At 74.3% G+C, this 113938-nt stretch carries 99 protein-coding genes and 2 tRNA genes (1 of these 101 cut by a window edge); 68 read left to right on the top strand and 33 right to left on the bottom strand.

What is annotated here, in order from left to right:
• From ACZ60W_RS13880 to ACZ60W_RS13870, 3 genes are all read left to right on the top strand, one after another.
• On the top strand, positions 1-626 hold the 3' portion of the coding sequence (locus ACZ60W_RS13880; protein ID WP_469755543.1) for an aspartate-semialdehyde dehydrogenase. It extends 442 nt beyond the left edge of the window; only the last 626 of its 1068 coding nucleotides appear in the window; its start codon lies off the left edge, out of view; it ends in the stop codon at positions 624-626.
• A gap of 255 nt (positions 627-881) precedes the next feature.
• Positions 882-1628, top strand: coding sequence for a SigE family RNA polymerase sigma factor (locus ACZ60W_RS13875; protein ID WP_469755542.1), 747 nt, complete (start codon positions 882-884; stop codon positions 1626-1628).
• Positions 1625-2827 (top strand): hypothetical protein, encoded by a 1203-nt coding sequence (locus tag ACZ60W_RS13870; protein WP_469755541.1) that lies wholly within the window; start codon positions 1625-1627, stop codon positions 2825-2827. Before ACZ60W_RS13875 ends, ACZ60W_RS13870 begins: the two co-directional genes overlap by 4 nt.
• Before the next feature lie 71 nt (positions 2828-2898).
• Here ACZ60W_RS13870 and ACZ60W_RS13865 read toward each other — a convergent pair whose 3' ends face one another.
• Positions 2899-3639 (bottom strand): SURF1 family protein, encoded by a 741-nt coding sequence (locus ACZ60W_RS13865; RefSeq protein WP_469755540.1) that lies wholly within the window; start codon positions 3637-3639, stop codon positions 2899-2901.
• Positions 3640-3713: 74 nt separating this feature from the next.
• Entirely contained in the window at positions 3714-5543 is a 1830-nt protein-coding gene (locus ACZ60W_RS13860; protein WP_469755539.1) for a S9 family peptidase, read from the bottom strand.
• 63 nt (positions 5544-5606) lie between these two features.
• On the opposite strand from ACZ60W_RS13860, the gene ACZ60W_RS13855 reads away from it, so the two are divergent.
• The 3 genes from ACZ60W_RS13855 (at position 5607) to ACZ60W_RS13845 (ending at position 9157) form a co-directional block, all read left to right on the top strand.
• Positions 5607-6437 carry a class I SAM-dependent methyltransferase gene (locus ACZ60W_RS13855; RefSeq protein ID WP_469755538.1) on the top strand — a complete coding sequence of 277 codons (831 nt, stop codon included), beginning with the start codon at positions 5607-5609 and terminating at the stop codon, positions 6435-6437.
• 252 nt (positions 6438-6689) lie between these two features.
• Positions 6690-8081, top strand: a complete 1392-nt coding sequence (locus ACZ60W_RS13850; RefSeq protein WP_469755537.1) for a tetratricopeptide repeat protein — start codon at positions 6690-6692, stop codon at positions 8079-8081.
• Between the two features lie 68 nt (positions 8082-8149).
• Positions 8150-9157 carry a YdcF family protein gene (locus ACZ60W_RS13845; RefSeq protein ID WP_469755536.1) on the top strand — a complete coding sequence of 336 codons (1008 nt, stop codon included), beginning with the start codon at positions 8150-8152 and terminating at the stop codon, positions 9155-9157.
• Positions 9158-9187: 30 nt separating this feature from the next.
• Here ACZ60W_RS13845 and ACZ60W_RS13840 read toward each other — a convergent pair whose 3' ends face one another.
• Positions 9188-11026 carry an alkyl/aryl-sulfatase gene (locus ACZ60W_RS13840; protein ID WP_469755535.1) on the bottom strand — a complete coding sequence of 613 codons (1839 nt, stop codon included), beginning with the start codon at positions 11024-11026 and terminating at the stop codon, positions 9188-9190.
• Between the two features lie 172 nt (positions 11027-11198).
• On the opposite strand from ACZ60W_RS13840, the gene ACZ60W_RS13835 reads away from it, so the two are divergent.
• Positions 11199-11480, top strand: coding sequence for a hypothetical protein (locus ACZ60W_RS13835; RefSeq protein WP_469755534.1), 282 nt, complete (start codon positions 11199-11201; stop codon positions 11478-11480).
• A 40-nt stretch (positions 11481-11520) separates the two neighbouring features.
• Here ACZ60W_RS13835 and ACZ60W_RS13830 read toward each other — a convergent pair whose 3' ends face one another.
• Positions 11521-12669, bottom strand: a complete 1149-nt coding sequence (locus ACZ60W_RS13830) for a serine/threonine-protein kinase (RefSeq protein WP_469755533.1) — start codon at positions 12667-12669, stop codon at positions 11521-11523.
• Positions 12670-12910: 241 nt separating this feature from the next.
• On the opposite strand from ACZ60W_RS13830, the gene ACZ60W_RS13825 reads away from it, so the two are divergent.
• Positions 12911-13789 carry a glycosyltransferase family 2 protein gene (locus ACZ60W_RS13825; RefSeq protein ID WP_469755532.1) on the top strand — a complete coding sequence of 293 codons (879 nt, stop codon included), beginning with the start codon at positions 12911-12913 and terminating at the stop codon, positions 13787-13789.
• A gap of 139 nt (positions 13790-13928) precedes the next feature.
• Here ACZ60W_RS13825 and ACZ60W_RS13820 read toward each other — a convergent pair.
• The 3 genes from ACZ60W_RS13820 to ACZ60W_RS13810 all read right to left on the bottom strand — a co-directional run bounded on the left by ACZ60W_RS13820 (position 13929) and on the right by ACZ60W_RS13810 (position 15734).
• A tRNA-Pro gene (locus ACZ60W_RS13820) sits at positions 13929-14002 on the bottom strand.
• A 38-nt stretch (positions 14003-14040) separates the two neighbouring features.
• The gene (locus tag ACZ60W_RS13815; RefSeq protein WP_469755531.1) at positions 14041-14778 is read right to left on the bottom strand and encodes a Pr6Pr family membrane protein; all 738 of its coding nucleotides are present in this window, start codon (positions 14776-14778) and stop codon (positions 14041-14043) included.
• A 17-nt stretch (positions 14779-14795) separates the two neighbouring features.
• A complete protein-coding gene (locus tag ACZ60W_RS13810) occupies positions 14796-15734 on the bottom strand; it encodes a metallophosphoesterase (RefSeq protein WP_469755530.1) in 939 nt (312 codons plus the stop codon).
• Positions 15735-15808: 74 nt separating this feature from the next.
• Between ACZ60W_RS13810 and ACZ60W_RS13805 the strand changes: the two genes are divergently transcribed.
• Positions 15809-16273 carry a GatB/YqeY domain-containing protein gene (locus tag ACZ60W_RS13805; RefSeq protein WP_469755529.1) on the top strand — a complete coding sequence of 155 codons (465 nt, stop codon included), beginning with the start codon at positions 15809-15811 and terminating at the stop codon, positions 16271-16273.
• An 89-nt stretch (positions 16274-16362) separates the two neighbouring features.
• Here ACZ60W_RS13805 and ACZ60W_RS13800 read toward each other — a convergent pair whose 3' ends face one another.
• Positions 16363-18600, bottom strand: coding sequence for a transglycosylase domain-containing protein (locus ACZ60W_RS13800; protein WP_469755528.1), 2238 nt, complete (start codon positions 18598-18600; stop codon positions 16363-16365).
• A gap of 537 nt (positions 18601-19137) precedes the next feature.
• Between ACZ60W_RS13800 and ACZ60W_RS13795 the strand changes: the two genes are divergently transcribed.
• On the top strand, positions 19138-19482 hold the full coding sequence (locus ACZ60W_RS13795; protein WP_026058363.1) for a WhiB family transcriptional regulator: 345 nt from the start codon (positions 19138-19140) through the stop codon (positions 19480-19482).
• A gap of 43 nt (positions 19483-19525) precedes the next feature.
• On the opposite strand, the gene bagB is transcribed toward ACZ60W_RS13795, so the two are convergent.
• Positions 19526-20905, bottom strand: a complete 1380-nt coding sequence (gene bagB / locus ACZ60W_RS13790) for an ATPase BagB (protein ID WP_469755554.1) — start codon at positions 20903-20905, stop codon at positions 19526-19528.
• 92 nt (positions 20906-20997) lie between these two features.
• Positions 20998-21960: an ATPase BagA gene (gene bagA, locus ACZ60W_RS13785; RefSeq protein ID WP_469755527.1), complete on the bottom strand. Its 963-nt coding sequence runs from the start codon at positions 21958-21960 to the stop codon at positions 20998-21000.
• A 227-nt stretch (positions 21961-22187) separates the two neighbouring features.
• Here bagA and ACZ60W_RS13780 point away from each other — a divergent pair, with 227 nt between their 5' ends.
• The 5 genes from ACZ60W_RS13780 (at position 22188) to ACZ60W_RS13760 (ending at position 25660) form a co-directional block, all read left to right on the top strand.
• Positions 22188-22346, top strand: coding sequence for a DUF4177 domain-containing protein (locus ACZ60W_RS13780; protein WP_015034547.1), 159 nt, complete (start codon positions 22188-22190; stop codon positions 22344-22346).
• Positions 22343-22813, top strand: a complete 471-nt coding sequence (locus ACZ60W_RS13775; RefSeq protein WP_366308819.1) for a RidA family protein — start codon at positions 22343-22345, stop codon at positions 22811-22813. The genes ACZ60W_RS13780 and ACZ60W_RS13775 overlap by 4 nt, the downstream gene beginning before the upstream one ends.
• 89 nt (positions 22814-22902) lie before the next feature.
• Positions 22903-23790: an NUDIX hydrolase gene (locus ACZ60W_RS13770; RefSeq protein ID WP_469755526.1), complete on the top strand. Its 888-nt coding sequence runs from the start codon at positions 22903-22905 to the stop codon at positions 23788-23790.
• The gene (locus tag ACZ60W_RS13765) at positions 23787-24617 is read left to right on the top strand and encodes an MBL fold metallo-hydrolase (RefSeq protein WP_469755525.1); all 831 of its coding nucleotides are present in this window, start codon (positions 23787-23789) and stop codon (positions 24615-24617) included. Before ACZ60W_RS13770 ends, ACZ60W_RS13765 begins: the two co-directional genes overlap by 4 nt.
• Before the next feature lie 158 nt (positions 24618-24775).
• The gene (locus ACZ60W_RS13760; protein ID WP_469755524.1) at positions 24776-25660 is read left to right on the top strand and encodes an SPFH domain-containing protein; all 885 of its coding nucleotides are present in this window, start codon (positions 24776-24778) and stop codon (positions 25658-25660) included.
• A gap of 68 nt (positions 25661-25728) precedes the next feature.
• Here the strand turns inward: ACZ60W_RS13760 and ACZ60W_RS13755 are convergent, their stop codons facing one another.
• Positions 25729-26403: a Crp/Fnr family transcriptional regulator gene (locus tag ACZ60W_RS13755; RefSeq protein ID WP_015034542.1), complete on the bottom strand. Its 675-nt coding sequence runs from the start codon at positions 26401-26403 to the stop codon at positions 25729-25731.
• Between the two features lie 230 nt (positions 26404-26633).
• Here ACZ60W_RS13755 and nth point away from each other — a divergent pair, with 230 nt between their 5' ends.
• From nth to ACZ60W_RS13740, 3 genes are all read left to right on the top strand, one after another.
• Entirely contained in the window at positions 26634-27482 is an 849-nt protein-coding gene (gene nth, locus ACZ60W_RS13750) for an endonuclease III (protein WP_469755523.1), read from the top strand.
• Positions 27483-27590: 108 nt separating this feature from the next.
• Entirely contained in the window at positions 27591-28295 is a 705-nt protein-coding gene (locus ACZ60W_RS13745) for an NUDIX hydrolase (RefSeq protein ID WP_469755522.1), read from the top strand.
• 80 nt (positions 28296-28375) lie between these two features.
• Positions 28376-29575 carry a MarP family serine protease gene (locus ACZ60W_RS13740; protein WP_469755521.1) on the top strand — a complete coding sequence of 400 codons (1200 nt, stop codon included), beginning with the start codon at positions 28376-28378 and terminating at the stop codon, positions 29573-29575.
• 51 nt (positions 29576-29626) lie between these two features.
• On the opposite strand, the gene ACZ60W_RS13735 is transcribed toward ACZ60W_RS13740, so the two are convergent.
• The 6 genes from ACZ60W_RS13735 to ACZ60W_RS13710 form a co-directional block, all read right to left on the bottom strand.
• Positions 29627-29815, bottom strand: coding sequence for a hypothetical protein (locus ACZ60W_RS13735; RefSeq protein WP_366308825.1), 189 nt, complete (start codon positions 29813-29815; stop codon positions 29627-29629).
• Positions 29816-29935: 120 nt separating this feature from the next.
• The gene (locus ACZ60W_RS13730; RefSeq protein WP_469755520.1) at positions 29936-30871 is read right to left on the bottom strand and encodes an alpha/beta fold hydrolase; all 936 of its coding nucleotides are present in this window, start codon (positions 30869-30871) and stop codon (positions 29936-29938) included.
• A complete protein-coding gene (locus ACZ60W_RS13725; protein WP_469755519.1) occupies positions 30868-31365 on the bottom strand; it encodes a phage holin family protein in 498 nt (165 codons plus the stop codon). Before ACZ60W_RS13725 ends, ACZ60W_RS13730 begins: the two co-directional genes overlap by 4 nt.
• A gap of 55 nt (positions 31366-31420) precedes the next feature.
• On the bottom strand, positions 31421-32812 hold the full coding sequence (gene nhaA, locus ACZ60W_RS13720; protein WP_469755518.1) for a Na+/H+ antiporter NhaA: 1392 nt from the start codon (positions 32810-32812) through the stop codon (positions 31421-31423).
• A 240-nt stretch (positions 32813-33052) separates the two neighbouring features.
• Positions 33053-35008, bottom strand: coding sequence for an acetate--CoA ligase (gene acs, locus ACZ60W_RS13715; protein WP_469755517.1), 1956 nt, complete (start codon positions 35006-35008; stop codon positions 33053-33055).
• Positions 35009-35340: 332 nt separating this feature from the next.
• Entirely contained in the window at positions 35341-37695 is a 2355-nt protein-coding gene (locus ACZ60W_RS13710; protein WP_469755516.1) for a SulP family inorganic anion transporter, read from the bottom strand.
• Positions 37696-37999: 304 nt separating this feature from the next.
• Between ACZ60W_RS13710 and ACZ60W_RS13705 the strand changes: the two genes are divergently transcribed.
• Positions 38000-39334, top strand: coding sequence for a polysaccharide deacetylase family protein (locus ACZ60W_RS13705; protein ID WP_469755515.1), 1335 nt, complete (start codon positions 38000-38002; stop codon positions 39332-39334).
• 61 nt (positions 39335-39395) lie between these two features.
• On the opposite strand, the gene ACZ60W_RS13700 is transcribed toward ACZ60W_RS13705, so the two are convergent.
• A complete protein-coding gene (locus ACZ60W_RS13700) occupies positions 39396-40382 on the bottom strand; it encodes an ATP-binding protein (protein ID WP_469755514.1) in 987 nt (328 codons plus the stop codon).
• A gap of 102 nt (positions 40383-40484) precedes the next feature.
• Between ACZ60W_RS13700 and ACZ60W_RS13695 the strand changes: the two genes are divergently transcribed.
• On the top strand, positions 40485-41303 hold the full coding sequence (locus ACZ60W_RS13695; RefSeq protein ID WP_469755513.1) for a Fic family protein: 819 nt from the start codon (positions 40485-40487) through the stop codon (positions 41301-41303).
• A gap of 423 nt (positions 41304-41726) precedes the next feature.
• Here ACZ60W_RS13695 and ACZ60W_RS13690 read toward each other — a convergent pair whose 3' ends face one another.
• Entirely contained in the window at positions 41727-42593 is an 867-nt protein-coding gene (locus ACZ60W_RS13690; RefSeq protein ID WP_469755512.1) for an HAD family hydrolase, read from the bottom strand.
• A 448-nt stretch (positions 42594-43041) separates the two neighbouring features.
• Here ACZ60W_RS13690 and ssd point away from each other — a divergent pair, with 448 nt between their 5' ends.
• The 7 genes from ssd to ACZ60W_RS13655 all read left to right on the top strand — a co-directional run bounded on the left by ssd (position 43042) and on the right by ACZ60W_RS13655 (position 48463).
• On the top strand, positions 43042-44163 hold the full coding sequence (gene ssd / locus ACZ60W_RS13685) for a septum site-determining protein Ssd (RefSeq protein WP_469755511.1): 1122 nt from the start codon (positions 43042-43044) through the stop codon (positions 44161-44163).
• Positions 44160-45341 carry a TadA family conjugal transfer-associated ATPase gene (locus ACZ60W_RS13680; protein WP_469755510.1) on the top strand — a complete coding sequence of 394 codons (1182 nt, stop codon included), beginning with the start codon at positions 44160-44162 and terminating at the stop codon, positions 45339-45341. Before ssd ends, ACZ60W_RS13680 begins: the two co-directional genes overlap by 4 nt.
• Complete coding sequence (locus tag ACZ60W_RS13675) at positions 45338-46324, top strand: type II secretion system F family protein (protein WP_469755509.1); 987 nt, start codon at positions 45338-45340, stop codon at positions 46322-46324. Before ACZ60W_RS13680 ends, ACZ60W_RS13675 begins: the two co-directional genes overlap by 4 nt.
• The gene (locus tag ACZ60W_RS13670; protein WP_469755553.1) at positions 46324-47112 is read left to right on the top strand and encodes a type II secretion system F family protein; all 789 of its coding nucleotides are present in this window, start codon (positions 46324-46326) and stop codon (positions 47110-47112) included. The genes ACZ60W_RS13675 and ACZ60W_RS13670 overlap by 1 nt, the downstream gene beginning before the upstream one ends.
• A 163-nt stretch (positions 47113-47275) precedes the next feature.
• Entirely contained in the window at positions 47276-47482 is a 207-nt protein-coding gene (locus tag ACZ60W_RS13665; protein WP_469755508.1) for a DUF4244 domain-containing protein, read from the top strand.
• Positions 47469-47870, top strand: coding sequence for a TadE family type IV pilus minor pilin (locus ACZ60W_RS13660; RefSeq protein ID WP_469755507.1), 402 nt, complete (start codon positions 47469-47471; stop codon positions 47868-47870). Before ACZ60W_RS13665 ends, ACZ60W_RS13660 begins: the two co-directional genes overlap by 14 nt.
• Positions 47867-48463: an Rv3654c family TadE-like protein gene (locus ACZ60W_RS13655; RefSeq protein WP_469755506.1), complete on the top strand. Its 597-nt coding sequence runs from the start codon at positions 47867-47869 to the stop codon at positions 48461-48463. The genes ACZ60W_RS13660 and ACZ60W_RS13655 overlap by 4 nt, the downstream gene beginning before the upstream one ends.
• Here ACZ60W_RS13655 and ACZ60W_RS13650 read toward each other — a convergent pair.
• Positions 48372-50882: a DEAD/DEAH box helicase gene (locus tag ACZ60W_RS13650; protein WP_469755505.1), complete on the bottom strand. Its 2511-nt coding sequence runs from the start codon at positions 50880-50882 to the stop codon at positions 48372-48374. The genes ACZ60W_RS13655 and ACZ60W_RS13650 overlap by 92 nt on opposite strands.
• Positions 50883-50962: 80 nt before the next feature.
• On the opposite strand from ACZ60W_RS13650, the gene ACZ60W_RS13645 reads away from it, so the two are divergent.
• The 14 genes from ACZ60W_RS13645 (at position 50963) to ACZ60W_RS13580 (ending at position 70873) form a co-directional block, all read left to right on the top strand.
• The gene (locus ACZ60W_RS13645; protein ID WP_015034520.1) at positions 50963-51316 is read left to right on the top strand and encodes an STAS domain-containing protein; all 354 of its coding nucleotides are present in this window, start codon (positions 50963-50965) and stop codon (positions 51314-51316) included.
• 16 nt (positions 51317-51332) lie between these two features.
• Positions 51333-51791 carry an ATP-binding protein gene (locus tag ACZ60W_RS13640; protein WP_469755504.1) on the top strand — a complete coding sequence of 153 codons (459 nt, stop codon included), beginning with the start codon at positions 51333-51335 and terminating at the stop codon, positions 51789-51791.
• A 375-nt stretch (positions 51792-52166) separates the two neighbouring features.
• Positions 52167-54485: a sodium-translocating pyrophosphatase gene (locus ACZ60W_RS13635; protein ID WP_469755503.1), complete on the top strand. Its 2319-nt coding sequence runs from the start codon at positions 52167-52169 to the stop codon at positions 54483-54485.
• A gap of 161 nt (positions 54486-54646) precedes the next feature.
• A complete protein-coding gene (locus ACZ60W_RS13630) occupies positions 54647-55330 on the top strand; it encodes a small secreted protein (RefSeq protein WP_469755502.1) in 684 nt (227 codons plus the stop codon).
• Positions 55331-55424: 94 nt separating this feature from the next.
• Positions 55425-56975 carry a DUF7059 domain-containing protein gene (locus ACZ60W_RS13625; RefSeq protein WP_469755501.1) on the top strand — a complete coding sequence of 517 codons (1551 nt, stop codon included), beginning with the start codon at positions 55425-55427 and terminating at the stop codon, positions 56973-56975.
• Positions 56972-57976, top strand: coding sequence for an ArsR/SmtB family transcription factor (locus tag ACZ60W_RS13620; RefSeq protein ID WP_469755500.1), 1005 nt, complete (start codon positions 56972-56974; stop codon positions 57974-57976). The genes ACZ60W_RS13625 and ACZ60W_RS13620 overlap by 4 nt, the downstream gene beginning before the upstream one ends.
• A gap of 72 nt (positions 57977-58048) precedes the next feature.
• A complete protein-coding gene (locus tag ACZ60W_RS13615; RefSeq protein WP_469755499.1) occupies positions 58049-59050 on the top strand; it encodes an ABC transporter ATP-binding protein in 1002 nt (333 codons plus the stop codon).
• Positions 59047-59820 carry an ABC transporter permease gene (locus ACZ60W_RS13610; protein ID WP_469755498.1) on the top strand — a complete coding sequence of 258 codons (774 nt, stop codon included), beginning with the start codon at positions 59047-59049 and terminating at the stop codon, positions 59818-59820. The genes ACZ60W_RS13615 and ACZ60W_RS13610 overlap by 4 nt, the downstream gene beginning before the upstream one ends.
• Before the next feature lie 14 nt (positions 59821-59834).
• Positions 59835-60626, top strand: coding sequence for an ABC transporter permease (locus ACZ60W_RS13605; RefSeq protein ID WP_469755497.1), 792 nt, complete (start codon positions 59835-59837; stop codon positions 60624-60626).
• Between the two features lie 165 nt (positions 60627-60791).
• On the top strand, positions 60792-60989 hold the full coding sequence (locus ACZ60W_RS13600; protein ID WP_469755496.1) for a hypothetical protein: 198 nt from the start codon (positions 60792-60794) through the stop codon (positions 60987-60989).
• Between the two features lie 261 nt (positions 60990-61250).
• Positions 61251-64076, top strand: a complete 2826-nt coding sequence (gene topA, locus ACZ60W_RS13595) for a type I DNA topoisomerase (protein ID WP_469755495.1) — start codon at positions 61251-61253, stop codon at positions 64074-64076.
• A 128-nt stretch (positions 64077-64204) separates the two neighbouring features.
• Positions 64205-67552: a dTMP kinase gene (tmk, locus tag ACZ60W_RS13590; protein WP_469755494.1), complete on the top strand. Its 3348-nt coding sequence runs from the start codon at positions 64205-64207 to the stop codon at positions 67550-67552.
• Positions 67553-67643: 91 nt separating this feature from the next.
• On the top strand, positions 67644-68420 hold the full coding sequence (locus tag ACZ60W_RS13585; RefSeq protein ID WP_469755493.1) for an ABC transporter ATP-binding protein: 777 nt from the start codon (positions 67644-67646) through the stop codon (positions 68418-68420).
• Positions 68417-70873, top strand: a complete 2457-nt coding sequence (locus ACZ60W_RS13580; RefSeq protein WP_469755492.1) for an FtsX-like permease family protein — start codon at positions 68417-68419, stop codon at positions 70871-70873. The genes ACZ60W_RS13585 and ACZ60W_RS13580 overlap by 4 nt, the downstream gene beginning before the upstream one ends.
• Before the next feature lie 61 nt (positions 70874-70934).
• Here the strand turns inward: ACZ60W_RS13580 and ACZ60W_RS13575 are convergent, their stop codons facing one another.
• Positions 70935-71579 carry a LuxR C-terminal-related transcriptional regulator gene (locus tag ACZ60W_RS13575; protein WP_469755491.1) on the bottom strand — a complete coding sequence of 215 codons (645 nt, stop codon included), beginning with the start codon at positions 71577-71579 and terminating at the stop codon, positions 70935-70937.
• Positions 71567-72757 carry a sensor histidine kinase gene (locus tag ACZ60W_RS13570; protein WP_469755490.1) on the bottom strand — a complete coding sequence of 397 codons (1191 nt, stop codon included), beginning with the start codon at positions 72755-72757 and terminating at the stop codon, positions 71567-71569. The genes ACZ60W_RS13575 and ACZ60W_RS13570 overlap by 13 nt, the downstream gene beginning before the upstream one ends.
• A gap of 150 nt (positions 72758-72907) precedes the next feature.
• Between ACZ60W_RS13570 and ACZ60W_RS13565 the strand changes: the two genes are divergently transcribed.
• The 4 genes from ACZ60W_RS13565 (at position 72908) to ACZ60W_RS13550 (ending at position 76232) form a co-directional block, all read left to right on the top strand.
• Positions 72908-73081: a hypothetical protein gene (locus ACZ60W_RS13565; protein WP_469755489.1), complete on the top strand. Its 174-nt coding sequence runs from the start codon at positions 72908-72910 to the stop codon at positions 73079-73081.
• A gap of 135 nt (positions 73082-73216) precedes the next feature.
• Positions 73217-74419: a DNA polymerase III subunit delta' gene (locus tag ACZ60W_RS13560; RefSeq protein WP_469755488.1), complete on the top strand. Its 1203-nt coding sequence runs from the start codon at positions 73217-73219 to the stop codon at positions 74417-74419.
• A gap of 80 nt (positions 74420-74499) precedes the next feature.
• Positions 74500-76062 carry an alpha/beta hydrolase gene (locus tag ACZ60W_RS13555; protein WP_469755487.1) on the top strand — a complete coding sequence of 521 codons (1563 nt, stop codon included), beginning with the start codon at positions 74500-74502 and terminating at the stop codon, positions 76060-76062.
• A gap of 96 nt (positions 76063-76158) precedes the next feature.
• Positions 76159-76232, top strand: a tRNA-Thr gene (locus tag ACZ60W_RS13550).
• Between the two features lie 58 nt (positions 76233-76290).
• On the opposite strand, the gene ACZ60W_RS13545 is transcribed toward ACZ60W_RS13550, so the two are convergent.
• A complete protein-coding gene (locus ACZ60W_RS13545) occupies positions 76291-76800 on the bottom strand; it encodes a hypothetical protein (RefSeq protein WP_469755486.1) in 510 nt (169 codons plus the stop codon).
• A 141-nt stretch (positions 76801-76941) separates the two neighbouring features.
• On the bottom strand, positions 76942-78084 hold the full coding sequence (locus ACZ60W_RS13540) for a LuxR C-terminal-related transcriptional regulator (RefSeq protein WP_469755485.1): 1143 nt from the start codon (positions 78082-78084) through the stop codon (positions 76942-76944).
• Positions 78085-78319: 235 nt separating this feature from the next.
• On the opposite strand from ACZ60W_RS13540, the gene ACZ60W_RS13535 reads away from it, so the two are divergent.
• From ACZ60W_RS13535 to ACZ60W_RS13500, 8 genes are all read left to right on the top strand, one after another.
• Positions 78320-78535 (top strand): hypothetical protein, encoded by a 216-nt coding sequence (locus tag ACZ60W_RS13535; RefSeq protein WP_469755484.1) that lies wholly within the window; start codon positions 78320-78322, stop codon positions 78533-78535.
• A 2-nt stretch (positions 78536-78537) separates the two neighbouring features.
• Positions 78538-79461, top strand: coding sequence for a beta/alpha barrel domain-containing protein (locus ACZ60W_RS13530; RefSeq protein ID WP_469755483.1), 924 nt, complete (start codon positions 78538-78540; stop codon positions 79459-79461).
• 269 nt (positions 79462-79730) lie between these two features.
• The gene (locus ACZ60W_RS13525) at positions 79731-80237 is read left to right on the top strand and encodes a cupin domain-containing protein (RefSeq protein WP_469755482.1); all 507 of its coding nucleotides are present in this window, start codon (positions 79731-79733) and stop codon (positions 80235-80237) included.
• Positions 80234-81841: a class I tRNA ligase family protein gene (locus tag ACZ60W_RS13520; protein WP_469755481.1), complete on the top strand. Its 1608-nt coding sequence runs from the start codon at positions 80234-80236 to the stop codon at positions 81839-81841. Before ACZ60W_RS13525 ends, ACZ60W_RS13520 begins: the two co-directional genes overlap by 4 nt.
• Entirely contained in the window at positions 81834-84155 is a 2322-nt protein-coding gene (locus tag ACZ60W_RS13515; protein ID WP_469755480.1) for an FAD-dependent oxidoreductase, read from the top strand. Before ACZ60W_RS13520 ends, ACZ60W_RS13515 begins: the two co-directional genes overlap by 8 nt.
• Positions 84156-84272: 117 nt before the next feature.
• Complete coding sequence (locus ACZ60W_RS13510; protein ID WP_469755479.1) at positions 84273-85523, top strand: APC family permease; 1251 nt, start codon at positions 84273-84275, stop codon at positions 85521-85523.
• Positions 85524-85566: 43 nt separating this feature from the next.
• Complete coding sequence (locus ACZ60W_RS13505; RefSeq protein WP_469755478.1) at positions 85567-86913, top strand: lysine N(6)-hydroxylase/L-ornithine N(5)-oxygenase family protein; 1347 nt, start codon at positions 85567-85569, stop codon at positions 86911-86913.
• Between the two features lie 49 nt (positions 86914-86962).
• On the top strand, positions 86963-87655 hold the full coding sequence (locus ACZ60W_RS13500; RefSeq protein ID WP_469755477.1) for a pyridoxamine 5'-phosphate oxidase family protein: 693 nt from the start codon (positions 86963-86965) through the stop codon (positions 87653-87655).
• Positions 87656-87727: 72 nt separating this feature from the next.
• Here ACZ60W_RS13500 and ACZ60W_RS13495 read toward each other — a convergent pair whose 3' ends face one another.
• Together ACZ60W_RS13495 and ACZ60W_RS13490 are read right to left on the bottom strand one after the other, a co-directional pair.
• Entirely contained in the window at positions 87728-88675 is a 948-nt protein-coding gene (locus ACZ60W_RS13495) for a sigma factor-like helix-turn-helix DNA-binding protein (protein WP_469755476.1), read from the bottom strand.
• Between the two features lie 72 nt (positions 88676-88747).
• A complete protein-coding gene (locus ACZ60W_RS13490; RefSeq protein ID WP_469755475.1) occupies positions 88748-89134 on the bottom strand; it encodes a DUF6479 family protein in 387 nt (128 codons plus the stop codon).
• Between the two features lie 151 nt (positions 89135-89285).
• Here ACZ60W_RS13490 and ACZ60W_RS13485 point away from each other — a divergent pair, with 151 nt between their 5' ends.
• Positions 89286-89795, top strand: a complete 510-nt coding sequence (locus tag ACZ60W_RS13485) for a SigE family RNA polymerase sigma factor (protein WP_469755474.1) — start codon at positions 89286-89288, stop codon at positions 89793-89795.
• Between the two features lie 50 nt (positions 89796-89845).
• On the top strand, positions 89846-91159 hold the full coding sequence (locus ACZ60W_RS13480) for a hypothetical protein (RefSeq protein WP_469755473.1): 1314 nt from the start codon (positions 89846-89848) through the stop codon (positions 91157-91159).
• Positions 91160-91253: 94 nt separating this feature from the next.
• On the opposite strand, the gene ACZ60W_RS13475 is transcribed toward ACZ60W_RS13480, so the two are convergent.
• Complete coding sequence (locus tag ACZ60W_RS13475; RefSeq protein WP_469755472.1) at positions 91254-92945, bottom strand: bifunctional 3'-5' exonuclease/DNA polymerase; 1692 nt, start codon at positions 92943-92945, stop codon at positions 91254-91256.
• A 100-nt stretch (positions 92946-93045) separates the two neighbouring features.
• The gene (locus ACZ60W_RS13470; RefSeq protein ID WP_469755471.1) at positions 93046-94290 is read right to left on the bottom strand and encodes a LuxR C-terminal-related transcriptional regulator; all 1245 of its coding nucleotides are present in this window, start codon (positions 94288-94290) and stop codon (positions 93046-93048) included.
• A 161-nt stretch (positions 94291-94451) separates the two neighbouring features.
• Here ACZ60W_RS13470 and ACZ60W_RS13465 point away from each other — a divergent pair, with 161 nt between their 5' ends.
• Together ACZ60W_RS13465 and ACZ60W_RS13460 are read left to right on the top strand one after the other, a co-directional pair.
• Positions 94452-95381, top strand: coding sequence for an NADP-dependent oxidoreductase (locus ACZ60W_RS13465; protein ID WP_469755552.1), 930 nt, complete (start codon positions 94452-94454; stop codon positions 95379-95381).
• A 75-nt stretch (positions 95382-95456) separates the two neighbouring features.
• A complete protein-coding gene (locus ACZ60W_RS13460; RefSeq protein ID WP_469755470.1) occupies positions 95457-96014 on the top strand; it encodes a GNAT family N-acetyltransferase in 558 nt (185 codons plus the stop codon).
• A 199-nt stretch (positions 96015-96213) separates the two neighbouring features.
• On the opposite strand, the gene ACZ60W_RS13455 is transcribed toward ACZ60W_RS13460, so the two are convergent.
• Positions 96214-98331 carry an FtsX-like permease family protein gene (locus tag ACZ60W_RS13455; RefSeq protein ID WP_469755469.1) on the bottom strand — a complete coding sequence of 706 codons (2118 nt, stop codon included), beginning with the start codon at positions 98329-98331 and terminating at the stop codon, positions 96214-96216.
• Positions 98325-99137, bottom strand: coding sequence for an ABC transporter ATP-binding protein (locus ACZ60W_RS13450; RefSeq protein ID WP_469755468.1), 813 nt, complete (start codon positions 99135-99137; stop codon positions 98325-98327). The genes ACZ60W_RS13455 and ACZ60W_RS13450 overlap by 7 nt, the downstream gene beginning before the upstream one ends.
• Positions 99138-99282: 145 nt before the next feature.
• Here ACZ60W_RS13450 and ACZ60W_RS13445 point away from each other — a divergent pair, with 145 nt between their 5' ends.
• From ACZ60W_RS13445 to ACZ60W_RS13430, 4 genes are all read left to right on the top strand, one after another.
• Positions 99283-100413, top strand: a complete 1131-nt coding sequence (locus ACZ60W_RS13445; protein WP_469755467.1) for a DUF2786 domain-containing protein — start codon at positions 99283-99285, stop codon at positions 100411-100413.
• A 75-nt stretch (positions 100414-100488) separates the two neighbouring features.
• Positions 100489-102600: an FUSC family protein gene (locus ACZ60W_RS13440; protein ID WP_469755466.1), complete on the top strand. Its 2112-nt coding sequence runs from the start codon at positions 100489-100491 to the stop codon at positions 102598-102600.
• A gap of 72 nt (positions 102601-102672) precedes the next feature.
• Positions 102673-102837, top strand: a complete 165-nt coding sequence (gene rpmG / locus ACZ60W_RS13435) for a 50S ribosomal protein L33 (RefSeq protein ID WP_366308880.1) — start codon at positions 102673-102675, stop codon at positions 102835-102837.
• A 352-nt stretch (positions 102838-103189) separates the two neighbouring features.
• Entirely contained in the window at positions 103190-103402 is a 213-nt protein-coding gene (locus ACZ60W_RS13430) for a DUF397 domain-containing protein (RefSeq protein WP_030219358.1), read from the top strand.
• A gap of 76 nt (positions 103403-103478) precedes the next feature.
• Here ACZ60W_RS13430 and ACZ60W_RS13425 read toward each other — a convergent pair whose 3' ends face one another.
• Entirely contained in the window at positions 103479-103976 is a 498-nt protein-coding gene (locus ACZ60W_RS13425; RefSeq protein WP_469755465.1) for an ATP-binding protein, read from the bottom strand.
• Positions 103977-104305: 329 nt separating this feature from the next.
• Between ACZ60W_RS13425 and ACZ60W_RS13420 the strand changes: the two genes are divergently transcribed.
• From ACZ60W_RS13420 to ACZ60W_RS13395, 6 genes are all read left to right on the top strand, one after another.
• Complete coding sequence (locus tag ACZ60W_RS13420) at positions 104306-105178, top strand: helix-turn-helix domain-containing protein (RefSeq protein WP_469755464.1); 873 nt, start codon at positions 104306-104308, stop codon at positions 105176-105178.
• A 62-nt stretch (positions 105179-105240) separates the two neighbouring features.
• A complete protein-coding gene (locus ACZ60W_RS13415) occupies positions 105241-106698 on the top strand; it encodes an aldehyde dehydrogenase family protein (RefSeq protein WP_469755463.1) in 1458 nt (485 codons plus the stop codon).
• Between the two features lie 140 nt (positions 106699-106838).
• Positions 106839-107387 carry a DinB family protein gene (locus ACZ60W_RS13410; RefSeq protein ID WP_469755462.1) on the top strand — a complete coding sequence of 183 codons (549 nt, stop codon included), beginning with the start codon at positions 106839-106841 and terminating at the stop codon, positions 107385-107387.
• A gap of 137 nt (positions 107388-107524) precedes the next feature.
• Complete coding sequence (locus tag ACZ60W_RS13405; protein WP_469755461.1) at positions 107525-108139, top strand: PadR family transcriptional regulator; 615 nt, start codon at positions 107525-107527, stop codon at positions 108137-108139.
• Between the two features lie 137 nt (positions 108140-108276).
• On the top strand, positions 108277-109251 hold the full coding sequence (locus ACZ60W_RS13400) for an ATP-binding cassette domain-containing protein (protein WP_469755460.1): 975 nt from the start codon (positions 108277-108279) through the stop codon (positions 109249-109251).
• A complete protein-coding gene (locus ACZ60W_RS13395; RefSeq protein WP_469755459.1) occupies positions 109248-110012 on the top strand; it encodes an ABC transporter permease in 765 nt (254 codons plus the stop codon). The genes ACZ60W_RS13400 and ACZ60W_RS13395 overlap by 4 nt, the downstream gene beginning before the upstream one ends.
• A gap of 179 nt (positions 110013-110191) precedes the next feature.
• On the opposite strand, the gene ACZ60W_RS13390 is transcribed toward ACZ60W_RS13395, so the two are convergent.
• On the bottom strand, positions 110192-111604 hold the full coding sequence (locus ACZ60W_RS13390; protein WP_469755458.1) for a glutamate decarboxylase: 1413 nt from the start codon (positions 111602-111604) through the stop codon (positions 110192-110194).
• An 85-nt stretch (positions 111605-111689) separates the two neighbouring features.
• Positions 111690-112976: an ion channel protein gene (locus ACZ60W_RS13385; RefSeq protein ID WP_469755457.1), complete on the bottom strand. Its 1287-nt coding sequence runs from the start codon at positions 112974-112976 to the stop codon at positions 111690-111692.
• Between the two features lie 126 nt (positions 112977-113102).
• Between ACZ60W_RS13385 and ACZ60W_RS13380 the strand changes: the two genes are divergently transcribed.
• Positions 113103-113938: MerR family transcriptional regulator (locus ACZ60W_RS13380; RefSeq protein ID WP_469755456.1), on the top strand; the 836-nt coding region annotated here is incomplete at its 3' end.

Raw genomic sequence — 113938 nt, 5'->3', positions numbered from 1 at the left:
GCCTCACCGAACTGGTCGTCACCGCCCAGCAGGCCGCGTCCGGCGCGGGCGCGGGACGGGCCGGCGCCGAGGCGCTCCGCGCCCAGCTCGGCCTCGTCGCCGACGCCGGAGACCTGGGCACCCACCCCGGCGACGTACGACGGGCCGTCGGCGAGGCCAACGGCCCCTTCCCGGGCCCCCTCGCGCTCAACGTCCTGCCCTGGTCGGGCACGGCCGGCGCCGACGGGGCCTCCTCGGAGGAGGAGCACGTCCGGGACGAGACCCGCAGGATCCTCGGGCTGCCCGGACTCCGGGTCGCTGCCACCTGCGTCCGCGTGCCCGTCGTGACCGGGCACTCGGTCTCCGTCCACGCCCGCTTCGAGCACCCCGTGCCCGTCGGGCGGGCGCACGAGGTCCTCGCGACCTCGCCCGGCGTCGTGCTCTACGACGACCCCGAGGCCGGCGACTTCCCCACCCCCGCCGACGTCGTCGGCACCGACCCCGCCTGGGTCGGACGGGTCCGGCGGTCCATGGACGACGAGCGGGCGCTCGACTTCTTCGTCTGCGCCGACAACCTGCGCAAGGGCGCGGCCCTGAACGCCCTTCAGATCGCGGAATCGGTCGTCGCCGCTTTGTGGGATCTGTGAACGTCCTGTGAGCAATTAGGCGTCAGATCCCTCTTGAACTGCGGTGATGCGGTGGACGAGGATGCTTTTCCCCCCTGCCGCAACCAACGGCCGGGGTGAAGGCGTCTTCGCGTGCACCCACAGCTGTGTGGCGCGGAGCACGCTGTGAAAGCGGGGCACAGGGGGAGAACGGTTACGCATGAGGACATACGAGTCACCGTCAAAAAGGGTGGCGTACGCGTACAACCCTGTCGGGGGGACGCGTGTCCAACATGCGTGGCAGAGGTACTCGACATCGCGACCATCGCTCCGCTCCGCGGCGCGGGCACAGCCGTGCTCCCCGTGCGGAGCAGCGCCGTGCTCCCCGTCCGGGGCAGCGCCATCGGCCCCGTACGCGGCCCCGCGGCCCGCCCGTTCCGGCGGTCCCGTGCGCTCGGCGGGATGCCGGTGATCGCCCCCGTGCCCACCGCACCCCGCGCCACGGGGATCGACGCCATCCCGTCGCCCCGCACGAGCGCCGAGGCGGCCGCCGGGACGACCGTCGACCACCTCACCGAGACCTACCGCGCCCACTACCGGTCGCTGCTCGGACTCGCCGCGCTCCTCCTCGACGACACCGCCTCATGCGAGGACGTCGTCCAGGAGGCGTTCATCCGCGTCCACTCGGCCCGCAAGCGCGTCCGCGAGCCCGAGAAGACCCTCGCGTACCTCCGCCAGACCGTCGTGAACCTCTCCCGGTCCGCGCTGCGCCGCCGCATCCTCGGCCTCAAGCTGCTGTCCAAGCCCATGCCGGACATGGCCAGCGCGGAGGAGGGGGCGTACGAGCAGCTGGAGCGCGAGGACCTCATCAAGGCGATGCGCGGACTCCAGCGCCGCCAGCGCGAGGTGCTCGCCCTGCGCTACTTCTCCGACATGACCGAGGCTCAGGTCGCCGAGACGCTCGGGATCTCCCTGGGTTCGGTGAAGGCGTACGGATCGCGGGGCATCGCGGCGCTGCGCGTCGCGATGGGAGCGACGGCATGACCGAGACCCCCGGCAGGACGCCCGGTGAGGAAGGCGGCGACGCTCCCGAGGAGCACCCCGCCCCGGACGAACGCGACGACGTGAGTGGACAGCGCATGGTGAACATCGAGCCCGGACCCGGCGAGGGCGACGGCGACGACGAACTCGCGCTGCGGCGGCTCTTCCAGGGCGCGGTGTCCGGCCTGGAGCCCTCCGCGGGCTCCCTGGACCACCTGCGCCGCGCCGTGCCCGCGCGCCGCGCCCGCAAGCGCCAGGCGTTCGTCGGCGCCTGCGCAGCGGCCGTCCTCATCGGCACCGCCGTCCCCGCCTTCGTGCACGTCGCCTCCTCGGGCGGACTCTCCGCCGCCGACCCCGTGAACGCCGGCCACGGCGAGGACGCCCAGGGCGGCACCGCCGCCGAGAGCGGCGGCGCGGGCGGCCAGGGCGCCAAGCCCCCGGCGGGCACCGTCTCGCCGAGCCAGGGAGCGGACGAGGGCACCGCGGGCAAGGCGGCCGCGGCGGGCGCCAACGGCGGCCCCCGGCAGTCCCAGGACGTGCTGAACGGCTCCGCCCCGCGCTGCACCGCCGACCAGCTCGGCGTCACCGGCGAGGGCGCCGACGGCCCCACCGCCGAGGGCCGGGTCTACGGCACCTTCCGCATCGCCAACGTCTCGGCCGCGAACTGCGTCGTCGACGGCAGCGGCGTCGTCGGCTTCGAGGCCAGGGGCGCGGCCGACCCGGCGCGGATCTCGGTGGTCCGGCACACCTCGGGCGACGGCGGCAGCGGCCTGCCCGACCCCTCGCAGGAGTCGTCCTCGCTCCTGCTGAAGCCGAACGGTTCCTACGAGGTGCGGTTCGTCTGGGTGCCGAGCGAGACCTGCCCGACCACCGGGACCACCCCGACGCCCACGCCGACCACCCCGACCGACCCGCCGACCACTCCGCCGCCGACGGAGCCGCCGCCCACCACCGCCAACCCCACCCCGACCTCGGGCGGGGGCGTCGGCGGCACCGGTACGGGGCCGGGCGGCTCGGAGGCGGGCGCGGGCTCCGAAGCGGGCGCCGGTGTCTCGGCCCAGCTGCTGCGCGAGGACGGGCCGGCGGACGGCAGCGTCGTCGTCAGCCACACGGCGGAGCCGGGCGGCCCGACGGCCTCCGCGGTCGTCCCCGGCGCCTGCGCCGGCACTGTCTACCGGACCGGGATCCTGAGCGGCTCCTGAGCCCCGTGGCCGGCCCGCGGGACCCGCGGGCCGGGGCCCCGGCCCCGTCGGCCCGCGCGCGCCCGGTGGCCCTACAGGCCGAGGGCCTCGTCGCGGGAGGCCTCCGCCTCGCGGCGCACGAGGCGGAACCACATGAAGACGACGAAGCCCGCGAAGACGAACCACTCCGCCGTGTAGCCGAGGTTCTGGAAGGCCTTCGCGTCCAGACCGGTGCCCGCGGCCGCGGCGGCCGGGACCGGCGTCAGACCGGCGGGGGAGTCGACGAGGGTGATCCAGGCGTCGTAGACGTCGTCCTGCACCACGTTCACCAGGGACGCCGCGCTGATCATGCCGAGCTGTCCCTCGGGCAGGCCGCCCGCCGTGTGGACGCCCTTCGTGCCCGCGGTCTCCGACGCCTGGAGCGAGCCCACCACGGTGACCTCGCCGGACGGCGGGGCGGGGGCCTCGGCGCCCGTGGGGAGCCAGCCCCGGACCACCGGCAGGGACCGGCCGCCGTCCGTCCTCAGCAGCGTCAGGACGTACGCGCCGGGGCGGCCGTCCAGCTCGCGGCCGGGGACGAGGAACTGCTCGCCGAACCGGCCGCGCGCCTCCGCGGTGCGGCCCGAGGTCTCGGTGTCCACCGGGAGCAGGGCGGCCAGCGGCTCCGCCTTGCGCGTGCTCGGGGCGGGCCGCTGTCCGGCCTCCTGGTGGGAGTCGACGCGGTCCTCGAACTTCCCGAGCTGCCAGGTGCCCATGAAGACGCAGAACGGGATCGCGAGCAGGACGAAGGCGTTGATCCCCCACCAGCGGGGCGTTCTCAGGAACCGGTACACGCCCCCACGGTACGCAAGCGGGCTCGGTCCCCCGTCGGCCGGGTCCCCGCGGACCCGGCCGACGGTCCGTCCGGTCAGGCCGGCCCGGCCGTCCCCAGGTGCTTCGCGGCGAAGGCCAGGTCCAGGGCGACCTGCTTGATGCGCTCCTCGACCACCAGCGAGCCGTGCCCCGCGTCGTACCGGTAGACCTCGTGGACCGCGCCGCGGGCCGCCAGCCGGTCCACGTAGTTGTCGATCTGCCGGATCGGGCAGCGCGGGTCGTTGACGCCGGCCGACACGTGCACCGGGGCCTTGACCGCGTCGACGTAGGTGAGCGGCGACGAGGCCGCGTACCGCTCGGGCACCTCCTCGGGCGAGCCGCCCAGCAGGGTCCGGTCGAGCGCCTTGAGGGCCTCCATCTCGTCCTCGTACGCCGTGACGTAGTCCGCGACGGGGACCGCCGCCAGACCGACGGCCCAGTCGTCCGGCTGGGTGCCCAGGCCGAGGAGCGTGAGGTAGCCGCCCCACGAGCCGCCCGAGAGGACCAGGCGCGACGGGTCGGCGAGACCGCTCTCCACCGCCCACGCGCGGACCGCGGCGATGTCCTCCAGCTCGATCAGCCCGACCCGGTGCTTGAGCGCGTCGGTCCACTCCCGGCCGTACCCGGTCGAGCCGCGGTAGTTCACCCGCACCACCGCGTACCCGTGGTCCACCCAGGCCGCCGGGCCCGACGCGAAGGCGTCGCTGTCGTGCCAGGTCGGGCCGCCGTGCACCTCGAAGACCGTCGGGAAGGGGCCCTCGCCGGACGGCCGCTGCACGAGCGCGTGCACCCGGCCGCCGGGGCCCTCCACCCACACGTCCTCCACGGGCACCGACGGGGGCGCCTTGGGGCCGGGCGGGTCGAGGACGACACCGCCGGCCGTGGAGCGCACCACCGGCGGCTCGGCGGCCGAGGACCACAGGTACTCGACGCTGCCGTCGGGCCGGGCCGTCGCGCTCGACACCGAGCCGGCCGGGGTCTCCACCCGGACCAGGGCGCCGGTGGCGATCTCGTACCGCCAGAGCTCGCTGCGGGCCTCGAAGCTGTGCACGATCAGCAGGCCGGAGCCGTCCGGGTACCACTCGGCCGACACGTCGCCCGGCAGGTCCAGGCGGAGGTCGGTCTCGGTGCCCGCCGCCACGTCCCAGAGCATCGGCTCCCAGCGGCCGCGGCGCTGGTGGCCCACGAGCAGCCGGGTGTCCCCGGCCACCGGGGCGAAGCCGAGGACGGTGAGCCCCAGCTCCTCCGTGCCGCCCTTGGTGTCGTCGAGCTCGGCCAGCACGCCCGCGTCCGCGGCGCGCAGCACCCGCAGCGCCGAGTGCATCGCGTCGCCGTGCTCGGTGTGCTCGACGACGACCAGCGAGCCGTCGTACGACAGGTCGCCGACCCCGGCGGACTCCCGGTGCCGGTAGATCTCGACCGGGACGTCGGCCCCGGGGCGGACCAGGTGGAGCGTCGAGCCGTCCTCGTCGGTGGAGCGGCCCACCACGAGGGTGCCCTCCCGGCCGATGGCCAGTCCGGCCGGGTAGGACGCGGCGAGGGCGGGCACGGCGGGCTCGTCCGGGCCGCCGGCGAACGGCTGGCGCATCCACACGCCGAACTCGTCCCCGTCGGTGTCCGCGAACCACCAGATCCACGCGCCGTCCGGGGACAGCGTGCCGTCCGTCGTGCCGTTCGGCCGGTCGGTGACCTGGCGCTGCGTGCCGGTCGCCCGGTCCCAGGCGTACAGCTCGTACGTCCCCGTCGCGTTGGACACGAACAGCGAGCGGTCCGGCGCCTCCTCGGCCCACTCGGGCAGCGAGACGCGCGGTGCGCGGAAGCGCTGCTCCCACGCGGGGGTCCGGTCGGTGGCCCCGTCGTTCTTGCTCTCAGTCATGGCACCCATGATGCTCCGGCCCGGCGTTTTTTCGGGTCGCGTCCTCCGCGGCCTGTGGATAACCTCGCCGTCATGTACTCCCCGACCCCCGACGACTGGCTCGAGGCCAACCGCGCGCGCTGGGACGAGCGCGTCCCGATCCACGCGGCCAGCGCGTTCTACGACCTCGACGCCTTCCGCGCGGGCAAGGACGCCCTGCGCGACTTCGAGCTCGCGGAGGTCGGCGACGTCACCGGCCGCTCCCTGCTGCACCTCCAGTGCCACATCGGCCTCGACACGCTCTCCTGGGCCCGCCACGGCGCCGCCCGCGTCGTGGGGCTGGACTTCTCGGAGCCCGCCGTGGAGACGGCCCGCTCGCTCGCCGCCGACCTGGGCCTCGCGCAGGACCGGGCCGCGTTCGTCGCCGCCGACGTGTACGACGCCGCGGAGGCCGTCCCGGACCGCGCGTACGACGTCGTCTACACCGGCAGCGGCGCGCTGTGCTGGCTCCCCGACATCGACCGCTGGGCGGAGACCGCGGCGGCGCTCGTCGCCCCGGGCGGCTTCCTCTACGTGGCCGAGTTCCACCCGCTGACCGACTCCCTCGACGACGAGACGGGCAGCCGGGTCGTCCACGACTACTTCGTCCGCGAGCCGTGGGTGGACACCGCGCCGGGGACGTACGCCGAACTCGACGCCCCGACCGTCCACAACCGCAGCGTGGAGTGGGTGCACCCGGTGGGCGAGGTCGTCACGGCGCTGGCGGGGGCGGGGCTGCGGATCGAGTTCCTGCACGAGCACGACGCGTCGCTGTTCCCGCGCTACGGCGCGCTCCAGCGGCACGACGACGGCTACTACCGCTTCCCCGCGGAGCGTCCCCGCATCCCGCTGATGTACTCGGTCAAGGCGTCCCGCCCCGTCTGAGCGGCGCGGGCCACGGGCGCCGCGGAGCCGTCCTCCCCGTCGTCCCGCATCACCGGCGCACACCCGGCCGCCGGGCCCCGGCCGCGGGCGGTTCGTCCCCGGTGCCCCGTTCGGTGACGGACCGGCTTCTCCCCGGGCGGATTCCCCGGTATGCATGTACCTCCCCGGTCGGTGACGGCCGGGGCATCCGTCCTCGGTCACAGGAGATCGGTCACAGGAGGGGGACGGTGGAGGGCACGGGGGGCTGGGCGCATGTGGGCTGGAGAATCACCGGAGACCGAGGTGCTGTGGGGCGAGCCCGTCGGCCTCGACCAGCTCGCCGCCGCCGAGCGCGGCTACGCGAGCTGCGACCCGGCCGAACAGCTCCTGTGGGAGCGGCTGTCCGTCTTCGAGGGCGCCTTCGGCCGCGACGCCGTCCGTGAGGTCTGCGCCTCCGGCACGCTGCCCGCCGGGGAGATCCAGGCCGTCCTCGACCGGCTCGCCCCGCTCGCGCTGCTGCCCGTCGACGACCTCTTCGACGGCGAGGACGGTGCCCCGCGCTACTGGATGCCCCATCCGATGCGGGCCGTCGGCGCCCGCCGGCTCACCGCCCGCGGCGACCGCTGGGCGGTCGTCCTGCACCACCGCCGGTGGTGCGTGAAGCTGGCCCGCCGGGCCGCGGAGTGGTGGCAGCGGGGCCGGCAGCTCGACGCGCGGGACCTCGCCCTGCGGGAACTCCCCGATCTGGCCGCCGCGATGGACCCGACGACCGCGCCGCTGTCGCCGAGCGCCGAGGCCGACACCTCCGTCGAGATCGCGGTCTCCCTGTGGTTCCTGTGGGTGGCCTGCGGGCGGATCGCCGAGGGCCGCACCCGGCTCCGGCACGCCCTCAGCCTGCACGAGGGCCCGGCATCCGCCCGCGGCCTGTGGCTCGCCGCCTTCCTGGAGCTGGAGTCGGGCCGTCCCGAGGACGCAGATCCGCTCCTGGCGCAGGCGTGGGCGGCGGCCGTGCGCGACGGCGACCAGCGCTGTCTGGCGCTCCTCGCCCATCTGCGCGGGGCGACCGCCCTGCACCAGGGGCGCACGCGCGCGGCGGCGGCCGAGTTCCGCGACGCGCTGGCGCTGATGGAGGAGCACCCGGAGTTCGGGCCGACCCGCCGGGCCTGCTGGGTGGGTCTGGCGCTGGCCCTGTGCCGCACCGACCCGGAGGCCGCGCAGGAGGCGCTCGACCAGGGCGATCTGGACCGGGAGAGCCGCCGGGCCTGGGTGGGCCGCGATCTGTTCGCCGACGCCTGGGCGTACCAGGTGCAGGCCGAACTGGCCGCCTGGGACGGGGAGCAGGAGCGCGGCGCGGAGTACGCCCGGCGGGCCCTGCGGGAGCACCTGAGGCTCGGCTCCGCGGTGGGCGCGGCCTGCGCGGCGGAACTCCTCGCCCAGATGCGGGCGATGAGCGGGCGCCGCGCCGCCGCCGCCCATCTGCTCGGCGCGGTCGACCTGTTGCGCGCCTCGGTCTTCGACGCCTCCTACCGGCCGGCGGAGCACTGCGTGGCGACCCGCCACCGGGGCGAGCCGGCCCTGCGGTCCCTGCTGGAGGATCCGGAGCTGCGGGGCGCGTACGAAGAGGGCGCGCGCCGCGGTCTGTTCGCGCTGGCGGTCGAGGCGTGACGCCGCCCCTGCCGGTCCCGGACGGCGGCGCACCGGCCGTCGTCGCCGACCATGTCTACGATGTCGGAATGTTCGCCTTCGTCCCAGCCGCCGTCTTCCTGCTGCTCTTCGGGGCCGGCGTGCTGCGCGACCGCCGCCGCTTCGGCAACGCGGTCTACCTCGGCCTCGCCGTCACCTTCCTCGGCATCGGACTCCTGGCCGGGATCGACGACGCCCCGCCGGGCGTCGCCGAGACCGTGATGATCGTCCTGCTCCTCGCGCTGGGCCTCGGCCCGGTGGTCCTGGCCGGGCTGCTGTGCGCGAACGGCGTGAAGATGGTCCGCCGGGAGGGCAGGAGCCCCGCCAACCTGCTGGCGCTCCTCGCCGGGCTCGGCATGTTCGGCGTGATGGGCCTCGCGATCGCGGCGGCCCTCACCCGCTCGCCGGTCCTCGGCGCCCTCGTCGGCACCACCCTGCTCGTGCTGGCCTACGTCTCGTTCCTCTTCCTCTGCTTCGTCGGCTACGCCCACCTGTACGGCCGGATGCGGCTCCGCCGCGACGCCGACTTCGTCGTGGTCCTCGGCTCCGGGCTGATCGGCGGCCGACGCGTGCCACCGCTCCTCGCGAGCCGTCTGGACCGGGGCAGGCAGGTGTACGAGACGCTGGCCGCACGCCGCGCGGACCCGCCCGTCCTCATCGTCTCCGGCGGGCGGGGACCCGACGAGGAGGTGCCCGAGTCCCACGCGATGGCCGACTACCTGGTCGAGCGCGGCTTCCCGGCCGAGGCGGTCGTCCGCGAGGACCGCTCGCGCACGACGGAGGAGAACATGCTCTTCAGCAGGGAGCTGATGGAGCGGGACCGGCCGGGCTCCTCGTGCGTGATCGTCACCAACAACTTCCACGCCTTCCGGGCCGCGCTGACGGCCCGCCGGGCCGGTGTCGACGGCCAGGTCGTCGGCTCGCCGACCGCCGCCTACTTCTGGCCGTCGGCCACCCTCCGCGAGTTCGTCGCGGTCTTCCTCCAGTACAAGGTGGTCAACATCGGGATCTGCCTGACGCTGGTCCTGCTCGGGATCCTGGCGTGGGCGGTGCGCTGAGAGCGGCCCGTCCGGTTCATCGCGGTCTCCTCACGGGGTCACGATCGGGAAGCGGGGCGCGGACCTCGTCACGTACGAGAAGAGGCGGGCGAGCAGCGCCGGATCGCCCTCGACCCCGATCCCGAGCTCCTGGAGGTCCCGGCCGTCCAGGAGGCCGAGCAGCTGGACCTTGCCCAGGGTCAGGGTGAGCCCGGCGGGCGTCCGGGGCGCGGCGGAGGGCCGGTGGGTGAGGGCGCCGTTGCGCAGGGTCAGGCGGCGCCGCTCGCCCGCGCCGGTGGGGCCGTCCGTCAGGACCAGGTCGATCGTCAGCTCGTCGTCCCAGGCCCGCGGGCCGTCGATGGAGACAGCCACCGAGTCGATCAGCATGGGCACGGTGAGGGCCATCGCCATCTCGGGATTGGTCGTGTCGACCATGTCGCCGGTGACGCCCTCGCGGAGCTCCTGGGCGCCCCGCAGGTAGAAGTTCCGCCAGGTGGCGTTCTCGGCGCCGTACCCCAGGCGTTCGTACACCCCGGCCAGCGCCTCCTTCGCCTCCTCGTCCTCCGGGTCGGCGAAGACCACGTGATCGAGGAGGGTCGCGGCGAAGCGCAGGTCGCCGTCCTCGGCGTACCGCCGTGCCTTGGCCAGGGCTTCCGCGGCGCCGCCTGCCACCTCCACGTACCGCCGGGCGAGCTCCGCCGGCGGCCGCTCCCAGAGGTGGGCGGGGTTCCCGTCGTACCAGCCCAGGTAGCGCTGGTAGACGGCCTTGGCGTTGTGGCTGAGCGAGCCGTAGTAACCGCGGCCGTGCCAGGCCCTCGCCAGCGCCGGCGGCAACTCGATCAGCTCGGCGATCTCGGGGCCGGTGTGCCCCGCGTTCAGCAGCCGCAGCGTCTGGTCGTGCAGGTACGCGTAGAGGTCGCGCTGCCCGGACAGGAACTCCACCACCGCGTCGTGTCCCCAGGTGGGCCAGTGGTGGGAGGCGAAGGCGACGTCGTAGCGGCCGTGGAAGTACTCGATCGCCTCGTCCAGGTAGTGGGCCCAGATCCGGGCGTCGCGGACGACCGCGCCGCGCAGCGTGAGCACGTTGTGCAGGGTGTGCGTGGCGTTCTCCGCCAGGCAGAGCGCGCGGTGGTCGGGGAAGAGGAAGTTCATCTCGGCCGGCGCCTCGGTGCCGGGCGTCAGCTGGAAGACGATCCGCACGCCGTCCACCGTCTCCTCCTGCCCGGTCTCCGTGATGTCCACGGTCGGCGGGATGAGGCTGATGGTGCCGGTGGAGGTGGCCTGCCCGAGGCCGACGCCGATCTGGCCGTCCGGCGCCGTCGGCAGCCCGACGCCGTACATGTAGCTCGCCCGCCGCGTCATGGCGGTGCCCGCGTACACGTTCTCGCTGACCGCGTGCTCCAGGAACCCGGCGGGCGCCAGGATCGGCACGCCCTCCTCGGACCCGTGCGGCAGGACGCCCCGCACCCCGCCGAAGTGGTCGCCGTGCGAGTGCGTGTAGATCACCCCGGTGACCGGCCGGTCACCGCGGTGCCCGCGGTAGAGCGTGAGGGCGGCCGCCGCCGTCTCCACGGAGATCAGCGGGTCGATCACGACCACCCCGCGCTCGCCCTCGACGAGCGTCATGTTCGACAGGTCCAGGCCGCGGACCTGGTAGATGCCCCCGGTGACCTCGTACAGGCCCTGGCGGGCGTTCAGCCTGCCCTGCCGCCACAGGCTCGGGTGCGCGGTGTCCGGGCACTCCGCCTCCAGGAAGGCGTAGGCGTCGTTGTCCCACACCACCCGGCCGTCGTCGGCGGTCACCACACCGGGGACGAGGGCGCCGAGAAAACCGCGGTCCGCGTTCTCGAAGTCGGTCGTGTCCTCGAAAGAGGGCAGGGAGTCGCTCATCTGCGGGAGCTCCGTTCCGCGCGGGCGCCGGTCGGCGTACCGGTCCATCTGACCACCGGCGGCCCCCGGCCGCACGTGGAGCCCGGGGGAGCGCGGCGGGAGGCGGGCGGACCGCGCGGGGTCTGTCTACTCTGGAGGTACGCGTCCCATCCCGGCGGCACGGAGGTGGCCCATGAGGGCACGCCACCACTTCCACATCGACCACCTCGGGCACTCGGTCTCCGTGACCGTCCAGACCGGTCACAGCCCCGTCGTCGAGGTCCTCGTCGACGGCAAGGAGGTCGGCCACGCCCGGGCCGACCACGACCGGCCGGTCACCGTGCCGATCGAGCTGCCCACCGACCCGCCGACGTCCGTGGCGGTCCGGGCGACCCCGGGCCCCGGCATCCCCCGCTGCCTGCTGCTCGCCGGGACGGACGGCGAGGGACAGGTGATGGCGCCCCGGCTGTACTGAGGGCGGCGGCCGCCCGGCCCCGCCCCGCGTCCGGCCCGGCTCAGGAGAGCCAGGCCATCCCGATGACCAGGAAGACGACGAAGGCGATGGCCCCCGCGACCGCCGCCGTCTTGCGCGGTCTGCGTCTGGAGAGCTCCGCGAGCCCGCCGCCCGCGCCGCCGGACCGCTCGCGCCGCCGTGAGGAGGGCGCGGGCACGCGCGCGGCGACGGGACCCGTCGAGGGCCGGGACGAGCCCGCGCGACGCGACCCGGTGCCCGCCATCGGGCCGGTGCCGGGCACGGGCGTCGGCGCGGCGCTCGGCAGGGGCGCCGAGCCGTGCGCCGGCGCGGGCCGCGAGGCGACCGCGGGGCCTCCCGTGCGGTGCGGGGTGTGCGGGGGCCGCGCCCGGCCCTGCGCGGGCTGCGGGTAGGACCGCCAGGCGCCGGAGGAGAACCAGTCCGCGATCGCCTGCGCCGACGGCCGCTGCTCCGGCTGCTTGGCCAGCAGGGTCAGCAGGTACGCCTCGAACTCGGGCGGCAGCGAGGCCCCCAGACGGGTCGGCGGCACCGGCGGGGTGTCGATGTGCTGGTACAGCAGGGCCGTTGCCGTGTCCGCGCGGAACGGTGGCCGGCCGGTGAGCAGTTGGTAGAGCACACACCCCAGCGAGTAGACGTCGGACGCGGACGACGCGGGCTGCCCCAGCGCCCGCTCGGGTGCCAGGTAGAGCCCGGTGCCGACGATCTGACCGGTCGTCGTGAGCGCCGCCGAGGGGTCGTCGACGAACCGCGCGATGCCGAAGTCCGCCAGCTTCACCGTGCCCTCGGCGTCGACCAGCAGGTTCCCCGGCTTGATGTCCCGGTGCACGACGCCCTGCCGGTGCGCGGCCGCGAGCCCGGCGGCGGCGTGCGCGGCGACCACCGCGACCCGCTCGGCCGGCAGCGCGGACGTGTCGGACGGGCTCCCCGCCAGGCTGTCCCCCTCGACCAACTCCATGACCAGGAACAGCTTTCCGTCCCAGGTGCCGAAGTCGAAGACGCCCACCACGTGCGGGTGGCTCAGCCGCGCGGCGGTCTGCGCCTCCAGACGGAACCGGTCGGCGGCGGAGGGGTCGGTCCCCTGCGCCAGCATCAGCTTCACGGCCACGGCCCGGCCCAGCACCTCGTCGGTCGCCTGCCACACCTCGCCCATGCCGCCCCGGCCGATACACACGTGAAGCCGATATCGGTCCGCGACCAGCACCTGGAGACCACCCTTTCGACAATCGATCAATTCGACGGAAGGGAACCAGCGTAGAGCCGCCCGCCGCCCGCTCTCGCCGCACTCCCCTCCCCGGGGCCCGCACTCCGTGACGAACCGCCCGCTCCGAGGTGCACACCGGGTGAACGGCGGGTGGTTCCCGGCGGCTAGCATCGCGCCCCTGAGGGTTCGGCCGGGTGGGACGGAGTGGGTCGTGGTGCGACCGCGTACGGGTGTGGCGGTACTGACGATGGGCACGCGCCCCGCGGAGCTGCGGGCGCTGCTCGACGCCGTGGCGGGGCAGGACGAGCCCGCCGCCCGGATCGTCGTGGTCGGCAACGGAACCGGCTCCCTGCCGGAGCTCCCCGAGGGCGTGACCGGGGTGGAACTCCCCGAGAACCGGGGCGTGTCGGGCGGCCGGAACGTGGCCATCGAGACCCTGCGGGCCTTCGGCGACGTGGACGTCGTGGTCGACCTCGACGACGACGGCCTCCTCGTCGACCGCGACGTCCTGCGCCGCCTCGCCGACCTGTACGAGGCCGACCCCGGCCTCGGCGTCGTCTCCTTCCGCATCGCCGACGAGACCGGCGAGACACAGCGCCGGCACGTCCCCCGCCTCGGCGCGAAGGACCCGATGCGCGGCGGCGAGGTGACGACCTTCCTCGGCGGCGGCCACGGCCTCTCGATGCGGATGCTCGACGGCATCGGCGGCTGGCCCGAGGACTTCTTCTTCACCCACGAGGAGACCGACCTCGCCTGGCGCGCCCTCGACGCCGACTGGAAGGTCCTCTACGCCCCCGAGCTGCTGCTCCAGCACCCCAGGACCAGCCCGGCCCGGCACGCCGTCTACCACCGGATGACCGCCCGCAACCGCGTCTGGCTCGCCAAGCGGAACCTCCCGGCGCTCCTCGTCCCGGTCTACCTCGCCGTCTGGACCCTGCTCACCCTGGCGCGCACCCGCTCCCTGTCCGGCCTCGCCGCCTGGTTCGGCGGCTTCGCCGAGGGCGTCCGCCGCCCCTGCGGCCCCCGCCGGCCCATGCGCTGGACCACCGTCCGCCGCATGACGCGACTCGGCCGGCCCCCGATCATCTAGCCCGCCCCGGGGGGGCTTCCCGCGAACCCCCCCCGGGCCCTGCGCGACCGCCCCCCCGGCCCGCCGATCCGCCCGCGGCCGGAGAAGCAGGAGAGGCCGGTACTGGAATCAGTACCGGCCTCACCTGGTGTTACGGCTGTCGGGGTGGCGGGATTTGAACCCACGACCTCTTCGTCCCGAACGAAGCGCGCTGCCAAGCTGCGCTACACCCCGATGTCGCTGCTCTGTTCTTCACGTCGCGGCGACATCGATTACTTTAGCCCACGCGCGCGCTCAGGCGAAATCCGGTATTCGGGCGCCGGCGGCGCAGGTCGGATGCGGTCCAGGCCGACGATGGCGAGGCCGAGCAGGAAGAAGGCCGTGCCGAGGACGAGGGCGTTGACCAGGACCCCGCCGTAGCCGTGGACGGCGACGTCCACGAAGGGATACGGGTAGCGGGCCGGGGCCCCGGGGGAGAGCAGCGCACCGCGGACCAGGGCGAAGGCGAAGTAGAGGCCGGGGACCACGAGCCACTGGGCGGCGTGCCGCCACCGGAGGGCGCCGGGCGCGGTGAGCAGGAGGAAGTCCAGGGCCGTGCCCAGCGGGGTCACGGTGTGGAGCAGCTGGTTGGCGACGGCCCGCGCGCCGCTGAGGCGGGCGATCTCGGCGGCCTGGCCGAAGGAGCTTGCCGGGTTGTCGAGGACGAGGTGGAAGACCAGGCCGACCACCGTGATGCAGAGCAGGACCCCGCCGGTCCACAGCGCGGGCGGCGGGCGGCGGCGGGTCCAGGCCCGGACGGCGCCCCCGCCGAGGACGAGGGCGACCAGGATGTTGGTCCAGATGGTGAAGAAGCTCAGGACGACGAGCACGTCGCCGACGACGCACTCGATGACCACGCCCGTCGCGGCGGCGAGGGCGATCAGCCCCCGGAAGGCCGCGGCGTACGGCCGGCGCGGGGCGGGGGGCAGGACGGCGGAGGCCGGCACGGCCGCGGGGCGGGGCGTGAGCATGACCCCACCGTAGGCCGTCAGGCGCGCGCGGTCAGGGTGAGCAGGGTGACCTCGGGCGGGCAGGCGAACCGCACCGGGGTGTAGCGGTTGGTGCCGCAGCCCGCGGAGACGTGCAGATAGGAGGTGCGGTCGGCGACGGTGTGGGTGGAGAGCCCCTTCACGCGGTCGGTGTCGATGTCGCAGTTGGTGACGAGCGCCCCGTAGAAGGGGATGCAGAGCTGTCCGCCGTGGGTGTGCCCGGCGAGGACCAGCTCGTACCCGTCGGCGGTGAAGGCGTCGAGCGCGCGCAGGTAGGGGGCGTGGACCACGCCCAGGGAGAAGTCGGCCGAGGTGTCGGGGCCGCCCGCCACCCGCTCGTAGCGGTCGCGCTTGATGTGCGGGTCGTCGAGGCCGGTGAAGGCGAGCTCGACACCGGGGAGCTTCAGCCGGCCCCGGGTGTTGGTCAGGTTGACCCAGCCGGCGTCGTCGAAGGCGTCCCGCATGGGCTCCCACGGGTTGTGGACGGCGCCGACGACGGGCGGGTTGCCGTTGAGCCCGTGGCGGCCCTGGACCTTCTCCATGAGGTACAGGGCGGGGTTGCGCAGCCGGGGACCGTAGTAGTCGTTGGAGCCGAAGACGTAGACGCCGGGGAACTCCATCAGCGGGCCGAGCGCGTCGAGGACCTCCGGCACGGCCTCGGTGTCGGAGAGGTTGTCACCGGTGTTGACGACGAAGTCCGGGCGGAGCCCCGCGAGCGACTGGAGCCAGGCCCGCTTCTTGTTCTGCCCGCGGACCATGTGGATGTCGGAGACCTGGAGGACCCGGAGGTCGCGCATGCCGGGTGGGAGGACCGGGACGGTCACGCGGCGGAGCCGGAACGAGCGGGCCTCGATCCCCGCCGCGTAGACGATTCCGGCCGCGGCCGTCGCCGCGAGACCAGCCGTGACCTTCAGGGGCATCCCGTACCGTGCGCGCATCCCCCCATCGTCGCAGACCGGCGCGGGGGAAATGCGCGGGCGGGTGGGGCGCGGCACCTGCCACACTTGTCCCCATGACCACGCTCAAGGAGAAGCTCAAGGCCGACCTCAACGCCGCCATCAGGGAGCGCGACGAACTGCGTTCCTCGACCCTGCGGCTGACCATCACCGCCATCACCAAGGAGGAGGTCGCGGGCAAGACGAAGCGCGAACTCTCCGACGACGAGGTGCAGAAGGTGATCGCCAAGGAGGCGAAGAAGCGTCGCGAGGCCGCGGACGCCTTCGCGCAGGGCGGCCGTCCCGAGTCCGCCGAGCGCGAGCGGGCGGAGGGCGTCCTCCTGGACGCCTACCTGCCGCAGCAGCTCAGCGACGAGGAGCTCGACGGCATCGTCGCCGAGGCCGTCGAGGAGGCGCGCACGGCGGGTGCCGAGGGGCCGCGGGCCATGGGCGCCGTCATGAAGATCGTGAACCCGAAGGTGGCCGGCCAGGCCGACGGCGGCCGGGTCGCCGCCTCCGTGAAGAAGCTGCTCGCGGGCTGATCCGCGACGCGCCGGCGTCCGCCGGCCGCCACGACGAGAACGCGTGAGGGCGCCCCACCAGGTGGGGCGCCCTCACACGTGTCGGTGGGTCAGTGGTTTCCGCGGCCCGCGCCGCGTCCCTGGCCCAGCATCTCCGGCGGGATCGTGATGCCGGGGAACGGGTTGGCCGGGTCGGCGTCGCCCGGCTTGCCGTCGCGGGGCTTGCGCGGCTTGTTCGGGCCCTCGTCGCCCTCCTTCTCCGGGTCCTTCGGCGCCTGGGCGCGCGGGACGGAGATCGGGGTGAAGCCCGGGGTCTCGCCGGCGTTCAGGGCGCCGGTCATCGCGATCTTCCAGATCGGGCCGGGGAGGCAGCCGCCGCAGACCTTGTCGTAGTACTCGCCGCCGATGGTGATGCGGTACATCGACTGCTTCTCGCCGACGTCGTCGCCGACCCAGACGGCGGTGGACAGGTTGGGCGTGTAGCCGACGAACCAGGCGTCCTTGCGGTCGTTGGTCGTACCGGTCTTGCCCGCGTTGTCGCGGTCGCTGAGGCCGGCCTTCGTACCCGTGCCGTCCTCGACGACGCCCTTCAGCATCTGGTTGATCGTGTCGGCGGTCCGGTCGCTCATGGCGCGCGAGCACTTGGTCTGCGGCACGTTCAGCTTGTCGCCGTTGGCGGCCTTGATCGACTCGATGGCGACCGGGGTGCAGTACATGCCCCGGTTGGCGAAGGTCGCGTAGACGGACGCCATGTCGAGCGGGGTGCTCTCGATGCTGCCGAGGGTGATGGAGGGGCTCTGCTTCACCGGCTTGCCGAGCTCGCGCTCGTAGCCGACGTTCTTCGCCATCGTCAGCGTCTCGCAGAGGCCGGCCATCTGCTCCAGCTTGGCGAAGTAGGTGTTGATGGACTTGCCGAGCGCGCTGGTCATGTCGTACATGCCCTTCTCCGACTCGACCTCGTTGTTCACCTCCCAGTTCGCGTACCCCGCGGGCTTGCCGTCGCAGCGGGTGAAGTCGTTCTCCGCGAGGTTGATCTGCGCGGGCGTGTCGAAGCTCTGCGCCGGGCTCAGGCCCTTCTCCAGTGCCGCCGCGGCGGTGATCGGCTTGAAGGTGGAGCCGACCTGGAAGCCGTACGTCGTGCCGCCCATCCTGCTGCCGACGGCCAGGTTCAGCGTGGTCTGGTGCTGCTTCTGGTCCAGGCCGTACGGGCGGGACTGGCCCATCGACAGGATGCGGCCGGTCTTGGGCTGCACCTGCACCACCGAGGCGGCGACCGGGTCGTCCTTGTTGATCTTCGCGATGGCGGCCTCGTTGGCGGCGGCCTGGGCGCGCGGGTCGAGCGTGGTCCTGATGGTGAGACCACCGAGGTTCCACAGCTTCTGCCGCTCCTCGGTCGTCTTGCCGAAGACCGGGTCGGTGAGGATCGTCTTGCGGACGTAGTCGCAGAAGAAGCCGGCGCCGCTGACGGCGGTGATGCAGCCGTTCTTCGGCGTCTTGACCTTCAGCTTCAGCGGGGCTGCCTTCGCCTCGTCCGCCTCGGCCTGGCTGATGTCCTTCACGTCGGCCATCCGCTGGAGGACCACGTTGCGGCGCTTGGTGGCTTCCTGGATGTCGTTGATCGGGTCGTAGCGGCTGGGCGACTGGACGAGTCCGGCCATCATCGCCGCCTCGCCCAGGCTCAGCTTGGCGGCCGGCTTGGAGAAGTACCGCTGGGAGGCGGCCTCGATGCCGTACGCCTGCTGGCCGAAGAACGTGATGTTGAGGTAGTTCTCCAGGATCTTCTTCTTGCCCAGCTCCTCCTCGACCTGGATCGCGAACTTCAGCTCGCGGACCTTGCGGCCGATGGTCTGCTGGGTGGCCTGCGCGACCTTCTCGGGGTCGTCACCGGCCTCCTCGACGAAGACGTTCTTCACGTACTGCTGGGTGAGGGTGGACGCGCCCTGCGCGACCCCGCCCGACTGCGCGTTGCGGTTGATCGCGCGCAGCACGCCCTTGAGGTCGATGGCCCCGTGTTCGTAGAAGCGGCCGTCCTCGATGGCGACGATCGCCTTCTGCATGTACGGGGAGATCTTGTCCAGCGGGACGACCTTCCGGTCCCGGGAGTACACCGTGGCGATGAGGCCGCCGTCGGCGTCCAGGATCGTGGTGCGCTGACTCAGCGGTGGGGTCTTCAGGTTGGACGGGATCTCGTCGAACCCCTCGACCGTGCCCTTCGCGGCGAGTCCGAGTGCTCCGGCCGCGGGCAGGGCGATGCCCGCCAGCACGGCTCCGGAGAGCACACTGACACCGAGGAACTTGGCGGCCTGCTGGGTCCCGGTCAGACCACCGCCCGAGCGCTTCTTTGCCATGGGGGCAGCCTAATCCGTAGTGATGAGCGTTCCGCAGGAGCGGGGGCCCCTCGGAGCGTTCCCGTACCAGACCGTGACATCCGAGCACGGTGGGGCTCGTGGGGCTCGTGCGCCGCGGCGGCGTCGGGGCGGACGTTGTCGTTTGCCGGACACGCGTATATGCCTTGGCCTAAGCTGCTCACAACTGTCACAGCAGTGAGTTCTCGCATCAAGACCCCTGCGTGACATCGGTATGAATTCCCGTGACCCCGAAACACGGGAAGCTCGTGTCCGATTCAGGCTCATGCGTCACACGGTGCCCGGAGTGGGGCCGTCGAGGAAGGGCGTATCCGTACGGTATGTCCTTTATGTCACGCATGTCCTTCGATCACTCCCCTGGGTGATCTGACGCGCACGCATAGTCCGTTCGGGCCATCCAAGATTGGGCCCGAAGGGGGTGTTGCGCTGTCTCCGCCTTCCGTAACGTCCCAACTGGCAGCGGTGAATATGCCGCTGTCGCCGTGGGGGAGCCTCGATTCGGGAGAGGACGGCGCCGGTATGGGCTGGGTAGCTGACTGGAGTGCGCAGGCGGCCTGCCGCACTACCGATCCGGATGAACTATTCGTGCAGGGAGCGGCGCAGAACAGGGCCAAGGCGGTGTGCACCGGATGCCCGGTGCGGACCGAGTGCCTCGCCGACGCCCTCGACAACCGCGTGGAGTTCGGTGTGTGGGGCGGCATGACGGAGCGCGAGCGCCGTGCCCTGCTGCGCCGGAGGCCGACCGTCACCTCGTGGCGCCGGCTCCTGGAGACCGCGCGGACGGAGTACGAGCGTGGCGCGGGCCTGCTGCCCGTCGCGATGGAGGACGACGCGACGTACGAGGCGTACGCGGCGGTCGGCTAGACCCCGACCCGTCCGCCCCGGCGGAACGGAGGCGGGGCACCGCTCAGGCCGAGGGCATCCGCCCGGCCGTGAGCCGGTCACCGATGGCCCGCAGCCCGGCGAGGTCGTGCACATCGCCGGGCAGGGCGGCCACTTCGGCCACCGCCACCTCCGGGTGGAGCGCGGTGAAGCGGTCGCGCGTGCGCTGCTCGCGCGCGAGCACCCGCATGCGCTCGGCATGCAGGCGCAGCAGTCCCGCGGTGAGACGGCGTACGTCGGTCTCCCCGTCCGCGCGCGTCTCCACGACCGGCCGTGCGGACACGGCCGACCGTGCGTCGGCTTCGGACGGTGCGTCCAGGGGTGCGTCTTCGTCGTCGTGTGCGTCGTCGTGCGGTGCGACCGGTTCGGCTGTGGGGGCAGCCTCGGATACGGGCGTTGCGGCGGCGGTGGCGAGATCGGACGGCTCGGGCTCGGTGGCCGGGGAGCCACGCAGTCCAGCCTTCCCGTCCCTCTGATCCACAATGCGGCCCTCGTCAAGATTTTCCGCGGCGGCCCGCGCCCGCTCGGCCGACAGCCGGGCGGCCCCGCTGCCGTGGACGCGGTTGAGGACGAGACCCGCCAGCGGCATGTCCTCGGCCGCCAGCCGCTCCACGAAGTACGCCGCCTCGCGCAGCGCGTCCCGCTCCGGCGTGGCGACCACGAGGAAGGCCGTGCCGGGCGCCTGGAGCAGCTTGTACGTGGCGTCGGCGCGGGTCCGGAACCCGCCGAACATCGTGTCCATCGCCGCCACGAACGTCTGCACGTCCTTGAGGAACTGACCCCCCAGCAGCTTCCCGAGGGTGCCCGTCATCATCGACATGCCGACGTTGAGGAACTTCATCCCGGCCCGGCCGCCCACCTTCGCCGGGGCCATGAGCAGCTTGATGAACTTCCCGTCCAGGAAGGAACCGAGCCGCTTCGGCGCGTCCAGGAAGTCCAGGGCGGAGCGGGACGGCGGGGTGTCGACGACGATCAGGTCCCACTCGTCGCGCGAGCGCAGCTGGCCGAGCTTCTCCATCGCCATGTACTCCTGCGTACCGGCGAACCCGGCCGACAGGGACTGGTAGAAGGGGTTCTCCAGGATCGCCCGCGCCCGCTCGGGGTCGGCGTGCGCCTCGACGATCTCGTCGAAGGTCCGCTTCATGTCGAGCATCATCGCGTGCAGGCGGCCGCCGTCGGAGCCCTTGATCCCGTCGACCTCGCGGGGGGTGTTGTCCAGGGAGTCGATGCCCATCGACTGCGCCAGCCGCCGGGCCGGGTCGATGGTGAGGACGACGACCCGCCGGCCCCGCTCCGCCGCCCGGACCCCCAGGGCCGCTGCCGTGGTCGTCTTGCCCACGCCGCCCGCGCCGCAGCAGACGATGATGCGGGTGCCCGGGTCGTCGATCAGCGGGTCGAGCTCCAGGACGGGGACGGAGTCGAGCCCCTGGGCGGCGGTGGCCGGGTCGGGCCCCGCCGTGGCGGACGCGGTGTCGAGACCGCCGGCAGCCTGCTCCGTCACGCGCCCACCCCTTGCTTCCGCAGTTCCTTCGCCAGCCGGTACAGCCCCGCGATGTCCGCCCCGTCCCCGAGGAAGGGCAGCTCGTACGCCGGGACGCCGATGGCGTCCAGGACGGCGCGCTGCTCCCGCTCCAGCTCCACCCGGCGGGCGTGCTCGACCGCCTCGTCGAGCAGCGGGTCGACGAGCCGCGTGCCGCCGGCCACGCCGACGGAGGCCAGGGTGCGCGCGATCGCCTCCCGGTGGTCGCCGGAGGCGGCCCGTACCGCCGCGCCGTCCAGGACGTGCGGACGGACCATGTTCACCACGACCCGGCCCACCGGGAGTTCGGCGGCGCGCAGCTCCGCCACGCCGTCCGCGGTCTCCTGGACCGGCATCTCCTCCAGGAGCGTCACCAGGTGGACCGCGGTCTCGGGCGACTTGAGGACCCGCATGACGGCCTGCGCCTGGTTGTGTATCGGGCCGATCCGCGCCAGCCCGGCGACCTCGTCGTTGACGTTGAGGAAGCGGGTGATGCGGCCGGTGGGCGGGGCGTCCATGACCACGTGGTCGTAGGTGTGGCCACCGTGCTTCTCGCGCCGCCGGACCGCCTCGCAGGCCTTGCCGGTCAGCAGGACGTCCCGGACGCCCGGGGCGATCGTCGTCGCGAAGTCGATCGCGCCGAGCTTCTTCAGCGCCCGTCCCGCGCCGCCCAGTTTGTAGAACATCTGGAGGTAGTCGAGGAGCGCGCGCTCGGCGTCGATCGCCAGCGCGTACACCTCGCCGCCGCCCGGCGCGACGGCGATCTTCCGCTCCTCGTACGGAAGGGCCTCCGTCTCGAAGAGCTGTGCGATGCCCTGCCTGCCTTCGACCTCGACGAGGAGGGTCCGCTTCCCCTCCGTCGCGAGGGCGAGCGCGAGGGCGGCGGCGACCGTCGTCTTACCGGTACCGCCCTTGCCGCTGACGACCTGGAGCCTGCTCACGCAGTCGAGCCTAACCACTGGCGGCCGCGCCCAATCAGCTGCCCGCCCCGGAGAAGTCCCCTAGGGGGCCTTCCCGCCGCCCGCCCGCCGCCCGCCCGCCGATCCCTGCCGGGCTCCCGGCGGGCTCACGGCGGGCTCACGGCGGGCCCTCCGCCCGGGGCCGGGCGCGCCCGGCTCGGGGGGCCGCCTCGGAGAGCGGTCCCGCGACAGCGGATACAGTCGGCCCCATGACCAAGTGGGAGTACGTCACGGTGCCGCTTCTGGTGCACGCGACCAAGCAGATTCTGGACACCTGGGGCGAGGACGGCTGGGAGCTCGTCCAGGTCGTGCCCGGGCCGAACAACCCCGAGCAGCTCGTGGCCTACCTGAAGCGGGCCAAGTCGTGAGCGGGGCCGTCGAGGCGAGGCTCGCCGAGCTCGGCCTGACCCTGCCGGAGGTCGTGCCGCCGCTGGCCGCCTACCAGCCGGCCGTGCAGTCCGGCGTGTACGTCTACACCTCGGGCCAGCTCCCGATGGTGGCGGGCAAGCTCTCGGTGACCGGCAAGGTCGGCGAAGAGGTCACGGCCGAGGAGGCCAAGGAGCTCGCCGCCACCTGCGCGCTCAACGCCCTCGCGGCCGTGAAGTCGGTCGCCGGTGACCTCGACCGCATCAAGCGCGTCGTGAAGGTCGTCGGCTTCGTCGCCTCCGCCGCCGACTTCACCGGGCAGCCGGGCGTCGTCAACGGCGCCAGCGAGCTGCTCGGCGCCGTCCTCGGCGAGAAGGGCGTGCACGCGCGCAGCGCCGTCGGCGTGGCCGTGCTGCCGCTCGACGCCCCCGTCGAGGTCGAGGTCCAGGTCGAGCTCGTCGACGCCTGACACCCCGCACCCGCCTGACACAGGGCCGGTCCCCCGCCACGGGAGGACCGGCCCTCGTGCATTCCGATGCTTGCGCATAGCATCCGGCCATGCCGAATGGTCAGCCGAATCAGTCGAACGGTCAGTGGTACCCGCCGGAGTGGCCCGACCGCATCCGCGCCCTCGCCGCCGGTGAGCTCACCCCGGTGACCCCGCGGCGTGCCGCCACCGTGCTCCTCCTGCGCGACGGAGCCGCCGGACCGGACGTCCACATGCTGCGCCGCCGCGCCTCCATGGCCTTCGCGGGGGGCGCGTACGCCTATCCCGGCGGCGGTGTCGACCCGCGCGACGAGCAGCCGGTCCGCTGGGCCGGCCCCGCCCGGGAGACCTGGGCCGGGCGGCTCGGGCTCGACGACCCCGCGCAGGCCCAGGCGGTGGTCTGCGCCGCCGTCCGCGAGACGTACGAGGAGGCGGGCGTCCTGCTCGCCGGCGAGACCGCGGACGCGGTGGTCGGCGACACCACCGGCGAGGACTGGGAGCGCGACCGGGAGGCGCTGGTCGCCCGCGAGCTGTCCTTCGCCGACTTCCTCGACCGGCGGGGTCTCGTCCTGCGCTCGGACCTGCTGGGCGCGTGGGCGCGCTGGATCACGCCCGAGTTCGAGCAGCGCCGGTACGACACCTGGTTCTTCGTGGCGGCGCTGCCGGAGGGGCAGCGCACCCGCAACGCCTCCACGGAGGCCGACCGCACGGTGTGGATCCGCCCGGCGGAGGCCGCGGCCGGGTACGACCGGGGCGAGCTGACGATGATGCCGCCGACGATCTCGACCCTGCGCACGCTGGAGGCGTTCTCCACGGCCGCCGAGGCGCTGGCGGCGGCGGACGGCCAGGACATGACCCCGGTCCTCGCCCAGGCCCGGCTCCGGGGCGACGAGCTGGTCCTGAGCTGGCCGGGGCACGAGGAGTTCACCAAGATCATTCCGACCGGGGGTGCGGCATGAGCGACGCCGCCGCCCTGCCCGGACAGCCGCGCGGCCAGGTGGTCTCCGGGCCGGCGACCGCCCGCGCGGTGAACGTCCTGGCGCCGAACCCGTCCGCGATGACGCTGGACGGCACCAACACCTGGCTGCTCTCCGAGCCCGGCTCCGACATGGCCGTCGTCGTCGACCCCGGCCCGCTCGACGAGGGGCACCTGGCCCGGGTGGTGGAGACCGCGGCGTCGCTGGGCAAGCGGGTGGCGCTCACCCTGCTGACCCACGGGCACCCCGACCACGCGGAGGGCGCCGGGCGGTTCGCCGAGCTCACCGGGACGGCCGTGCGCGCCCTCGACCCGGCGCTGCGGCTCGGCGACGAGGGGCTCGGCGCGGGGGACGTGGTGACGGTCGGCGGCCTGGAGCTGCGGGTCGTCCCGACGCCCGGCCACACCTCCGACTCGCTCTCCTTCCATCTGCCCGCCGACCGGGCGGTGCTGACGGGGGACACGATCCTGGGGCGCGGGACGACGATGGTCGCCCATCCGGACGGACGGCTCGGCGAGTACCTGGACTCGCTGCGGCGGCTGCGCTCGCTGACCGTCGACGACGGCGTCCACACGGTCCTGCCGGGGCACGGGCCGGTCCTGGAGGACGCGCAGGGGGCCGTGGAGTTCTACCTGGCGCACCGGGCGGGCCGGCTCGCCCAGGTGGAGGCGGCGGTCGCGGCCGGTCACCGGTCGGCCGCCGACGTCGTCGCCCACGTCTACGCGGACGTGGACCGCTCGCTCTGGCCGGCGGCCGAACTCTCCGTCCGGGCGCAGCTGGAGTACCTGGGGGAGAAGGACACCCCCTAGGGGGTGTCCTGTCGATCAGGCCGGGCTCGCGGGGGCCGGGGGTCTTCCGGGGCGGGTCGTCACGATCCTGTCCCGAGGGAGCCCCCGGCCTTTTGGCGTTCCTGACCCGTGTTTTACGCTCCGCTTACTTCTGGCCGTAGCTTTCGGGGGGAACGCCCGTGTTCGTCATCGCCATCCTGCTGGTCATAGCCGCAGTGGTGCTCTACTTCGTCGGTCGTGCCAACGACTCCACGGGGCTGAAGTTCGGCGCCCTCGGCGCGGTCCTGGCCGGCCTCTTCTCGCTGATCGTGAGCATGACGTACGTGATCAGCGCGTACGAGGTCGGCGTGCCGGTCGCCTTCGGCAAGGTGGGCACCCCGATGACCTCGGGCCTGCACGTGAAGTCGCCGTTCACGAACGTCACGACCTTCTCGACCCGCCCGGTCGACCTCAACCTCTCCGACAAGGACGTGGTCGAGGTCCGCTCCTCGCAGGGCGGCGTGATGTACGCCGAGGTGACGGTGAAGTGGGCCGTCGTCCCCTCCAAGTCCGTGGAGCTGTACAAGCTCGCCGGCACCGAGGACGCCATCCAGCAGCGGCTCGTCTACCCCGACAGCCGTGAGATCGTCCGCAACGTCTTCGCCCGCTACTCCAGCGAGCAGGGGTACGCCTCCGACCGCGAGAAGATCAACGCCGAGATCGGCGCCCTGATCAAGGAGCGCCTGGCCCCGCGCGGCATCGACGTGACCACCGTCAACCTGCGCAACGTGAAGCCCTCGGACGCCCTCCAGGGCCAGATCGACCGCAAGATCCAGCAGCAGCAGGCCACCGAGCGGGCCACCGAGGCCTCCCGCACCGCCAAGGCCGAGGCCGACCGGCGCCGGATCGAGGCGGAGGGCATCGCCCGCGCCAACAAGATCCTCAACGACTCGCTGACGGACAAGGTCCTGATGAACCAGTGCATCGACGCGTTCAAGGAGGCCGCGGCCAAGAACGCCATCTACACCGTGCCGTGCGGCAACGGCTCCTCCGCCCCGGTGATCGTGGACGGCTCCAAGCGCTGACCGCCCCCGGACGCACGGAAGGCCGCCCCGGTCCTCGGACCGGGCGGCCTCCTCGTGTCGGCGGTGCGTCAGCGCGAGCGCTTCGCGAGGCGCTCCACGTCGAGCAGGATCACGGCGCGGGCCTCCAGGCGGAGCCAGCCGCGCTGGGCGAAGTCGGCGAGCGCCTTGTTGACCGTCTCGCGGGAGGCGCCGACCAGCTGGGCCAGCTCCTCCTGGGTGAGGTCGTGGACGACGTGGATGCCCTCCTCCGACTGCACGCCGAAGCGGCGCGACAGGTCGAGGAGCGCGCGGGCGACGCGGCCCGGGACGTCGGAGAAGACCAGGTCGGACATCTGGTCGTTGGTCTTGCGCAGCCGGCGGGCGACCGCGCGCAGCAGTGCGGTGGCGACCTCGGGGCGGGCGTTCAGCCAGGGCTGGAGGTCGCCGTGGCCGAGGCCGAGCAGCTTGACCTCGGTCAGCGCCGTCGCGGTGGCGGTGCGCGGGCCCGGGTCGAACAGCGACAGCTCGCCGATCAGCTCGCCGGGGCCGAGGACGGCCAGCATGTTCTCGCGGCCGTCGGGGGAGGTGCGGTGCAGCTTCACCTTGCCCTCGGTGACCACGTACAGGCGGTCACCGGGGTCGCCCTCGTGGAAGAGCGCGTCGCCACGGGCGAGCGTCGCCTCACTCATCGAGGCGCGCAGCTCGGCTGCCTGCTCGTCATCGAGCGCCGCGAAGAGCGGGGCGCGCCGCAGAACGTCGTCCACGAGTTCTCTCCTACTGTCGACCTGCTCAAAGGACCTGGGTCCCATGATGCCGGACGCACAAAACAGTGCGATCAATCACAACAAGTTTGACCCACGGAGCTACCCGTCCGTACGCCAGGGGGCCGATTGGGGGCGGATCGGCCACGCCCGGGGCGGATGTCGGCGACGGCCCCTAGGCTGGTCGGGTGTCCAACTCGCCGGTGAGAGCGCAGGCCAAGGGGGATGGAAGAGTGTCGGCCGAAGGTAATTCCGCCGTGGGCGAACACGGCGTGTCGAAACGGGTGAAAGCCGCAAATCGGAAGCCCGCGAAGCCCGAGTCGCGGCTCGCGATGGTCCGCCGCGCCCGCAAGATCAACCGGGAGCTGGCCGAGGTCTTCCCGTACGCCCATCCGGAGCTCGACTTCCGCAGCCCCTTCGAGCTCCTCGTCGCCACGGTCCTCTCGGCGCAGACCACCGACCTCCGGGTGAACCAGACGACGCCGGCCCTCTTCGCGAAGTACCCCACCCCCGAGGACCTCGCCGCCGCCGTGCCCGAGGAGGTCGAGGAGCTCATCCGCCCCACCGGCTTCTTCCGCGCCAAGACCAAGTCGATCATGGGTCTCGCCGCCGCCCTCCGCGACGACTTCGGCGGGGAGGTCCCCGGCCGCCTCGACGACCTCGTCAAGCTCCCCGGCGTGGGCCGCAAGACCGCCTTCGTCGTCCTCGGCAACGCCTTCGGCGTCCCCGGCATCACCGTCGACACCCACTTCATGCGGCTGGTCCGCCGCTGGCGGTGGACCGAGCAGGAGGACCCGGTCAAGATCGAGGCGGAGATCGCCACGATCTTCCCGAAGAGCGAGTGGACGATGCTCTCCCACCGGGTGATCTTCCACGGCCGCCGCATCTGCCACGCCCGCAAGCCCGCCTGCGGCGCCTGCCCGATCACCCACCTCTGCCCCTCGTACGGCGAGGGCGAGACCGACCCCGAGAAGGCGCGGAAGCTGCTCAAGTACGAGATGGGCGGCTTCCCGGGACAGCGGCTCGACCCGCCGCCCGGCTATCCCGGCCGCCCGGCCCCGCCCCTCGGCGCGGGCGACTGAGCCCCGCCGCCGCGGGCCGGGACCCGCGCCCGGCCGCCACCCCGGCCCGGCCCCGGGCCGCGGGAACGAACCCGTCCACCGATCGCGTTGTGAACCACGGGGGTGCCTATGACGCGCACTGACGAAGACCTGCACGGACCCGGAACGGGCGGCCTGCTCAGCCGGGACGGGCTGCCCGCCTGGCTGGGCCCCGTCGACCGGGCCGCCCGCACGGTCCGCCCCGAGCAGCTCAGCCGCTTCCTGCCGCCCGCGAGCGGGGCCGGCCGCCAGTCCGCCGTCCTCGTCCTCTTCGGCGAGGGCGAGCACGGTCCCGAGCTCCTCCTCATGGAGCGCTCCGGCAGCCTGCGCTCGCACGCCGGACAGCCCTCCTTCCCCGGCGGCGCCCTCGACCCCGAGGACGGCGACCCGGCCGACGGCGGGCTGCTGCGCGCCGCCCTGCGCGAGGCCCGGGAGGAGACCGGCCTCGACCCCGCCGGCGTCCAGCTCTTCGGCGTCCTGCCGCAGCTCTACATCCCGGTCAGCGGCTTCGTCGTCACCCCCGTCCTCGGCTGGTGGCGCACCCCCAGCCCGGTCGGGGTCGTCGACCCCGGCGAGACCGCCCGGGTCTTCACCGTGCCCGTGGCGGATCTCACGGACCCCGCGAACCGCGCGACGACCGTCCACCCGAGCGGCCACCAGGGCCCCGGCTTCCTGGTCGCATCCGCCCTGGTCTGGGGTTTTACCGCCGGAGTGATCGACCGGCTGCTCCACTTCGCCGGCTGGGAGCGCCCCTGGGACCGCGCGAGACAGGTCCCGCTCGACTGGCGCTCATGACAGGCTGACCTTCGGGCGGGCCCGGCCCACGGCCGCGCACGCCCCGGGCGACCGGAAACGAATCTGCGAGGCTACTGACGGTGAACGTGCTGGACATCCTGTTGCTGCTCGCCGCCGTCTGGTTCGCGATCATCGGCTACCGCCAGGGATTCGTGGTCGGCATCCTCTCGGTGATCGGGTTCCTCGGCGGCGGTCTCGTCGCCGTCCTGCTGCTCCCGATCCTCTGGGACCAGCTGACCGACAACAGCGAGGTGTCGACGTCCGCGACGGTCGTCTTCGTGATGGTGGTCATCATCTGCGCCTCGGTCGGCCAGGCGTTCACCACCCACCTCGGCAACAAGCTGCGCCGCTTCATCACCTGGTCGCCCGCCCGGGCCCTCGACGCCACCGGCGGCGCCCTGGTCAACGTGGTCGCGATGCTGCTCGTCGCCTGGCTGATCGGCTCCGCCCTCGCCGGCACCACCCTGCCCACGCTGGGCAAGGAGGTCCGCAACTCCAAGGTGCTGCTCGGGGTGTCCCGGGTGATGCCCGATCAGACCTCCACCTGGTTCGCCAACTTCAGCTCCACGCTCGCCCGCAGCGGCTTCCCCCAGGTCTTCAGCCCGTTCGCCAACGAGCCCATCACCGAGGTGCTGCCCCCCGACCCGGCGCTCGCCGACAGCCCCGTCGCCGCCCGCGCCCAGCGCTCCATCGTGAAGGTCGTCGGCACCGCCCAGAGCTGCGGCAAGGTCCTCGAAGGCACCGGCTTCGTCTTCGCCGACCGCCGCATCATGACCAACGCCCACGTGGTCGGAGGCGTCGACGAGCCGACCGTCCAGATAGGCGGCGAGGGCAGGCTCTACGACGCCAAGGTCGTCCTCTACGACTGGCAGCGCGACATCGCCGTCCTGGACGTGCCGGACCTCGACGCCACGCCGCTGTCCTTCACCGACGAGGCGGCCCGCAGCGGTGACGGCGCGATCGTCGCCGGCTTCCCGGAGAACGGCTCGTACGACGTCAGGTCGGCGCGCGTCCGGGGCCGCATCAGCCCCACCGGCCCCGACATCTACCACCGCGACCAGGTCCGCAGGGAGGTCTACTCGCTGTACACGACGGTCCGGCAGGGCAACTCCGGCGGCCCGCTCCTCACCGAGGACGGCGAGGTGTACGGCGTGATCTTCGCCCGCTCGCTCGACGACGCGAACACCGGATACGCCCTGACGGTCGACGAGATCCGCGAGGACATCGAGCGCGGCCGGACGGCGAACCAGCAGGTCGACACCCAGGCCTGCGCCCTGTAGGAGGAGGTCGTGCCGACCGGGCGGACCCGGCCGGCACGACGCCCTGGGTGGTCAGTCGCGGGGATGCCGGAGACGGGCCGAGACCCATCGGGCCCGGCGCCGCAGAATGCGGGAGATCCCCACCTCCGGCGCGGAGTGCGCGCGGCCCTGGTCCTGCGGGCCGCCCCTCTCCCGGGAGGCCGGCCCGGTGGCCGAGCGGCGGTCACGTGCCGTGTCACTGTAGTCGTGCGTCCAGCCCATACCTCGACGTGTGCCCGGGGCCCAAGGTCGGTAACCGCCCGGGGGCCCGCCAATTGGAGTATGCGCCGGGCACATGGCCGTTCGACGCAAGCGTGTACCCCCGAACGAGGTGACGACGCGTCACCGGTCGGGTTCGGGGTCCTTCAGCCAGTTGACGAGCTCCGTCGAGAAGGCCGTCGGGTCCTCCTCGTGCGGGTAGTGCCCGAGGCCGTCGAAAAGCCGCCAGCGGTAGGGCGCCTCCACGTACTCGCCCGAACCGGCCGCGCTGCGGGTCCGCATCACCGGGTCCATCGAACCGTGCAGGTGCAGCGTGGGCACCCGTACGGGCCGCTTCATGCGCCGGTTGAACTGGATGCCGTCCGGGCGGGCCAGGGAGCGCACCATCCAGCGGTACGGCTCGATCGAGCAGTGTGCCGTCGACGGGACGCACATCGCCCGCCGGTACACCTCGATCGCCTCGTCGTCCGCGGGCTTCGGCCCCGACCAGTCCCGGATCAGATCGCCCACCAGCGCCGCGTCGTCCGCCACGAGCTGACGCTCCGGCAGCCACGGCCGCTGGAAGCCCCAGATGTGCGAGCCGGCCCGCGACTGCGCGAAGTCGGACAGCATCGCCGAACGCCAGCGCCGCGGATGCGGCATCGAGGAGACCACCAGGCGCCGGACCAGCTTGGGCCGCATCACGGCCGCCGTCCACGCGAGGTAGCCGCCCAGGTCGTGCCCGACCAGCGCCGCGTCGGGCTCGCCGAGCGAGCGGACGACGCCGGTGATGTCGAGCGCCAGGTTGGCGGGGTCGTAACCCCGGGGTGTGCGGTCGCTGCCGCCCACCCCGCGCAGGTCCATCGCGACGGCCCGGAACCCCGCCTCGGCGAGGGCGGGCAGCTGGTGGCGCCAGGTCCACCAGAACTGGGGGAAGCCGTGCAGGAGCAGCACTAGCGGGCCGTCACCCATCTCGGCGATGTGGAACCGGGCGCCGTTCGCCGCCACGTCGCGATGGGTCCACGGCCCGTCGAGCCGGACGGGCCCGGCGTTGCCGTTGCTGCTCTCGGGGAGGGTCATACCGACGAGCGTGCCACAGGGGAGGCCTTGTCCAGCGCCTTGTCCAGCTCCCGGTTGGGCTCGGGGCGGGGGTGCGGCTTGACGGTGGCCAGGACGGCGGCCGTCTGCTTGGCCGAGGCGATGGACTTCTCCGGCGGCTTGACCTTCTTGAACTTGGCGTACGCGATCAGGCCGAGCAGGATCGCCACCAGCACGTTGAAGGCGAACGACAGCAGGAAGCACCAGACGAGGTTCCAGCCCCCGTTGCCGTTGTGCCCGCCGGTCCAGGTGTTGATGGCGTAGGCGAGCGCGAAGCTCAGCATCGGCAGGGAGAACAGCAGCACGACGGCGGCCGTGATGCCCGCGACGCTGCCGATCGCGCCGCGCTTGACGTCCTGTCGGATCTCGGCCTTGGCCAGGGCGATCTCGTCGTGCACCAGCGCGGACATCTCGGCGGTCGCCGAGGCGACCAGCTGGCCGATGCTGCGCTCGGTTCCGTCGAACGGGTCGCTCATCGCTGCTCCCTCTTCTCTTCTGCGGTCCGAGGTCTCTTCTACGGTCCGACTCAGATCATGCCGGACGCCCGGTCCCGTCGCGCGGTGCCCCCGCCAGTCGGGCGCGCTGACGGTGTTCCGCGGCCTTCCTCTCGTGGATCTCGGCCATCCGCAGGTGGTACTCCGGATCGTCCTCCTCGTAGATGTCGGGGATGCCGTCCTGGTCCTCGTCGCGCTCCTCGTCGGCGCAGATCGCCTGGTACTTCCTGACCCGCAGCTTCAGCAGGACCGTGGCGCAGACGGCGGCGACGAGCGAGCCGATCAGGACCGACGCCTTCACCTCGTCGGTCAGCACCTCGTCCCCGGCGAAGGCGAGCTCCCCGATGAGGAGCGAGACCGTGAAGCCGATCCCGGCCAGCGACGCGACGGCGAAGACGTCCGGCCAGGCCAGGTCCGGGTTGAGCTCCGCCCGGGTGAAGCGGGCGGCGAGCCAGGTGCCGCCGAAGATCCCGACGGTCTTGCCGACGACGAGGCCGAGGACCACGCCGAGGGTGACCGGCTGGGTGAACACGTCGTGGATCGCGCCGCCCGAGACGCTCACCCCGGCCGAGAAGAGCGCGAACAGGGGCACGGCCAGGCCGGCCGAGAGCGGGCGCACCAGGTGCTCGATGTGCTCGCCGGGGGAGTGCTCCTCGCCCTCCCGGGTGGTGCAGCGGAGCATCAGGCCCATGGCGACGCCGGCGATGGTGGCGTGGACGCCGCTGTTGTACATCAGGCCCCAGATGACCAGGGCCAGCGGCACGTACACGTACCAGCCGCGGACGCCCTTGCGGAGCAGCACCCAGAAGACGACGAGGCCGGCCAGGGCGCCGCCGAGCGCGGCGAAGTCCAGGTCGCTGGTGAAGAAGACCGCGATGATCAGGATCGCGAAGAGGTCGTCGACGACGGCGAGGGTCAGCAGGAAGGCGCGCAGCGCGGAGGGCAGCGACGTGCCGATCACGGCGAGGACGGCGAGCGCGAAGGCGATGTCGGTGGCGGTCGGCACGGCCCAGCCGTCCATGGAGCCGTCACCCACCACGTTGACCAGGGCGTAGACGAGGGCGGGCGCGATCATGCCGCAGAGGGCGGCGACGACCGGCAGGGCGGCCGCCCGGGGGTCGCGCAGCTCGCCCGCGACGAGTTCGCGCTTGAGCTCGATTCCGGCGACGAAGAAGAAGATCGCGAGGAGGCCGTCGGCGGCCCAGTGCTGGACGGACAGGTCGAGGCCGAGGGCGGCGGGGCCCAGGTGGAAGTCCTGCGCGGTCTCGTAGCTGTCGGCGAGCGGGCTGTTGGCCCACACGAGGGCGGCGACGGCGGCGAGGAGGAGGAGCACGCCGCCGACGGTCTCGGTGCGCAGGGCGTCGGCCAGATACCGCCGCTCGGGCAGCGAGAGCCGGCCGAGGAACTTGCGGTCGGTGGGCGCAGACACGTGGGAGACCTCCGTCGGGCAGGCAGGGCAGAGCACATGCCGACCAGACTTCCCGGCTCACCTAGGTCTTTCTGTCGCGTTCCTGACGCGGTCCTTACCGTACCCAACGAGCCCGGGTGGCGTCCGGCGGGACTCACTTTAGGGATGTTCGCGGCTTTCGTCCCCTCGGAGCCCCGCACGCGGGACGCCCGCCCCGAAACGGTTCGGGACGGGCGCCTCGCGTCGTGCGGACCGGGCCGGTCAGTCCTCGCCGCCGGTGGTCGGCAGCTGGGTCTGGATCAGCGACATGACCGAGGAGTCGGTCAGCGTGGTGACGTCACCCAGCTCCCGGTTCTCCGCGACGTCGCGGAGCAGACGGCGCATGATCTTGCCCGAGCGGGTCTTCGGCAGCTCCGCGACCGGCAGGACCCGCTTCGGCTTGGCGATCGGGCCGAGGGTCGCGCCGACGTGGTTGCGCAGGTCGGCGACGAGGCTCTCGTCCTGGCTGGCCGTGCCGCGCAGGATGACGAAGGCGACGATGGCCTGGCCGGTCGTCTCGTCGGCGGCGCCGACGACGGCCGCCTCGGCGACGGCCGGGTGGGAGACGAGGGCCGACTCGACCTCGGTCGTCGAGATGTTGTGGCCCGAGACGAGCATCACGTCGTCGACCCGGCCGAGCAGCCAGATGTCGCCGTCGTCGTCCTTCTTCGCCCCGTCGCCGGCGAAGTACTTGCCCTCCAAGCGGGACCAGTACGTGTCGATGTAGCGCTGGTCGTCGCCCCAGATGGTGCGGAGCATCGACGGCCACGGCTCGGTGAGGACCAGGTAGCCGCCCCCGCCGTTCGGCACCTCGTTGGCCTCGTCGTCGACGACGGTGGCGGAGATGCCCGGCAGCGGGCGCTGGGCGGAGCCCGGCTTGGTCTCGGTGACGCCCGGCAGCGGCGAGATCATCATCGCGCCGGTCTCGGTCTGCCACCAGGTGTCCACGATCGGGGTCTTGCCGGCGCCGATGTGCTCCCGGTACCAGACCCACGCCTCGGGGTTGATCGGCTCGCCGACCGAGCCCAGCACCCGGAGGCTGGACAGGTCGAACTTGGCGGGGATGTCGTCGCCCCACTTCATGAAGGTGCGGATCGCCGTCGGCGCCGTGTAGAGGATCGTGACGCCGTACTTCTGCACGATCTCCCAGAACCGGCCCTGGTGCGGGGTGTCCGGGGTGCCCTCGTACATGACCTGCGTCGCGCCGTTGGCCAGCGGGCCGTAGACGATGTACGAGTGCCCGGTGACCCAGCCGATGTCGGCGGTGCACCAGTAGACGTCGGTCTCCGGCTTCAGGTCGAAGACGGCGTGGTGCGTGTACGCGGCCTGGGTGAGGTAGCCGCCGGAGGTGTGCAGGATGCCCTTCGGCTTCCCCGTGGTCCCGGAGGTGTAGAGGATGAAGAGCGGGTGCTCCGCCGGGAACGCCTCCGGGGTGTGCTCCGCCGACTGGCGGGCGACGACGTCGTCCCACCACACGTCGCGGCCCTCGGTGAAGGCGGTCTCCTGGCCCGTGCGGCGGACCACGAGGACGTGCTCGACCTGCGGGCACTTGGCGACGGCCTCGTCGATGGCCGGCTTGAGGGCGCTCGGCTTGCCGCGGCGGTAGCCGCCGTCGGCGGTGACGACCAGCTTGGCGTCGGCGTCCTGGATGCGGGAGGCCACGGCGTCGGCCGAGAAGCCGCCGAAGACCACCGAGTGGGCGGCGCCGACGCGGGCGCAGGCCAGCATCGTGACGGCCGCCTCGGGGATCATCGGCAGGTAGACGGCGACCCGGTCGCCCTTGCGGACGCCCAGCTCGGTCAGGGCGTTGGCGGCCCGTGAGACCTCGTCCTTGAGCTCGGCGTAGGTGATCGCGCGGCTGTCGCCGGGCTCGCCCTCGAAGTGGATGGCGACCCGGTCGCCGTGGCCGGCCTCGACGTGCCGGTCGACGCAGTTGTACGCCACGTTCAGCTCGCCGTCGGCGAACCACTTCGCGAACGGGGGGTTCGACCAGTCGAGCGTCTCGGTCGGCTCGGTGGCCCAGGTCAGACGCCCGGCCTGCTCGGCCCAGAAGCCCAGTCGGTCCGCCTTGGCCTGCTCGTACGCCTCCGCCGTCACGTTGGCGTGCGCGGCCAGCTCGGCGGGCGGCGCGAAACGGCGCTCTTCCCGGAGCAGATTGGCCAGGCTTTCGTTGCTCACGACATCTCCCTTTCCCAGGGCGTCCTCTGTACTTATGTGTCCCGTGTCATAGCTCACCAGTCAGATGCCCGGGTGACAAGAGCCTCCAGGGAATTGGTTTAGACCTGTGAGCGCCCAGACGCACGGTGGCCCCTTCTTCCCGAGCGGTGGGAGAAGGGGCCACACAGTCTCACGGACGGCCGGAGCCGTTGGTTCAGGACGCGCGGGAGCCGGGGCGGGCCGGCCGGTTCAGGACGTGCGGGACGCGGGGTGTATCGGCCGGTCCGGGGCGCACCCGATCGGGGCGGGCCGGCCGGCCCGCGAGCCACCCGATCGGGGGTTGGCCGGCCGGTTCACGACGCGCGTGCGGTCTCCCGGTGCTCCGTCGGCATCACCCGGGTGAAGACGTCGTCGTAGCCGTGCACCTCGTCCGTCCCAGAGAGCAGGTACGCCTGCGCCTCGCCCACGTGGAAGTACACGCCGTTCAGCGTCAGCGTCCCCTCGGCCAGTCGGCGCGCCACCGGCTCGTACGCCCGCAGGTGGTCCAGCTGCTGCACCACGTTGGTCAGACAGAGCTGCTCGACCGCGTCGGCGGGCAGCCGCCCGGAGATCCGGGCCCAGGCGTGGCGTCGGCTCGCCATCCGCTCCAGGCTGGGCCGGCCGTGCCGCAGCCAGCGGCGGAGCGGCGTCGCCGGGTCGTCCGGCCCCGCGTTGAGCAGGGCTTGCATCGCGCCGCAGCCGGAGTGGCCGCAGACGGTGATCGAGTCGACCCGCAGCACGTCCACCGCGTACTCGATCGCCGCCGCCACCGAGTCGTCCCCGCTCTCCTCGCCGGGGAGCGGGACGAGGTTCCCGACGTTGCGGACGGTGAACAGGTCGCCGGGGCCGCTCGACGTGATCATGCTCGTCACCAGGCGGGAGTCGGCGCAGGTCAGGAAGAGCTGCGACGGGCTCTGGCCCTCCCGGGCGAGCCGCGCGAGCTCGTCGCGCACCAGCGGTGCGGTGTTCCGCTGGAACGTGCCGATGCCGCTCTCCAGGTGCAGCCCCTTCGCGCGCTCGGGGGCGTCGCTCTCGGCGCGCTCCACCGGCCGCTCCCCGCACTGGTGGTTGTGCCAGGGGTTCCACGGGCGGCAGCAGGCGTGCGAGGCGGAGTCGGTGACGGGCTCCGGCTCGGCGATCCGGGCGCCGGTGGGGCCCGTCGTCTCGACCGTCCCGCCGTGGGCGAGGTGGCCGTTGGTCCAGTCGGTCAGCGCCTCGTAGGCCGCGTGGTCCATGAAGGATCCGTCCAGTTCGACCACGACGTCGGAGCCGTGGGGCAGTTGGTGGAGGGCCCGGCTCAGCCGGGGGACGGCGAGGAAGGTCAACTGGCCCCGCACGTGGAGCACCTGGCGGCCGTCGCGCTCCTCACGGGTGATCCGGGTCCGGGTGAGCCGGTGGAGGGCCACGGCGATGGCCACGGCGATGCCGAGGGCGACGCCCTCCAGGATGCCGACGAGGACCACCCCCGTCAGCGTCACCACGTAGACGACGACCTCGCGGTGGCGCGTCACCGTGCGGATGTGGGTGATGCTGACCATCTGGATGCCGACCACCATGACGAGGGCGGCGAGCGCGGGCAGCGGGATCAGGTCGAGCACGGGCACCAGCAGCAGGGCCGCGAGCACGATCCACAGGCCGTGCAGCATCGTGGAGGCCCGGCTCACCGCGCCCGCCGAGACGTTGGCGACGCTGCGCACCGCGACCCCGGCGACCGGCAGCCCGCCGAGCGCGCCGGAGATGACGTTCGCCGCGCCCTGACCGGCGAGTTCGCGGTCGAGCGCGGTCCGGGGCACACCCCGGCCGCCATCCGGGCGGGCCGCGACGAGCTTGTCGACCGCGACGGCAGAGAGCAGCGACTGCACGCTGGTCACCAGGGTGATCGTCAGGACGCCGGCGGCGATGCCGAGGACGGGGCCCTCGGGCAGCCCCGGCAGGGCGTGGCTGCTCCAGGACGGCAGGTCGACGCGGGGGACGGCGAGTCCGGCGAGCGTCGCCACCGCCGTCGCCCCGGCCACCGCGACGAGCGCGCCGGGGACCTTCCGGGCGGCCCGCCCGGCGCGGCCCGGCAGCCTCGGCCAGCACAGCAGGACGGCGACGGTGAGGGCGCTGATGCCGAGCGCCGCCGGATGGACGCGCGCGACCTGCGCCGGCAGGCCCAGCACGTTGTCGACGGCGGAGCTCTGCGGGGTGCCGCCGAGCACGATGTGGAGCTGCGCGAGGGCGATGGTGACGCCGATGCCGGCCAGCATGCCGTGCACGATCGCGGGCGAGACGGCGAGGGCGGAGCGGGCCACCCGCAGCGCGGAGAGCGCGAGTTGGGCGAGGCCCGCGAGGACGGTGATGGCGCAGGTGGTGCGCCAGCCGTACAGGCGGATGAGCTCGGCCGTCACGACCGTGAGGCCGGCGGCGGGTCCGCTCACCTGGAGCGGGGAGCCGCCGAACCGGCCGGCCACGATGCCGCCGACGGCGGCCGCGACCAGTCCGGCCTGGAGCGGGGCTCCGGTGGCGAGGGCGATGCCCAGCGAGAGGGGCAGGGCGATCAGGAAGACGGCGACCGAGGCGGACAGGTCGGCGCCGGCGACGCGAAAGCGGCGCGGTCCGCCCGGTGGGCTGTGCGGTCGCTGGGATCGGGGTCGGGTGGTCGTGCGGTCGGGGGTGCAGAGGGTCATGTTCCCGTCTCCTCCGGGGCAGCGCGGTCGCGGCTCGTGCGGGACGAACGTGGGGGCTCGCGGCCGTGGGTCACGGCGTGCAGCGGCGGGATGTACGGCGGGGTCCGCGCCGGGGCGAGGATCAACGCTCAGTAAATGGATCGTAATGGAGAGTAAAGACTGCGGCATTATTTTCGGGGCAAATAGGGCAAAGATTCACCTGTTCCGGTGATCGCCGAACGTATTACCGCTTGTCGTTTCATCGTCCCGGCCGTCGTGGTGCGACGTTGACGCCGCCCGTTCGGAACCGAGGAGAGGTGGGCGGATGACAGCCGCAGGGAGAAGGACCGCAGTCCCCAGGAAGGCGCTCGCCGCGGGCACCCTCGCCGTCGCCCTGATCACCGGCCTCGCCGGCTGCTCGGGCTCCGACGGCGCGGCCACGAAGGGCACGGCGGGCGGTGCGGGCGCCGCCAAGAAGGGCCCCGCCGCCGCGGCCCCGCAGACGGCGCCCCGCCTGATCGGCGACGGCTCCACCGCCTTCACCGGCGCCCAGCCCCACCAGCCGGTCTGGCAGCGCCTCAAGCCGGGGGAGACCCCGCCGCAGTTCGTCGTCTTCTCGTGGGACGGCGCCGGCGAGGACAGCCAGAAGCTCTTCTCCCACTTCCGCTCGGTCGGCCGGAAGTACGACGCCAAGATGACCTACTTCCTCAGCGGCGTGTACCTGCTGCCGGAGGAGAAGCGGAACCTCTACGACCCGCCGCAGCACAGCGCCGGCCGCTCCGACATCGGCTTCAACGACACCGAGGGCATCCGCGCCACCGTCCGCGAGCTGCGCGGCGCGTGGCAGGAGGGCAACGAGGTCGGCACCCACTTCAACGGCCACTTCTGCGGCGCCGAGGGAGGCGTCGGCACCTGGTCCGTCGAGGAGTGGAAGAGCGAGATCCAGCAGGCCAAGTCGTTCGTCAAGAACTGGAAGACCAACGCCGGCCTGCGTGCCGAGCAGCCGCTGCCCTTCGACTACGACAAGGAGCTCGTCGGCGCCCGCACCCCCTGCCTGGAGGGGCGCAAGAACTTCGTCCAGGCGGCCGCGCAGATGGGCTTCCGCTACGACACCAGCGGCGTGAACGACCAGATCTGGCCCAAGAAGGACGTGGGCCTGTGGGACCTGTCGATGCAGCTGGTCCCCATGCCCGGCCGCGCCTTCCAGACGCTCTCCATGGACTACAACTTCCTGGTCAACCAGTCGCCCGGGACGACCCAGGGCGACCCCTCCCAGCAGCGCTACTGGGGCGACCAGATGCGTGACGGCCTGGTGCAGGCCTTCGAGCGCTCCTACCGGGGCAACCGGGCGCCGCTGATCATCGGCAACCACTTCGAGTCCTGGAACGGCGGCACGTACATGCGGGCCATCGAGGAGACCATCGCCACGGTCTGCGTGCAGAAGGACGTCAAGTGCGTCTCCTTCCGCCAGCTCGCCGACTGGCTCGACGCCCAGGACCCCGACGTCGTCGCCAAGATGCGCACCCTGAAGGTCGGCGAGGCCCCGGCCGGCGGCTGGCAGGCCTTCCTCACCCCCCAGCCGGCGGCGCCCGCCGGAGCCCCGGCGGCCGGCGTCCCCGCGGTCCCGGCCCCCGCCGCCGAGCGGCCCGGGGAGCACTGACCGCCGGCCGGGCGACCGGCCCGCGGGCGGGCCCGACGGCGCGGTGCCCCCGGTCCGGCCCTCAGGCGGGCTGAACCGCGCCGAGCTCCTCCGACAGCACGAACCCGGGGTCGACCTGCGCCGCCAGGTCGGCCCCGGTCTTGGCGTTCCCCCAGCTCTCGGCGTTCCGCAGGTGGAAGTGGACCATCTGCCGCGTGTAGCGCTCCCAGTCCCGATGGGCGTACGAGTCGTCCGCCGCGTCCTGCAGGGCCTGGAGCGACATGCGGTTCTCCGCCTCCAGCAGCTCGAAGCGCGGCGGGCGGCCCTTCTCCATCGCCCGGACCCAGTCCGAGTGGCCGACCGTCACGAGCAGGTCCTCGCCGACCTCCTCGCGGAGGAAGTCGAGGTCGTCGCGGCCCTGCACCTTGTTCCCGACGACCTTGAGCGCGACCCCGAAGTCCCGCGCGTACTCCTTGTACTGGCGGTAGACCGAGACGCCCTTGCGGGTCGGCTCGGCGACCAGGAAGGTCATGTCGAACCGGGTGAAGAGGCCGGACGCGAAGGAGTCCGAACCCGCCGTCATGTCGACCACCACGTACTCGTCGGCGCCGTCCACCAGGTGGTTGAGGCAGAGCTCCACCGCCCCGACCTTCGAGTGGTAGCAGGAGACCCCGAGGTCCGACTCGGTGAAGGGGCCGGTCGCCATCAGCCGCACGTCCCCGTCGTCGAGCGGGACCGGCCGCGCGCACGCCTCGTACACCGGGTTGTCCTCGCGGACCCGCAGCAGCCGTGAGCCCTCCCCGGGCGGAGTCGTCTTGATCATCGAGTCGGCGGAGTCGATCCGCGGGTTGGAGCCCCGCAGGTACTCCTTGATCAGGGGCAGGTGCGCCCCCATCGCGGGCAGCGCGGCGGCCTCCGCCTCGGGCAGGCCGAGCGCGGCGCCGAGGTGCTGGTTGATGTCGGCGTCGACGGCGACGACGGGGGCTTCGTTGGCGGCGAGGTGGCGGATGAAGAGCGAGGACAGCGTGGTCTTACCGCTGCCGCCCTTCCCGACGAAAGCGATCTTCATGTTCACCTAGCGTAGTGGCACGATCGCACGTGGTGGTCAAAGAGCGTGAAGAAGACCACTCCTTCGTGGGGCGGGCCGCCGGGACGCGTAGCCTCCCTACTTATGAGTACGCACGCCTCTGACCCCTTGGCCGCCCTCGGCTCCCTGCCGGGCGTCGCCGACGCGGTGGACTCCGTACGCAAGGCCGTCGACCGGGTCTACGGCCACCGCGTGATGCGCCGCCGCAGCAACGAGATCTCCTCCGAGGCGGCCCTGCGCGGCGCGCGCGGCTCGGCCGCCCTCGCCGGTGCCGACTGGGCCCTGGAAGAGGTCCGCCGGCGCTCCGACTTCAGCGCCGACCCCGAGGCCCGCGCGGTCGGCGCCGCCCTGCGGCTGGGCGCCGAGGCCGGACAGCTGCTCTCCATCTGGCGGCAGTCGCCGCTGCGGGTCCTCGCCCGGCTCCACCTGGTCGCCGCCGGCGACCCCGGCGAGTCCGTCGGACGTCCCCGGCTGGACGGCGAGACCGTCGACGAGCCGCTGATCGAGGCCCCGGCCCCGGCGCCCTCCGAGGTCGCCGGCCGGCTCGACGGCCTCGCGGAACTGATCGTCGCCGGCGGCGACGCCCCCGCGCTGGTCACCGCCGCCGTCGTCCACGGCGAACTGCTCGCCCTGCGTCCCTTCACCTCGTACAACGGGCTGGTGGCCCGGGCGGCGGAGCGGATCGTGCTGGTCGGCAGCGGCCTCGACCCCAAGGCGATCTGCCCGGCCGAGGTCGGCCACGCCGAGCAGGGGCGCGCCGCCTACGTGGCCGCCTTCGAGGGGTATCTGTCGGGGACCCCGCAGGGCGTCGGCGCGTGGATCGCCCACTGCGGCCGCTCGGTCGAACTGGGCGTCCGGGAGTCGACGGCCGTCTGCGAGGCGCTCCAGCGCGGCGCGGCCTGAGGCCCGCCCCGGGGACCCGAGCGGGCGCCGGGTCGGAAAGGCCCCCGAACGAGCGCCTGGTCCGAAAGGGGCCCGAGCGGGCACGGAAAAGGCCCGGAGGGCAAAGAATTCCGGGCCCCCGTGGGGGCCCGGAACGGGTTGCGGCGGCACCAGTCCTGGTACCGCCGCTGGCACGTCCACCCAGTTACCAAGCGTCCTCGATATGTGCCCATCAGGCCGGGTACTTTGCCCGTGGCCTGGTGCGGCTGGCCCGTAATCGACGGGTCGACGTCGCGTGGGTGCCCGGTTTCGGTGCTAGGTCCGTGGGGCCTTCATGCTCAACAGGTGATCCTCTCGGATGTCCTCGGTCTCGCGGGCCTGATTCCTTTCTACTCCTGTCCGGGGGGAAGCGAAAGTGGTGACCGCACTTCTCCGGCCCTTCCCTCACATCCGGGCAAAACCACCCGCCGGCCCCTGGGCGAGGGCGGCCTGCCGCCGCCGGGCCGCGTACCAGACGAGCCCGGCTCCCACCGCCGCCGCTCCCACCGCGGCCGCGGCGACGAGCGTCGGCCGGGGCGGCATCCGGAACTCGGGCAGCCGCTGCTTGAGCCGCACCGGCTTCTCGAAGGCCAGGACCGGCCACTCGCGGGCCGTGGCCTCGCGGCGCAGCGTCCGGTCGGGATTGACCGCGTACGGGTGGCCGACCGCCTCCAGCATGGGGATGTCGGTCGCCGAGTCGCTGTAGGCGTAGCAGCGCGAGAGGTCGTAGCCCTCGGACTCGGCCAGCTCCCGGACCGCCTCGGCCTTCGTCGGGCCGTAGGCGTAGTACTCGACCTCCCCGGTGAAGCAGCCGTCGTCGCCGACCACCATCCGGGTGGCGACGACGCGGTCGGCGCCGAGCATCTCGCCGATCGGCTCGACCACCTCGGCTCCGGAGGTCGAGACGATGACGACGTCGCGGCCCGCGGCGTGGTGCGACTCGATGAGGGAGGCCGCCTCGTCGTAGATGATCGGGTCGATCAGGTCGTGAAGGGTCTCGGCGACGAGCTCCTTCACCTGGGCGACGTTCCAGCCCTTGCAGAGCGCGGAAAGGTATTCGCGCATCCGCTCCATCTGGTCGTGGTCGGCCCCGCCCGCCAGGAAGACGAACTGGATGTAGGCCGTCCGCAGGGCGGCACGGCGGCTGATCAGTCCTCCCCGGTAGAAGGACTTGCTGAAGGTCAGCGTCGAGGACTTCGCAATGACCGTCTTGTCCAGGTCAAAGAAGGCGGCTGTGCGCGGCAAGGAGTGGTTTTCCACAACGCTGAGCATAGGTGCCCGCCATTCGGCGTACGCTCGGGCGCGTGGGTTTGCCTGAGAAGGCTCTCGGGTACACCATGGAAGTCACGGATCGTTCGCGACCGTGCTAACCCGGTCCGGCTCCTCCCCCCCCGAGTCGGCCGGAAAGACGACCCCCGCTCTCCCCCCCGGCGGGGGTCGTCGCATGTCCGGAGCCGTTTTCGCTCCCTTTGGCATCGCTCGCTCCCTTCCTCGCGGCTCCCGGCCGCGTCCCGGCCCTCGGCCGACCACACCCCTGATTGCTCACTCACAGTAACCGGCGGGATGCGTTCCGGACAGTCCCCGGAGGGGTGGGGAAGTTATTCACAGGGCCTGGGTTATCCGCAGTTTCCTGTCGGATTCCCCACGATTTCCCGGACGGCCCCACGGTGATTCCTGTCGCGAAGTTCGCGGACCGCAGGATTCACGAGAGGGGTGCGCCATGGGGGCCACCAGGACGGGCACGGAATCACGCCGGACGGAGTCCCGGGCTCCGGACGAGCCCCGCCGGACCGGGCCGCTGATCGTCACCGAGGACCTCGGGCTGCTCGACGATCTCCTCCGCCTGTGCGCGGCGGCGGGGGTCGAACCCGAGGTCCACCACCGGGTTCCGGAGCGGCGCACCGGCTGGACCGATCCTCCGCTCGTGCTCGTCGGCGACGACGCCGCGGCCCGCTGCCGGGGAGCGGTGCGCCGGCCCGGGACCGTCCTCGTCGGCCGCGACCGCGACGACCCGGAGGTCTGGCGGCTGGCCGTCGAGATCGGGGCGGAGTGCGTGCTGCGGCTGCCCGACGCCGAGGCCCTCCTCGTCGACCGCATCGCCGACGCCGCCGAGGGCGTCGGCCGGTCCGCCCTGACCGTCGGGGTCGTCGGTGGCCGTGGCGGCGCCGGCGCCTCCACCCTGGCCTGCGGCCTCGCCTTGGCCGCCGCGCGGACCGGGCGGCGCACCCTGCTCGTCGACGGGGACCCGCTGGGCGGCGGACTCGACGTGCTGCTCGGCGGCGAGCGCGAGGAGGGCAGACGCTGGCCCGACTTCGCCGCCTCCAAGGGCCGCCTGGCCGGCGGCGCCCTGGAGGAGTCCCTGCCGTCGGTGCGGGGCGTCCGGGTGCTCAGCTGGGGCAGGGAGCCCGCCGCACCGGTGCCGCCTGAGGCCGTGCGGTCCGTGCTCGGCGCGGCGCGCCGCCGCGGCGGGGTCGTCGTGGTCGACCTGCCCCGCGGCGCCGACGACGCCGCCGCGGAGGCCCTGGCCCAGCTCGACCTCGCCCTGCTCGTCGTGCCGGGCGAGCTGCGGGCCGTCGCCGCGGCCCACCGGGTGGCCCTGGCCCTCGGCGCGGCAGTCCGGGACGTCCGCGCCGTGGTCCGCGGACCGTACGCGGCGGGACTCGACGAGCGGTGGGTCGCCGACGCGCTGCGGCTGCCGCTGGCCGGGGAACTTCCCTACGACCCGGGGATCGTGGCCGACCAGGACGCGGGCGTCCCGCCGGGCGCCGAACCCCGCGCTCCCCTGGGCCGGTTCTGCGCCGCCTTCTGGGACCGCGCGCTCGCCCCCGGCGGTGCGGCGTGACCGGGACGGGCGGGCGGGCCGCCACGGGAGGCGGCGCCGGCCTCCTCGACGCCGTGCGCCAGCGCCTCGCCGCGAGCGGGGCGGAACCCACCCCCGCGCGGGTGGCGGCGGCCCTGCGGGCCCAGGGACGCCTGCTCGGCGACACGGAGGTGCTCGGCGCCGCGGAGGAGCTGCGCTGCGAACTGATCGGCACCGGCCCGCTGGAGCCGCTGCTCGCCGACCCGGCGGTCACCGACGTCCTGGTCTCGGCGCCCGACCGCGTCTGGGTCGACCGGGGCGCCGGACTCGAACGGGCCCCGGTGTCCTTCCCCGACGCCTCCGCCGTCCGCAGGCTCGCGCAGCGGCTCGCCGCCGTGGCCGGGCGCAGGCTCGACGACGCCCGCCCCTGGGTGGACGCGCGGCTCCCCGACGGCACCCGCATGCACGCCGTCCTGCCGCCGGTCGCCGTCGGCTCGACCTGCCTGTCGCTGCGGGTGGTGCGCCCGCGCGCCTTCTCGCTGGCGGAGCTCACGGCCGCCGGCACCGTGCCGCCCGACGGCGCCGCGATCCTCCGCGCCCTGATCGACGCCCGGGTCTCGTACCTGGTCAGCGGTGGCACCGGCACGGGAAAGACCACGCTCCTCGCCTCCCTGCTGGGACTGGTGGGGGAGCGGGAGCGGATCGTCCTCGCCGAGGACTCGGCGGAGCTGCGGCCCGACCACCCGCACGTGGTGCGTCTGGAGGCGCGCCCCGCCAACCAGGAGGGCGCCGGTCTCGTCACCCTGCGGGACCTGGTCCGTCAGGCGCTGCGGATGCGCCCCGACCGCCTCGTCGTCGGCGAGGTCCGCGGCGCGGAGGCCGTGGATCTCCTCGCGGCCCTCAACACGGGCCACGACGGGGGCTGCGGGACGCTCCACGCCAACACGGCGGCGGCCGTGCCCGCCAGGCTGGAGGCCCTCGGCACGGCGGCCGGACTCGACCGGGCGGCCCTGCACAGCCAGCTGGGCGCGGGCCTCTCCGTCGTGGTCCACGTCGTGCGCGACCGGGACGGCCGCCGGCGGATCGCCGAGGTCCACGTCCTGGAGCGGGACCGCGACGGTCTCGTCCGCACGGTTCCCGCGCTGCGCTGGGGCGTGGCCGGGTTCGCGCGCGAGCGGGGCTGGGAGCGGCTGAACTCGCTGATCGGAGGGGGAGCATGACGGCGGAGACGCTGGACCCCGTGCGGGCCCTGGCACAGGGGGCCGTGGCACTCTGCGCGGTCCTGGCGCTGTGGTGGGTGGCCGAGCGGCGGCGCGGGGCGAACCGGGCCCGGGGGCTGCTCGCGAGCGGGCGTCCCACCGGCCCCGTCGGCCCTGGTCACTCCACCGGCTCCGGTGGCCCTGGTCACTTCACCGGCTCCGGCGGTTCCGGCCGGTCCGGAGGGGCGGTGGGGGCGGGTGGGCTCGCGCGTGGCCGTCGGACCTGGCAGGAGGCGGCCGCACGGATCCGGACCGTGGTGCGAGGGCGCCGTGCCTGGCTCTGCCTGCCGGTGGGGGCGGTCCTGGCGCTCGTCGGCGCGTCACCCCTTCCCCTGGTGGCGGGAGCGCTCGCGCTCCCCCTGGTCGGACGGCGGCTGCGGGCCGCCGGGCTGCGGAAGGAACGCGAGGCGCGGTCGGCGCGGGTGACGGCCCTCTGCGCGGCGGTCGTCGGCGAGCTGCGGGCCGGTTGGCAGCCCGCGCAGGCGTTGGCCTTCGCCGCCCGCGAGACGGGCGCCCTGGGCGCCGCCGAGGCGTCCGTCCTGGCGGCGGCCCGGTTCGGCGGGGACGTGCCGGACGCCTTGCGGCGGGCCGCCCGGCAGGACGGTGCCGACGGGCTCGCCGGCATGGCGGCCTGCTGGCAGGTGGCCGTGGACGGCGGAGCGGGCCTCGCCGCCGGGCTCGACCGGCTGGAAGCCGCCCTGCGCGACCACCAGGAACAGCGTGACCGGCTGCGGGCCGAACTGGCCGGGGCCTGGGCGACGGTGGCCGTCCTCGCCGCCCTCCCGGCGGCCGGACTCGCCCTCGGCGCGGCGCTGGGCGCCGAACCGCTCCGGGTCCTGCTCCACACCCCGGCAGGGCTGGGCTGCCTGGCCGTCGGCGGGGCGCTGGAGGCGACGGGCCTGTGGTGGGCCGCGCGGATCGTACGAGGGGGTGAGCGGGCATGATGCTCAGCGCCGTTGAACAGGGCCTCGACGCCCTCAGGGCCGCCGGACTTCCGGCACTGGCCGTCGTCCTGTGCGCACGGGGCGCCGTGGAGGCGCTGCGACGGCTCCGGGCCCACCGGATCCGCCGACGGGCCGCGAACCTCCTCGACCTGTCCGAGCCCCACGCCCGGAGGGGCCGGGCCGCGATGCCGCCATGGGTGGCGCTCTGGGCGGTGCCCCTGATCGGGGTCGGCGTCGGCTGGGCCCTCTTCGGCGGGATCACCGGCCTGTGCGCGGGAGTGCTGGTGGCGCTCGGCGCCCGGCAGGCGCTCGCCCGCCGGGCCGCCCCGGCGGGCGACGACGACGAGGAGACGATCCGCCACCTCCCCCTCGCCGCGGACCTGCTGGCCGCCTGCGCCGCCTCGGGCGCCGCGCCCGGCGAGGCGGCGGAGGCGGTCGGCCGCTCGCTCGGCGGCCCCCTCGGCGACCGCCTGACCCGCACGGCCGCCGAACTCCGCCTGGGCGGGGAACCGGCCGAGGTGTGGGGGAGGTTCGGCGCGCTGCCCGGCGCCGAAGGGCTGGCCCGTTGCATGGAACGGGCTGCCTCGTCCGGCGCCCCCGCGGCCGAGGCCGTCACCCGGCACGCCGGCGCCCTCCGTGCCGCCCGTGCCCGTAAGGCCGCGGCGGGAGCGCGCCGGGCCCAGGTCCTGATCAGCGCTCCCGTGGGGCTCTGCTTCCTCCCCGCGTTCCTCGCCGTGGGGGTGGCCCCCGTGGTGATCGGACTCGCGACGGGGCTCCTCGACCGGTGAACACGAGGATTCGCGCCCCGGACGGAGCGGAGGCGGGAGCAAGAGCAGGAGCAGGGGCAGGAGCGGGAGCAGGAAGGGGTGGCGCGAAGAGCACGGCGGCACGACAGGTCATGGCAGAGCACGGCAGGCGAGACAGGAACACGGGAAGAACGAGGAGGTCGGCATGGCGATCAAGGTGTGGCTGGGCGAATGGTGGCGGGCGCGACGGGCGGCACCGCGCCGCGACGAAGGGATGACCACGTCCGAGTACGCGGTGGGGACGATCGCCGCGGCGGCCTTCGCCGCGGTGCTCTACAAGATCGTGACCAGCGAGACGGTCTCGGGAGCCCTGGAGTCGATGATCGGCAAGGCTCTCGATGCGCCGTTCTGACCGGGGCTTCGTGACCGTCGAGGCGGCGATGGTGCTGCCTGTCCTCGCCCTGTTCACGGTGACCCTGCTCTGGGCGCTCGCCGCGGCCGCCGCACAGATCCGGTGCGTCGACGCGGCCCGCGCCGGGGCACGGGCGGCAGCCCGATCGGAGCCCCCGGCCTCCGCCGAGGCGTCCGCCCGGGCCGCCGCGCCCGAAGGGTCCCGCGTCTCGGTGACGCGGGACGGCGACCTCTGGCGGGTGGCGGTCGAGGCCGCCGCCCCCGGGCCCGGGGGCATGGGCATCACCCTCCGGGCTGGCGCGGCCGCCCTCGCCGAGGACACCCTCGACGCGTCCCCCGAGGACGCGCCCGAGGCGGGTGCGCCCCCGGCCGCCGGAGGCCCCGCATGACGGCGGCCGGTCCGCCACGGCGCCGGGTAGCTCCCCGTCTCCACGGCGGCGGGGACCCAGGCGGGGACCCCGGCCGAGCGCGGGACCCAGGCCGGGAACGGGATCAACGACGAGCGCGGGACCCAGGCCGGGAACGGGATCAACGACGAGCGCGGGACCCAGGCCGGGAACGGGATCAACGACGAGCGCGGGATGCGGGCCGGGAACGGGACCGGGGTGCGGCGACCGTGTGGGCGGCGTTCGCGGCGTGTGCGCTGTGCGTGGTGTTCGCGGCGGTGCTGGCGCTGGGGCAGGCGGTCGCGGCCCGGCACCGGGCCGGGGGCGCGGCCGACCTGGCCGCCCTCGCCGCCGCCGACCGGGCCCTGTGGGGCGAGGCCGAGGCGTGCGCCGCCGCGTCCCGCGTCGCGGCCGCTCAGGGCGCCGAGCTGGCGCGGTGCGCCCTGAGCGGCGAGATCGCCGAGGTGACCGCCCGCGTCGCGCGCGGCCCCTACCGGCCGGAGATCAGGTCGAGGGCGGGCCCTCCGGGACCGCCGGGACCTCCGCCCCCTCCGGCCTCGCCTCGTCCTGTGGGGCCGAGCGGAGGAGTTCGGTGAGGAGGCGGACGGCGCCGCGTTTGTGGAGGGGGTCGTTGCCGTTGCCGCACTTGGGGGACTGGATGCAGGAGGGGCAGCCGGCGTCGCACTCGCAGGAGGCGATGGCCTCGCGGGTGGCGGCGAGCCAGGCACGGGCCGTGTGGAAGGCGCGCTCGGCGAAGCCCGCGCCGCCCGGGTGGCCGTCGTACACGAAGACGGTGGGCAGCAGGGTGTCGGGGTGGAGCGGGACGGAGACGCCGCCGATGTCCCAGCGGTCGCAGGTGGCGAAGAGCGGGAGCATGCCGATGGAGGCGTGTTCGGCGGCGTGCAGGGCGCCCCCGAGGATCTCGGGGGTGATCCGGGCGGCGTCGAGCTGGTCCTCGGTGACCGTCCACCACACGGCGCGGGTGCGCAGCGTGCGGGGCGGCAGGTCCAGCTTGGTCTCGCCGAGGACCTCGCCGGTGATCAGCCGCCGGCGCAGGAAGGAGACGACCTGGTTGGTGACCTCGACGGAGCCGAAGCAGAGGCGGCCGGACCCCCAGGGGATCTCGGTCTCGGTGTCCAGGACGGCGATGGAGGTGGTGTCGCGGGCGGTGGTCGAGTAGGGCGGGACGGCCTCTTCGACGAGGGCCACGGAATCCTTGAGGTCGAGCTCCCGCACCAGGTAGGTGCGGCCCTGGTGGAGGTGGACGGCGCCCTCGTGGACGGCGCCGTGGGAGGCGGCCTCGTCGACGGTGCCGAGCAGCCGGCCGGTGCCGGACTCGACGATGCGCACGGGGCTGCCGCCGCCGCCCCGGATGTCGGTGAGGTCGGCGGCGCGCTCGCGGCGGGTCCAGTACCAGCCGGTGGAGCGGCGGCGCAGCAGCCCGGCGCCCTCCAGCTGGGGGAGCAGGCCGGGGACGGCGGGGCCGAAGAGGGCCAGGTCCGGTTCGGTCAGGGGCAGCTCGGCCGCGGCGGCGCACAGATGGGGGGCGAGGACGTAGGGGTTGTCGGGGTCCAGCACGGTCGATTCGACCGGTTGTTCGAAAATGGCCTCCGGGTGGTGGACCAGGAAGGTGTCCAGCGGGTCGTCGCGGGCGATCAGGACGGCGAGGGCGCCCTCGCCCGAACGGCCGGCGCGGCCGGCCTGCTGCCACAGGGAGGCCCGGGTGCCCGGGTAGCCGGCGATCAGGACGGCGTCCAGGCCGGAGACGTCGACGCCCAGTTCCAGGGCGGTCGTGGCGGCCAGGCCGAGGAGCTCTCCGGAGTGGAGGGCCTGCTCCAGGGCCCGGCGCTCCTCGGGCAGGTAGCCGCCCCGGTAGGCGGCGACCCGGCGGGCCAGCGTGCGGTCGGTCTCGGCCAGCCGTTCCTGTGCGATCACCGAGATCAGCTCGGCGCCGCGCCGGGAGCGGACGAAGGCGACCGAGCGGACGCCCTGGCGGGTCAGATCGGTGAGCAGGTCCGCGGTCTCGGCGGTGGCGGTGCGCCGCACCGGCGCGCCGCGTTCGCCGTGGAGCTCGGTGAGCGGCGGCTCCCAGAGGGCGAAGACCAGCTCGCCGCGCGGGGAGGCGTCGTCGGAGACCTCGGTGACCGGCAGGCCGGTCAGGCGGGACGCGGCACGCGCGGGTTCGGCCGAGGTGGCGGAGGCGAGGAGGAAGACGGGGTCGGAGCCGTACCGGGCGCAGATCCGGCGCAGGCGCCGCAGCACCTGGGCGACGTGGGAGCCGAAGACGCCCCGGTAGGTGTGGCACTCGTCGATCACGACGTAGCGCAGGGCGCGCAGGAAGGAGGCCCACCTGGGGTGGGAGGGGAGTATGCCCCGGTGGAGCATGTCGGGGTTGGTCAGCACGTAGTTCGCGTACTGGCGGACCCACTCGCGTTCCTCGACGGGGGTGTCGCCGTCGTAGACGGCGGGGCGGATCCGGTTGCCGAGCGGGGCGGCCAGCTCCCGCACGGCGCGCCGCTGGTCGGCCGCGAGGGCCTTGGTGGGCGAGAGGTAGAGCGCGGTGGTCCCGCGCCCGTTCGCGGCCTCGGAGCCGTCCAGGAGGGTTGTGAGCACCGGCGCGAGGTAGGCGAGCGACTTGCCCGAGGCGGTGCCCGTGGCGATCACCACGGATGCGCCGTCCAGGGCGTGCTCCGCGGCCTGCGCCTGATGGACCCAGGGGTGCTCGATCCCGGCCTCTGTGATCGCCGCGATCACCTCCGGACGGATGCGGTGCGGCCAGACGGCATGACGGCCCTCCCGGGCGGGCATGTGCTCCGTATGGGTGATGCGCGAAGACCGGCTCTCGCCCGCGGCGAGCCGGTCGAGGACCACGCCGGGGGAGGGGCGACTGCCCGTGTCCCCGGCCGGTCGACTGGGGCGCTGATTCTTGGCCATCGGCACCGAGTGTGTCACTGCCATGACGGACAATGCTTCCAAGGCGTCGTGCATGGCTGCTGGTAAGTGATTGAATGCCATCGCGGCTGGCGATCAGTTCCCTGGCTCCGCCTGGGAGGCCCGAGGGGGCGATCGCCCGATAGCAAGGTGCTGGAGGATCCGTGGACCTGTCCCTGTCGACTCGCAATGTGTCCGGCGCTGGTGGCGACCGTACGGTCGTCGAGGTCGGTGGCGAGATTGATGTGTATACCGCGCCCAAGCTGCGCGAGCAGTTGGTCGAGTTGGTGAACGACGGCAGCTACCACCTGGTCGTGGACATGGAGGGCGTGGACTTTCTCGACTCCACCGGCCTCGGTGTGCTCGTCGGTGGCCTGAAGCGCGTCCGCGCGCACGAGGGATCGCTGCGTCTCGTCTGCAACCAGGAGCGCATTCTCAAGATTTTCCGGATCACGGGCCTCACCAAGGTGTTCCCGATCCACACCTCGGTCGACGAGGCCGTCAACGCCGTCGACTGAGCCCGAGGGGGTCCGCATGGCCACCGTTGAACTCCGCTTCAGCGCTCAGCCCGAGCACGTCCGCACGGCCCGCCTGGTGGCGGCCGCGGTGGCGCGCCGGGCGGGCGTGGACGAGGCGGTCCTCGACGAGGTGCGTCTCGCCGTCGGCGAGGCGTGTTCGCGCGCGGTCGGGCTGCACCGCAGCAACGGCGTCACGACCCCCATCCGGGTCGTGCTGATCGAGGAGGAGAAGACGTTCTCCATCGCGGTCGGCGACGAGGTGCCGGGCGCGGGAGTGGCGGCGGCCGATGCCGTCGGTGTCCCCGGTTCGCGGGCCTCGGCCCCGGCCGAGGACTTCGACGACGCCGACGGCGAGGACGAGATGGGTCTCGCGGTGATCCGCGGGCTCGTCGACGACGTCGAGGTGAGCGCCGGCGAGGACGGCGGAACCCTCCGGATGAGCTGGCCGGTGAATCCGGCGAACGTCCTCTCCTGACGTGGACGTCCCGTCCTGACGCGGAGGTCCGGGCTCCTGCGACGCGGAAGCCCCGGCCCCTGACGTGGAGGCCCCCGCCGCTCGTGCGGGGCCGGCCGACCGTGCCGGACCGGCCGTATGCGCCGGACCGGCCGGACGGGTACGACCGGCTCTCCGGGTGAGAGCGCCGGCTCTCCGTGATGCGCAAGAAGAAGAGGCCCCGCACCGCGGGGCCTCTTCTTCTTGCGCGGTCGTCCGTGCCGCCGTCCGGTTCCGGAGGTCCTCCCGGACCCCCGTCGCGCGGCCGACGCGCCCGGGCGGCGCGTTGGTGCATCCGCGCGGAGGGCTTCCCGGGGTCCCCGAATGAGGGGGTTCGTCTCCCTATGATCCGTCCCCATGTACCCCACCACCCTCGCCGCCGCGGTGCTCACGAGCGAGAACCGGGCGATCGTGATCGTCGTCGCCGCCGTCGCCCTCGCCGCGCTGGTCGTCGCGCGGCTCCTCGTCCGCCAGGTGCTCGCGGCCGGGCAGGGGACCGAGCGGATGCGGGAGATCGCGGCCGCCGTGCAGGAGGGCGCCAACGCCTATCTCGCGCGGCAGCTGCGGACCGTGGCGGTCTTCGCCGTCGCCGTCTTCCTCCTGTTGATGTTGCTGCCCGCGGACGACTGGTCGCAGCGGGCCGGCCGCTCCCTGTTCTTCCTGGTCGGGGCGCTCTTCTCGGCGACCACCGGGTACATCGGCATGCGGTTGGCCGTCCGGGCGAACGTGCGGGTCGCCGCGGCGGCCCGGGAGGCCACCCCCGCGCCGGGGGAGCCGGAGAAGGACCTGACGGAGATCGCGCACAAGGCCACCCGGATCGCGTTCCGCACCGGCGGGGTCGTCGGGATGTGCACCGTCGGTCTGGGGCTGCTGGGGGCGGCGTGCGTCGTCCTCGTCTACGGCGCCGACGCGCCGAAGGTCCTGGAGGGCTTCGGGCTGGGCGCCGCGCTCATCGCCATGTTCATGAGGGTGGGCGGCGGGATCTTCACCAAGGCCGCCGACGTCGGCGCCGACCTGGTCGGCAAGGTCGAGCAGGGCATCCCGGAGGACGACCCGCGCAACGCCGCCACCATCGCCGACAACGTGGGCGACAACGTCGGCGACTGCGCGGGCATGGCGGCCGACCTGTTCGAGTCGTACGCCGTGACCCTGGTCGCCGCGCTGATCCTCGGCAAGGCGGCCTTCGGCGACCACGGGCTGGCCTTCCCGCTGATCGTCCCGGCGATCGGGGTGGTGACGGCGGTGATCGGCATCCTGGCGGTCTCGCCGCGGCGCACCGACCGCAGCGGCATGAGCCCGATCAACCGGGGGTTCCTCGTCTCGGCGGTGGTCTCGCTCGCCCTGGTCGCCGTCGCGGCCTTCGTCCACCTCCCGTCCTCGTACGCGGAGCTGGAGGGCGTCACCGAGCCCGGCATCCGCGCTCACGACGGCGATCCGCGGGTCCTGGCGCTGGTCGCGGTCGCCCTGGGGATCGTCCTCGCCGCGCTGATCCAGCAGCTCACCGGCTACTTCACGGAGACGAGCCGGCGGCCGGTCCGGGACATCGGGAAGTCCTCGCTCACCGGGCCCGCCACGGTCGTCCTCGCGGGCGTGGCGCTGGGCATGGAGTCCGCCGTCTACACGGCCCTGCTCATCGGGCTCACCGTCTACGGGGCGTTCCTGCTCGGCGGCGCCTCGATCATGCTGGCGCTGTTCGCGGTCGCGCTCGCCGGGACGGGCCTGCTGACCACCGTCGGCGTGATCGTCGCCATGGACACCTTCGGCCCGGTCGCCGACAACGCGCAGGGCATCGCGGAGATGTCGGGGGACGTCGAGGGCGCGGGCGCGCGGGTCCTCACCGATCTCGACGCGGTCGGCAACACGACGAAGGCCATCACCAAGGGCATCGCCATCGCCACGGCCGTCCTGGCGGCCTCGGCGCTCTTCGGCTCGTACCGGGACGCCCTCGCGACCTCGGTCGCCGACGTCGGCGGGCGGATCGGGAAGGCGGACGCGCTGACGCTCTCGATGGACATCTCGCAGCCCAACAACCTCTTCGGGCTGATCCTCGGCGCCGCGGTGGTCTTCCTCTTCTCGGGGCTCGCGATCAACGCGGTCTCGCGCTCGGCGGGAGCGGTGGTGTACGAGGTGCGGCGGCAGTTCCGCGAGCATCCCGGGATCATGGACTTCACGGAGAAGCCGGCGTACGGGCGGGTCGTCGACATCTGCACCAGGGACGCGCTGCGCGAGCTCGCCACGCCCGGGCTGCTCGCGGTGATGGCCCCGATCGCGGTGGGCTTCACGCTCGGCGTCGGCCCGCTGGGCGCGTACCTGGCGGGGGCGATCGGCGCGGGCGCGCTGATGGCGGTCTTCCTCGCCAACTCCGGTGGTGCCTGGGACAACGCGAAGAAGCTGGTCGAGGACGGCAACCACGGCGGCAAGGGCAGCGAGGCGCACGAGGCGACGGTCATCGGGGACACGGTCGGCGACCCGTTCAAGGACACGGCGGGCCCGGCGATCAACCCGCTCCTGAAGGTGATGAACCTGGTGGCGCTGCTGATCGCGCCGGCGGTGGTGGAGTTCGGTTACGGCGACGACGCGAGCGCCGGAGTGCGGGCGGCGGTCGCGGTGGTCGCGGTGGCCGTGGTGATCGCCGCGGTCCGGGTCTCCAAGAGGCGTTCGGTGGCGGTCTCCTGACGTGGTGTCCGTCTCATTCCCTGGAGTTCCGGAGACGATCGTGTCGTATCTCGCTTGGTTCAAAAGGTTGCAATAAGGGATGAATCAGTCGCACGAAAGGTGGAAGTAGCCCGTTCGGCGTGTATGTTCCGGGGCCGAGAGCCTTGGAAGGGACCGATCCGTTGAACAAGAAGCTTGCGGCCGCACTGTCCGGCGGCGCGGTACTGGTGCTCGCGCTGTCCGGTTGCAGCGACGACGAGGGCGACAAGGTGGGTGACTGGGCGAAGACCTTCTGCGACCAGGCCAAGCCCCAGATCCAGAAGCGTGCCGACGCCCACCAGATCATCATCTCGACCGCGGCCGACAGCCAGCCGGCCGAGATCCAGACCGCCGACTCGAAGGCGTTCCAGGACATCGCCGACGCCGACCGGGCGCTCGCCAAGGCCGTCGAGGCGGCCGGCGCCCCGCCCGTCGAGAACGGCGAGAAGGTCCAGCAGGACGCGATCAAGGAGCTCAACGCCACCGCGGTGGCCTACGAGGGGCTCAAGAAGCAGGTCGACGCGCTGGACCCGACGAACCAGCAGAAGTTCGCCGACGGTCTCCAGGGCGTCGCCGACGGCCTGACCAAGATCGAGAAGATGGACCAGAACGCCCTGTCCAAGCTGGAGGAGGGCGAGCTCGGCCAGGCGATGGCCAAGCAGCCCGGCTGCCAGAAGCCGACCGCCTCGGTCCCGCCGAAGGGCTCCGCCTCCCCGAACTCCGGCGCCGGTGCGGCGGACCAGGGCGCGGGCACCGCGGGCGCGGACTCCGGCGCCACGGACCCGGCGAAGAAGGCCACGCCCGGGGCGACCCCGAAGGCGGAGTAGGAAACGGGCCCCGCGGGCCCGGTGGCGGCGGCGGTCGGCCGCCCGCCGCCGGGTCGGCGGCCCGGATGCCGGTGGCGGCGGTCACAATGGAGCGGTGAGTACGACCAGCCTGCCCCCCCGCCTCCCGGCCCCCGCGCACGCCGCCCGTCTGCGCGAGGCGCTGCTCGCCGCCGGCTTCACCGCCGACGGACTGCTCGACCTGCTCGGCGCCCCCGCCTACTCGGCGCTTGCCCGCAGCGAGACCGTCCCGGCCCTGCGCGCCACCCGCGGCGACTCGCCGCTGGAGGTCCTCGTCCGCCTCTTCCTGCTCCAGCGGCCCGTCGGGCACGCGGCCGCCGCCGCGGCGCTCCCGCTCGACGAGGCCCTCGACGACGGCTGGGTGGTCCGCGAGGACGACGACGTCCTCGCCACGGTCGACATCCGGCCCTACGGCGGCCCGGACGGCGAGGACTGGTTCATCGTCTCCGACCTGGGCTGCGCCGTCGGCGGCGCCGGCGGCATCGGGAAGAAGGACGAGGGCGTCGTCCTCGGCGTCGGCGGCGCCTCCACCACGCTCGCCGGCATCACGATCCGCACGGCCGTCTCCTCCGCGCTCGACCTCGGCACCGGCTCCGGCATCCAGGCGCTGCACGCCGCCCAGCACGCGACCCTGGTCACCGCGACCGACCTCAACCCGCGGGCGCTGGACTTCACGCGGCTCACGCTGGCCCTCTCAGGGGCCCGCGAGGCCGAGCTGCTGACCGGTTCGCTCTTCGAGCCCGTCGACGGCGACACGTACGACCTGATCGTCTCCAACCCGCCGTTCGTGATCTCCCCCGGCGCCCGGCTCACCTACCGGGACGGCGGGATGGGCGGCGACGACCTGTGCCGCACGCTGGTGCAGCAGGCGGGCGAGCGGCTCAACGACGGCGGGTACGCCCAGTTCCTCGCCAACTGGCAGCACGTGGACGGCGAGGACTGGCAGGAGCGGCTGCGGTCCTGGGTGCCGCGCGGCTGCGACGCCTGGATCGTCCAGCGCGAGGTGCAGGACGTCACCCAGTACACCGAGCTCTGGCTGCGGGACAGCGGCGACCACCGCGGGGACCCGGACGCCTACCGGGTGGCGTACGGCCGCTGGCTCGACGAGTTCGAGGCGCGCGGGACGCGCGCGGTGGGCTTCGGCTGGATCACCATCCGGCGCAACGACGCCGTGGCCTCCGGCGCGGTCGAGCCGGCGATCCTGATCGAGGAGTGGCCGCACCCGGTGGAGCAGCCCCTCGGGCCCACCGTCCGCGCCCACTTCGAGCGCCAGGACTACCTGCGCACCCGTGACGACGCGGCGCTCCTCGCCGACCGGTTCACGCTCGCGCCCGAGGTGATGCAGGAGCAGGTCGGGCTGCCCGGCGCCGAGGACCCCGAGCACGTCGTGCTCCGGCAGAACCGCGGGATGCGCCGGGCCACCAGGGTCGACCACGTCGGCGCCGGGTTCGCCGGCGTCTGCGACGGCACGCTCAGCGCCGGCCGCATCCTCGACGCGATCGGCCAGCTGATGGGCGAGGACCCGGTCGTGCTGCGCGACCGCACCCCGCAGGCCATCCGGCTGCTCGTGGAGGAGGGCTTCCTCCTCCCGGCCGGCGCGGAGGGCCCGGGGGAGCAGGGCGCTTGATACGGATCGAGCTGGACGAGGCCGCGCTGGGGGCGACCCGGATCGCCGTCAGCCCCCTGCGCGACGCGTTTTGCTCGATGCACCTCGCGCTGCCGTGGCGCCACCCGTCCTGGCCGTACCAGGAGTGGGTGGGGCGGGCGCGCGAGGTGTGGCGCGGGGACGACCGGCTGCGTCCGCTGTGGGACCTGTTCGCCGAGGGGCGCTACGGCGTCTCCGACTTCCTGCTGCCGCGGCCGTTCGGCACCGTCCACGTCCACGAGGAACTCGCCGCCCTGCGGGCCACCGACCCGGCGTTCGTGCGCGAGCAGGCGGCCGCCTGCTATCCCGGCATGAGTGACGCGCCCTTCCTGCGGCCCTACCTGGAGGACCCGGAGGCGGCCTGCGCGGCGCTCGCCGACGCGTACGCGGCCTACTGGGAAGGGGCGATCGAGCCGTACTGGCCGACCATGCGGCGGCTCGTCGAGGACGAAGTGCTCGTCCGCGCCCGGACGTTCGCGACCGAGGGCGTCGACGCGCTGTTCGCCGGACTGGAGAGCAGGGGACGGTGGCGGCCGCCCGTGCTCGAACTGACCAAGCACGTCGACGCGGTGTACGCGCCGGGGGAGCGCCGCCTGGTCCTCGTGCCGCTGGTCTTCGCCGAGGGCTGCCGGCTCTACTCGACCGACGACCCCGAGGTCTTCGCGCTCAGCTTCCAGGCCAGGGGCGCCGCCGCGCTGCGCGAACCCCCCGAACCCGTCGCCGAGGACCGGCTGGGGCTGATGCTCGGCCGCGGCCGCGCCGCCGTCCTGCGCGAGCTCGGCGGCCCCCTGACCACGGCCGGCCTCGCCGACCGGCTCGGCCTCGCGCCCAGCACGGTCTCCGAGCACCTGTCGGTGCTCTCCGAGGCCGGCGTCGTCACCCGGCACCGCGTCGGCCGCTCGGTGTACTACCAACTCACCGACACCGGGCGCTCGCTGCTCGCCCTGCTCGCGGGACAGGACGTGCTCGGCGCCGTGGCGTGAGGCCGCGGGCGACGATTCGGGAGCCCCCGAATCGATGGCCCCGCCCTCCCGCCGGCTCCTACCGTCCGCCCCATGCTCGCAATCGAGGCGGACGCGCTGCGCCGCACCTACACCAGCAGGACCGGATGGCCGAGATCCCGGCGCACCGAGACCGAGGCCGTGCGCGGGGTCACCTTCGAGGTGGCGCCCGGGGAGCTGTTCGGGCTGCTCGGGCCCAACGGCGCCGGCAAGACCACCACCATCAAGATGCTCAACACCCTGCTGCTGCCGACGTCCGGCACGGCCCGGGTGTTCGGCCACGACGTGGCCCGTGACCCCGTCGCCGTGCGCCGCAGGATCGGGTACGTCTTCGGCGGCGACCGCGGCCTCTACGACCGCCTCTCCGCGCTCGACAACCTCCGCTACTTCGCCGAGCTGTACGGCGTCGCGGCCCGCGACCAGAAGCGCCGCATCGCCGAACTCCTCGACCTGGTCGGCCTCTCGGGCCGTGAGCGGGAGCGGGTCGAGGGGTACTCGCGCGGCATGCGGCAGCGCCTCCACATCGCCCGCGGCCTGCTGCACCGCCCCGACGTCCTCTTCCTCGACGAGCCGTCCGTCGGAGTCGACCCCGTCGCCGCCCGTGACCTGCGGCGCACCGTCGCCGACCTCGCCGCGGCCGGCACCACCGTGCTGCTCACCACCCACTACATGGCCGAGGCCGACGAACTCTGCGACCGGATCGCCGTCATCGCGGGCGGCCGCGTCCGCGCCCTCGGCACCCCGGGCAGCCTCAAGTCCCTCGTGCGGGAACGGGACGTGCTGGAGATCGAGGCGTACGGCGTCGACGAGGAGCGGCTCGGCCGGGTCCGCCGGTTGCCCGGGGTGCGGGGCGTGTCGGCCGAGGACCGGGGCGCGCTCCAGACCGTGACCGTGCAGACCGGCCGCGGCGCCGCCGACCTGCACGGACCCGTCCTGGCGGCGCTCGAAGGCGTCCGGATCGGGCGGGTCACGAGCCGCGAACCCTCCCTGGAGGACGCCTACATCGCGATCGTGGAGGAGGCGGCCGGGACCGCCGCCCGGGGGGTGTCCGCGTGAGGCGCGTCCCGCGGCTGCTGCTGGTCGGGGTGCGCACCCACGTCGCGTACATGTCGCGCTCCCCGCTGGAGATCACCTTCGCCGTCCTCGTCCCGCTGGTCTACGCGACCCTGGCCGTCCACCTGTTCCGCGCGGCCGGCGACCCGGACCGCCTGCTCACCGCCTCCGTCGGGGCCGGACTCATGGGCATCTGGGGCTCGGTGCTCTTCGGCTCGGGCGGCGCGGTGCAGAACCAGCGGTGGCTCGGCACGCTGGAGACCCTCGTCGTGGCGCCGACCCCGCTCGCGCTCGTGCTGCTCCCCATCACCCTGGCGACCGCCGTCATCGGCACGTACGCGATGGGGGCGACGGTCCTGTGGGGCGTCCTCCTCTTCGACGTGCCGCTCGACTTCGCCCACCCGCTGCTCTTCCTCGTCGCGGTCCCGGTCTGCGTCCTCGCTCTGGGCATGACGGGGCTGCTGCTCGCCGCCACCTTCGTCCTGCTGCGCAACGCCAACGCGCTGGCCAACCCGCTCGACACCCCCGTCTGGCTGCTGTCCGGCCTGCTCGTGCCGGTCACCGTGCTGCCCGTCTGGACCCGTCCGGTCTCCTGGGCGCTGCCCACGACCTGGGGCGCGCGGGCCGTGCACGCGGCGACCTCCGGCGGGGAGGTGGTCGTGCCGCTGCTGGCCGCCGCCACGCTCGGCGCCGGATACGCGCTGGCCGCCGTCCTCGTCCTCGGCCGGGTGGAGCGCCGGGCGCGCGCCGCGGCCACGCTCGCCCTCACCTGAAAGGCCAGAGAGCCATGTTCCGTTTCCCCGGTACCGCCCGGCTCGTCGTCGTCGGCGGGGCGATCTCCTACCGCGCGCTGTTCAACTGGACCACGCCGCCGATGTTCGTCGGAACCCTGCTGGTCGGGCCGCTCCTCCAGGTGATCTTCTTCGTCTTCCTCGGCCGGCAGCTGGGCGTCGCCGACGACCGCTTCCACCTGGTCGGGAACGCCGTCCTCGCGGCTTCCGCCTCCTGCGTGTACGGCGGCACGATGGCCGTCGCCAACGAGCGCCGCTACGGCACCCTCGGCGCGGTGCTGCTCTCCCCCCGCCCCCGGGTCCCGCTGTGGCTCGGGCGCGCCCTGCCGTACGTCCTCAACGGGCTGTTCGTCAGCGCCTTCGTGCTCACCGCCGCCGCGCTGCTCCTCGGTCTGCCGGTGCCCGCCCGGGCGCTGCCCGGACTCGCGCTGGTGCTGCTCGTCGCGGCCGGTGCCTGCTCGGCCTTCGGGCTGGCGCTCGGCGCGCTCGGGCTCCGCTTCCGCGATGTGTTCCTCGTCTCCAACGTGGCGAGTTCCGGGCTGCTGCTCCTGACGGGCGCGGCCGTCCCGCGGGAGACGCTGCCGGAGTGGATGCGGACCGCCGGCGAGCTGCTGCCGCTCACCCACGCGGCGGACGCGGCGCGCGGGCTGACCGCGGGGACCGGCCTGGACGGCGGGCTGCTGGGGGCCGAGCTGGCGGTGGGGGCCGGCTGGAGCGTGCTCGCCGTGGTCCTCCTGGGGCTCTTCGAGCGCGGCAGCCGGCGCCGCGCCACGCTCGACACCATGTGACGGAAGGGAGGCGAGGGGTGAGGAATGGGTCACTACCGGCCATCTTCGTGACACCCTCCGGGGCCGCCCCGCTGCGTTCACCCGGAGTTCGTGCCCACGATGCCCGGAGGTGCCAGCCTCGGCCCGGGAGACGATCACCGCACGGGGACGGAACGGGGTACGGGCATGGAGAGCGGGCCGGCGATCTTCGCGGGGGCGGCGTTCACGCTGTTCGGAGGCGCCCTGCTGCTGTGGACCACCGTGCGCTCGCTGCACCGTGAGCCCGTGGTGTACGGGGTCGCGCCGCGCGCGGCCGTCGCCCTGACGGGCCTGTCCGGCCTCGCCTTCCTGGTCCTCGGGCTCTGGTGCTTCGGGCGCCTCTGACGCCTCGCGGGCCCCGCCCGTGCCCCCTCCGCCGACGGCACCCGCGCGACGGCCCGCCCCGCCCGTCCGGGAGTCCGGGCGGCAGGAATGCCAGGACTCGGGTTACCGTTCGAGTGGCCGTTGCGGGCTTTCGCCGTTTGACACGGGGGCGGGTTGTACCGTCACACTCCGCAGCGACGGGAGCGTCACCGTCCGTGCCGCTGTCGTGCGTGCCAGTGCCGTACGTGCCAGAGAGTGTCGACCCCGGAGAGAAGAGCGAAGTTGTCCCCGACCAGCGAGACCGCACCCGGCGGCCGCCGACTCGTCATCGTCGAGTCGCCTGCCAAGGCGAAGACGATCAAGGGCTACCTCGGCCCCGGCTACGTCGTCGAGGCGAGCGTCGGGCACATCCGCGACCTCCCCAGCGGCGCCGCCGAGGTGCCGGAGAAGTACACCGGCGAGGTGCGCCGCCTCGGGGTCGACGTCGAGCACGACTTCCAGCCCATCTACGTCGTCAACGCCGACAAGAAGGCCCAGGTCAGGAAGCTCAAGGAGCTCCTCGCGGAGTCCGACGAACTCTTCCTCGCCACCGATGAGGACCGCGAGGGCGAAGCCATCGCGTGGCACCTCCAGGAAGTCCTCAAGCCCAAGGTCCCGGTCCACCGGATGGTCTTCCACGAGATCACCAAGGACGCGATCCGCGAGGCCGTCGCCAACCCGCGCGAGCTGAACCAGCGCATGGTCGACGCCCAGGAGACCCGCCGCATCCTCGACCGGCTGTACGGCTACGAGGTCTCGCCGGTCCTGTGGAAGAAGGTCATGCCGCGGCTGTCCGCCGGGCGTGTCCAGTCCGTCGCCACCCGCCTCGTCGTCGAGCGGGAGCGCGAGCGCATCGCCTTCCGCTCCGCCTCGTACTGGGACCTCACCGGCACCTTCGGCACCGGCCGCTCCGGTGACGCCTCCGACCCGTCGTCGCTGGTCGCGCGCCTCGCGACGGTCGACGGCAAGCGTGTCGCGCAGGGCCGTGACTTCGGCGCCGACGGACGGCTGAAGTCCGAGGCCGTGCTCCACCTGGACGAGGCGAACGCACGGGCCCTGGCCGCCGCGCTCGCCGACACCGCGTTCGCCGTGCGCTCGGTCGAGTCCAAGCCCTACCGCCGTTCGCCGTACGCGCCCTTCCGCACCACCACCCTCCAGCAGGAGGCGAGCCGCAAGCTGGGCTTCGGTGCGAAGGCGACCATGCAGGTGGCGCAGAAGCTGTACGAGAACGGCTTCATCACCTACATGCGTACGGACTCCACGATCCTCTCGGAGACCGCCGTCGCGGCGGCCCGGGCGCAGGTCACGCAGCTCTACGGCGCCGACTACCTGCCGGAGAAGCCCCGCGTCTACGCGGGCAAGGTCAAGAACGCCCAGGAGGCGCACGAGGCGATCCGTCCTTCGGGTGATCGTTTCCGCACCCCGGCGGAGACCGGCCTGACCGGCGACCAGTTCCGCCTCTACGAGCTGATCTGGAAGCGGACCGTCGCCTCCCAGATGAAGGACGCCACCGGCAACTCCGTCACCGTCAAGATCGGCGGCCGGGCCGCCGACGGCCGCGACGCCGAGTTCAGCGCGTCCGGCAAGACGATCACCTTCCACGGCTTCATGAAGGCGTACGTCGAGGGCGCCGACGACCCGAACGCCGAGCTCGACGACCGCGAGCGGCGCCTGCCGCAGGTCGCCGAGGGCGACGCGCTCTCCGCCGAGGAGATCACCGCCGACGGCCACGCGACCAAGCCCCCGGCCCGCTACACCGAGGCCTCGCTGGTCAAGGAGCTCGAAGAGCGCGAGATCGGCCGCCCGTCGACGTACGCGTCGATCATCGGCACCATCCTCGACCGCGGCTACGTCTTCAAGAAGGGCACGGCCCTCGTGCCGTCCTTCCTGAGCTTCGCCGTCGTCAACCTCCTGGAGAAGCACTTCGGCCGACTCGTCGACTACGACTTCACCGCCCGGATGGAGGACGACCTCGACCGCATCGCGCGGGGCGAGGCCCAGTCCGTGCCGTGGCTGAAGCGCTTCTACTTCGGCGAGGGCGAGGGCGGTACGGCCGCCACCGGCGGCGCCGCGGACGCCGGCAACGGCGACGGCGACCACCTCGGCGGCCTCAAGGAGCTCGTCACCGACCTCGGCGCCATCGACGCCCGCGAGATCTCCTCGTTCCCCGTCGGCAACGGCATCGTCCTCCGCGTCGGCCGCTACGGCCCGTACGTGGAGCGCGGCGAGAAGGACGCCGAGGGCCACCAGCGCGCCGACGTCCCCGACGACCTCGCGCCCGACGAACTCACCGTCGAGCACGCCGAGGAGCTGCTGGCCAAGCCCAGCGGCGACTTCGAGCTGGGCACCGACCCGGCCAGCGGCCACCAGATCGTCGCGAAGGACGGCCGCTACGGCCCGTACGTCACCGAGATCCTGCCCGAGGGCACCCCGAAGACCGGCAAGAACGCGGTGAAGCCGCGCACCGCCTCCCTCTTCAAGTCGATGGCCCTCGACACCGTCACCCTGGAGGACGCGCTCCGGCTGATGTCCCTGCCGCGGACCGTCGGCACGGACGCCGAGGGCGTCGAGATCACCGCGCAGAACGGCCGCTACGGCCCGTACCTGAAGAAGGGCACGGACTCGCGGTCGCTCACCGACGAGGACCAGCTCTTCACCATCACCCTCGAAGAGGCGCTCGCGATCTACGCCCAGCCCAAGCAGCGGGGCCGCGCCGCGGCCAAGCCGCCGCTGAAGGAGCTGGGCACCGACCCCGTCAGCGAGAAGCCCGTGGTCGTCAAGGACGGCCGCTTCGGCCCGTACGTGACGGACGGCGAGACCAACGCCACCCTGCGCACCGCCGACAGCGTGGAGACGATCACGCCCGAGCGCGGCTACGAGCTGCTCGCCGAGAAGCGTGCCAAGGGACCGGTCAAGAAGGCCGCCAAGAAGGCCCCGGCGAAGAAGACGGCCGCCAAGAAGACGACGGCGAAGAAGACCACCACCGCCAAGAAGACGGCCGCCAAGAAGACCACCACGGCGAAGAAGACGACCACCGCCAAGAAGACGGCGGCGGCCAAGCCGGAGTAGCACCGCACCACGCGGACGACGGGGGCGGGGACCGGGTGTCCCCGCCCCCGTCGCCGTACCGTCACAGCCTCGTCCTGATGTTCGGGCGGGGGCCGCGACGAACGAGGCCGTCCGGATAGGGTGGACGGATGACGCGAGCAGAGCAGCCAGACCGCGCCGGCGATTCCGACGCCGCACTCGTCGCGGATTCCCGGGAGCGCGCCGTCAGCGCCCTCTTGCGCCATCAGCCCCTGCGCAGGCTGTGGAGCGCACACGCCCTCGGCGGCACCGGAGACGTCCTCGCCCTCCTGGTCCTCGTCCTCCTCGGGCTGCAGGCGGCCGTCGCCGCCGGCGCGCTCGGGGGCGGCTACCGGGGCGCGGCGTTCGCCGTGGCCGCCGTCGTCGGCGCACGGCTGCTGGCCTCCGTCGTCTTCGGCGCCGTCCTCCTCGGACCGCTGACCGCGCTCACCGGACCCGGCGGCGCCCTCGACCGGCGCTGGACCATGATCGGCGCCGACGGCGTCCGGATCGCGCTGCTCGTCGCCGCGCCCCTGTGGATCGACTGGACCGGCGACGCGGCCCTCTGGTACCTCCTCGGCACCGTCTTCGTCGCCGGTGCGGCCGAGCGGCTCTGGACCATCGGCCGCGAAGGCGCCGCGCCCGCGCTGCTGCCCGCCCCGCCGCTGGAGGGCGCCGCCGTCCGGCCGCTGCCCGACCACCTCGGCGCCCTGCGCCGGCTGTCCCAGCGCACCGCCTTCCTCGCCGTCCCGGCCGCGGCCGCCGCCCTGCTCGCCGCGACCCTCGTCGGCAACCTGCTCGGCGCCGGAATCGACTGGTTCTCGCTGCACCAGGCCGCCCTCGGCTCGTACGTCGCCGCCGGGCTCTTCGCCGCCTCCGTCACCGTCGTGTACGCGATGACGCTGCCCGGCGGGGAGACGCCCCGGCCCCGTTCGCCCCTGGAGGGCCTGCGCCGGCCGACCGCCAAGGGCGCCGCCGAGGACGCGAGGCCCGCCCCCGACAAGGGCCGGACCGGCGCCCTGCAGCTGTTCGTCCTGACCTGCGCCACCGTCGCCGGGGCGATCGCCGCCGCCGCGTCCGTCGCCGTCCTCCACGCCTACGACCTCGGCGGCGGCCCCGTCACGTACGCGCTGCTGATCCTGGCGCTCAGCGGCGCCACCGCCGTCGGCATCCGCACCGCGGGCTCCGTCCTGCCCGTCCTGTCCCGGCGCCGGCTGCTCGCCCTCGCGACCGCCGTCACCGGCGTCGCCCTCATCGTCATGGGCCTGGTCCCCGACACGGCGACCGTGCTCCTCCTCGCGGTCCTCGCCGGCTACGCCGCCGGCGTCGCCGCGAACACCGGTCACCACCTCGTCGACCAGGAGACCGAGGAGCCCCGCCGGGCCCGCACCACCGAGCACCTCCAGGCCACCGCCCGCGTCGGCATCGGCGTCGGCGCGCTCGCCGCCCCCCTGCTGGCCGCCGCGATCGGCCCGCACCGCCTCGCCTCCGGCGAGTTCGTCTTCGCGCACGGCGGCGCCGCCTTCACCCTCGTCCTCGTCGGCGCGCTGCTGCTGCCGGTCGCCGCGCTCGTCCTCGCCCGGACCGACGACCGCGCCGGAGTCCCGCTCCGCCGCGACCTGCGCGACGCGCTCCGCGGCTCCGACCCGGTCCAGGCACCCTCCGCGACCGGCTTCTTCATCGCCCTGGAGGGCGGCGACGGGGCCGGCAAGTCGACCCAGGTCGAGGCGCTCGCCGAGTGGATCCGCGCCAAGGGGCACGAGGTCGTCGTCACCCGCGAGCCCGGTGCCACCCCGATCGGCAAGCGGCTCCGCTCGATCCTCCTCGACGTGTCGTCGGCGGGGCTCTCGAACCGCGCCGAGGCGCTGCTGTACGCGGCCGACCGCGCCGAGCACGTCGACTCCCTGGTCCGCCCGGCCCTGGAGCGGGGCGCGATCGTCCTCTCCGACCGGTACATCGACTCCTCCGTCGCCTACCAGGGCGCGGGCCGCGACCTCTCCCCGACCGAGATCGCCCGCATCTCGCGCTGGGCGACCAGCGGGCTCGTCCCGCACCTGACCGTCGTCCTCGACGTCTCCCCGGAGACCGCGAGGGAACGGTTCACCGAAGCCCCCGACCGCCTGGAGTCCGAGCCGCCCGAGTTCCACGCGCGCGTGCGCGCAGGCTTCCTCGCGCTCGCCGCCGCCGACCCCGGCCGCTACCTCGTGGTCGACGCCGGCCAGGAGCCCGAGGCCGTCACCACCGTCGTCCGCCACCGGCTCGACCGGATGCTGCCCCTCTCCGAGGCCGAGGTGAAGGCCGCCGAGGAGGCGCGCCGCAAGGCCGAGGAGGAGGCCCGGCGCAAGGCCGAGGAAGAGGCCGCCCGCAAGGCCGAGGAGGAGCGCCTGGAGCGCGAGCGGCAGGCCCAGCTCGCCAAGCTCCGTGCCGAGGAGGAGGAGCGCAAGCGGCGCGAGGAGGAAGAGGCGCGCCGCCTGGAGGCCGAACGCCAGGCGGAGGAGGAGCGCCGCCGGGCCGAGGAGGCCAGGATCGCGGCGGAGGAGGAGCGCAAGCGCCTCGCGGCCGAGGAGAAGGCCCGCAAGGAGGAGCAGGAGCGGCTCCGCCGGGAGGCCGAGGAGGAGGCCAGGCTGCGCGCCGAGGCCGAGGAACGCCGCCTGGAGAAGCAGCGCAAGGCCGAGGAGGCCCTGCTGCGCGCCGAGGAGGCCCGCCGGACGGCCGAGGCCGCCGCGGCCGCGAAGGCCGCGGAAGAGGCGGCGGCGAAGGCCGCCGCCGAGCAGGTCGCCGCCGCGGCAGCCGCCAGGGCCGCCGCGGAGAAGGCCGCGACGGAGAAGGCCGCGGCCGAGCGGGCCGCCGCCACCCGGGCGTCGAAGGAGAAGGCGGCCCAGGCCAAGGCGGCCGCGGAGAAGGCCGCCGCCGAGCAGGAGCGCGCCGCGGCGGAGAAGGCCGTCGCCGCGAAGACCGCCGCCGAGAAGCGGGCCGCGGCCGAGCGGAAGGCCGCCGAGGAGGCGGCCAGGGCGGCCCGCGCCGCCGACGTGTCGGCGAACGAGGTCACCGTGGCGACGCCGATCGTGAAGCCCGACGCGCCGGCCGTCTCCCCCGAGGAGATCACCGTGGCCACCCCGATCGTGCGGCCCGACGCCGACACGACGGCCGTCCTGCCGACGGTCCGGGAGCCCCGGGACGCCGACGAGACCGCGGTCCTGCCCCCCGTACGGGACGCCGGGCCCGCCCGCGGCACCCGCGCGTCCGACCCCGCCGACCGGGTCCCGCCGGGCATCTTCCGCGACGAGCCCGCCGGGAGCGGCGCGGACGAGCCGCACGGGGCCAACGACCGCACCCGCGAGCTGCCCCAGCTCGACGAGCAGGGCCGCCCCCGCCGTCGCCCCGACTGGGCCGAGGAGACCCCGCTCGACGATCTCCCGACCCTCGCGGACGAACTGTTCGGCCCGCACGAGGACGAGAGCGACGGCCGCCGCCGCTGATCTCCCCCGGTGGGGGGTGTAGCCAGCTCCACCCCCCACCGGGCAGCCTGCCCCATACCGCTGTGACCTGCGCTTTCCTAGCGTTGTCGGCATGACGACGACAGCAGTGACGGAGAGCGGGCCCGCCCTCGCCCTCGACGGCGTGAGCCGGACCTACGGCTCCGGCGCCCCCGCCCTCGACCGGGTGAGCCTGACCGTCCCGCGCGGCCGCTTCGTGGCGGTGATGGGCCGCTCCGGCTCCGGCAAGTCCACGCTGCTGCGCTGCGCGGCCGGACTCGAACGGCCGACGGCCGGAACGGTACGGATCGGGGGCACCGACCTCGCCACGCTGAAGCAGGCCGGACTCACCCGGCTCCGGCGGGACCGGATCGGCTTCGTCTTCCAGTCGCTGAACCTCGTCTCCGCCCTGAACGTCCGCGAGAACGTCACCCTCCCGCTGCTCCTCGCCGGGGCCCGCGGCGGCCGGGCGCTCGACGCCCGCGCGCTGGCCGGCCTCGCCGCCGTCGGGATGGCCGACCGGGCCGAGGACGCCCCCGAGCACCTCTCCGGCGGCCAGCGCCAGCGGGTCGCCGTCGCGCGCGCCCTCGTCAACGAGCCCGAGGTCGTCTTCGCCGACGAGCCCACCGCCGCACTCGACCCGGTCACCGCCTCCGGAGTCCTCGCCCTGCTGCGCCGCGCCGTCGACGAGCGGGGCCGCACCGTCGTCCTGGTGACCCACGACCCGGTCGCCGCGGCCTGGACGGACGAGGCCGTGTTCCTGGACTCCGGGCGGCTCGTCGGCCGCCTGGACCGCCCGGACGAGGCGGGCGTGCGCGACGCCCTGGGCGCCCGCGCCGCGGACCGGCGCAGCCTGGCGGTGGCGCGGTGAGCCGGCTCGGGAACCCGGCGGTGACCCTGCTGGCCGCACGGTCGCTGCGCGCGCACCGCTCGGCGTGGGCGGCCGTCTTCGCGGCCGTCGCCTTCACCTCGGTCCTGCTCGGCACCCTCGCCCTCGCCGTCGGTTCGACCGCCCTCGGCCACGCGCGCGTGGAGCGGTACGCGGCCGCGCCGGTCGTCGTCGCCGGTGACCAGGAGGTCCGCTGGACGGCCACCCCGTGGGGCGGCGAGCCGACCACCCAGAGGGCGGCCCTCACCGAGCGGGTGCCCGTCCCGCGCGCGGCCGTCGACGTCGTCCGCGCGGTCCCGGGCGTCCGCGCCGCCGTGCCGGACGACACGTTCGCCGTACGGGAGGCCGGACCGTCCGACGGGGCGGGAGCGGCGGCCGGCGGGCCCCGGACCCGCACCGGGCGCTCCTGGGACGCCGCCGCGCTCGCCCCGTACCGGCTGCTCGACGGGCGCGCGCCGCGCACGGCGGGAGAGGTGGTCGCGGGAACGGGTGCCGGTGCCGGGACCGCCCTGAGGGTCGGGGACACCGTGGCCGGGCGGACGGTCGTCGGCGTGGCCGAGGGACCGGCCGCGCTGTACTTCACCGCCGCGGAGGCGCGCAGGCTCGCCGGGCACCCGGGGACCGTGGACGCCGTCGGGGTCCTCGCCGAGCCGGGCCTGCCCGTGGACACCCTCCACGCGCGCGTGCGGGCCGCCCTGGACACCGCGGGCCTGCGGGACACCGCCGCCGGCCGGCCGCTCCGGGCGTTCACCGGCGACGGCCGCGGCGACGCCGAACACCTCGCCGCCCGGCCCGCCCGGTCCGAGCTCCTCCAGCTGCTCGCCGCGGTCTCCGGGACCGTCGTCCTCGTCGCCGTCCTCGTCCTCGCCTCACTCGTCGCGCAGGCGCTCCGGCAGCGCGCCGGTGAACGGGAACTGCTGCTCGCCGCCGGTGCGACGCCCCGTCAGGTGCGGTCCGCGGCCGGCCGGGAGGCGGCCCGGGTGGCGGCCGGCTCGGCCCTGTTCGGCGCCCTCGTGGCCGTCCCCGCCTTCCCCGCCCTGTGGTCGGCGCTGCGGGACCGCACCGGAGTCGTCCCCGAGGGCCTCGAACTCCCGGTACCGCCCTGGCTGTTCGCCGGCCTGACGGTCGTCGTCGCCGTCGTCGTGGGGCTCGCCCGGCTCGTCGCCCTCGGGGCGACCCGGCGGCCCGGCCGCGCGGGGAAGGGCTCCGCCCGCCGGATCTGCGGCATCGCGCTGCTCGTGCTCGGCGCGGCCGCCGCCGGCACCGCCACGGCCCAGGGCGGCGAGGCGGCCGGGGCCGCCGCCGGAGCGGCCACGGTGACCCTCGTCGCGGGCTGCGCCCTGCTCGGACCGTGGATCGCGCGGGCCGCCATGACCGTCCTCGACCGGCCCCTCCGGTGGCTCGGCGGCGCGCCCGGACGGATCACGGCCGCCGGCGCGACCGCGCACTCGCGCCGCCTCGGCGCCGCGCTCGTCCCGGTCGTCCTCGTCACCGCCTTCGCCCTCGTGCAGCTCTCGGCGGGCACGACCATGGAACGGGCCGCGGCCTCCCAGGCGCGGGCGGCGACCACCGCGGACCTCGCGTTCACCGGCACGACCGCCGACCGGGTCCGGCGGCTGCCGGGCGTGAGGTCGGCCACCGACGTGCTGCGTTCGACCGTCGTCGTCGCCCGGACGCAGGCCGGCACCCCGCGCCTCGACCGGCTCCCCGTCCTCGGCGTGGACGCCGCCGGCCTCCCGGGGACCCTCGACCCCGGCGTCGTCGCGGGCGATCTGGCCGGTCTCGGCCGGCCCGGCACGGTCGCCGTCGGCGCCGACATGGCCGACTCCCTGGACGCGCGCCCCGGTTCGACCGTGGAGCTTCGGCTCGGCGACGGCACCCCGAGGCGGCTCCGCGTCGTGGCGGTGTACGAACGGTCCCTCGCCCTCGGTGAGTTCCTGCTGCCCGCGGCCGAACTGGCCCCCCACATGAGCGATCCGTACCCCGCGCGCGTGCTGGCCGCGACGGAGGCGGGCACCACGGGCGGCCCGGGCGTCGCTCCCGAACAGGTGACGCCGCCCGGGGCCGAGCTGAACGGGATCGTGTCGGCCGTCGTCGTCGGTGCCGTCGGCGGACTCACCGTCCTCTCCGTCCTCAGCACCCTCTCCCTCATCGGCGCCGGACGGCGCGGCGAGCTGGCGCTGCTGCGCCAGGTGGGGGCCTCGGCCGGTCAACTGCGCCGGATGCTGGGCCTGGAGGCCGGTTTCCTCACGGCCACCGGCCTGCTCGTCGGCACCGTCGTGGCCGCCCTCCCCCTCGCCGCCTTCGCCTGGGCCCTCACCGGCGGCCCGCCGACCCTGGCACCCGCCCAGGCGGGTCTGATCGCCGGGACCGTGGTGGTCACCGTGGCCGCAGGAACCTTCCTGCCCGCCTCGGGGCGACGGGCGGGCCGGTGAGGCCGGAGCGGGGGAGCGCCGAAGGCACGGGGCGCCGGGTGAGCCCGGCGCCCCGCGCCCGTCAGGCGTCGAGGTAGGCGAGGACGGCGAGGACCCGGCGGTGGCCGCCGCTGTCGGTCGGCGGCAGGCCGAGCTTCGTGAAGACGTTGCCGATGTGCTTGTGCACGGCCCGCTCGGTGACCACCATCGAGCGGGCGATCGTGGCGTTGTCGTGGCCCTGCGCCATGAGCTCCAGGACCTCGCGCTCCCGGGGCGTGAGGGACTCCAGCGGGTCGTCGCGGCGGCGGGCCAGCAGCTCGGTGACGACCTCCGGGTCCAGGGCCGTACCCCCGGAGGCGACGCGTTCCAGGGCGTCCAGGAACTCGTCCACCCGCCCCACCCGGTCCTTCAGCAGGTAGCCGACGCCCCGCGCGCCGCCGCCCAGCAGCTCCGCCGCGTACGTCTCCTCCACGTACTGGGACAGGACCAGGACCGGCAGGTCCGGCAGCCGCTCGCGGGCCGCGAGCGCCGCCCGCAGCCCCTCGTCGCGGAAGCCGGGCGGGAGCCGCACGTCGAGCACGGCCACGTCCGGCCGGTGCTCCAGGAGCAGCGGAAGGATCTCCGGCCCGGTCGCCGCGACCCCGGCGACCTCATGGCCCGAGGAGGTCAGCAGCAGCACCAGGCCCTCCCTCAGGAGGGCGTTGTCCTCGGCGATCACCACACGCACGGAAGCTCCACTTCGATCACGGTCGGGCCCCCTTCGGGGCTGGTCAGTCGTACGGTTCCGTCGAGCGCGGCGACCCGGCGGCGCATGCCCGTCAGTCCCGAGCCGGCGCCCTCGCCGGTCTCGGCGCCGCCCCGGCCCTCGTCCCGCACGCGCACGCGCAGCGCCGTCCGTTCGCGGTCCAGGGCGACGGAGGCGCGCTCCGCGCCGCTGTGCTTGGCGGCGTTCGTCAGGGCCTCGGCGACCACGAAGTAGGCGGCCGCCTCGACGGCGGCGGGCGCGCGCGGACCCGGACCGTCCGCGGCGTGGTCCTCCAGGCCCGTCACCGTCACCGCCACCTCCAGGCCGCTGCCGGCGGCGAGGGCCCGGACCGCGCCCGTCAGACCGCGGTCGGTGAGGATCGGCGGGTGGATGCCGCGCACCACGTGCCGCAGCTCGGCCAGCGCCTCCTCGGCCTGCGTCTGGGCGTCGTCCAGGAGCTTGCGGGCCGTCGCCGGGTCGGAGTCGTACGCCCGCCGGGCCAGCCCGATCCGCATGGAGAGCGCCACGAGCCGGGCCTGCGCCCCGTCGTGCAGGTCCCGTTCGATCCGGCGCAGCTCGGCGCCGTGCGCGGCGACCGCGCCCGCGCGGGTGGCCGTCAGCTGCTCGATGCGGGCGGCCAGGGCGGCGTCCCGGGCGGCCGAGGGTGCGGGCGTGAGCAGGGCGCGCGACCAGCCGCACCCCAGGTCGGCGAGTCGGCCGAGCAGCGGCAGGGTCACCGGCCTTCGGCCCGCGAGCCCCGTCCACACCCCGTCGACCAGGACCGCGCACACCGCGAGCACGAGCGAGGCGCACCACAGGGCCATGCCGTACACCGCCTGCGCGGCCGCCCAGATCAGGTCCCGGCGGGTTCCCGGGTCGGTGACGGCCGTCCGCACGCGTGCGGGGAGCGGTCCGTCGAGCGGCAGGTACGCCTCGGGCAGGGGCGTCCCGGTCCACGCGCCCGTGCGCCGCCGTTCCCACCCCGCGATCCGGCGCAGCAGCAGCACGCTCTCGGGCAGCACCCCCGCGCCGACCACCGTGAGGGTGAGGAAGGCGGTGAAGAGGGCCAGCCCCGCGAGCAGCAGGCAGACGACCGCGATCCCGGCCCCCATGAGGAGCCGGAACCACGCCCGGGCCGCGTCCTTGATCGCTTCACGCATGCGGCCAGGTTAGGCGGGCGGCGCGGGGCGGCACGGTGGAGCAGGCTCCACCATCGGCCGGGGGGCGCGCACCGCTGTGCGCGGGCGCCGCGACGACGATGATCGAACTCGTACCGAACACGTCGCTCCACCCCTTCCCCGGAGGTCCCCATGAGGTTCCTGTTCTGGCTCCTGCTCGCCGCCGGCGCCCTCTCCAACGTCTGGATCAACGTCGTCGCCGGCTACTCCGGCGCCGCCCACGTCGCCGCGAGCGTCTGCTCCGGCGCGGCCGTCATCGGCGCCGCCGTCGGCCTGTGGCTGACCCGCACCCGCGACGCCGCCTGACCCCCGTACGCCCGCCGCACCGCGCCCGTCCGCCCACCCGCACCGCGCCCGCACCGCGCCCGGCCGGACGGCTTGCCGGGCGGGGCTGTCAGCGGACTGCCCCACAATGGAGGGCGTACCTGAGGAGGGGCAGACATGGCCGTATGGGACGACCTGGTCGGACAGGCGCGGGTCGAGGAGCAGCTCGCCGCCGCCGCGCGCGACGCCGACGCGCTCGTGACCGCCCATGCCGCCGGGGAGCCCGCCCCCGAGGCGTCGAAGATGACCCACGCCTGGCTCTTCACCGGCCCCCCGGGGTCCGGCCGGGAGACCGCGGCGCGGGCGTTCGCCGCCGCGCTGCAGTGCGTGAGCCCCGACCGGGCGCTCGGCGGGGTGCCGGGCTGCGGGTTCTGCACCGGCTGCCACACCGCGCTGGTCGGCACCCACGCCGACGTCAGCACGGTCTCCGCGGTCGGCACCGAGATCCTCGTGCGCGACATGCGCGACACCGTCCGCAAGTCGTACACGGCCCCGGCGAACGGCCGCTGGCAGATCATCCTGGTCACCGACGCCGAGCGGCTGAACGAGAAGTCGGCCAACGCCGTCCTGAAGGCCGTCGAGGAACCGGCCCCCCGCACGGTCTGGCTGCTGTGCGCGCCCTCCCTGGAGGACGTGCTCCCCACCATCCGCTCCCGCTGCCGGAACCTGAACCTCAGCACCCCGTCGGTGGAGGCCGTCGCCGACGTCCTCATCCGGCGCGACGGCATCGAGCCCGAGACGGCCCACGCCGCCGCCCGCGCAACCCAGGGCCACATCGACCGGGCCCGCCGGCTCGCCACCGACGCCTCGGCCCGCGCGCGCCGGGCCGCCGTCCTCAGGCTGCCGCTGCGGATCGACGACATCGGCGGCTGCCTCAAGGCCGCCCAGGAGCTGATCGACACGGCCGCGGAGGACGCCAAGCAGGTCGCCGAGGAGGTCGACACCCGCGAGACCGAGGAGCTGAAGGCCGCCCTCGGCGCCGTGCAGGGCGGCCGCATGCCCCGGGGCACCGCCGGCGTCATGAAGGACCTGGAGGAGCAGCAGAAGCGCCGCCGGAGGCGGACCCAGATCGACAGCCTGGACCTCGCCCTCACCGACCTGACCGGCTTCTACCGCGACGTCCTGGCGCTCCAGCTCCGCTCCCGCACCGCCCTGGCCAACACCGACGTCCAGGACGCCGTGGAGCGCATCGCCCGCGAGACCACCCCCGAGCGGACCCTGCGCCGCATCGAGGCCGTCCTGGCCTGCCGCGAGGCCCTCGACCGCAACGTGGCCCCGCTGCTCGCCGTCGAGGCGATGACGATGGCGCTGCGCGGCTGAGAAGGGGTCCCCACCGGGGCGGTCGTGTGGGCGTTCGGGCGATTGGACACGATCCGTACCCGTCCCGATACGCTCCGGGAATGGACTCCAGGCGTTTGCTCCGCATCTCCGCCACGGCCCTCGCGGCCGCCGGGCTGATCCTCTCCGGCTGCACGGGCGGAAGCGACGCCGCCGCGTCCCGCACCACCCCCTCGGCCCCCTCGGCGACCGGCTCCTCCGCCGCCCCGGCCGCGGTCGCGCTGCCGAAGCGGTACGCCGCGCAGAAGCTCGCCTGGCGCGACTGCGGCGTCACCGGCTTCCAGTGCGCGACCCTCCTCGCCCCGCTCGACTACGACGATCCGGAGGCCGGCGACATCAAGCTGGCCGTCTCGCGCATCCGCGCCACCGGACCCGGCAAGCGGATCGGCTCGCTCCTCGTGAACCCCGGCGGCCCGGGCGGCTCCGCGGTCGGCTACCTCCAGGGGTACGCGGGCATCGGCTACCCGGCCCCCGTCCGCGCCCGCTACGACATGGTGGCCGTCGACCCGCGCGGCGTCGCCCGCAGCGAACCCGTCGACTGTCTGACGGGCCCGCAGATGGACACGTACACCCAGGTCGACCAGACGCCCGACGACGCGGCCGAGATCAACGTGCTCAGCGCCGCCTTCAAGACGTTCGCGGCGGGCTGCCGGGCGAAGTCCGGCGCCGTCCTGCCGCACGTCTCCACCGTCGACACCGCCCGCGACATGGACATCCTGCGCGCGGTCCTCGGCGACCGGAAGCTCTCCTACGTGGGCGCGTCCTACGGCACCTTCCTGGGCGCCACCTACGCCGAGCTCTTCCCCGACCGGGTCGGCCGCCTCGTCCTCGACGGCGCGATGGACCCCTCCCTCCCCGCGATCGACCTCAACCGCGACCAGACCGCCGGCTTCGAGACCGCCTTCCGGGCCTTCGCCGCCGACTGCATCCGCAAGACCGACTGCCCCCTGGGCACCGAGTCGGTCGACGCGGCGAGCGCGGCGCTCAAGAAGTTCTTCCGCGACGTCGACGCCAAGCCCGTGCCGACCGGCGAGAGCCGCGACCTCGGCGAGTCCCTCGCCACCACCGGCGTGATCGCGGCGATGTACGACGAGGCCGCCTGGCCCCAGCTCCGCGAGGCCCTCACCCGGGCCATGGGCGGCGACGGCTCCGGCCTCCTCGCCCTGGCCGACAGCTACTACGAGCGCGAGGCGGACGGCACCTACGCCAACCTGATGTTCGCGAACGCCGCCGTCAACTGCCTCGACCTCCCGCCCGCCTACTCCGGCCCCGCCGACGTCCAGAAGGCCGTCCCGTCCTTCGAGAAGGCGTCCCCCGTCTTCGGCGAGGGCCTCGCCTGGGCCGCCCTCAACTGCACCTACTGGCCCACCCCCGCCACCGGCCGCCCCCACCGCATCACCGCCGACGGCGCCGCCCCCATCCTCGTCGTCGGCACCACCCGCGACCCCGCCACCCCGTACCACTGGGCCCGCTCCCTCGCCGACCAGCTCTCCTCCGGCACCCTCCTCACCTACGAGGGCGACGGCCACACCGCCTACGGCCGCGGCAGCGACTGCATCGACACCGCCATCAACGCCTACCTCCTCGACGGCACCCCTCCCCGCGACGGAAAGCGCTGCTCATAGCCCCGATCCGCCCCCCGACCGCCCCTGGTCGGACCACCCCCGGAAACTGTGTAGACTTGGCCGCGCTGCTGCACCCAAGCTGGGTCCACACAGCACGCCGCCTTAGCTCAGTTGGCCAGAGCAACGCACTCGTAATGCGTAGGTCTCGGGTTCGAATCCCGAAGGCGGCTCAGAGGAAGACCAGGTCGGACACTGTCCGGCCTGGTCTTTTCTGTTGTCGCGGTGGGGTCAGGGGGCGGCGGTGATCTGCCAGGCGATCATGCCGGTGGAGCCGGGGGCCGCGGTGATGTCGAGGGGGAGTTCGGCGGGGGCGTCGTCGACGCGGCGGTCGGTGGAGACGCCGTCGCAGGGGACGGGGCGGGGGGCGAGGCCGGCGAGGGTGACGTGGACGTCGCCGGTGCCGACGCAGACGACGGAGACCGTGTAGGCGCGGCCCTTGCGGAGCGGGGGGCGGGCGTGGACGCCGTCGGGGACCCGCTCCAGTCCGGACACCACGAAGTCGGGGTCGTCGGGGGAGATCGTCTCCAGGGCGGCCTGGGCGCTCCGGCCCTGGGCCTCCTCCTGCGATGCGGTGGGGGAGGAGCGCGGTGCGGCGGACGTCGGCGGGGCGGCCGGCGGAGTGCCGCCTCCGGTGCACCCGGTGGCCAGGAGACAGAGGGCTGCCAGGGCCGCGGCCGCGGTGAGCGGTGGGCGCGGTGCCCGGAGCGAGAGACGGGTGTCGAAGATGGACCACTGCACGGAAAGCCCCCCGGAGCCGTAGTGGAGGCGGGGCGATGGGCCGTCCCGCTCGGAGACCGTAACCGGGGGCGCGGGGGCGGGGGCGGGGGAAAGTGATCTTCTGAGCAAGAATTGAGGGAGGCGGGGGCGGGGCGTCCGGGGTCAACCGGCCTGGCCCGAGGCGGCTTTCGGCGGCCGGAGGGCGTGCGGAGCGGGGTGGTCGCGTTCCTGTTGGGCGAGGAGGTAGCCGGCCTGGAAACGGGATTCGGCGCCGAGGGTGGACATGACGTCGGCGACGTGGCGGCGGCAGCTGCGGACGGAGAGGCCGAGGCGGCGGGCGATGGCGGCGTCCGTGAGGCCCTCGGTGAGGAGGCGGACGATGGTCTGCTTGAGCTCGTCGGAGATGTCCATGATGGTCTGCCGGTCCCACTCGGTCTCGAACGGCAGCGCTTCGAGCCAGAGGTGTTCGTAGGTGGCCACCATGAAGGCGACGACGTGCGGTTCGCGGATCAGGACCGCGGCCTGGGGGTCGTCGGGGACGGGGATCACGGCGGTGGTGCGGTCGAAGACGAGCATCCGCGTGAACTCGTCGTCCAGGGTGCGGACCTGGGCGCCGAGCCGGCCGACCCGTTCCACGTAGGCGCAGGTGCCCGCGGAGAAGCGGGCGGTGTGCTGGTAGAGCATGTGCATGCGGACGCCGCGCCGCAGGAGTTCCTCGTCGCGGGCGACGGCCTCCTCCAGGACCTCGGCGCGGCGGCCCCCGCCCGGCTGGGCGGTGAGGACCTCGCGCTCGCAGGTGCGGCCGAGTTCGGTGATGGCCTCGCGGACCGAGCGGAGGTCGGTGAGCAGTTCGACGGGCTCCGTCTGCCGCAGGTGGGTCAGCCGGCGCTGGTGCGACTCGTAGAGCGGCATGAAGGCCATCAGCTGCTCCCGGCTGCGCTCCATGTGCCGGCGGCGGGCGCGCATCTCGCGCTCCAGGGGGCCGAGGGTGCGCTGGACGGCCTCGTCGGGTGCGACGGGCAGCACGGTCCGCTCCGGGGTGCGGCGCAGCAGGCCCATGTCGAGGAGGGCGGAGACGGCCGACTCGACCCGGGCGAGGGGGAGGCGGAGTTCCTCGGCGAGTTCGGCGGGGTGGGCCGCGGGCCGGGCCGGGTCGCGGTCGAGGACGCAGCCGTAGACCCGGGCCGACGGATCGTCCTCGGCGGCCGGTTCGGCGGCGGGCGGTGCGGGGAGCGCGGTCCCCGGTTCGGCCTCCCGGGCCCTTCGTACGGTCCTGGCACCCGGTCGATTGTCGGTTATCGACACTTTGTCCCCCGTTTGTCATGGCGTCCTCTTGCTGCCATGCAGCCTCATGAGCCATGCGCTCGAGCCCGTTGGCGTGCACTCGCGGGATACGTTCGTCCCACCGCCCGCAAGGTCAAAGCTCACCAAAGCTCGCACAGCCCGTGAAGCTCGCAAGCCGTCACAGACCATCACCACCTCCTCGTGACCTCCTCGCGGCGCCCTCGTGGCGCCCCCTCGCGGAAAGAGACCTCCCGACATGAAGCGGCGGACCCGCAGCAGCCTCCTCGCCACCACGCTGATCACCGGCCTCGCGGGCCTGGCCGCCGTCTCCGTGGCCCGGGCCGACGGCGGCACCGGCGGCCGTGACACCGGGTGGGGCGCGAGCGTCCTGAGCGGCACGTACGGCGCCGACGGCACCGGGCGGGGCGCGCCGGTCGCCGGTCCGGGCACGAACGACACCGGCTGGGGATGAGGATGACCCTGCTCGACTGCACCCTGCGCACCGGCGGGCAGCTCACCGGCGGCCCCCTGGCCCCCGCGCTGGCCGCCGACTACCTCGCGGTCTGCGCGCGGATCGGCGTCGACGTCGTCGAGCTGGGCACCGTCCACGACCCCGCCGGCCCCGGAGCGCCGATCGGCGACCTGCTGCCGGTCCCGCTGCCCGCCGACCACGACGAGCGGTACGGTCCGCGCTTCTCCGTCCTGCTCGACACCGCCCTCCTGCCCGTCACGGACTCCGCCGCGACGGCGTCCGCCGGCCGGATCGCCGAGGCGCTCGCCGACGGGTCCGTCCCCGTCGGACTGGTGCGGATCGCCGTCCGGTACGACCGGGTGGCGCGCGCCGCGGCCCCGCTGCACCGGCTGCGGGAGGCCGGGCTGGGCGTCTGTCTCCTCCTCACCGACGTCGACCTCGCCTCCTACCGGGAACTCGACCGATGTCTGGGCGAGACCGCGGCGCTCGGCCCCCTCGACGCCGTGTTCCTCGTCGACTCGCTCGGCTCGTTCCGCCCGGAGCGGGTCATCGAACTCGTCCAGTCCGCACGGGCCGCCGTCGCCGCCCCGATCGGCATCCACGCCCACGACAACCAGGGCTTCGCCCTGCACAACACGGTCGTCGCGGGCAGCGCGGGCGCCACCTGGCAGGACAGCGCCGTGTACGGGATCGGTCCGGGCGCCGGGCTGACCCGCACCGAGCAGCTGCTCGCCCTGCTGGGCGCCGCGCCCGCCGACCTCACGCCCCTGCTCGCGCTCATCGCCACCCATGTCGCCCCGCTGAAGCGGCGGTACGGGTGGGGTGCCGGGCCCCGCCAGGTGATGGCGGGCCTCGCCCGCATCCCGGTCTCGGCGGTGCGCGGGCTCGACCCCCGGGAGGACCGGGACAGACCGCCCGCCGGCTGAGCCGGGACCGGACGGCCGGCCCGGGGCCGAGCCGGACCGGGAGCGCCGCCCGCGCCCTCGCACCCCACGCCGCCCCGACCCCGGAAGCCACCCGTACCCACCCCGGCCTCCGGAGCCCGGAAAGCCCCTCACCCCACCCGACCTCCGGCCCCCCGAGCCGCCCCCGCACCTCCGCTCCCCCCCCACCGTCCCCCCGGTCGCGTCGCCCTGCCGCCGTGCCGCGATTCGCCCTGCCCGTCGCCCGTCGTCGCCCGCCCGAGGAGACCCCTATGCCCTTCACCGCGCCCATCCCGCCGCCGGGGGAGCAGCCGCTCGCCCCGACCCCGTACCGCGATCTCCCCCGAACCCCCGGAGCCTCCGCCATGGCCAACCGCTTCCGCATCGACCGCAGTTCCGCCACGGAGGAGTTCGGGCTCGCCTGCCAGCGGCTGATCCCGTGGCCGGGCGGGGAGGAGACGCCCGTGGGGGCGATGGCCTGTTTCCTGCGGCCCGGCGGGGATTCCGACCCCGACTGCCACAACCAGGACGAGGTCATGATCATCCTGTCCGGCTCGGGGGCCGTGACCCTCGACGGCGTGCAGGAACCGCCGTTCCGCGCCGGCGACGTCGTCGTCCTGCCGCGCAACCAGGAGCACGTCGTCCACAACACCGGCGACGCCGAGCTGAGCTGGGTCTCCCTCTACTGGCCGCTGCGCGAGCCGGCCCTGCCGACGGACGGCACCGACACCACCGACCGCACCGCCACCACCGACGAGAACGAGGAGGTTGCCGCATGAGCGACAACGTGACGACCCAGTGGATCACCGCCACCCCGCCCACCCCCAACGGCGACCTGCACATCGGCCACCTCGCCGGCCCGTACCTCGCCGGTGACGTGCTGCGCCGCTTCCTGGCCGCCGAGGGCACCGGCCCGGTCCGCTACACGACCGGTCTCGACGACCACCAGAGCTACGTCCCCGTCCGCGGCATCAACGACGGCGGCCGCAAGGGCGAGGAAGTCGCCGACGGCTACGGCGCCTCGATCGAGTCCGTGTGGAGCCGCGCCGGTGCCGCGTTCGACGCGATCGTCCGCCCGCGCCGCGACGTCGGATACCAGTCGGCCGTCCAGGAGTTCTTCCAGCGGCTGTACGACGCGGGGCACATCGTCGCCCGCACGACGCCGCTGCCGTACTGCACCGGCTGCGAGCGCTGGCTGTACGAGGCCTACCTGAAGGGCGACTGCCCGCACTGCGGATCCGGCTCCAACGGCAACGCCTGCGAGCCCTGCGGCCGCCCGAACGACTGCGCCGACCTGGCGAACCCGGTCTGCACCGGCTGCGGCGCCACCCCCGAACTCCGCGACTGCGAACGGCTCTACTTCCCCCTCGCCCCCTGGGAGCAGCAGCTCGCCGACTTCTGGGACGAGGTCGACATGCCGCCGCACCTGCGGTCCCTGTGCGAGTGGATGCGGGCCGAGGGGCTTCCCGAGATCGCCGTCAGCCACCCCTCCGAGTGGGGCGTGCCGGTGCCGGTCGAGGGCTTCACCGAGCAGCGGATCTACGTCTGGTTCGAGATGGCCCCGGGCTACCTCCTGGAGTGGACCGGCGCCGGCGGCACCGGTCCGGCGCCCGCGCCCGTCCAGTTCTTCGGCTTCGACAACGGCTACTTCCACGCCCTGCTGTTCCCCGCCGCGTTCCGGGCGTACGACCCCGAGATCGCGCTGCCGAGGGCCTTCGTGGTCAACGAGTTCTACCGGCTGGAGGGGCTGAAGTTCTCGACCAGCCGCCGCCACGCCATCTGGGCGCACGAGGAGCTGGCCCGCACGAGCGCGGACGTGCTCCGCTACCACGTGCTGGCCGACCGGCCCAACGGGCGCCAGACCAGCTTCAGTTCGCCGGCCCTCGAAGCGAGCCGCGCCCGCCTGGCCGACCGCTGGGACGGCTGGCTCGGCCGTCTCCTCACGGCCGTCGCCGAGGACGGCGACGGCACGGCGCCCGCCGAGGCGCCGCAGGGCCCGGAGTGGGAGCGGCTGCGCGGCCGGCTGGCCGGGACCGTCGGCCAGCTCAGGGACGCGTACGGCGTCGAGGGGTACGACGCGCGGCGCGCGATCGCGCTGCTCGACGAGATCGTCGGCCTCGCCGAGGACTTCGGGTACGTGACCGGCTTCGAGCGGGAGCGCCCCGAGGGCGGCCCCGCCCACCGCGCCGCCCTCGCCGCCCAGCTCGCCGTCGCCGCCGCCCTGTCGGCCTGGGCCGCGCCCGCCCTGCCGTACGGCTCCGCCCGGCTCGCGGGTCTGCTCGGCCTTCCGTCCGGCCCGCGTCGGGTGGACGCCGACGCCCTGGCGCCCCTGGCCCCGGGCACGCCGGTGGCGGCCTGGCCCGGGGCGGTCTTCAGTGCCTGAGTTCCTGTGGGACATCGGGCCCGGGGCCGACGCCCCGGGCCCGATCGAGACCGAGGCGGTGGCCGGCGACGCGTCGGCGGTCGTGACGCCGGGCGGCGTCGTGTCCGCGCTCGGCACCTGGGCCGGTGCCGTGACCGGCCTGCAGTCGGCGGAGGCGGAGGCCGCGGCGGACGCCCTGCCGCACGGGGCCGTCGTCGGCCCGTTCTCCGGGGAGCGGGCCGCCTGGGGCGAGCACCTGGAGCGGGCGGCCGCCCACTACGGGTCCTCCGTCACCTGGGAGCTGTACGACGACCGGGGCGAGACCGAGACGGCCCGGCAGATCGCCGAGGCGGTCGTCGCGGAGGGCCGGCACACGCTGGTCGTGGGGCACTTCAACAGCGCCGGCGCGCGCGTGGCCCTGCCCGTCTACCGGGCGGCCGGGCTGCCCGTCCTGCTGCCCCTGGCCACCACGCCCGACCTGCTCGCCGACAGCACCGGCACCATCCTGCGCTGGTGCCCGGACGACCGGGCCCAGGCCGTCGACCTGGTGGCGGCCGTGCGGGAGGCGGGGCACACGCGGATCGCCGTCGCCCACGACGGCTCCGTCTACGGCGAGCACCTGGCCGGGCTCGTCCGCGCACCGCGGACGCCGCCGCCGGGCGCCCCCGTCCTGCCGTCGGGCGCCGTGGTCTCGGACGGCAGCGGCCCGGCGACGGGGGCGTGCCCGCTGCCGGCGGCGCTGTCGGGGGCGGCCCAGGCCGCCGCGCCGGAGGGCGCGCGGCCGGGCGGGTGCCCGGTCCTCGAAGGCGTCGACGGGCCCGACGCGGAGACCGCCGCCCGGATCACCGCGCTCGTGGTGTGCGGTACGCACGCGGGGGCCGCGCGGGTCGGGCGGGAGTGGCGGGCGGCCGGTTTCGCGGGGGCGTTCTACTTCACCGACGACTGCGCGGTGGACGAGTTCGCCGCGCTGCTCGCCGAACCGCCCGGCCGCCCGGCCGCCCGGGTGGCGCGGATGCGGGGCGGCCCGGAGACCCATGTGGACGCGGCGTTCGCCGCCGCCACCGCGGCCCTGGCCGAGGACCCGGGCCGGACCGGGCGCACGCTCGTGGCGGCCGTACGGGCCCACGCGGACCGGGGGTTCACCGCGCGCGGGGAGCCGGAGGCGGGCAGCGTCGGCTGGGACCTCGTGCCGGTGCCGGCCGCGCCGCGCGTCACCGCGCCGGGGCACGGCCGCGGCCGGGCCTACGACGTGATCATCGTGGGCGCCGGGGTGGTCGGCGCCGCCACCGCGTCCGTGCTCGCCCGGCACGGCGCCCGGGTGGCGCTCGTCGCGCCCATGGACGGCAGCCAGGACCACGCGACCGCCATGTCCGGCGGGCTCGTGCGGTCCTACGAACCCGACCCGTACCTGCGGGGACTCGCGCTGCGGAGCCACCAGCTGGCCTGGGGGCCCGCCGCGCTGGCACCCGGCCCCTACGGCTTCCTCACCACCGGCTCGCTCGTGCTGTGCGGCGACGCGGACCTCGAACAGGCCCGCAAGGGCGTCGTGGAGCTCAACGGCGCGGGTGTGCCCGCCGAACTGCTCGGGCCCGAGGTGCTCAGGGACCGCTTCCCCGGTCTGGCCGTCGACGGCGTCACCGCCGCCGTGTGGGAGCCCGAGGCCGGGTACGCCGACCCGCCCCGCACCGCGCGCGCCTACCGCGACCGCGCCCTGGCCCACGGGGCCCGGCTGCTGCCCGCGCGGGTCCTGGAACTGGTCGCCCCGCCCGGGGCCGACCGGGTCCGCGTGCTGCTCGAACCCGGGGGCCCCGTGGAGGCCCGCGCCATCGTCCTGGCCGCCGGCGGCGGCACCGGGAACATCGCCGGGCACCAGCTCAGCGGCGCGGACGCCGGGCGCACCAAGACCATCCGGTACGGCTTCTTCCACCACCCGGCCACGGCCGGCCTGCCGACCGTCGTCGACCTGGTGACCGGGGTGTGGGGCAGGCCCCAGCTCAGCGGGGAGGCGGCCGGCGGCTACATGGCCGGCCGGCCCGTCGACGAGTGGGACGTGCCGCCCGGCGGCGACGAGACGCTCACCGACGAGCAGGTGGCGTACATCCGCGAGGGGGCCGCCGTGCGCTGGCCCTGGCTCGCCGACCCCGCCACCCGGTTCCTCGCCGGCCGGCAGGGCGTCGACCTCTACACCCCGCACTCCCGCCCCCACCTCGGGCGGGAGCACGCCGGCAGCCGGGTCGTCCTCGCGACCGGGTGGTCGGGCGCCGGCTTCAAGACCGCCCCGGCGGCGGCGGAGCTGGCCGCGGCGGAGGCCATGGAGGTGCTGACGGGTTCCTGAGCCCCCGTTCCCGCGCCCGCCCGGAAGGCGGCGCCGGGAGACGGGGTCGCGGTGCGGCCGCACGGGAGCGGCCGCACCCGGTTCGGTGTCGGTGTGGGGGTCACGGGAGGTGACGGTATGACGGATGTGGAGGCTCGGCCGGAGACGGCCGAGGGAGGTCGTGCGGGGCTCGGGGTCCGGGCTCTGGTGGTGTTCTACGTCAGCAGTCTGGTGGGCACGGGCATCCTGCTGGTGCCGGGGCTGACGGAGCGGCAGGCGGGTCCCGCCGCGCTGCTCGCCTGGCTGGCGCTCGCGCTCAGCTCGTACCCGTTCGCGCGCTTCTTCGCGGAGATGTCGGCGTGGCGGCCGGACGCGGCGGGGCTGGCGGCGATGGTGGAGGCCGGGTTCGGCCGGCGGCCGGGGCGGGCGGCGGCGCTGCTGCTGGTGGCCACGTACGTCATCGGGAACCCGGTGATGGGCATCGTGTCGGCCCGCTGCCTGCTGGGTCTGCTCGGGGAGCCCGACGGGCCGGTGTACCCCCTGGCCATCGGTTTCATGGCGCTGTCCGCGGCGTTCACGCTGCTCGGCCTCACGGCCGGCGCCCGCGTCCAGGCCGCCGCGCTGGTCGTGCTGCTGCTCGGGCTCGGCGGGGCCGTGGTCCTCGCGGTGCCGCGCTTCGACGCGGGCCAGTACACGCCGTTCGTCACGCACGGCTGGGGCGGGGTCGGCATCGCCGTCGTGACCGCCTTCTTCTCCTTCCTCGGCTGGGAGAACGTCTCGACGCTCGCCGAGCAGGTCGACGACCCGGCCCGGAGCTACCGGCGGGCCATCCGCTGGGCCGTCCCGATCGTGGGTCTGCTGTACGCGGTGGTGACGGCCGCGTACCTCGCCGTACCGGGCGACGAGCCGGTCGTCATCACGGCCCTGCTCGGCGCCTCGCTCGGCGAGGGCGGCGCGATCGCCGGCGACCTGCTCGCCCTGGGGCTGGCCGTCGTCGCCACCAACGCCTGGGTCCTCGGCGCCACCCGCGTCGTCCGGGCCGCCGCCCGCGAGCGGATCCTGCCGAAGGGCCTGGCCGACCGGCCGGTGCCGGCCACGCTCGCCCTGGCCTGCGCCTACGCGGCCGTGCTCGGCGTCCTGAACCTGGCCGGCACGGGCGAGGAGCCGGCGCTGGTCGTCACCAGCAGCGCCTTCCTGCTCCTGTACGTGGCGGCGGCCGCGGCGGCGCTGCGGGCGCACGGCACCGGCCGTGCGCTGCGGGCGACGGCCGTGGTGACGCTGGTGATCGCGGCCGTGTTCCTCTCCTTCGCCGGCACGGGGCTGCTGTTCGCCCTGGCGCTCGCCGCCGTCTGTGTCGCGCTGACGGCCGGCCGGTCCCGTGCGTCCTGAACTCCCCCTCCGATCCACCGACTTCCCCGAAAGGGTTTCCGTCATGAACGAGACCACCACCCCCGTCTACGACGTCGTCGGCGTCGGCTTCGGCCCCGCCAACCTCGCGCTCGCCATCGCCATCGAGGAGCACAACGAGCAGGCCGCGCCCGGCGAGGAGCTGACGGCCGTGTTCCTGGAGAAGCAGCCGGCGTTCGGCTGGCACCGGGGCATGCTCATCCCGGACGCGACCATGCAGGTCTCGTTCCTCAAGGACCTGGCCACCCTGCGCAACCCGGTCAGCCGCTTCGGCTTCGTGCCCTACCTGCACGACCGGGGCAGGCTGGTCGACTTCATCAACCACAAGGCGCTCTTCCCGACCCGCGAGGAGTTCCACGACTATCTCCAGTGGGCCGCCAACGGCGTGGACCACATGGTCCGTTACGGCCTGGAGGTGACCGCGATCCGCCCCGCGGACCGGGCGGGCCAGGACGGTCCCGTCGTCGAGGTCGACGTGGCCGCCCTCGGCGGTGCCGGCAGCGGCGCCGAGGCGGAGGCCGTCACCTACCGGGCGCGGAACCTGGTCGTCGGCACCGGCCTCGTGCCCCGGCTCCCCGAGGGCGTCGAGTCCTCCGCACGCCTCTGGCACAGCAGTGAGTTCCTCCACCGGCTGGCCGCGCTGCCCGGCGGCACCCCGCGCCGGTTCGTGGTGGCCGGGGCCGGCCAGAGCGCCGCCGAGATAGCCGACCACCTGCACCGCACGTACGAGGACGCCGAGGTCGTCGCCGTGCACACGCGGTACGGGTACAGCCCGGCCGACGACAGCCCGTACGCGAACCGGATCTTCGACCCGGAGGCGGTCGACCTCTACCACGGCGCCGACCCGTCCGTCCGGCGCACCCTGATGGACTATCACCGCAACACCAACTACGGCGTGGTCGACATGGACCTCATCGAGGAGCTCTACCGCCGCTCCTACCAGGAGAAGGTGCGCGGCGAGCAGCGGCTGCGGATCCTCGGCGTCACCCGGATCACCGGGGTCGAGGAGGGCCCGGACGGCGTCCGCGTCGAGGTGCGGAACCTGGCGACCGGGGAGACGGAGACGATGACGGCCGACGCCGTCGTGTACGCCACGGGCTACGGCGAGCCCGACCCGACCCGGCTGCTCGGCGCTCTGGACTCCTCCTGCCTGCGCGACGAGGACGGGCGGCTGCGGGTGCGGCGCGACTACCGGGTGGAGACCGCCCCCGGCGTGGAGGCCGGGATCTACCTGATGGGAGGCACCGAGCACTCGCACGGCATCACGGCCAACCTGCTGTCGATGGCCGCCGTGCGGGCCGGCGAGATCTGCGACTCCCTGGCGGAGCACCGCCGTTCCGACAGGCGGTCCCCGGTGGCGGTGACGGGCTGAGACCCCGTACAACACCTGCACACCGGATCATTCGGAGCGAGAGGGAACCATGAGCACCACCACCGCCACCCCCGACGACCGGCTGGACGTCACCGAGCGGACCCGGCTGCGCCGCATGCGGGAGAAGGGCAGCCACCGCCGCGCCGACCTGGATGCCGTGCTCGCCGCGGGCTTCCTCTGCCACCTCGGCGTCACCGTCGACGGCTCGACGATGGTGGTGCCCACCGCGTACGGCGTCGACGGCGACCGGCTCTACCTGCACGGTTCCGTCGCCAGCCGCAGTCTGGTCCAGGCCCCGGACACCACCGTCTGCGTCACCGTCACCCACGTCGACGGGCTGGTCCTGGCCCGCTCCGTCTTCGAGCACGGCGTCAACTACCGCTGCGCGATGGTCTACGGCGTGCCGCGGATCGTGACCGATCCGGAGGAGAAGCTGCGCGGCCTGCGGGCGCTCACCGAGCAGAGTTCGCCCGGGCAGTGGGAGTACGTGCGCCGGCCCAGCCGCAAGGAGCTGGCCGCGACGTCCGTCCTCGCCCTGGACCTCACCGAGGCGTCGGTGAAGACCCGGACCGGCCCGCCGGACGACGGGGACTCCGAGGACGCGGCGCTCGGCCTGTGGGCGGGGGTGCTGCCGGTCGTGTCCACCTTCGGCGAGCCGGTCACCGACCCCGTCCTGCTGGCCGACCTGGCGCCGCCGGCCCACGTCTCCTCGCGCGCGGGCCGGCGGACGGACGCCCGCTAGGGGGCGTCGTCGAAATCCCCTCGTTGCCCGCAGGGCAGAGGGGATGGTGACGACAGGCCCTCGGGGGCGTCCTCACGCCACCGGCCGCCGTGCGGTGCCGTCGAGGGGCTGGAGGTCCAGGCGGCTGAGGTGGTCGGCGTCGGCCAGTAGGTCGACGGAGGTGATCAGGTCGTGGAGGACGGTGAAGCCGAGGACCGCGGTGGCGTCGCCGGTGCCCGCCGGATCGCCCTCGACCAGGCCCGCCATGCCGTCCACCAGGGCGGGGCGGGCCACCCTCGCGTGCCGGGCCACCGGCCGGGCGACGGCCGGGGCCCCGTGCGCCGCGGCCGTCCCCGCACGGACGGCGGCCGCGTCGGCCCGGAGCACCACGTCCGGGTCGAGCAGGGCGAGCAGGCCGTCGAGATCACCGTTGCGCGCGGCCGTCAGGAGGGCCGCGACGACCTCGCGGCCGCGGTCGGGATCGGGGTGTGGCATCTCCTCGGCGCCGCCCACCCGGTGCCGGGCCCGGCCGGCGAGCTGCCGGGCGGCGGACGGGGTGCGGTCCAGGATCCCGGCGATCTCCTCGTAGGGCTCGGCGAACAGGTCGTGCAGGACGTACGCCAGCCGTTCGGAGGGCGTCAGGCCGTCCAGGACCTGCGCGAGGTCCGGGCCCGCGGCGTCACGGTCGGCGGCGAGCAGGGCCCGCCGCCCGGGGTCGGAGACCTGCTCGGGCCGGTGGGGCCGGTGTGGTGCGCCGACGGCCCAGGGGTCCCACGGGTCCCAGGGTGCGCCCCGGTGCGCCTCGCGGGCGCGGAGCCGCTCCAGGCAGACCCGGGCGACGACCTCGGTCGGCGGGTCGCCGCGCCGCACCGAGGCCCGTACCGCCTCCCGTGCCGCGCGCAGCACCGCCTCCCGTACGGCGTCGTCGGCCTCGTCGAACGTGCCGAGCAGGCGGTACGCGACGGCCCGGAGCCGCTGCCGCTCCTCCTCGAAGCGGGCGCCGACGGCCCGGTCGTCTCTGTCGTGCGTGTCGTCATCCACGGGGTGTGACCTCCGCGACGCGGGGTGCGGCCGCCGCCGGTGTCCCGACGGCGGCCCTGGGTTCGCCCGGCGTCAGTCGCCGTGTCCGGTGCCCCCGCTGCCGAAGCCACCGCTGGAGATCCCGCCCCACTTGCGCTTCTCCTCGCTGGGCGGGTCGGGCGAGCTCTCCGTACCGCCGGAGCCCTTCAGCTGGTACGGCATGAGCCGGTGCTCGCCGTCGTTCCGGGGCATCTCCTCGGCCCTGCGGTATTCGGACGTCTCGCCCGGCAGGGCGCCGGTGTCGGGCCGGTGCGGCTGTTCGTCCGGCTGGGGCGGTGAGGATTCGCGGTCGCGGACCCGGAAGCCGAGCCAGACCGCGCCGATGAGCACGGCGACGATGACCAGGCCGCCGAGAAGCTGTCCAAGACCTGACTGCCAAACCCCAGCGGCCAGGACCTCTGCTGCGCTGAGAGTGTTCATACCTTCAGGATTACCCGATTCCGCTTATTCGGATACGCCGGGCGGGAATCCCCCGGAAATTCCCCGGGATCCGCTGAAACATTTCCCCGGCCCCATCGCGTCAATGAGGTGTACGGCGACCACACCACGTGACCGAGAGGCAAGGAGGGGCATGAGAAAGTCCCGCGCGGACGAGTTCCTGGAGTTCGCCTCCGCACGCACGGGGCACCTGTTCCGGTCCGCCTGCCTGCTGACCAGCGGCGACACCCACCTCGCCGAGGACCTCACCCAGGAGACGCTGGGCCGGATGTACGCGCTGTGGGGGCGCATGGCCCGCGTCGGCAACCCCGCCGCCTACGCCCAGACCGTGCTGGTGCGCACCTTCCTCAGCCACCAGCGGCGCCGGTCCGCCACCGAGCGGCCGCTCGGCGAACTGCCCGACCGCGCCCCCGAGACCGGAGAGGACCCGGCCCTGCGGATCGCCCTGCTCGACGCGCTGGCCGGACTCGCGCCCAAGGACCGGGCGGTCGTGGTGCTGCGGTACTGGGAGGACCGCAGCATCGAGGAGACCGCCGAGGCCCTCCACGTCAGCTCCGCCGCGGTGCGCACCCGCTCCGTCCGCGCCCTGTCCCGCCTCCGCGAACGGCTCGGCGGCAGCCTCACCGAGTTCGCCGCCCGCTAGGGCCTCCCCCCCAGTCGTCCCGCCCACGAACCGGAAACGGTGGTTCCGCCATGCCCCAGAACGAAGGTCTCCCGCACGACGCTCCCCGGCACCAGGGGTTCGAGGAGGAGCTCGGCGCCGTCCTGCGCCGCACCGGCGACGGCTTCTCCGCCGAGGGCCGCCGCGAGCTCGTCGCGGGCGGCCTCGCCCGCGGCCGGCGCCGCCTCGTGCGCCGCCGCCTCGCCGTGACCGGCGGAGCCCTCGCCCTCGCCGCCGTCGGCATCGGCGGCGCCTACGGCGGATCCCTCCTCGACCCCGGGAACACCGCGGCGACCACCTCGGTGGCCGCACCCAAGCCCACCCGGACCCCCGCGGGCGACACCACCACCGGCACCTCCACCCCGCAGAAGCCCGGCGAGGCGCAGATCCCGGTCAAGGACCTCGCGGCCGTGCTCAAGGCCCACACCCCGTCCGGCACCTGGGAGATCGACGGCCTCGACGGACGCGGCCAGTCGGTCGCCGGCGTCTACGACGACGGCCGCGGCCGGGCCGCCGTCTCCGTCGGCCTCTACCGCGCCGCCCGCGGCGAGGGGGGCGCGTCGCAGGTCGAGTGCCCCAGCAAGGTCTACGTGCCCTACGACGACTGCACCACCGAGCGGCTGCCGGACGGCTCCCGGCTCATGATCCTCCAGGGGTACGAGTACCCCGACAAGCGCGAGGAGACCAAGTCCTGGCGGGCGGTCCTGCTCACCAAGGACGGCTTCCTCGTCGACACCAGCGAGTACAACGCCGCCGCGGAGAAGGGCTCCCCCGTCAGCCGGGAGAACCCGCCCTTCACCCCCGCCCAGCTCAGGGCCCTCGTCACGGCCGACGCCTGGCGCCCGCTGCTGAAGCAGCTGCCGGCGCTGCCGTCGACGCAGATCAAGCCCGGCACCCACCGGCCGCCCGCCCGGCCGGCCGGCGACACGGTCCCGACCACCCTGCGCGCCCTGCTGCCCCAGGGCCTCAAGGTCGTGGACAAGAGCGGCGACAGCGAGTTCGGCTACGTCGTCGTCGACGACGGCAAGGGCAGGAGCCTCGTCCAGATCAACGTCCAGTGGGGCATGGGCGACGTCGCCGACCAGCTCTTCGGCAGCGGCGACGTCACCACGCTGCCCGACGGCCGCAAGGTCAAGCTCACCCAGCAGCCCGGCGAGAAGGGCGGCGCCGGCGTCGTCTGGTGGACCGTCGACACCATGACGCCCGAGGGGTTCCGCGTCGTCGTCTCCGCCTTCAACACCGGTGCCCAGCACGCGGACGCCACGCGCGCCGAGCCCGCGCTGACGATGGCGCAGCTGAAGGACATCGCGCTCAGCGCCCGCTGGCAGGCGCGGCCCGCGCAGTAGACCACTCCGCACGGGGGACAGGGGCGGCGGGCCGACCCGCCGCCCCTCGCCGTGCGTCTCCGCGAATCCGGCCGGACTCCGCATCCCGCCGCGCCTACTTGGCGTCCGCGTACCGCTCGACCGTCGCCGTCGTGAACGGGAAGCGGACCGGGGTCTCGCCGAACGCGATCCGCCCCGCCTCGTCCCCGGCGGCCCGGACCGCCGCCGTCACCGCCCCGGCCTCCTCCGCCGGACAGTGCACGATCACCTCGTCGTGCTGGAAGAACACCAGCTCCGCCCGCATCCCCGCGAGGGAGCGCCGCAGCGCCGCCAGCATCAGCAGGGCCCAGTCCGCGGCACTGCCCTGCACGACGAAGTTACGGGTGAAGCGGCCGCGCGCCCGGGCGTTCCCCGAGGCGTACCCCGGGACGAACTCGCCGCTCTCCGACTCCGGTTCGCCCGACTCCTGCGGCAGCCCCGCCTCGTCGTCGTCGCCCGAGCCGACCGCCCGCGGACTGGTCCGGCCCAGCCAGGTCCGGACGAGCCGGCCCTCCTCGCCCGCCTTCGCGGCCTCGTCGACATAGGCCACCGCGCGCGGGAAGCGGCGTCGCAGCGCCGCCAGGTTCTTCAGGCCGTCGCCGCTGGTCTGGCCGTAGATCGCGCCGAGCAGCGCCAGCTTGGCGTGCTCGCGGTCGCCGGAGAAGGCCCGGTCGGACAGGCGGGTGTAGAGGTCGTCGGGGTGCCCCGCGACCTCCATCAGCCCCGGGTCCCGGGAGATCGCCGCCAGCACCCGCGGCTCCATCTGGTCGGCGTCGGCGACCACCAGCCGCCAGCCCTCGTCCGCGACCACGGCCCGCCGGATCACCTTCGGGATCTGCAGCGCCCCGCCGCCGTTGGTCGTCCAGCGGCCGCTGACGGTGCCCCCGGGCAGGTACTCCGGCCGGAACCGGCCGTCCCTGACCCAGTCGGCCAGCCACGACCAGCCGTGCGCCGTCCAGATCCGGTACAGCTTCTTGTACGCGATCAGCGGCTCCACCGCCGGGTGGTCGACCTCCGCCAGCTCCCAGCGCCGGGTCGACCGCAGCCGCACCCCCGCCTGCGCGAACGCCCTCACCACGTCGGCCGGCAGATCGGGCCGGACCCGGCGGCCGAAGGCCGCGGAGATCTCGTCGGACAGCTCGGCGAGGCGGCGCGGTTCGCCCCCGCCCGCGTACCGCTCGCCGAGCAGTTCGTGCAGCAGCTCCCGGTGCACGTCCGCCCGCCAGGGCAGTCCGGCCCGGTGCATCTCGGCGGCCACCAGCATCCCCGCCGACTCGGCGGCCGTCAGCAGCCGCATGCGGCCCGGATGACCGGTCCGCTCGTGCCGCCGCAGCTGCTCCGCGTAGACCGCGAGGAGCCCCTCGAAGGGCACGGAGACCACGGGCCGCGGCTCGAACAGGGAGTCCTGCGAGCCGGGCTCGGCGCTGCGCTGCGGCGGGTCGGGGGGCACCGGCGCGTTCCGCAGGCGCGCCCAGGCCGCCGCCGCGGAGCGGGGCTCCCCGAGCCGCCCCTCGTGTCCCAGGAGCAGTTGCTCGGCGTCCTCGATGTCGTAGCACCGCTCGACCCGCACGCCCGCGGCCAGCAGCCGCGGGTACACCTCGGCCGTCGACCGCCACACCCAGCGGGCCACCTCCGGCCGGTCCCGCACGGCCGCCACGAGGTCCGGCTCGCGCCGCACCGCACCGGCGGGCGCGCCGTCCGGGCCGAGGGGAACGAGCAGCGCTCCGTCCCCCTCCGCCTCGGCGGCCAGCGCCCACCTCTCGCTCATGCGTCCGAGTCTGGCACCCGCCACTGACAAACCCGGGGCGCCGCCCCGGCGGCGCGGACGGCGGCGCCGCGCGGACGGCAGGGCCGGGAGGGCGGCGGCGCTACGCGGCCGCGTGGAAGAGGGCCGCGGCCTCCCCGCGGGAGTCGACGCCCAGCTTGTTCAGGATGTTCGCGACGTGGAACTTCACCGTGGACTCGCTGATGTGGAGCTCCTCGGCGATGCGCCGGTTGCGGTGGCCGAGGGCGAGGTGCCGGAGCACCTCGACCTCCCGCCCGCCGAGCCCCGTCAGCGGATGGGCGGCCTCGACGGGCGCCTCGGGCGTGGCGAGCGGGACGACGGCGGTGATGGTCGTGCCCCAGCCCGGCACGATGTCCATGTCCAGGCGGCCGCCCAGGACGTCGACGCGGTCGCGGACCGTGCCGGCGCCCAGGTCGCAGGGGGCCAGCGCGCCGGCGCCGTCGTCGCGCACCGAGGCGCGCAGCTCGTGCTCGGTCAGCTGCCAGCCGACGTGGACCCGCCGGACCGAGTCCTGCTCCAGGACGACGAGCAGCAGCGCGCGGACGATCGCCCGCGCGCTGTGCGCCACGTCCGCCGCCAGGGAACGGTCCGAGTCGGGGGCGCCCAGCTCCAGCCGGACGGGGCTGTGCCGCAGCATCGGCCGCAGCTCGCCGGCGAGGCGCTCGAAGGCGTCCCGCGCGGGCTCCTCGGCGAGGGCCCGGTCCCGGCGCTGCGCCGCCCGCATCTCGACGAGCGCCGCGCCCGCCAGGTCGGTCGCGGTCGTCCGGGCCGTCGTGTCGTCGAGCGCGCGGCTCCGCAGCACCCCCAGGACCCCGGAGAGCGCGGCCGTGTGCGCCGTCGTGAGTTCGGCGATCACCCGCGCGCGGGTGTCGGCCGCGGCCCGCGAGCGGGCCAGCGCACCCGGTACGGCCTCGATGGCGAACCGGTCGAAGTGGCTGGTGACCAGGTCCCACAGCGCCTGGGCGACGGCGAGCGCGGCCGGGTCGGCGGGGGTCGCGCCGGCCTCACGGACGAGCACGAGGAGCGCCCCGCGGCGGGTCGCGTGACTGGTGACGGCGACGATCCCGCGCTCCCGGCCGCCGACCGTCGCCACGCCCTGCCAGGGCTCGCCGGGCACCCCCGCCGCGAGCAGCGGCGCCAGCTCGGCGGCGGTCGGACCGTCCGGGCCTGCCGTCGTCTTGAACGGCGAGTGGGCGCAGTGGGTCGAGAGTTCGGCCGCCTCCGCGTGCGGGACCAGCGCGCCGAGGGCGGCCGAGACCTTGGGGAGGATCCCGCCGAGGGGCTGCCGGAGGATCTCGTACACGGTGGTCAGCGTGAGCGCGTCCATGCCGAGCAGCGTAAGCGCGAACAGGCGGGCGGCGGCCGGTCTTTCGGACAGGTGGGACTGGCCGGAGGGAGGGCGGGGAGCCGGTGGCCCGGGCGGCAGTCTGGGCCGTGCCGAAGAACGGGATCACCGAACGGGCAGCACGGGAGGCTGGCATGACCGGTATGGAAGCGATCGTGTACGAGGAGTTCGGCGGGGCCGAGGTGCTGCGCCACGTGACCGGCGTCGCCGTGCCGGAGCCCGGTCCCGGCGAGGTCCGGGTCAAGGTGGCGGCGGTCGGGCTCAACCCGCTGGACTGGAAGCGCCGCCGCGGCTGGGTCGAGGAGTTCTACCCGACGACCTTCCCCGCCGTCCCCGGCCTGGAGTTCGCCGGCATCGTCGACGCGCTCGGCGAGGGCGTCACCGACCTGGCCGTCGGCGACGAGGTCCTCGGCTGGACGAAGACCGGCGCCTACGCCGAGTACGCCCTCGCCGGCACCGTCGCCCGGAAGCCCGCCGGGCTCTCCTGGGAGGGCGCGGCGAGCCTTCCGGTCGCGGGGGAGACCGCGCAGCGGGTGCTGGACCTGCTCGGCGTGGAGCGGGGCGGGACGCTGTTCCTGCACGGCGCCGCGGGCGTCGTCGGCTCGGTGGCCGTCCAGCTCGCCGTCGCGGCCGGGATCAGGGTCGTCGGCAGCGCCTCGGAGTCCAACCACGCCTACCTGCGCGCACTCGGCGCGATCCCGGTGGCGTACGGGGAGGGCCTGGCCGACCGGGTCAGGGCGGCCGCGCCGGAGGGTGTCGACGCGGTCTTCGACGCGGCCGGACACGGCGTGCTGCCGGTCGCGATCGAGCTCCTCGGCGGCGAGGGGACGGCGGACAAGACGCGGATCGTGACCATCGCGGCCACCGACGCCGCCGAGCACGGGATCGTCTTCTCGGGCGTCTCGGGGGACCCCGAGGACGTGCGGCGCGGGCTCGCCGCGCACGCCCGGCTGGCGGCCGAGGGCGCCCTCGCCGTCCGCCTCGCCGACACCTTCCCGCTCAAGGAGGCGGCCCGCGCACAGGAGTCGAGCGAGTCCGGTCACGTGCGGGGCAAGCTGGTCCTGCTCCCGTAGGGCCCCTCCGCGGGCGGCGGGATGAGAGGATCCCCTCGCCCGTGAGTGCCGGTCCGACCGTGGAAGGCGACGACGATGTACACGAGGTCCCTGGGGGACGACGGCGCCGAACTGCGCCCGCTCGAACCGTGGCAGGCGGACGAGTTCCTGGCCCACATCGACCGCGGGCGGGAGTTCATCGGCGCCCGCAACGGGCTCCCCGACGTCGTGACCGACCTGGAGTCGAGCCGGGCGTTCCTCCGGCTGTACGCGGAGAAGGCGGCGGCCGACACCGGCCGGATCCACGGCATCTGGTCGGACGGCACCCTCGTCGGCGCCGTCATCCTGCGCACCCTCGACGTCAAGGGCGGTACGGCGGAGGCCGGTTGCTGGCTGGAGCCGGCGGCCGTCGGCAGGGGCCTGGTGACCCGGGCGGCCCGCACGCTCATCGACTGGGCGATCGAGGTCCGCGGCGTCCGCCGCGTGGAGTGGGTGGTCAACTCCGACAACGAGCCGAGCATCGCGGTGGCCCGGCGCCTGGGCATGACGAGGGACGGCGTCCTGCGCCAGAGCTACGCGTACCGGGGCCGGCTCCACGACCAGGAGGTCTGGTCGGTCCTGGCGCCGGAGTGGCGCGGGAAGCCCGACGCCTGACGCCCGATGCCTGACGCCTGACGCCCGATGCCTGACGCCTGACGCCTGACGCCTGAGCCTCGGACAGGTCCGCACTCCGCGGGGTCCGCCCCCGCGCGCGGGGGCGGCGAGCGAGCCGGGCGTGGGCCGGTCGCGCACAGGGGCGGGGCGGTGACCCGGCTCCGACCCTTGTCACCGCCCCGACCTCCACCATCGCCGCTCAGCGCGTGAGCCGCCACGCGGGGAGGGCCGAAGCGGCGACCGCGACCACCGCGCACGCGGCGGCCGACAGGCCGACGACGGACCACGGCACGGCCAGGACGGCGGGCGCGGCGAGGGCGGCGAGCCCCGCGCCGAGGGTGCCCAGGACCGCGGCCGTCACGACCAGGCCGAGGACCGCCCCGACGGCGACGGCGAGCACGGCCTCGCCCGCCACCACCCGCAGGACCTGGGACCGGGTGGCGCCGGCGAGCCGCAGCGAGGCCAGTTCGCCGCCGCGCACGGAGGTCGCCATCAGCAGGGTGTTGGCCAGGCCGATCACCGTGTAGACGAGGGCGATGCCGAGGACCAGCACCATGCCGAGCCGGTGCCGCGGGGCGTCCGTGCGCCGCCCGGCCTCGGCCCACGCGTCGGCCGTCCTGACGGTCCCGCCGCTCGCCTCCAGGGCCCGCGCCGTGGCCGGCCCGCCGCTCGCGTCGATCCGGTCCAGGGCGGCTCCCGGCGCGTTCGCGCGCGTGACGTAGGGCCCGTTGTCGCCGGTGCCCAGGGCGAGGACGGCCGCGACCCGCAGCCGTACCGGCCCGCTGCCGTCCGCCCGCCAGACCTCGACGGTCTCGCCGACCCGGCGCCGCTCGAACTCCTCGTTGACGACGATCGACCGGTCGTCCAGGTCCCGCAGGGCGCCGGCGACCACCGGCAGCCGGGACAGTTCCGCGAAGGCCGCCGGGTCGGCGACCGCCCGCGCCCCGTACTTCACGACGGCCTCGTCGCCGTCCCGGACGAAGACGGACGTCGCCCCGGTGGCGGACACGACGGTTCCGGCCGGCGCGGTCACCGCCCGCAGCCCCTCGCCGGACACCACGTACGCGGCAACCGTCTGCTCCCGCGCCTCGGCCTCACGCGCCCGCGTGACGCCGGCCGACGCGCCGAAGAGCGTCCCGGCGAGCGCCACGGTGACCAGGACGGGCGCGGCGACGGCGGCGGTCCGGCGCACCGAGGCCGCGCTGTTCTCCCGTACGAGCGTCCCCACCGCCCCCCGGAGCCGCAGCAGCCGGGACACCGGCCGCACCAGGAGCGGGGAGAGCAGGGCGACGCCGCCGGTCAGGAGCATGGGCAGGGTCGTGTACGTCTTCCGCTTCAGCAGCGCGGCCGGGTCGGTGGCGTAGGTCCAGGCCAGCAGCCCGGCTCCGGCCAGGACAAGGCCCGCGCCGAGCAGGGCCCGGCCCAGGGGCAGGACGTCGGTGTCGACGTCCGCCTCGCGCAGCGCGGCCGTCGGGCCCACCCGGCCGGCCCGCCGCGAGGCGGCGACGGCCCCGGCGAGGGCGACCGTCATCCCGGTCCAGAAGGCGGCGTGGAAGGGCCAGCCGGCCGGGCCGATCGTGAACCACGCGGGCGCGAGGCCCCCGTCGACGAGTGTCCGTGCGAGCAGCGGCGCCCCCAGGGCGCCGAGCGCGCACCCGGCGGCGGAGGCGAGCAGGCCGAGCGCCGTCGCCTCGGCGAGCAGGAGCCGCCGTACCTGTCCCGGAGTGGCCCCGGCGGTCCGCAGCAGCCCGAACTCGCGGCGCCGCAGCGCGACGGCGAACGCGAACGTCGAGGCCACGACGAAGACGGAGACGAAGGCGGTGACGCCGCCGGAGGTGCCGAGCAGCGCGTCGAGCGAGGTGAGCGCCCGGGCGTCGCGCTCCGGATCGGGGTCGGCGCGCACCCGCTCGGCGCCGGTGAGGACCTGCGCCCGTCCGCCGACGAGGGCCCGGACCTCGGCGGCCGGGGCGTCCACGCCGACGGCGGCGGGCGCGCCGCCGTCCTCGGGCACCGTGACGTCCCAGCGGGCCTTCAGCGCGCGCAGCAGTTCTCCGTCCACAGGCTGTGGACGGTCGAGCGGCCGTGCCACGGAGACGAGGTCGGGCCCGCGCCGGACGTCGAGGACCAGCCGGTCCCGGCCCATGACGACGACGGGCGACGAGGCGAACCGCTCGGGAGGGCGCGCGGGCGCCTCGAAGGTCGCGGCCAGCCCCAGCCCCATCGTGGTCAGCAGCCCCACCCCGAGGGCCAGCGCGACGAACCCTCCGAGGAAGGAGGCCCAGCGGGCCCGCAGCCCGGTCAGCACGACGGTCAGCACGCCGGGCTCCCCACGACCGCGCCGGCTCCCGCCGTCGTCCCCCCGGGTGTTCCGGCCCCGGCTCCCGTCCCGGCGCCGGACTCCAGCCCCGCCATCCGGGCCGCGACCGTCTCCACCGTCGGGTCCGCCAGGCCGCCCGCGAGCCGCCCGTCGACGAGGAAGACCACGCGGTCGGCGCGGGCCGCGGCCACCGGGTCGTGGGTGACCATCACGATCGTCTGCCCGTCGCGGTCGACCAGCTCCCGGAGCATCCCGAGCACCTCGCGGCTGGTCGTCGAGTCCAGCGCGCCGGTCGGCTCGTCGCCGAAGAGGACGGCGGGCCGGGTGATCAGCGCCCGGGCGAGGGCGACCCGTTGCTGCTGGCCGCCGGAGAGCTCGCCGGGCCGGTGGCGCTCCCGGTCGGCCAGCCCCACGCGCGCGAGTGCCTCCCGGACCTCGGAGCGGGACGGGCGGCGGCCCGCGAGCCGCAGGGGCAGGGCGACGTTCTGCGCGGCGGTCAGGGAGGGCAGCAGGTTGAAGGACTGGAAGACGAAGCCGACGCGCTCGCGCCGCAGCAGGGTCAGCCGCCGTTCGCTCAGCCCGTCCAGGCGGATGCCGCCGACCGTCACGCTGCCGGCGGTGGGCCGGTCGAGGCCCGCGGCGCACTGGAGGAGCGTGGACTTGCCCGAGCCCGAGGGGCCCATGACGGCGGTGAAGGTCCCGGCGGCGAAGTCGAGGTCGACGCCGTCCAGGGCGCGGACGTCCCGGTGGTGGCGGGTGAGCCCCCGGAGCCGTACGGCGGCGGGGGTGGCGGTGGTCGTGGTCATGGCTCAAGCGAACCGTTCCGGCCCGCCCGGATCACGACCGCTGAGGGGCGTCCCGGGGGTATGCCTGGCCCTACCCCCGCCGGGGTGTCCGGCCCCGTCCGCCGGGGGTTCCCGCCCGGTCCGCCGGGGCTGAGACCATCGTGGCATGAGCACCACGATCGACAGGGCCTTCGAGGCGCTGTACGCGAGCGACGACGGATCGCTCGACACGGCCGCCTCCCTCCTCGCCGCCGACCGGGGCGCCGACGGGGAACTGGCCCGGCGCGGCGAGGAGTTCCTCCGTACCCTCTGGGGCCGCGGCTGGCAGCCCGCCGACCTCGACCGGACCGCCCGCCGCGAGCTCTCCGAGGCCCACGTCCTCCTCCTCGCGGCCCTGGTCAGGAAGGAGACGGCCGGCTACGCCCGGCTGCCGCACCGCTGGCGCGCGCAGCTCGACCAGCTGGACGACACGGCCCCGCGGCCCACGGACCGCTTCTCGTACGCCACGACCGTCCTGGAGCTGTACCGCCTCCTGGTCCGGCTGCCGCGCCTCGACGCCGTCGGCCCGGCCCCGGGCGACGCGCTGCCGCCCCCGGCCGCCGGGGAGCCCCGCATGCTCGGCCGGATCAGGGCGCTCCTCGCCAAGGCGGAGGCGACCGGCTACCCCGAGGAGGCGGAGGCGCTCACGGCGAAGGCCCAGGAGCTCATGGCCCGCCACAGCCTCGACGAGGCGACCCTCGCCGCGGGCGCGCCCACGCCCGAGACCCCGGGCGCGATCCGCGTCGGCGTGGAGCCGCCGTACGAGCAGGCGAAGGCGATCCTGCTGGACGCGGTCGCCACGGCGAACCACTGCCGGGCCGTGTGGAACGAGGCGTACGGCTTCTCGACGGTGGTCGGCTTCGAGGCGGACCTCGATCCGGTGGAGCTGCTGTACACGTCGCTGCTGGTCCAGGGCACGGTGGCGATGACCCGGGCGGAGGCCGAGCAGCGGGCGGGCGGCCGCAGGCGCACCAAGTCCTTCCGGCAGTCGTTCCTCCTCGCGTACGCCCACCGGCTGGGCGCCCGCCTCGCCTCGACGTCCCGCCGCGTGGCCGCCGAGGCGCCCTCGCTCCTGCCGGCGCTCGCCTCCCGCGACCTCGCCGTCACCACCCGCACGGACGAACTCTTCCCCGAGACCCGCACCACCCGCGTCCGCGCCGCCTGGGACGAGGACGGCTGGAACCACGGAGCGTCGGCGGCGGACCAGGCCGGGCTCCACCCCGGACGCCCTTCCCTCCGGGACCGCCCCGCGCCGTAGCGCCCTCCCCGCGGCGGGGTCCGGGAGGGTGGGCGAAATGCCCGTTTGTCGCCGGATCGCGGATACGCTCGCCGCATGAGTTGGCTTCGGGCGCTGAAGGCGACCTCCCGCTCGGGGCTCAGCATGGAGCGGCGGCGGCTGGAGCCCGCCATCGCGGCGCGGGGGGCGCTGGGGCTGGCCCTGGTCATGGGGGTCTCACTCGCGTTCTTCGGCCCGTCCGTCGCCGCGTCGTCCGCCTTCGGCGCCTTCCAGGCGGCCATCGCCACCTTCCAGCGCTCCTGGCGCCCCCGCCCCACCCTGGCCCTCGCCTCCGGCGCCAGCCTCGCCGTCTCCACCTTCCTCGGCTACCTCACCGGCTCCCACGAGGCGCTCTTCCTGGCGCTGCTCCTCTCCTGGACCTTCCTCTCGGGGCTGGCCTGGGCCGCCGGCCCCACCGCCGGCATCATCGCCTCCTCCAACGTGGCGATCATGCTGGTGACGATCACGCTCCCCACCTCGGTCGCCACCGCCGCGGGCCACGCCGCCGTGATCCTCGCGGGCGGCGTCGTCCAGGCCGCCCTGGTCGTCCTCCTCCCGGTCCGCCGGTGGGGCGCCCAGCGCGACGCCCTCGCCGACGCGCTGGCCGCCGAGGCCGACTACGCCCGCCGGCTCCGCCACGACCCCGTCGCCCCCTTCGACCCGGTCCCGCTGATGACGGCCCGCAGCGCCGCCGCCGTGACCCCCCGCCAGGCCCGCCGCCGCCCGGCTGAGCTCCACGGGGCGCGGGGGCTGGCCGAGCGGATCCGCCCGGTGCTCGCCTCGCTGGCGGACCCGGCCGTCGGGGTGCCGGAGGAGGGACCCCAGCGCGACCGGGTGCGGGAGCTGCTCGCCGCGGCCGGCGCGCTCCTCGACGCCGCCGCCCACGCGATCCGGCACGGCGAACCGGTCGTCCTGCCGCCCGCGGCCGTCGCCGCGCTCCGCACCCCCGACACCGGCGCCATCCTGACCGGCCCCTCCCGCCGCGCGGCCCACCGGCTGGCCGCACTGCTGGGCGACGTCGTGGAGACGGCGGAGCCGCGCACGGAGACCTCGTCGCGCGCGGCGGCGCGACGAGCCGCGCGGGGGGAGGACGTGCCGCCGCCCCCGGTCGCCCGGACCCGGCCGACCCTGGTCCGGCTCGCGCCCCTGGTGGCCGCCCAGATGCGGGCCGAGCTGCGGCCCGACTCGCCGGTCCTGCGCCACGCGGTCCGGGTCTCGGTGGTCACGGCCGCCGGCTGGCTCCTGGGCGGGGTGCTGCCGTTCGGCCACGGCTACTGGGCGCCGATGGCGTCCGTGATGGTGATGCGGCCGGACTTCTCGCAGACGTACGCCCGCTCGGTGGCCCGCTTCGGCGGCACGCTCGTCGGGGTGGCGCTGGCGACGGCGGTCGTGCAGTCGGCGCACCCGGACACCTACCTCTCCGCGGTGCTCGCGGTGGTGTGCGCCTTCGGGATGTACCTGCTGATGCGGACGGGGTATGCGGTCAGCCAGGTCTGCGTCGCCGCGTACGTCGTCTTCCTGCTGGGCATGGACGGCGCGGGTCTGACGCAGACGGTGCGGGACCGGGTGCTGCTGACCCTCATCGGCGGGCTCCTCGCGATGCTGTCGTACGCCGTCTACCCGGCGTGGGAGACGCCCCGGCTGCGCGGCCGACTCGCGGACTGGGTGGCGGCGGTGGGCGCGTACGCGGCGGCCGTCACCGCGCGGTACGCCGACCCGTCCGGACCCGCCGGCGCCGACGTCCGGGAGACCCTCCTCGCCACCCGCGCGGCCCGGGTGGCCTGGCAGGAGGCCCTGACCCGGGCCACCCACGAGCCGGTGCGCCACCGCGGCCTCTCGCACGCGGCCGCGGAGCAGGCCGAGGAGGCCCTCGCCGAGTTCGGCCGGGTGGCGATGCTCATGGAGGCGCACGTGCCGGAGCGCGACGTGCCGCCCGTGCCCGCCGCGGCGGGGCTCGCGGAGTCCCTCCACCGGGCGACCGAGCGGGGCGCGAAGGCGATCCGCGAGCGCCGCGAGCCCTCCTGGGACGACCTGCGCGAGACCCTCGCCGCCTGGTCCGCCGATCCCCCCGACCACTTCCTCCTGCACAAGGGCGCCGCCCTCCTCCTCGACGCCCTGGACGAGGTCACCACGGGGCTGACCCCCTCCTCCCGCCCGCACGGCCGCTGACCGGCGCCGGGGGTGACGCAGCTCTCCTCCCAGTCATTGGAAATGATTACCGTTTTCACTTACTCTGGCGCCATGGCACGCAACGAGCTCCGCCCCGTGGTAAGGCTCCGGTCGACCGCGGGCACCGGATTCACCTACGTCACCCGCAAGAACCGCCGCAACGACCCCGACCGCCTGGTCCTGCGCAAGTTCGACCCGGCCGCCGGCCGTCACGTCGACTTCCGAGAGGAGCGCTGATCGCCCCGTGAAGCCCGGAATCCACCCCCCGCGGTGGTCCGGCGCGGCCCGCTGACCGCCGCCGTCGCCCCCGCCGGTCCCGGCCCTCTCGGCAGGGTCCGAGATCGGGAGCCGTAGGATCGGCGGGGGCGGACGCCGCGGACCACGCGTCGTCAGAAACGTTCATGCAGAGCCTGTTGCGTCGTACCCGGCGGTAGCACGCTCTGTCGCGTAGCCACTACGCCACCCCGCGTGCACGTGCATCTGCTCATGCAGGTGCATGTGAACACAGCTATGATCCGAGGAAGTTGACACCTGCACCAAGCAACTCGGGGAGCTACCAGTGCACCATGCGCATCCTGCGTACAACGGCATGGCGGCCACGGAGCTGCGCGGTGTCGTGTGGCAGAAGAGCAGGCACAGCAACTCCCAGGGATCGTGCGTGGAGTTCGCCAAACTGCCCGGGGGAAACGTTGCCGTCCGCAACTCGCGCCACCCCGACGGCCCCGCGCTCGTCTACACGCCCGCGGAGATAGAGGCACTCCTGCTGGGCGTCAAGGACGGGGAGTTCGACCACCTGGTCTGACCGAGGACAGGGGAAAGGGCCCCGGCGGCGTCCGCCGGGGCCCTTTCCCCTGTCGTTCTCGTGCCGTGCGGCGCCGCTACTCCGGACCGATCCGGAACAGCGCCCACACGACCTTTCCCTGGAGCGTGCCGGCGAGCGGGTGCCAGCCCCAGCTGTCGCTGAACGAGTCCACCAGGAACAGCCCGCGCCCGGACTCCGCGGCGAAGTCCTCCTCGCCGCGGCGCGCCTCCGGGCTCTCCCCGCTGGGGTCGCGCACGGCGCACACCAGGCGCGAGGCCCAGCGCATGAGGTGCAGTCGGACCGGCGGGTTCTGGCCTTCCTCCTGGGGTGCGTCACCCGGCACCGCGTGGCGCAGCGCGTTGGTGACGAGCTCGGAGACGACCAGGGCGACATCGTCGAAGCGTTCGGTCAGCTCCCAGCGGTCGAGCGTCGCACTGGTGAACTTCCGGGCCCCGCGCACGGCTTCGTACCGGGCGGGCAGGGCGCAGGAGGCGGAGGTGGAGACGGCGCCGGGATCGAGCGGCGGTAGGCCCTGCCGTAAAGGCTCGAGCACGGTCGATCCATTCGTCCCCATGCGAGGCACTCCCGGGAATCGCGACTGTGGTGCGACAACACGACAACACGAACGAGTACGCGGCTGCGCGGGGTCCATGGTTCCGAATGCGCCCACTGGATGCAAGGGCAGATGCACGTGCACGCGCCGGACCTGTCCGTCCCCGTGCCGAATCTGTGCATAAGTCGTCCACTCGTGAAGGGGAACTTTCCACGATGTGCGTGATGTGTGCGCCCGACCGCTCGGATCTCGCCGCCATTCCGTAATCGAATGTGTACGCGCTGAAGCGTTTGATGGCAGAATCCGGGGCTCGACGGGGGCTCGACACCGTAAAGGGGAGGCTGGGAGCCGTGACCGCAGGCGAATCGAGCGGAGCTACCGGGAGCGTGGTGCGGCGCATCCTGCTGGGCTCCCAGCTGAGGCGGTTGCGCGAGTCGCGCGGGATCACCCGCGAGGCGGCCGGCTACTCGATCAGGGCGTCCGAATCCAAGATCAGCCGTATGGAGTTGGGGCGGGTGAGCTTCAAGGCCAGGGACGTCGAGGACCTCCTCACGCTGTACGGGGTCGGGGACGAGGCCGAGCGCGGCTCCCTCCTCGGTCTCGCCCGCGAGGCCAACGTGGCCGGCTGGTGGCACAGCTTCGGCGACGTCCTGCCGGGCTGGTTCCAGACGTACATCGGCCTCGAAGGTGCCGCCTCGCTCATCCGCGTCTACGAAGTCCAGTTCGTCCACGGCCTGTTGCAGACCGAGGCGTACGCCCACGCCGTCGTCACCCGCGGCATGCCCGACGCCCCCCGCGCCGAGATCGACCGCCGCGTCGCCCTTCGCCTGGAGCGCCAGAAGGTGCTCGTCTCCGAACGCGCCCCGCAGTTCCACGCCGTCCTCGACGAGGCCGCCCTGCGCCGCCCGTACGGCGACCGGGCCGTCATGCAGGGGCAGTTGAGGCACCTCATCGAGATCTCCGAGCACCCCGGCGTCACGCTCCAGGTCATGCCCTTCAGCTTCGGCGGCCACGCGGGCGAGAGCGGCGCCTTCACCATGCTGAGCTTCCCCGAGTCCGACCTCTCCGACATCGTCTACCTGGAGCAGCTCACCAGCGCCCTCTACCTCGACAAGCGCGAGGAGGTCGCCCAGTACCAGCGGGTGATGGAGCGCCTGCAGAAGGACGGTCCGGATCCGGCCGAAAGCCGGGACCTTCTCCGGGGCCTTCTTCAACTCTCCTGATACATCAGTACGATGACGCCACATCAGTCGCACTGCAGGTAGCGGGTAGAGGGGTCTCCACCATGTCGCACTTCACCGACCTGGCCCACCAGTACATCGACGGCGAGTGGAAGCCGGGCAGCGGCTCGTGGGACATCATCGACTTCAACCCGTACACCGGGGAGAAGCTCGCGTCGATCACGGTCGCCACCGCCGGCGAGGTCGACCTCGCCTACCGGGCCGCCGAGCGCGCCCAGGCCGCGTGGGCCGAGACCAACCCCTACACCCGCCGGCTCGTCTTCGAGCGCGCCCTGCGGATCGTGGAGGACCGCGAGGAGGAGATCGCCGAGACGATCGTCGCCGAACTCGGCGGCACCCGTCTCAAGGCGGCCTTCGAGCTCCACCTCGCCAAGGAGTTCCTGCGCGAGGCGGTCCAGCTGGCCCTGCGCCCCGAGGGCCGCATCCTGCCGTCGCCGGTCGACGGCAAGGAGAACCGCGTCTACCGCGTCCCGGTCGGCGTCGTCGGCGTCATCTCGCCCTTCAACTTCCCCTTCCTCCTCTCGATCAAGTCGGTCGCTCCCGCGCTCGCGCTCGGCAACGCGGTCGTCCTCAAGCCCCACCAGAACACCCCGATCTGCGGCGGCACCCTCGTCGCCAAGGTCCTGGAGGAGGCCGGCCTCCCGGCGGGCCTGCTGAACGTCGTCGTCACCGACATCGCCGAGATCGGCGACGCCCTGCTGACCCACCCGGTCCCGAAGGTCATCTCCTTCACCGGCTCCGACAAGGTCGGCCGGCACGTGGCCACGGTCTGCGCGCAGAACTTCAAGCACGCCGTCCTCGAACTCGGCGGCAACAGCGCCCTGATCGTCCTCGACGACGCCGACGTCGACTACGCGGTCGACGCGGCCGTCTTCAGCCGCTTCGTGCACCAGGGCCAGGTCTGCATGGCCGCCAACCGCATCCTCGTGGACCGCTCGGTGGAGGAGGAGTTCACCGAGAAGTTCGTGGCGAAGGTGAAGACCCTGCGGGTCGGCGACCCCGCCGACCCGGCCACCCACATCGGCCCGCTCATCAACTCCCAGCAGGCGGAGTCCGTCTCCTCGCTCGTCGACCAGACGGTGGCGGCCGGGGCCACGGCGCTCCTGCACGGCACCGTCGACGGCAATCTCGTCTCGCCGTCCGTCCTCACCGGCCTCGCCCCCGACGCCCCGGTCCTCGGCCAGGAGATCTTCGGCCCGGTGGCCCTCCTCGTCCCCTTCGACGGCGAGGAGGAGGCCGTGCGGATCGCCAACGACACCCCCTACGGGCTCAGCGGGGCGGTCCACACCGGCGACGTCGAGCGGGGTGTGAGCGTCGCCAAGCGCATCCACACCGGCATGATCCACATCAACGACGGCACCGTGCACGACGAGCCGATCGTCCCCTTCGGCGGCGAGAAGCACTCCGGCATCGGTCGCCTCAACGGCGACGCGATGGTGGACGCCTTCACCACGCAGAAGTGGATCTCGATCCAGCACGGCCGCAGCCGCTTCCCCTTCTGACCGGAGGGCGGGAAGTTCTTTCCCGGTCCGCTCGGAACGAGGACAGCAGCTGTCCGCATCGGTCCGTAGGTTGAGGGGTGTCGGAAGGGGCGAGGCCCCGGCCGGCACCCATCGGCGTAGTCATACGGAAGGCGGACATCATGGTGGCTCTCGTTCCCTCGGAGGCCCTGGGCGACGAGCGCGGCGCGTTCCTCAACTTCATCGAGGAGCAGCGCGCCGCACTCCGCCGCTCCCTCCTCGGCCTCACCGAGGAGCAGGCGGCCGGCCGCCCCAGCGCCAGCGAGCTCAGCCTCTCCGGGCTGCTCAAGCACGTCGCCGAGGTGGAGCTCAACTGGCTGCGCCTCGCCCAGCAGCGCCCGAACGAGCGGCAGCGCACCCAGGACACCTGGGGCGAGGGCTTCCTGCTCGTCGGCGACGAGACGATCCCCGAGATCGTCGCGTTCTGGGCGGGCGTGGCGAAGGAGACCGAGGACTTCGTCCGCTCCGTGCCGAGCCTGGACGACACCTTCCCGCTGCCGAAGGCGCCCTGGTTCCCCGAGGACGGGCGGGTGTCGATCCGCTGGATGCTGCTCCACCTCGTGCAGGAGACGGGTCGCCACGCCGGGCACGCGGACATCATCCGCGAGTCCCTGGACGGCCGGACGTCCTTCGAGCTGATCGCGGAGGAGCGGGGCGGCGGGCAGGAGTAGGGCGCCGGGCGGCGGCGAGGCCGTGGAGGACGGGCCGGGGCCGAGCGGCCCCCGCGCGGAGAGCCCCGGCCCCCGCGCTCAGGCCGGGGCCGGTCCCGCGCGCGTACCCTGGTCAAAATTGACTAGGAGGTACGGCGATGTCGGCGATCCGGCTGCTCGTCCTGGGTGCGGTGAAGCAGCACGGCCGCGCCCACGGCTACCAGGTGCGCAACGACCTGGAGTACTGGGGCGCGCACGAGTGGTCCCATGCCAAGCCCGGCTCGATCTACCACGCGCTGAAGCAGATGGCGAAGCAGGGACTCCTGCACGCGCACGAGGTGGCGCAGAGCGAGGTCGGGGGCCCGCCGCGCGTGGAGTACGAGCTGACGGAGCGGGGCACGGAGGAGTACTTCGCGCTCCTGCGCGAGGCGCTGACCACCTACGACCAGAAGATGGACGTGCTGTCGGCCGGCATCGGCTTCATCGTCGACCTGCCCCGCGCGGAGGCCGCGGAGCTGCTGCGCCGCCGGGTGCGGGCGCTCGACCAGTGGCGGTCCGCGGTCACGGAGTACTACACGCCGGAGGGCGGCCCCGGGCAGCTGGGGCACATCGGCGAGATCATGCACATGTGGGTCCACTCGGCCGACGCGGGCAAGGAGTGGACGCTCGGTCTGATCGAGCGGATCGAGGGCGGGGCGTACGTGTTCGCCGGCGAGGGGGAGCCCTTCACGGGCGTGCTCGCGGACGGCGAGGAGAACCCCTTCGCGACCTGAGGGGGCCGTCGGAGGTCTTCCCGGCTCGTCCGACGAACTGCACTCGTCAAGTTTGACTAGCTGACGCCGAGGGCATACCTTGCTCCGTCGGCGGTGGCTGATCAAATTTGACTACGGGAATATCGGGAGGAATCGACATGGCGGCGGACGCGATCCTCGTGGAGGGCGCGCGCAAGCGGTACGGCGACAAGGAAGCCCTGGCCGGCCTCGACCTGACCGTCGGGCGCGGCACCGTCCACGGGCTGCTCGGGCCCAACGGCGCGGGCAAGACCACGACGGTACGGATCCTGGCCACCCTGCTGCGCCACGACGCGGGCCTGGTGCGGGTGGCGGGACACGACGTGCGGACCGGGGCCGGGGAGGTGCGGCGGCGGATCGGGCTCCTCGGCCAGCACGCGGCCCTCGACGAGGAGCTGGGCGGACGGCAGAACCTGGAGATGTTCGGCCGGCTCCACCACCTCGGCGCCCGGCGCGCGGGGACCCGCGCCGACGAGCTCCTGGAGCGCTTCGGCCTCGCCGACACCGGGCGCAAGCCCGTCAGGCAGTACAGCGGCGGCATGCGGAGGCGGCTCGACCTGGCCGCCTCGCTGATCACCGAGCCGGAGGTGCTCTTCCTCGACGAGCCGACGACCGGGCTCGACCCGCGCGGCCGCGCCGAGGTCTGGGAGTCGGTGCGCTCCCTCGTCGGCGGCGGCACCACGGTCCTGCTGACCACCCAGTACCTGGAGGAGGCCGACCGGCTCGCCGACCGGATCTCGGTGGTGGACCGCGGACGGGTGGTGGCCGACGGCACGCCCGACGCGCTCAAGGCCCGGGTCGGCGCCGACCGCGTCGACGTGGTCGTGCGGGACGCGGCGCGGCTCGACGAGGCCGCACGGCTGCTGCCCGTGGCGCGCGGCGAGGTGGCCGTGGACCGGGACCGGCGGCTGCTCAGCGCACCGGTGGAGGACCGGATGGCCTCGCTCGCCGAGACCGTGCGGGCCCTGGAGGCGGCCGGGATCGAGGCGGAGGACATCGCCCTGCGGCGGCCGACGCTGGACGAGGTCTTCCTGCATCTGACCGACGGGGGACCGGACCGCGAGCCGTCCCGGGGAACGGAGGTGGCGGCATGAGCGCCGCGTACGTGGTGAGCGACTGCTGGACGATGACCCGCAGGGAGCTGGCCCACTGGGCCCGGCAGCCGGTGCAGGTGCTCGTCGGGCTCGTCTTCCCGGTGATGATGCTCCTCATGTTCGGCTACCTGGTCGGCGGCGGACGGGCCGTCCAGGGCGACTACGTCGACTTCCTGGTGCCCGGGATGCTCACCCTGACCATGGTGTTCGGCCTCGAAGGCACCATGACGGCGGTGACGCGCGACCTGGAGAAGGGCGTGGTCGACCGCTTCCGTTCGATGCCGATGGCCGACGGCGCGGTGCTCGTCGGCCGGGCGGCCGCCGACATGCTCCAGTCCGCGGTGGGGCTCCTCGTGATGGTCGGCGTCGGGTACGCCATCGGCTGGCGGGCACACCAGGGGCTCGCGAGCACGCTGGGGGCCCTGGGGCTGCTGCTCCTGCTGCGGTTCGCGATGCTCTGGGTCGGGATCTTCCTCGCCCTCGTCGCGGGGCGGGCCGAGCTCGTGCAGGCCGTGCAGATCCTGGTCTGGCCGCTCGGCTTCCTCTCCAACGCCTTCGCCTCGCCGGAGTCGATGCCGGGGTGGCTCGGCACGTTCGTGGAGTGGAACCCGATGTCGGCGACGGCGACGGCGACCCGGGAGCTCTTCGGCAACCCGGGCGGCGAGCCGGGGCACGTCACGTCCGCGGTCGTCTGGCCGCTGGTGCTCCTGCTCGTCTTCCTCCCGCTGGCGGTGCGGCGGTTCGGGCGGCTCGGGAAGTAGACGCGCGGAGGCGGGAACCCGGAGGCGGCGAGCCGCGCACCCCGTCCGCCGCACCCCGCTCGGGCTCCTGCGCGAGGGGCCCGGCTGTCCGTACGCGCTGACGGCGGACGGGGTGCGGTGGACGGAGTTCCGGCTCGCCGGCGGGGACGGGGGCGGCTGAGGGCCGGCCCCGGGGCGGCTCAGTGGTGGAAGGAGGTCGCCGCCGTCGTGTCGTCGGTGAACGGGCCGGACTGCCGGCGGAGTTCGGGAAGGAGCTGGTGCAGGTCGCGGGCGAAGAGGTCGGCGAGGTCGGCGGAGAAGCCGTTGCGGCAGACCACGCGCAGGACGGAGAGGTCCTCCCGGTGGGCGGGGAAGGTGTAGGCCGGGACCAGCCAGCCCTGCTCGCGCATCCGCCGCGACACGTCGAAGACGTTGAAGGCGGTGACGTCGGGGGCGGTGGTGAAGGCGAAGACGGGCAGCTCGTCGCCGTGGGTGAGCAGCCGGAAGTCGCCCATCGCCTCGATCCGTTCGGCGAGCCCCCGGGCCACGTCCCGGGCGGTCTGCTGCACCGCGCGGTAGCCCTCCCGGCCGAGCCTGAGGAAGGTGTAGTACTGCGCGACCACCTGGGCGCCGGGGCGGGAGAAGTTGAGGGCGAAGGTGGGCATGTCGCCGCCCAGGTAGTTGACGCGGAAGACCAGCTCCTCGGGGAGTTCCTCGGGCGAGCGCCACAGCGCCCAGCCGACGCCCGGGTAGACCAGGCCGTACTTGTGGCCGGAGGTGTTGATCGAGGAGACGCGCGGGAGCCGGAAGTCCCAGACGAGGTCCTCGTCGAGGAAGGGGGCGACCATCGCGCCGGAGGCGCCGTCGACGTGGACGGGGACGTCGAGTCCGGTGCGTTCCTGGAGGGCGTCCAGGGCGGCGCAGATCTCGGCGACCGGCTCGTAGGAGCCGTCGAAGGTGGAGCCGAGGACGGCGACGACGCCGATGGTGTTCTCGTCGCAGAGCGCCGCGGCGGATTCGGCGTCGAGGTGGAAGCGGTCGCCCTCCATGGGGACGAGCCGGGCCTCGACCTCCCAGAAGTTGCAGAACTTCTCCCAGCAGACCTGGACGTTGACGCCCATCACCAGGTTGGGGCGGGCGCTGCCCGGGTAGCGGTCGGCGTTCCGCTTCGCCCAGCGGCGCTTGAGGGCGAGGCCCGCGAGCATGCAGGCCTCGCTGGATCCGGTGGTGGAGCAGCCGACGGCGCTCGCCGGGTCCGGGGCGTTCCACAGGTCGGCGAGCATGGCGACGCAGCGGCGCTCCAGTTCGGCGGTGCGCGGGTACTCGTCCTTGTCGATCATGTTCTTGTCGCGGCACTCGGCCATGAGCACCCCGGCCTGGGGCTCCATCCAGGTGGTGACGAAGGTGGCCAGGTTGAGCCGGGAGTTGCCGTCGAGCATGAGCTCGTCGTGGACGAGCTGGTAGGCGCTCATCGGCGGCAGCGGTCCGTCCGGGAGCCGGTGGTGCGGGGGAGCCTCGGTCATGCCGCCCACCGGGTTGGCCTCCCCGAAGAAGGGGTTGAGCGCGAGCCGGGGTTCGGGCGGGGAGGGGTGACTGCCCTTGTGGAGCGGCATGGGGGACTCCTTCTGTCCGGTGGGGCGGCCCGCCCGGTCGGGGCGGGAGGCGGGACGGGTCGGCGCGGGGACGCGCCGGGCGGGGTCAGCGCAGGGACGCGCCCCGCTTGTCGAGTTCGAGCTGGGGGCGGCCGGTGACGATCAGCCAGGCGGGGAGGGAGGCGAGGCAGAGCAGGGTGAGCATCGCCGGGGAGGGGGCGAGGATCGCGCCGGTGAAGAGGCTGATCCAGCCCTGCCGGGTGGTGGCGAGGAGGACGCCGAGGACGGCGGAGGAGACGGCGACCGCCGGGTGGACCTCGGGCACCAGGGCCTGGGCGAGCAGCCCGAAGGCGGCCCCGATGAAGACGGCGGGGAAGATCCGGCCGCCCCGGAAGCCGCAGGACGCGGCGATGACGAGGGCGAGGAGCTTGACCACGGCCATCTTGGCGAGGTCCGCGGAGGACCAGTTGCCGATCGACTCGCTCAGTTCCTTGATCTCGGTCAGGCCCTTGAAGAGGGTCAGCTGCCCGCCGAAGGCCCCCAGCAGGCCCAGGACGAGGCCGCCGAGCGGCAGCATCAGCATGGGGTGGCGCAGGCGCCCGAAGGCGGCGTGGGCGTGCGGGAAGAGGTAGCAGGCGGCGAGGCCGAAGACGGCCGCGGCGGAGGCGATGAGCAGGGCCGCCAGCAGGTCGCCGTACCCGGGGTCGGTCAGCGGCGGGAGCCCCATGTCGAAGGTCGGCCCCTCCAGCAGCTGCGTGGTCATCGAGCCGGCACCGGCGGCCAGCAGCGGGGCGAACAGCCGGTCCCAGAGGGAACCGGGGCCCGGCCGGCTCGCCAGGGCCTCGGAGAGGATCAGGGCGGCCGCCACGGGCGTGCCGAACAGGGCTCCGACGGTGGCCGCGGAGGCGAGGCCGACCCAGGCGGCGGCCGGCACCGCGGGGGCGATCCGGTGGCCCAGCCAGTAGACGAGGGCGATGTTGCTCGCGATGATCGGGTTCTCGGGGCCGAGGCTGACACCGCCGGCGAGCACCAGGACGCTGGCGAGGAGCAGTCCGGGCACCACCCCGACGGGCAGCGGCGCGCCGCCGAGGCCCATGGACGCCGGATCGGGTCCGGCGTGCCCGGGCACCTTCCAGACCACGAGCCCCACGGCGACGCCGGTGGCCGTGAGCATGGTGATGATCCAGAGGGAGGAGTACTCGCCGATGCCGAGGGCGTCCGGCAGGTTGCCCCACAGGACGCCTTCGAGCTGCTCCGCGAGCGCGCTGATCCCCAGGAACAGCAGACTGGCCAGCACCCCGACCACGAGTGCGGGCAGCACCTGGGGCAGCAGGATCCGCAGGGGGGTCTCGGCGGCGGGAGGCGGCGCGGACGGCGCGTGATCGGTGGCCACCGGCCCACCATAAGTGAGCAAAAGCCGCACAACACCCCGGGGGCGTCCATCGGGTGGGCTTGCACCTCACGTCACGTCAGGCCCGAGGGTGAACCGCGTACCCACAGAGAGAAGGGCGGAAGACCGATGGACCACACCGTCGGACGGGTCGCCGGCCTGGCCGGGGTCACGGTGCGCACCCTGCACCACTACGACGCGATCGGGCTGCTCTCGCCGAGCGGCCGCAGCACGGCGGGACACCGCCGCTACGACGACGCGGACCTCGACCGGCTCCAGCGGATCCTGTTCTACCGGGAACTCGGCTTCCCCCTCGAAGAGGTCGCCGTCCTCCTCGACGACCCGCACGCCGATCCGCAGGAGCACCTGCGGCGCCAGCACGCCCTGCTGACCGCGCGGATCGACGAGCTCCGGAGGATGGCGGCGGCCGTCGAGCACGCCATGGAGGCGAAGAGGATGGGCATCAACCTCACCCCCGAGGAGAAGTTCGAGGTGTTCGGGGACAAGGACCCCGAGCGCCACGCGGCGGAGACCGCCCGCCGCTGGGGCGGCACCCACACGCACGACCTGGCGCAGGCCCGCGCCGCCTCGTACGGCAAGGAGGACTGGCAGCGGATGAAGGACGAGGTGGACGCCTGGGGCGCGGCCTACGGCGCCCTGATGGAGGAAGGGCACGCGCCCGCCTCCGAGGAGGCGATGGACCTCGCCGAGGCCCACCGCCGCCACCTCACCGCCTGGTTCTTCGAGTGCCACCCGGAGACGCACGTGGGGCTCGCCGAGATGTACGTCGCCGACGAGAACTTCCACGCCTTCTACGCGTCGATCCACCCCGGACTTCCCGAGCACCTGCTGGGGGCCGTCCGGGCGAACGCGGCGGGGGGGGGGGGGGGGGGGGGGGGGGGGGGGGGGGGGGGGGGGGGGGGGGGGGGGGGGGGGGGGGGGGGGGGGGGGGGGGGGGGGGGGGG

It is taken from the genome of Streptomyces sp. NPDC104202, from assembly GCF_055584185.1.
The sequence above is the reverse complement of the archived record's forward strand: the minus strand, read 5'-3'. Positions and strand labels throughout refer to the sequence as shown.

Coding starts and splice junctions, on each gene's coding strand:
- ACZ60W_RS13870 (WP_469755541.1), top strand. CDS start 1,625: ATGACCGAGACCCCCGGCAGGACGCCCGGTGAGGAAGGCGGCGACGCT.
- ACZ60W_RS13860 (WP_469755539.1), bottom strand. CDS start 5,543: ATGGGTGCCATGACTGAGAGCAAGAACGACGGGGCCACCGACCGGACC.
- ACZ60W_RS13855 (WP_469755538.1), top strand. CDS start 5,607: ATGTACTCCCCGACCCCCGACGACTGGCTCGAGGCCAACCGCGCGCGC.
- ACZ60W_RS13850 (WP_469755537.1), top strand. CDS start 6,690: ATGTGGGCTGGAGAATCACCGGAGACCGAGGTGCTGTGGGGCGAGCCC.
- ACZ60W_RS13845 (WP_469755536.1), top strand. CDS start 8,150: ATGTTCGCCTTCGTCCCAGCCGCCGTCTTCCTGCTGCTCTTCGGGGCC.
- ACZ60W_RS13840 (WP_469755535.1), bottom strand. CDS start 11,026: ATGAGCGACTCCCTGCCCTCTTTCGAGGACACGACCGACTTCGAGAAC.
- ACZ60W_RS13835 (WP_469755534.1), top strand. CDS start 11,199: ATGAGGGCACGCCACCACTTCCACATCGACCACCTCGGGCACTCGGTC.
- ACZ60W_RS13815 (WP_469755531.1), bottom strand. CDS start 14,778: ATGCTCACGCCCCGCCCCGCGGCCGTGCCGGCCTCCGCCGTCCTGCCC.
- ACZ60W_RS13810 (WP_469755530.1), bottom strand. CDS start 15,734: ATGCGCGCACGGTACGGGATGCCCCTGAAGGTCACGGCTGGTCTCGCG.
- ACZ60W_RS13805 (WP_469755529.1), top strand. CDS start 15,809: ATGACCACGCTCAAGGAGAAGCTCAAGGCCGACCTCAACGCCGCCATC.
- ACZ60W_RS13800 (WP_469755528.1), bottom strand. CDS start 18,600: ATGGCAAAGAAGCGCTCGGGCGGTGGTCTGACCGGGACCCAGCAGGCC.
- ACZ60W_RS13795 (WP_026058363.1), top strand. CDS start 19,138: ATGGGCTGGGTAGCTGACTGGAGTGCGCAGGCGGCCTGCCGCACTACC.
- ACZ60W_RS13780 (WP_015034547.1), top strand. CDS start 22,188: ATGACCAAGTGGGAGTACGTCACGGTGCCGCTTCTGGTGCACGCGACC.
- ACZ60W_RS13770 (WP_469755526.1), top strand. CDS start 22,903: ATGCCGAATGGTCAGCCGAATCAGTCGAACGGTCAGTGGTACCCGCCG.
- ACZ60W_RS13765 (WP_469755525.1), top strand. CDS start 23,787: ATGAGCGACGCCGCCGCCCTGCCCGGACAGCCGCGCGGCCAGGTGGTC.
- ACZ60W_RS13745 (WP_469755522.1), top strand. CDS start 27,591: ATGACGCGCACTGACGAAGACCTGCACGGACCCGGAACGGGCGGCCTG.
- ACZ60W_RS13735 (WP_366308825.1), bottom strand. CDS start 29,815: ATGGGCTGGACGCACGACTACAGTGACACGGCACGTGACCGCCGCTCG.
- ACZ60W_RS13730 (WP_469755520.1), bottom strand. CDS start 30,871: ATGACCCTCCCCGAGAGCAGCAACGGCAACGCCGGGCCCGTCCGGCTC.
- ACZ60W_RS13725 (WP_469755519.1), bottom strand. CDS start 31,365: ATGAGCGACCCGTTCGACGGAACCGAGCGCAGCATCGGCCAGCTGGTC.
- ACZ60W_RS13710 (WP_469755516.1), bottom strand. CDS start 37,695: ATGACCCTCTGCACCCCCGACCGCACGACCACCCGACCCCGATCCCAG.
- ACZ60W_RS13705 (WP_469755515.1), top strand. CDS start 38,000: ATGACAGCCGCAGGGAGAAGGACCGCAGTCCCCAGGAAGGCGCTCGCC.
- ACZ60W_RS13700 (WP_469755514.1), bottom strand. CDS start 40,382: ATGAAGATCGCTTTCGTCGGGAAGGGCGGCAGCGGTAAGACCACGCTG.
- ACZ60W_RS13695 (WP_469755513.1), top strand. CDS start 40,485: ATGAGTACGCACGCCTCTGACCCCTTGGCCGCCCTCGGCTCCCTGCCG.
- ACZ60W_RS13690 (WP_469755512.1), bottom strand. CDS start 42,593: ATGCTCAGCGTTGTGGAAAACCACTCCTTGCCGCGCACAGCCGCCTTC.
- ssd (WP_469755511.1), top strand. CDS start 43,042: ATGGGGGCCACCAGGACGGGCACGGAATCACGCCGGACGGAGTCCCGG.
- ACZ60W_RS13675 (WP_469755509.1), top strand. CDS start 45,338: ATGACGGCGGAGACGCTGGACCCCGTGCGGGCCCTGGCACAGGGGGCC.
- ACZ60W_RS13670 (WP_469755553.1), top strand. CDS start 46,324: ATGCTCAGCGCCGTTGAACAGGGCCTCGACGCCCTCAGGGCCGCCGGA.
- ACZ60W_RS13665 (WP_469755508.1), top strand. CDS start 47,276: ATGGCGATCAAGGTGTGGCTGGGCGAATGGTGGCGGGCGCGACGGGCG.
- ACZ60W_RS13660 (WP_469755507.1), top strand. CDS start 47,469: ATGCGCCGTTCTGACCGGGGCTTCGTGACCGTCGAGGCGGCGATGGTG.
- ACZ60W_RS13655 (WP_469755506.1), top strand. CDS start 47,867: ATGACGGCGGCCGGTCCGCCACGGCGCCGGGTAGCTCCCCGTCTCCAC.
- ACZ60W_RS13650 (WP_469755505.1), bottom strand. CDS start 50,882: ATGGCATTCAATCACTTACCAGCAGCCATGCACGACGCCTTGGAAGCA.
- ACZ60W_RS13640 (WP_469755504.1), top strand. CDS start 51,333: ATGGCCACCGTTGAACTCCGCTTCAGCGCTCAGCCCGAGCACGTCCGC.
- ACZ60W_RS13635 (WP_469755503.1), top strand. CDS start 52,167: ATGTACCCCACCACCCTCGCCGCCGCGGTGCTCACGAGCGAGAACCGG.
- ACZ60W_RS13615 (WP_469755499.1), top strand. CDS start 58,049: ATGCTCGCAATCGAGGCGGACGCGCTGCGCCGCACCTACACCAGCAGG.
- ACZ60W_RS13605 (WP_469755497.1), top strand. CDS start 59,835: ATGTTCCGTTTCCCCGGTACCGCCCGGCTCGTCGTCGTCGGCGGGGCG.
- ACZ60W_RS13600 (WP_469755496.1), top strand. CDS start 60,792: ATGGAGAGCGGGCCGGCGATCTTCGCGGGGGCGGCGTTCACGCTGTTC.
- tmk (WP_469755494.1), top strand. CDS start 64,205: ATGACGCGAGCAGAGCAGCCAGACCGCGCCGGCGATTCCGACGCCGCA.
- ACZ60W_RS13585 (WP_469755493.1), top strand. CDS start 67,644: ATGACGACGACAGCAGTGACGGAGAGCGGGCCCGCCCTCGCCCTCGAC.
- ACZ60W_RS13570 (WP_469755490.1), bottom strand. CDS start 72,757: ATGCGTGAAGCGATCAAGGACGCGGCCCGGGCGTGGTTCCGGCTCCTC.
- ACZ60W_RS13565 (WP_469755489.1), top strand. CDS start 72,908: ATGAGGTTCCTGTTCTGGCTCCTGCTCGCCGCCGGCGCCCTCTCCAAC.
- ACZ60W_RS13560 (WP_469755488.1), top strand. CDS start 73,217: ATGGCCGTATGGGACGACCTGGTCGGACAGGCGCGGGTCGAGGAGCAG.
- ACZ60W_RS13555 (WP_469755487.1), top strand. CDS start 74,500: ATGGACTCCAGGCGTTTGCTCCGCATCTCCGCCACGGCCCTCGCGGCC.
- ACZ60W_RS13535 (WP_469755484.1), top strand. CDS start 78,320: ATGAAGCGGCGGACCCGCAGCAGCCTCCTCGCCACCACGCTGATCACC.
- ACZ60W_RS13530 (WP_469755483.1), top strand. CDS start 78,538: ATGACCCTGCTCGACTGCACCCTGCGCACCGGCGGGCAGCTCACCGGC.
- ACZ60W_RS13525 (WP_469755482.1), top strand. CDS start 79,731: ATGCCCTTCACCGCGCCCATCCCGCCGCCGGGGGAGCAGCCGCTCGCC.
- ACZ60W_RS13520 (WP_469755481.1), top strand. CDS start 80,234: ATGAGCGACAACGTGACGACCCAGTGGATCACCGCCACCCCGCCCACC.
- ACZ60W_RS13510 (WP_469755479.1), top strand. CDS start 84,273: ATGACGGATGTGGAGGCTCGGCCGGAGACGGCCGAGGGAGGTCGTGCG.
- ACZ60W_RS13505 (WP_469755478.1), top strand. CDS start 85,567: ATGAACGAGACCACCACCCCCGTCTACGACGTCGTCGGCGTCGGCTTC.
- ACZ60W_RS13500 (WP_469755477.1), top strand. CDS start 86,963: ATGAGCACCACCACCGCCACCCCCGACGACCGGCTGGACGTCACCGAG.
- ACZ60W_RS13490 (WP_469755475.1), bottom strand. CDS start 89,134: ATGAACACTCTCAGCGCAGCAGAGGTCCTGGCCGCTGGGGTTTGGCAG.
- ACZ60W_RS13485 (WP_469755474.1), top strand. CDS start 89,286: ATGAGAAAGTCCCGCGCGGACGAGTTCCTGGAGTTCGCCTCCGCACGC.
- ACZ60W_RS13480 (WP_469755473.1), top strand. CDS start 89,846: ATGCCCCAGAACGAAGGTCTCCCGCACGACGCTCCCCGGCACCAGGGG.
- ACZ60W_RS13475 (WP_469755472.1), bottom strand. CDS start 92,945: ATGAGCGAGAGGTGGGCGCTGGCCGCCGAGGCGGAGGGGGACGGAGCG.
- ACZ60W_RS13470 (WP_469755471.1), bottom strand. CDS start 94,290: ATGGACGCGCTCACGCTGACCACCGTGTACGAGATCCTCCGGCAGCCC.
- ACZ60W_RS13465 (WP_469755552.1), top strand. CDS start 94,452: ATGGAAGCGATCGTGTACGAGGAGTTCGGCGGGGCCGAGGTGCTGCGC.
- ACZ60W_RS13460 (WP_469755470.1), top strand. CDS start 95,457: ATGTACACGAGGTCCCTGGGGGACGACGGCGCCGAACTGCGCCCGCTC.
- ACZ60W_RS13450 (WP_469755468.1), bottom strand. CDS start 99,137: ATGACCACGACCACCGCCACCCCCGCCGCCGTACGGCTCCGGGGGCTC.
- ACZ60W_RS13445 (WP_469755467.1), top strand. CDS start 99,283: ATGAGCACCACGATCGACAGGGCCTTCGAGGCGCTGTACGCGAGCGAC.
- ACZ60W_RS13440 (WP_469755466.1), top strand. CDS start 100,489: ATGAGTTGGCTTCGGGCGCTGAAGGCGACCTCCCGCTCGGGGCTCAGC.
- rpmG (WP_366308880.1), top strand. CDS start 102,673: ATGGCACGCAACGAGCTCCGCCCCGTGGTAAGGCTCCGGTCGACCGCG.
- ACZ60W_RS13430 (WP_030219358.1), top strand. CDS start 103,190: ATGGCGGCCACGGAGCTGCGCGGTGTCGTGTGGCAGAAGAGCAGGCAC.
- ACZ60W_RS13425 (WP_469755465.1), bottom strand. CDS start 103,976: ATGGGGACGAATGGATCGACCGTGCTCGAGCCTTTACGGCAGGGCCTA.
- ACZ60W_RS13415 (WP_469755463.1), top strand. CDS start 105,241: ATGTCGCACTTCACCGACCTGGCCCACCAGTACATCGACGGCGAGTGG.
- ACZ60W_RS13410 (WP_469755462.1), top strand. CDS start 106,839: ATGGTGGCTCTCGTTCCCTCGGAGGCCCTGGGCGACGAGCGCGGCGCG.
- ACZ60W_RS13405 (WP_469755461.1), top strand. CDS start 107,525: ATGTCGGCGATCCGGCTGCTCGTCCTGGGTGCGGTGAAGCAGCACGGC.
- ACZ60W_RS13400 (WP_469755460.1), top strand. CDS start 108,277: ATGGCGGCGGACGCGATCCTCGTGGAGGGCGCGCGCAAGCGGTACGGC.
- ACZ60W_RS13395 (WP_469755459.1), top strand. CDS start 109,248: ATGAGCGCCGCGTACGTGGTGAGCGACTGCTGGACGATGACCCGCAGG.
- ACZ60W_RS13390 (WP_469755458.1), bottom strand. CDS start 111,604: ATGCCGCTCCACAAGGGCAGTCACCCCTCCCCGCCCGAACCCCGGCTC.